The sequence below is a fragment of the Pseudomonas svalbardensis genome, from assembly GCF_030053115.1.
Classification (GTDB): Bacteria; Pseudomonadota; Gammaproteobacteria; order Pseudomonadales; family Pseudomonadaceae; genus Aquipseudomonas; species Aquipseudomonas svalbardensis.
Genome location: NZ_CP125619.1, coordinates 756,045 through 871,387, shown reverse-complemented (window position 1 = coordinate 871,387; position 115,343 = coordinate 756,045). Strand labels below are relative to the sequence as shown.

Annotated in this window: 84 protein-coding genes, 3 rRNA genes and 3 pseudogenes (1 of these 90 only partly in view); 46 read left to right on the top strand and 44 right to left on the bottom strand. The window is 58.0% G+C overall.

Features of this window, described 5'->3' with window-relative positions:
• Positions 1-202 precede the first annotated feature (202 nt).
• The 6 genes from QFX16_RS03745 (at position 203) to QFX16_RS03720 (ending at position 5,422) form a co-directional block, all read left to right on the top strand.
• The gene (locus QFX16_RS03745; RefSeq protein ID WP_283182890.1) at positions 203-484 is read left to right on the top strand and encodes a hypothetical protein; all 282 of its coding nucleotides are present in this window, start codon (positions 203-205) and stop codon (positions 482-484) included.
• Positions 481-765: a DUF3077 domain-containing protein gene (locus QFX16_RS03740; protein WP_095127669.1), complete on the top strand. Its 285-nt coding sequence runs from the start codon at positions 481-483 to the stop codon at positions 763-765. Before QFX16_RS03745 ends, QFX16_RS03740 begins: the two co-directional genes overlap by 4 nt.
• Positions 762-3,665 carry a DUF927 domain-containing protein gene (locus tag QFX16_RS03735; protein ID WP_283182889.1) on the top strand — a complete coding sequence of 968 codons (2,904 nt, stop codon included), beginning with the start codon at positions 762-764 and terminating at the stop codon, positions 3,663-3,665. The genes QFX16_RS03740 and QFX16_RS03735 overlap by 4 nt, the downstream gene beginning before the upstream one ends.
• A 93-nt stretch (positions 3,666-3,758) precedes the next feature.
• Complete coding sequence (locus tag QFX16_RS03730; RefSeq protein WP_283182888.1) at positions 3,759-4,739, top strand: chromosome segregation protein SMC; 981 nt, start codon at positions 3,759-3,761, stop codon at positions 4,737-4,739.
• A gap of 65 nt (positions 4,740-4,804) precedes the next feature.
• A complete protein-coding gene (locus QFX16_RS03725) occupies positions 4,805-4,993 on the top strand; it encodes a hypothetical protein (RefSeq protein ID WP_283182887.1) in 189 nt (62 codons plus the stop codon).
• A 66-nt stretch (positions 4,994-5,059) separates the two neighbouring features.
• Entirely contained in the window at positions 5,060-5,422 is a 363-nt protein-coding gene (locus QFX16_RS03720) for a histone-like nucleoid-structuring protein, MvaT/MvaU family (RefSeq protein ID WP_283182886.1), read from the top strand.
• A gap of 122 nt (positions 5,423-5,544) precedes the next feature.
• Here the strand turns inward: QFX16_RS03720 and QFX16_RS03715 are convergent, their stop codons facing one another.
• Positions 5,545-10,425 carry a hypothetical protein gene (locus QFX16_RS03715; RefSeq protein ID WP_283182885.1) on the bottom strand — a complete coding sequence of 1,627 codons (4,881 nt, stop codon included), beginning with the start codon at positions 10,423-10,425 and terminating at the stop codon, positions 5,545-5,547.
• 1,097 nt (positions 10,426-11,522) lie between these two features.
• On the opposite strand from QFX16_RS03715, the gene QFX16_RS03710 reads away from it, so the two are divergent.
• Entirely contained in the window at positions 11,523-11,774 is a 252-nt protein-coding gene (locus tag QFX16_RS03710; RefSeq protein WP_283182884.1) for a hypothetical protein, read from the top strand.
• 35 nt (positions 11,775-11,809) lie between these two features.
• Entirely contained in the window at positions 11,810-12,178 is a 369-nt protein-coding gene (locus tag QFX16_RS03705) for a hypothetical protein (RefSeq protein ID WP_283182883.1), read from the top strand.
• Between the two features lie 402 nt (positions 12,179-12,580).
• Here QFX16_RS03705 and QFX16_RS03700 read toward each other — a convergent pair whose 3' ends face one another.
• A complete protein-coding gene (locus tag QFX16_RS03700; protein WP_283182882.1) occupies positions 12,581-12,787 on the bottom strand; it encodes a hypothetical protein in 207 nt (68 codons plus the stop codon).
• Here QFX16_RS03700 and QFX16_RS03695 point away from each other — a divergent pair.
• The 7 genes from QFX16_RS03695 to QFX16_RS03665 all read left to right on the top strand — a co-directional run bounded on the left by QFX16_RS03695 (position 12,786) and on the right by QFX16_RS03665 (position 19,634).
• Complete coding sequence (locus tag QFX16_RS03695; protein WP_283182881.1) at positions 12,786-13,247, top strand: cysteine hydrolase family protein; 462 nt, start codon at positions 12,786-12,788, stop codon at positions 13,245-13,247. The two genes, QFX16_RS03700 and QFX16_RS03695, sit on opposite strands and share 2 nt — an antisense overlap.
• A 92-nt stretch (positions 13,248-13,339) precedes the next feature.
• Entirely contained in the window at positions 13,340-14,263 is a 924-nt protein-coding gene (locus QFX16_RS03690; protein WP_283182880.1) for a hypothetical protein, read from the top strand.
• A 127-nt stretch (positions 14,264-14,390) separates the two neighbouring features.
• A complete protein-coding gene (locus QFX16_RS03685) occupies positions 14,391-15,797 on the top strand; it encodes a DUF2252 domain-containing protein (protein WP_283182879.1) in 1,407 nt (468 codons plus the stop codon).
• Positions 15,798-16,050: 253 nt separating this feature from the next.
• Entirely contained in the window at positions 16,051-16,485 is a 435-nt protein-coding gene (locus QFX16_RS03680) for a hypothetical protein (protein ID WP_283182878.1), read from the top strand.
• Positions 16,482-17,942, top strand: a complete 1,461-nt coding sequence (locus QFX16_RS03675; protein ID WP_283182877.1) for an ATPase domain-containing protein — start codon at positions 16,482-16,484, stop codon at positions 17,940-17,942. Before QFX16_RS03680 ends, QFX16_RS03675 begins: the two co-directional genes overlap by 4 nt.
• A 9-nt stretch (positions 17,943-17,951) precedes the next feature.
• A complete protein-coding gene (locus QFX16_RS03670) occupies positions 17,952-18,974 on the top strand; it encodes a sensor histidine kinase (protein WP_283182876.1) in 1,023 nt (340 codons plus the stop codon).
• Between the two features lie 57 nt (positions 18,975-19,031).
• Complete coding sequence (locus tag QFX16_RS03665) at positions 19,032-19,634, top strand: GNAT family N-acetyltransferase (RefSeq protein ID WP_283182875.1); 603 nt, start codon at positions 19,032-19,034, stop codon at positions 19,632-19,634.
• On the opposite strand, the gene QFX16_RS03660 is transcribed toward QFX16_RS03665, so the two are convergent.
• Both QFX16_RS03660 and pmrG read right to left on the bottom strand, forming a co-directional pair.
• Entirely contained in the window at positions 19,547-20,383 is an 837-nt protein-coding gene (locus tag QFX16_RS03660; protein ID WP_283182874.1) for a phosphatase PAP2 family protein, read from the bottom strand. The two genes, QFX16_RS03665 and QFX16_RS03660, sit on opposite strands and share 88 nt — an antisense overlap.
• Before the next feature lie 26 nt (positions 20,384-20,409).
• Positions 20,410-21,081: a lipopolysaccharide core heptose(II)-phosphate phosphatase PmrG gene (gene pmrG / locus QFX16_RS03655; RefSeq protein WP_283182873.1), complete on the bottom strand. Its 672-nt coding sequence runs from the start codon at positions 21,079-21,081 to the stop codon at positions 20,410-20,412.
• 234 nt (positions 21,082-21,315) lie between these two features.
• Here pmrG and QFX16_RS29670 point away from each other — a divergent pair.
• The 6 genes and pseudogenes from QFX16_RS29670 to QFX16_RS03630 all read left to right on the top strand — a co-directional run.
• Positions 21,316-22,356: pseudogene (locus QFX16_RS29670) on the top strand (methyl-accepting chemotaxis protein); the annotation flags it as partial.
• Positions 22,357-22,398: 42 nt separating this feature from the next.
• Positions 22,399-23,262, top strand: coding sequence for a methyl-accepting chemotaxis protein (locus tag QFX16_RS29665; RefSeq protein ID WP_439900124.1), 864 nt, complete (start codon positions 22,399-22,401; stop codon positions 23,260-23,262).
• A gap of 192 nt (positions 23,263-23,454) precedes the next feature.
• Entirely contained in the window at positions 23,455-26,742 is a 3,288-nt protein-coding gene (locus tag QFX16_RS03645; RefSeq protein WP_283182871.1) for a Tc toxin subunit A, read from the top strand.
• Positions 26,743-26,768: 26 nt separating this feature from the next.
• Positions 26,769-30,638: a Tc toxin subunit A-related protein gene (locus QFX16_RS03640; RefSeq protein ID WP_283182870.1), complete on the top strand. Its 3,870-nt coding sequence runs from the start codon at positions 26,769-26,771 to the stop codon at positions 30,636-30,638.
• Positions 30,635-35,176 carry a SpvB/TcaC N-terminal domain-containing protein gene (locus QFX16_RS03635; RefSeq protein ID WP_283182869.1) on the top strand — a complete coding sequence of 1,514 codons (4,542 nt, stop codon included), beginning with the start codon at positions 30,635-30,637 and terminating at the stop codon, positions 35,174-35,176. Before QFX16_RS03640 ends, QFX16_RS03635 begins: the two co-directional genes overlap by 4 nt.
• Positions 35,173-37,956, top strand: a complete 2,784-nt coding sequence (locus tag QFX16_RS03630; protein WP_283182868.1) for an RHS repeat-associated core domain-containing protein — start codon at positions 35,173-35,175, stop codon at positions 37,954-37,956. The genes QFX16_RS03635 and QFX16_RS03630 overlap by 4 nt, the downstream gene beginning before the upstream one ends.
• 42 nt (positions 37,957-37,998) lie before the next feature.
• Here the strand turns inward: QFX16_RS03630 and QFX16_RS03625 are convergent, their stop codons facing one another.
• From QFX16_RS03625 to mdaB, 8 genes are all read right to left on the bottom strand, one after another.
• Positions 37,999-38,367: a glyoxalase superfamily protein gene (locus tag QFX16_RS03625; protein ID WP_283182867.1), complete on the bottom strand. Its 369-nt coding sequence runs from the start codon at positions 38,365-38,367 to the stop codon at positions 37,999-38,001.
• Positions 38,368-38,487: 120 nt separating this feature from the next.
• Entirely contained in the window at positions 38,488-39,945 is a 1,458-nt protein-coding gene (locus tag QFX16_RS03620) for an N-acyl-D-amino-acid deacylase family protein (protein WP_283182866.1), read from the bottom strand.
• 1 nt (position 39,946) lies between these two features.
• On the bottom strand, positions 39,947-40,807 hold the full coding sequence (locus QFX16_RS03615; RefSeq protein WP_008149080.1) for a MurR/RpiR family transcriptional regulator: 861 nt from the start codon (positions 40,805-40,807) through the stop codon (positions 39,947-39,949).
• A gap of 15 nt (positions 40,808-40,822) precedes the next feature.
• Positions 40,823-42,172: a GntP family permease gene (locus QFX16_RS03610; protein ID WP_283182865.1), complete on the bottom strand. Its 1,350-nt coding sequence runs from the start codon at positions 42,170-42,172 to the stop codon at positions 40,823-40,825.
• Positions 42,173-42,358: 186 nt separating this feature from the next.
• Complete coding sequence (locus QFX16_RS03605; protein WP_283182864.1) at positions 42,359-43,804, bottom strand: SulP family inorganic anion transporter; 1,446 nt, start codon at positions 43,802-43,804, stop codon at positions 42,359-42,361.
• Between the two features lie 208 nt (positions 43,805-44,012).
• Positions 44,013-44,906: an NAD-dependent epimerase/dehydratase family protein gene (locus QFX16_RS03600; RefSeq protein ID WP_283182863.1), complete on the bottom strand. Its 894-nt coding sequence runs from the start codon at positions 44,904-44,906 to the stop codon at positions 44,013-44,015.
• 103 nt (positions 44,907-45,009) lie between these two features.
• Positions 45,010-45,921 (bottom strand): LysR family transcriptional regulator, encoded by a 912-nt coding sequence (locus QFX16_RS03595; protein ID WP_283182862.1) that lies wholly within the window; start codon positions 45,919-45,921, stop codon positions 45,010-45,012.
• Positions 45,922-45,978: 57 nt separating this feature from the next.
• Positions 45,979-46,569 (bottom strand): NADPH:quinone oxidoreductase MdaB, encoded by a 591-nt coding sequence (mdaB, locus tag QFX16_RS03590; RefSeq protein ID WP_283182861.1) that lies wholly within the window; start codon positions 46,567-46,569, stop codon positions 45,979-45,981.
• Positions 46,570-46,729: 160 nt separating this feature from the next.
• Between mdaB and QFX16_RS03585 the strand changes: the two genes are divergently transcribed.
• Positions 46,730-47,044 (top strand): putative quinol monooxygenase, encoded by a 315-nt coding sequence (locus tag QFX16_RS03585; RefSeq protein WP_283182860.1) that lies wholly within the window; start codon positions 46,730-46,732, stop codon positions 47,042-47,044.
• Here QFX16_RS03585 and QFX16_RS03580 read toward each other — a convergent pair.
• The gene (locus tag QFX16_RS03580; RefSeq protein WP_283182859.1) at positions 47,034-47,798 is read right to left on the bottom strand and encodes a sulfite exporter TauE/SafE family protein; all 765 of its coding nucleotides are present in this window, start codon (positions 47,796-47,798) and stop codon (positions 47,034-47,036) included. The genes QFX16_RS03585 and QFX16_RS03580 overlap by 11 nt on opposite strands.
• A 94-nt stretch (positions 47,799-47,892) precedes the next feature.
• Between QFX16_RS03580 and QFX16_RS03575 the strand changes: the two genes are divergently transcribed.
• From QFX16_RS03575 to QFX16_RS03565, 3 genes are all read left to right on the top strand, one after another.
• On the top strand, positions 47,893-48,783 hold the full coding sequence (locus QFX16_RS03575; RefSeq protein ID WP_283182858.1) for a LysR substrate-binding domain-containing protein: 891 nt from the start codon (positions 47,893-47,895) through the stop codon (positions 48,781-48,783).
• A gap of 55 nt (positions 48,784-48,838) precedes the next feature.
• Positions 48,839-49,414, top strand: coding sequence for an NAD(P)H-dependent oxidoreductase (locus QFX16_RS03570; protein WP_283182857.1), 576 nt, complete (start codon positions 48,839-48,841; stop codon positions 49,412-49,414).
• A 198-nt stretch (positions 49,415-49,612) separates the two neighbouring features.
• Positions 49,613-50,023 carry a MerR family transcriptional regulator gene (locus QFX16_RS03565; protein WP_283182856.1) on the top strand — a complete coding sequence of 137 codons (411 nt, stop codon included), beginning with the start codon at positions 49,613-49,615 and terminating at the stop codon, positions 50,021-50,023.
• Positions 50,024-50,089: 66 nt separating this feature from the next.
• Here the strand turns inward: QFX16_RS03565 and QFX16_RS03560 are convergent, their stop codons facing one another.
• The 11 genes from QFX16_RS03560 to QFX16_RS03510 all read right to left on the bottom strand — a co-directional run bounded on the left by QFX16_RS03560 (position 50,090) and on the right by QFX16_RS03510 (position 64,784).
• Positions 50,090-52,705, bottom strand: coding sequence for an efflux RND transporter permease subunit (locus tag QFX16_RS03560; protein WP_283182855.1), 2,616 nt, complete (start codon positions 52,703-52,705; stop codon positions 50,090-50,092).
• Between the two features lie 33 nt (positions 52,706-52,738).
• Complete coding sequence (locus QFX16_RS03555; RefSeq protein ID WP_283182854.1) at positions 52,739-53,575, bottom strand: outer membrane lipoprotein-sorting protein; 837 nt, start codon at positions 53,573-53,575, stop codon at positions 52,739-52,741.
• A 69-nt stretch (positions 53,576-53,644) separates the two neighbouring features.
• On the bottom strand, positions 53,645-54,943 hold the full coding sequence (locus tag QFX16_RS03550) for a DUF1302 domain-containing protein (RefSeq protein WP_439900103.1): 1,299 nt from the start codon (positions 54,941-54,943) through the stop codon (positions 53,645-53,647).
• 2 nt (positions 54,944-54,945) lie between these two features.
• Positions 54,946-55,710 (bottom strand): SDR family NAD(P)-dependent oxidoreductase, encoded by a 765-nt coding sequence (locus tag QFX16_RS03545; protein ID WP_283182853.1) that lies wholly within the window; start codon positions 55,708-55,710, stop codon positions 54,946-54,948.
• Positions 55,707-56,444 (bottom strand): 3-oxoacyl-ACP reductase family protein, encoded by a 738-nt coding sequence (locus QFX16_RS03540; RefSeq protein ID WP_283182852.1) that lies wholly within the window; start codon positions 56,442-56,444, stop codon positions 55,707-55,709. Before QFX16_RS03540 ends, QFX16_RS03545 begins: the two co-directional genes overlap by 4 nt.
• Positions 56,445-56,453: 9 nt before the next feature.
• Positions 56,454-59,324: an aminotransferase class III-fold pyridoxal phosphate-dependent enzyme gene (locus QFX16_RS03535; RefSeq protein WP_283182851.1), complete on the bottom strand. Its 2,871-nt coding sequence runs from the start codon at positions 59,322-59,324 to the stop codon at positions 56,454-56,456.
• 53 nt (positions 59,325-59,377) lie between these two features.
• Positions 59,378-60,586, bottom strand: coding sequence for a beta-ketoacyl synthase N-terminal-like domain-containing protein (locus tag QFX16_RS03530; RefSeq protein ID WP_283182850.1), 1,209 nt, complete (start codon positions 60,584-60,586; stop codon positions 59,378-59,380).
• Positions 60,583-61,878, bottom strand: a complete 1,296-nt coding sequence (locus QFX16_RS03525; RefSeq protein WP_283182849.1) for a beta-ketoacyl-[acyl-carrier-protein] synthase family protein — start codon at positions 61,876-61,878, stop codon at positions 60,583-60,585. The genes QFX16_RS03530 and QFX16_RS03525 overlap by 4 nt, the downstream gene beginning before the upstream one ends.
• Positions 61,875-62,933 carry a beta-ketoacyl-[acyl-carrier-protein] synthase family protein gene (locus QFX16_RS03520; RefSeq protein ID WP_283184515.1) on the bottom strand — a complete coding sequence of 353 codons (1,059 nt, stop codon included), beginning with the start codon at positions 62,931-62,933 and terminating at the stop codon, positions 61,875-61,877. The genes QFX16_RS03525 and QFX16_RS03520 overlap by 4 nt, the downstream gene beginning before the upstream one ends.
• Before the next feature lies 1 nt (position 62,934).
• Positions 62,935-64,209: a beta-ketoacyl-[acyl-carrier-protein] synthase family protein gene (locus tag QFX16_RS03515; RefSeq protein WP_283182848.1), complete on the bottom strand. Its 1,275-nt coding sequence runs from the start codon at positions 64,207-64,209 to the stop codon at positions 62,935-62,937.
• A 5-nt stretch (positions 64,210-64,214) separates the two neighbouring features.
• A complete protein-coding gene (locus QFX16_RS03510; RefSeq protein WP_283182847.1) occupies positions 64,215-64,784 on the bottom strand; it encodes an acyl carrier protein in 570 nt (189 codons plus the stop codon).
• Positions 64,785-65,308: 524 nt separating this feature from the next.
• Between QFX16_RS03510 and QFX16_RS03505 the strand changes: the two genes are divergently transcribed.
• The gene (locus QFX16_RS03505) at positions 65,309-65,653 is read left to right on the top strand and encodes a cupin domain-containing protein (RefSeq protein WP_007946320.1); all 345 of its coding nucleotides are present in this window, start codon (positions 65,309-65,311) and stop codon (positions 65,651-65,653) included.
• A 45-nt stretch (positions 65,654-65,698) separates the two neighbouring features.
• Here QFX16_RS03505 and mmsB read toward each other — a convergent pair whose 3' ends face one another.
• Positions 65,699-66,586: a 3-hydroxyisobutyrate dehydrogenase gene (gene mmsB, locus QFX16_RS03500; RefSeq protein WP_283182846.1), complete on the bottom strand. Its 888-nt coding sequence runs from the start codon at positions 66,584-66,586 to the stop codon at positions 65,699-65,701.
• Between the two features lie 10 nt (positions 66,587-66,596).
• Positions 66,597-68,123 carry a CoA-acylating methylmalonate-semialdehyde dehydrogenase gene (locus QFX16_RS03495; protein WP_033058216.1) on the bottom strand — a complete coding sequence of 509 codons (1,527 nt, stop codon included), beginning with the start codon at positions 68,121-68,123 and terminating at the stop codon, positions 66,597-66,599.
• A 163-nt stretch (positions 68,124-68,286) separates the two neighbouring features.
• Between QFX16_RS03495 and QFX16_RS03490 the strand changes: the two genes are divergently transcribed.
• On the top strand, positions 68,287-69,234 hold the full coding sequence (locus QFX16_RS03490; RefSeq protein ID WP_283182845.1) for a LysR family transcriptional regulator: 948 nt from the start codon (positions 68,287-68,289) through the stop codon (positions 69,232-69,234).
• On the opposite strand, the pseudogene QFX16_RS29660 reads toward QFX16_RS03490, so the two are convergent.
• The 9 genes and pseudogenes from QFX16_RS29660 to aptA all read right to left on the bottom strand — a co-directional run.
• A pseudogene (locus QFX16_RS29660) lies at positions 69,231-69,326 on the bottom strand (OmpA family protein); the annotation flags it as partial. The gene QFX16_RS03490 and the pseudogene QFX16_RS29660 overlap by 4 nt on opposite strands.
• Before the next feature lie 6 nt (positions 69,327-69,332).
• Positions 69,333-71,441: an exodeoxyribonuclease V subunit alpha gene (gene recD, locus QFX16_RS03485; RefSeq protein ID WP_283182844.1), complete on the bottom strand. Its 2,109-nt coding sequence runs from the start codon at positions 71,439-71,441 to the stop codon at positions 69,333-69,335.
• Complete coding sequence (gene recB / locus QFX16_RS03480; protein ID WP_283182843.1) at positions 71,438-75,124, bottom strand: exodeoxyribonuclease V subunit beta; 3,687 nt, start codon at positions 75,122-75,124, stop codon at positions 71,438-71,440. The genes recD and recB overlap by 4 nt, the downstream gene beginning before the upstream one ends.
• Positions 75,121-78,573 (bottom strand): exodeoxyribonuclease V subunit gamma, encoded by a 3,453-nt coding sequence (gene recC / locus QFX16_RS03475; protein ID WP_283182842.1) that lies wholly within the window; start codon positions 78,571-78,573, stop codon positions 75,121-75,123. Before recC ends, recB begins: the two co-directional genes overlap by 4 nt.
• A gap of 156 nt (positions 78,574-78,729) precedes the next feature.
• Positions 78,730-78,845, bottom strand: a 5S ribosomal RNA gene (rrf, locus tag QFX16_RS03470).
• A 154-nt stretch (positions 78,846-78,999) separates the two neighbouring features.
• Positions 79,000-81,891: ribosomal RNA gene (locus QFX16_RS03465) — 23S ribosomal RNA — on the bottom strand.
• Between the two features lie 299 nt (positions 81,892-82,190).
• Positions 82,191-83,729: ribosomal RNA gene (locus QFX16_RS03460) — 16S ribosomal RNA — on the bottom strand.
• Together the 16S, 23S and 5S rRNA genes form the textbook arrangement of a ribosomal RNA operon.
• A 624-nt stretch (positions 83,730-84,353) precedes the next feature.
• Positions 84,354-85,847 carry a CoA-acylating methylmalonate-semialdehyde dehydrogenase gene (locus QFX16_RS03455; RefSeq protein ID WP_283182841.1) on the bottom strand — a complete coding sequence of 498 codons (1,494 nt, stop codon included), beginning with the start codon at positions 85,845-85,847 and terminating at the stop codon, positions 84,354-84,356.
• Between the two features lie 77 nt (positions 85,848-85,924).
• Positions 85,925-87,274, bottom strand: coding sequence for an omega-aminotransferase AptA (aptA, locus tag QFX16_RS03450; protein ID WP_129438726.1), 1,350 nt, complete (start codon positions 87,272-87,274; stop codon positions 85,925-85,927).
• A 124-nt stretch (positions 87,275-87,398) separates the two neighbouring features.
• Here aptA and QFX16_RS03445 point away from each other — a divergent pair, with 124 nt between their 5' ends.
• From QFX16_RS03445 to QFX16_RS03415, 7 genes are all read left to right on the top strand, one after another.
• Positions 87,399-88,319 (top strand): LysR family transcriptional regulator, encoded by a 921-nt coding sequence (locus tag QFX16_RS03445; protein WP_046044702.1) that lies wholly within the window; start codon positions 87,399-87,401, stop codon positions 88,317-88,319.
• Positions 88,320-88,404: 85 nt separating this feature from the next.
• Positions 88,405-89,055, top strand: coding sequence for a TetR/AcrR family transcriptional regulator (locus QFX16_RS03440; protein WP_046044703.1), 651 nt, complete (start codon positions 88,405-88,407; stop codon positions 89,053-89,055).
• A 7-nt stretch (positions 89,056-89,062) separates the two neighbouring features.
• Positions 89,063-89,644 carry an IMPACT family protein gene (locus QFX16_RS03435; protein WP_283182840.1) on the top strand — a complete coding sequence of 194 codons (582 nt, stop codon included), beginning with the start codon at positions 89,063-89,065 and terminating at the stop codon, positions 89,642-89,644.
• Positions 89,645-90,175: 531 nt separating this feature from the next.
• Complete coding sequence (locus QFX16_RS03430; protein ID WP_283182839.1) at positions 90,176-91,741, top strand: ABC transporter ATP-binding protein; 1,566 nt, start codon at positions 90,176-90,178, stop codon at positions 91,739-91,741.
• A gap of 11 nt (positions 91,742-91,752) precedes the next feature.
• Positions 91,753-92,859, top strand: a complete 1,107-nt coding sequence (locus QFX16_RS03425; RefSeq protein WP_283182838.1) for an ABC transporter permease — start codon at positions 91,753-91,755, stop codon at positions 92,857-92,859.
• Complete coding sequence (locus tag QFX16_RS03420; protein ID WP_283182837.1) at positions 92,859-93,785, top strand: ABC transporter permease; 927 nt, start codon at positions 92,859-92,861, stop codon at positions 93,783-93,785. The genes QFX16_RS03425 and QFX16_RS03420 overlap by 1 nt, the downstream gene beginning before the upstream one ends.
• A gap of 233 nt (positions 93,786-94,018) precedes the next feature.
• The gene (locus QFX16_RS03415) at positions 94,019-94,954 is read left to right on the top strand and encodes an IS110 family RNA-guided transposase (RefSeq protein WP_283180612.1); all 936 of its coding nucleotides are present in this window, start codon (positions 94,019-94,021) and stop codon (positions 94,952-94,954) included.
• Between the two features lie 88 nt (positions 94,955-95,042).
• Here the strand turns inward: QFX16_RS03415 and QFX16_RS03410 are convergent.
• Positions 95,043-95,453 (bottom strand): annotated as a pseudogene (locus tag QFX16_RS03410) (hypothetical protein); the annotation flags it as partial.
• A gap of 82 nt (positions 95,454-95,535) precedes the next feature.
• Here QFX16_RS03410 and QFX16_RS03405 point away from each other — a divergent pair.
• From QFX16_RS03405 to QFX16_RS03395, 3 genes are all read left to right on the top strand, one after another.
• Complete coding sequence (locus tag QFX16_RS03405; protein WP_150656923.1) at positions 95,536-95,886, top strand: MerR family transcriptional regulator; 351 nt, start codon at positions 95,536-95,538, stop codon at positions 95,884-95,886.
• Positions 95,887-95,911: 25 nt separating this feature from the next.
• On the top strand, positions 95,912-96,598 hold the full coding sequence (locus QFX16_RS03400) for an SDR family oxidoreductase (RefSeq protein WP_283182836.1): 687 nt from the start codon (positions 95,912-95,914) through the stop codon (positions 96,596-96,598).
• A gap of 255 nt (positions 96,599-96,853) precedes the next feature.
• Complete coding sequence (locus QFX16_RS03395) at positions 96,854-98,212, top strand: 8-oxoguanine deaminase (RefSeq protein ID WP_008156510.1); 1,359 nt, start codon at positions 96,854-96,856, stop codon at positions 98,210-98,212.
• Positions 98,213-98,352: 140 nt separating this feature from the next.
• Here the strand turns inward: QFX16_RS03395 and QFX16_RS03390 are convergent, their stop codons facing one another.
• Positions 98,353-99,441, bottom strand: a complete 1,089-nt coding sequence (locus QFX16_RS03390; protein WP_283182835.1) for a calcium:cation antiporter — start codon at positions 99,439-99,441, stop codon at positions 98,353-98,355.
• A 298-nt stretch (positions 99,442-99,739) separates the two neighbouring features.
• Between QFX16_RS03390 and QFX16_RS03385 the strand changes: the two genes are divergently transcribed.
• The 3 genes from QFX16_RS03385 to QFX16_RS03375 all read left to right on the top strand — a co-directional run bounded on the left by QFX16_RS03385 (position 99,740) and on the right by QFX16_RS03375 (position 102,997).
• Positions 99,740-100,822: a BMP family ABC transporter substrate-binding protein gene (locus QFX16_RS03385; protein ID WP_283182834.1), complete on the top strand. Its 1,083-nt coding sequence runs from the start codon at positions 99,740-99,742 to the stop codon at positions 100,820-100,822.
• Between the two features lie 173 nt (positions 100,823-100,995).
• Entirely contained in the window at positions 100,996-101,961 is a 966-nt protein-coding gene (locus tag QFX16_RS03380) for a 2-oxoglutarate and iron-dependent oxygenase domain-containing protein (RefSeq protein WP_283182833.1), read from the top strand.
• An 82-nt stretch (positions 101,962-102,043) separates the two neighbouring features.
• Positions 102,044-102,997, top strand: a complete 954-nt coding sequence (locus tag QFX16_RS03375) for an adenosine deaminase (RefSeq protein WP_283182832.1) — start codon at positions 102,044-102,046, stop codon at positions 102,995-102,997.
• 106 nt (positions 102,998-103,103) lie between these two features.
• Here the strand turns inward: QFX16_RS03375 and QFX16_RS03370 are convergent, their stop codons facing one another.
• The 3 genes from QFX16_RS03370 to vimR form a co-directional block, all read right to left on the bottom strand.
• The gene (locus QFX16_RS03370; protein ID WP_283182831.1) at positions 103,104-104,483 is read right to left on the bottom strand and encodes an MFS transporter; all 1,380 of its coding nucleotides are present in this window, start codon (positions 104,481-104,483) and stop codon (positions 103,104-103,106) included.
• A gap of 127 nt (positions 104,484-104,610) precedes the next feature.
• Entirely contained in the window at positions 104,611-105,345 is a 735-nt protein-coding gene (locus QFX16_RS03365) for an ArsR/SmtB family transcription factor (RefSeq protein WP_095127278.1), read from the bottom strand.
• 316 nt (positions 105,346-105,661) lie between these two features.
• On the bottom strand, positions 105,662-106,591 hold the full coding sequence (gene vimR, locus QFX16_RS03360; RefSeq protein ID WP_283182830.1) for a transcription regulator VimR: 930 nt from the start codon (positions 106,589-106,591) through the stop codon (positions 105,662-105,664).
• Between the two features lie 119 nt (positions 106,592-106,710).
• Between vimR and QFX16_RS03355 the strand changes: the two genes are divergently transcribed.
• The 3 genes from QFX16_RS03355 to QFX16_RS03345 all read left to right on the top strand — a co-directional run bounded on the left by QFX16_RS03355 (position 106,711) and on the right by QFX16_RS03345 (position 108,357).
• Positions 106,711-107,004 (top strand): putative quinol monooxygenase, encoded by a 294-nt coding sequence (locus QFX16_RS03355; RefSeq protein WP_134421269.1) that lies wholly within the window; start codon positions 106,711-106,713, stop codon positions 107,002-107,004.
• A 32-nt stretch (positions 107,005-107,036) separates the two neighbouring features.
• Positions 107,037-108,050, top strand: coding sequence for a zinc-binding alcohol dehydrogenase family protein (locus QFX16_RS03350; RefSeq protein ID WP_283182829.1), 1,014 nt, complete (start codon positions 107,037-107,039; stop codon positions 108,048-108,050).
• A 136-nt stretch (positions 108,051-108,186) separates the two neighbouring features.
• Positions 108,187-108,357, top strand: coding sequence for a hypothetical protein (locus QFX16_RS03345; RefSeq protein WP_176471512.1), 171 nt, complete (start codon positions 108,187-108,189; stop codon positions 108,355-108,357).
• 8 nt (positions 108,358-108,365) lie between these two features.
• Here QFX16_RS03345 and QFX16_RS03340 read toward each other — a convergent pair whose 3' ends face one another.
• Both QFX16_RS03340 and QFX16_RS03335 read right to left on the bottom strand, forming a co-directional pair.
• Entirely contained in the window at positions 108,366-109,562 is a 1,197-nt protein-coding gene (locus QFX16_RS03340) for a multidrug effflux MFS transporter (protein WP_283182828.1), read from the bottom strand.
• 131 nt (positions 109,563-109,693) lie between these two features.
• The gene (locus QFX16_RS03335; protein WP_283182827.1) at positions 109,694-109,891 is read right to left on the bottom strand and encodes a heavy-metal-associated domain-containing protein; all 198 of its coding nucleotides are present in this window, start codon (positions 109,889-109,891) and stop codon (positions 109,694-109,696) included.
• A 147-nt stretch (positions 109,892-110,038) separates the two neighbouring features.
• On the opposite strand from QFX16_RS03335, the gene QFX16_RS03330 reads away from it, so the two are divergent.
• The 3 genes from QFX16_RS03330 (at position 110,039) to cueR (ending at position 113,351) form a co-directional block, all read left to right on the top strand.
• Complete coding sequence (locus QFX16_RS03330) at positions 110,039-110,422, top strand: hypothetical protein (RefSeq protein ID WP_283182826.1); 384 nt, start codon at positions 110,039-110,041, stop codon at positions 110,420-110,422.
• A gap of 125 nt (positions 110,423-110,547) precedes the next feature.
• Positions 110,548-112,941: a heavy metal translocating P-type ATPase gene (locus QFX16_RS03325; protein WP_283182825.1), complete on the top strand. Its 2,394-nt coding sequence runs from the start codon at positions 110,548-110,550 to the stop codon at positions 112,939-112,941.
• Positions 112,938-113,351 (top strand): Cu(I)-responsive transcriptional regulator, encoded by a 414-nt coding sequence (gene cueR, locus QFX16_RS03320; RefSeq protein WP_283182824.1) that lies wholly within the window; start codon positions 112,938-112,940, stop codon positions 113,349-113,351. The genes QFX16_RS03325 and cueR overlap by 4 nt, the downstream gene beginning before the upstream one ends.
• Here the strand turns inward: cueR and QFX16_RS03315 are convergent.
• Entirely contained in the window at positions 113,305-114,525 is a 1,221-nt protein-coding gene (locus QFX16_RS03315) for an MFS transporter (RefSeq protein ID WP_283182823.1), read from the bottom strand. The genes cueR and QFX16_RS03315 overlap by 47 nt on opposite strands.
• Positions 114,526-114,668: 143 nt before the next feature.
• A protein-coding gene (locus QFX16_RS03310; protein ID WP_439900100.1) for an IS481 family transposase crosses the window boundary here: on the bottom strand, positions 114,669-115,343 show its 3' portion. 468 nt of this gene lie beyond the right edge of the window; the window shows 675 of its 1,143 coding nt (coding positions 469-1,143); the start codon falls outside the window, past its right edge — the gene reads right to left on this strand; its stop codon occupies positions 114,669-114,671.

Here is a 115,343-nt window from a genome sequence, read left to right as displayed (position 1 = left end):
GCTTGGTAACGAACGTGGCAGCTCCTCAACAATAGGAGTTTCGCCAGATGTACGCCCTCAATCCGTCCAAAAATCGCGCCGCTGCCCATCGTGCAATGGCTCTCGCCGCTTTACACGCCAACTCCAGCCTCGCTACACGTCTCACCCGATACAACGCCCATATGGCCAAAGCCCGCGCGCTCGAAGCCGCAGGCGGTGCCCAATGAACCAAGCCATGAGCTTCTCCCTACCCGAGGACCTGCTTTGCGTCCACAAAGGCGCCGAAGCCGGTGTGCCGATTGACGCCATCACCTGTGCAGTAGATCGAGCCAACTCTGTGCTCTTGCTTCTTGAAGATCAGTTCGAGTGCGACGGACCACGTCTGGCCAACCATGTCATCGCGGCGGCGCTGTGGGACGTTCGAGGGACGCTGGGACTGATCCGCACCCTCGCCATGCACGCCGACAACTCCACTCGGCCACCCATGAGTGGAGGCGCCCAATGAACCCTTCCATTGCGATCAATACGGTGGGGGGCGCCACCTTTGCCAAGTGCAACGCTCAGAATCAGCCACTGTTCCGTATCAATGCCGGCATATCGTGCGAGGAAGCGCTCGAACAAGCTTCTCTACTCATGGATTGTGTAAACAAGCTCACTTTCTTGAGCGGCATGGAGAATGACAACGACGCGATGGTCTGGGCTTCGCATTATTTGAGCGAGATGGCGAAGGCCATCATTGATGACGTTACCAGCGGGTTGCAATTGGCCCAAGGCGGTGGTGTATGAAGGCCTCTCACTCCAATAGCCGTCGTCCTACGTTCGCCCAAGTCAAAGGCGCTGCGTTGCAGAACATCGACCGGGTGCTTGCCCATTGGCTGTCCAACGGTAAACGCGTCGACGGCGGCAAGGAATACACCGCCGCCAATCCCACCCGCGCCGACAAGCGCGCCGGCTCCCTCAAGGTCAATATGAGCAAAGGCACCTGGGCGGATTTTGCCACCGGTGACAAGGGCGGCGATCTGATCGATCTGGTGCGCTATCTCGATGGCGGCACCGACGTCGAAGCCTGCAACAAGCTGGCGGATCTGCTGCACGTTACCGCTGGGGCGGCTCAATCGAAGCCAAGCCCCAGCAAAAGCAAAACACCGGAATGGCTCGCCATTCAGCCGATCCCTGCCGAGGCCATGAGCAAGTGCCCGGCCAAACACCGGCAACACGGCGCACCGTCTAAAGTCTGGATTTATCGCGACGCTCAGGGCCAGCCAGTCATGGCGCTCTACCGCTTTGATTTGGGCCCGGATGAAGACGGCAAACCGCGCAAGGTGTTTGCACCTTTGACCTGGTGCAAACGTGCCGACGGTCAAACGCAGCAATGGCGCTGGCAAGGTCTGCCTGAGCCGCGCCCACTGCTACGCCTGGATGAACTGGCGCAACGCGCAGAGGCGCCGGTGATGCTGTGCGAAGGCGAAAAAGCCGCCGACGCTGCGGCGAATTTGCTGCCCGACTACGTGGCCACGTGCTGGCCGAACGGCTCGTACTCCTGGCACAAAGCTGACCTGACGCCGCTCAAAGGTCGGTGCGTGGTGTTGTGGCCAGACAACGACGCCAGCGGCGCAAGCTGCATGGACGCCGTCGCCAAACAGCTGCAGCAGATCGGCGCCGCGTCAGTGCGTGTTCTCGCCTTGGATGCCTTCAAGCGCAAGCCTACCTTCAAGAACAATCAACCGATCTTCGTCAAAGGTGGTCAATGGGATGAGGGCGACGACGCGGCCGATGCCCACGCCAAAGGCTGGACAGCGGCCCATTTCGCCGAACTGGAAAACAGCGGTGAACTGTTTGGTTTGGCTGTGGAAAAGTCGGCAACGGAGCAGGCTGAAACCAAGGCCGAACCGAAAACGAAAACGGCGGCCAAGCGACCCGTAAAATCGAAAAATGACCTGATGCCCAGTGGCTTTCGCCTGACGCCCGAGGGCGTGTTCTATGCTGGCGACGACGGCGAGGCACGCCCGGTGTGCTCGCCTCTAGCGATCCTTGCTCGCACCCGTGACGAGAAGGGTCACAACTGGGGCTTGTTGGTCGAGTTCGACGATCCGGACGGCACCAAGAAGCGCTGGAACATCCCGGCGCGTACCATGACCGGCGACTTCGGCAAGGACGTTCTCGGCCCATTGGTGGACATGGGCATGCGCCTAGCCGGAAGCCGTTCGGGGCGCAACGCACGCAACGACCTGCAGAGTTACCTTGGTGGCTTCGACAGTGCGCAACGGGCGCGACTGGTCACCCGTTTGGGTTGGCACGACAGCGCCTTCTTGCTGCCCGAGCAGCAGGTCGGTGCGCACGCCGAACACCTGCACTTCTATGAGGCCGGTGCGCAGCTTCCGCCCATCAGCGAAGCGGGCACGCTCGAGCAGTGGCAACAGCAGATCGGCGCATTGTGCATCGGCAACCATCGCTTGGCGTTTGTCGTCGGCGTGGCGTTCGCGGGTCCCCTGCTGCATATGCTTGGCCATGAGTCGGGCGGCTTCCACCTATACGGCGACAGCTCAGGCGGCAAGACCACTCACCTGCAGGTTGCCGCTTCGATCTACGGCGGCCCACGCTTGGTGCGCTCCTGGCGTTCCACCGACAACGCGCTGGAATCCATCGCCGCGGCTCATTCCGATGGCCTCCTGGTACTGGACGAAATCGGCATGTGCGATCCGCGCATCATCGGCGAGACGGTGTACATGCTCGGTAACGGCACCGGCAAGGCACGCGCCAATGACCGGGGCCAAGCTGGCCGACAGGTTCAGGAGTGGCGCTTGCTGTTTCTCTCCACCGGCGAGAAGACCTTGGCCCAGCACATGGCCGAAGCTAATAAGGAGCTCAAAGCGGGTATGGAGGTGCGCATGCTCGCCGTACCGGCCGATGCCAGCAAAGGCCTTGGCATGTTCGACGTACTGAACGGCTTCGACGACGCCGCAGCCCTCTCCGACGCGCTTAAAGCACGCGTGGCGAACTATTACGGCACACCACTCACCGCCTTTCTGTCGGCCCTCTGTGAGCCCGGCAAGCGGCATGCTTGGTCAGCCATTCTGCGCCGCACGCTGGAAGGCTTTATTGCCAAGTCGCTTCCAGCTTCCGCCAGCGGACAAGCACACCGTGCTGCCGCTCGGTTCGGCCTTGCGGCTGCCGCGGGCGAGCTGGCCACCGCGATGGGGATTACTGGCTGGCCGGACGGGACCGCCACCACAGCCGCCCGTGTTTGCCTGAACGCGTGGCTGAACGAGCGCGGCGGCGCCGGTAACTTCGAAGGTGATGCGATCTTGGCGCGGCTGCGCCAGGTCATCGAGCGCTTCGGCGAAAGCCGCTTCACCCGCTGGGAATCGGCGGCGGCCAAGATCGACGAACACGGCCCGCGCACCATCGACCGTCTCGGCTTTCGCAAGACGCTGGAGCACGGCATGGGCGACACCATGCACACCACCAACACCTATTACGTGCTGCCCGAGGCGTGGCGCTCCGAGATCTTCCGGGGCATGAACATCAACGCCGTGAACAAGGAACTGCTGCAGCGTGGCGTGCTGGAACCTGCCAGCGACGGTAAGGCATCGAGTCTGGTCCGGTTACCCGGCCTCGGCCCGCAACGCTGCTACATCGTGAAGACGATTCCGGGAACGGATGAGAGCGAGGCTCGGGCTGCCTGAGGGCATCTCTGCTGATCGAGGTAGCGCCGGCTTATTCCCGGCCTCGCCAGCCGATCATTCAACCCAAATCCCTTTTTTGAAGGAACAAGACAGATGAACGAATTCCAAACTTCCACCGAACAACACGAACTGCTAGCCAGCGAACTGGAAAGCAGAGAGACCACGGGGCTTGTTCAGCCGACTTCGGACAGCACTCACGCCACCGGTAGTTGCGAGAGGAGGCAACGGTTGCTCGACGAGATCGACCAACTGACCGTCCGCCGCGATAAATACCTGAGCGAGGCTGAACAGCACTACGCCAAGATGGCGCCGTTGGAAGCCTTGCTGGAGGGCGACGAAGTATTAGACGCGGATCGTATGCGTGAAATCCGCAGCGAGTACAACACGCTGAAACTTCCGTACGACTCCAGTAAACACCATGCCTGGCTCTTCGATGCTCAGATCACTCGACGCGAGCAACTGCTCAATCACGAAACCTTGATGGCGGGTTACACCGAGTCGATGGCGAACTGGAAAGCCGACGAGCAAGAACTCAACGAAAAACGGGACAGCCTCAGCACGCGCTTGGAACAGATCCAGCAGCAAGCGGAAGAAGACATGGCCAAGGCCCGGCAAGCCGAAACCGATGCCGCCACCGCCTATGCGCAGGCGGTGGCCTGGGGCGATACCGAGGGCGAAAAGAACGCCAATGCAGACGCGCAGAAAGCTGCGAAAAACCTCGCGACTGCAACCGAGCACAATCGGCGCCAGCACTTGATCATCGCCGCGCTGGAACAGGAACTGGTTATCGTCGACCAGCACATTGCCGAGGCGCAAAGGGAACACCTTGCCATCCAGAGAACAGCCATGTTGCTGGCAGAGAAGGTATTGGAAGAGCGATGGAACGAAAAAGCCCAAGCACTGATGGATATGGGCGCCAAGCTGTGGGCTGTCCAACGGATGCTCGGTGGCGATCAACTCAGCCTGAGAAGGTTGGTGCTTCCTAAAGAAGGTGAAGGTTTCGACACATGGGGCAGTCGAGAGCTGTCGGAACGATCTGGCCAATACAGCGTGCAAGACATTCTCTCGCTGTAACGCGCTGACCCACCTGAAACAGCCTGCGCACGCAGGCTGCTTAGAATCCCATCAGGACTAAGATCATGATCACACAAATCCGAAGCAGCGCGAGCTGGAGCGAAACCCTGAAGGCGCGCAAAGAGCATTTGACCGCCTTGCTGAAAATCGTCGACATCAAAACCGGCAAAACTACAACGGTCCAGGCACTCACCATCAATCTGATCAAGAATGAAATGAGCTACGTTGAAAGCAAGTTGAAAGGCCGGCCGTAACGATGAACTTGTAAGCTGTAATAGTATTCAGATAGATATCTTCAAAACACACATCAGGAAACGTTCATGTCCAAACTTGCCGAATACCGACAGCTAGAAAAACACTTGGCCGAGCAGCTTCAGGCTCTGGAAGCACTGAAGAACGATGGCGCACTGAAAAAAGAAATCGAGTTCGAGACCAAGCTGCGTGGGTTGCTGGACCAATATGGTTTCAGCCTCAAGCAAGTCATCAACCTGCTAGATCCGCAGAGCCCCAAGCGAGGTCCGGCTTCGGTCGCTACGCCAGGCACTCGCAAACCGCGCGCGCTAAAGACATACAAGAACCCGCACACTGGCGAAGTGGTTGAAACCAAAGGTGGTAATCACAAGACGCTGAAAGAGTGGAAAGCCGAGTACAGCTCCGACATTGTTGAGACTTGGCTGAATTAACAACACATCATTAAAAGGCCTCTAAGAGGCCTTTTTTGCCCATGCACAATACAAATTTCGCATTTCAGCTATGCGGATGCATCATGAAGACAGCTTCCAAACGACACCCGCAACAATCAAATTTACAGCTGATACCTCTCTATCTTAACTCTCCCACCATCTATAACAACTTGATCAACTAAAAATCTATTTAGCTGAACCTCGCACTCCGAAAGATCATGAGGCGTCATAATAGATATCTCACTAACCTTATAACCAATAGAGTTAAAGGATGTGCCCAACCTCAATCCAACACCTTTGCTTATTAGCCATCTATCATGAATTAACTCCGAATTATTGAGCTTTCCCACACCATAAATATATGTCTCCGGCGGAGTCTGATCCGAAATTTTTTGCCAAGCAACTTCAAATTCATCATTTGAAGCAGATTTCTTTTCCCTTAGATAACTCGAAGACGCAATGATCTGGATTTTACACGACGGATTTGCTGCCTGTATCATTTGCACAATTTCAACATCGTCAGATGTGAAAAACGGATCGCAAAATTTTATGTATTCTAGACAGTTCTGGTTTAGCCAGTTTTGAATATATTCTAACGCGGAAGCCCTAGTATTCGGCTTAATAATCAGTCCTTTAACGGATGCATCGTAGCCCCCCACATGTGCTGACAAATGGGTTCTTGTACTTATCACTTCAATTGCTAATTCAGCCGTCTTCATTAGCGCTTCACACATAGGCAATATGTGTTGCTTTACATCACCAGCTGAAACGTATTTTCTTGCGGCGTTTTCAATATACCAGCACAGTAGAGGATAGAGCTCACCTAGCCCAATCTCTAGATCAGAAGACATATATGCGGTGAGCGCAGAGACGGGTTTGGCGGTAATGCGACCTGACAACAACGAAGAAAGATTTCTCCAGGCTGCTTCAGAGAGAAACTCCTCATCAATGTCTTTACCAGCACCTGTTCCATTACAGTTAGCTAACGCTTTTTTTGCCTTAACAACCGACAAGGTATGTTTTGCATGCAAACGTGCTTCCACACGAGCCGGATCATCATCAATCAATTCTAAAAGCTCTTCAGCAAACTTCTGATCGATTTGATCTGCCGCATCAATGAGGGATCGCTGCGCTTCTGCAACGACATCTATATCTTCAATCTCCTGGCACATAACAAATGCTTCACGAAGCATTTTTTTGGCAGAAAATGGATTCAACTCTTTACAAGTAGTCGCACACAACTCTAAGCGACCTATTTTATCAACAAGCCAGGGAATCATATTAGATCCACTCTCAGCAGCTTCTAAAAGCTCCTTCTTTTGCGTCAACAACTTCACAGGCATCGAACTTAAAATTTCGATATAGACAAACGCCTTATCAGCCGCATTGGGGATCAACTTAGCCTCTTCAATCAAAGCCTGCCAAGTAGGTAAAGCAATATCTGTGATCATGTACACTCGAGCTAATGCGCACAACGCATAACCTTTATGGGTAATATTTTTTTGGTCAGGTAGCTTAGAGTGTATCAAATCAATAAGGCGTGCACTGATATCCCTGCGCTGCTGAGATGAAAACTTAGCTTTATTTTTTTTACTCGCAACAGATCGCATCAACCTCTCTAGCGCCGGATAAATAGACGCATCGCACTCCATATATTCAATAAGAGTAACAATATCGGTTGCTTGGTTATAGTCTAATGAAAACTCTTCAGACGAGTCCATTGCCGCTGGATCCGTTGCAGTTTGCTTGCGCCGAATAAGTTCACAAGCATTATAAAGCGCAGAATCCTTGTTACTTTCAGACAAGCAACTTAACTCTTTGAGAGCTGACTCACTGTGACAGACAAACAACGCCGGAAATGCTATTTCATACATTGCAGCATATAATGTTTCATTTGAGCGGCGTATCCTTTCTAGTAGAGGATAGCAAAAATCAGAAACTATAGTTTTCAACATACTATCAGCCAGCCATGCTCGAGAGGCCAGATCTGTGAATAAAGCTATTTGTTGCCTAGGAGATGATAGCTTTCCAATTGCGGCTGCTAATCGAGCCAGCATAGCTGAATCTAAAGCACCATTCTTTATCGCCACGCCAAAAGATCTTATAGTTAACGCTAAACACTGCATAAAGCATTGCTGAACGCCTATATTTTCAAACTCAAGAGTTCCTCGAAACTCCGTCGCGCGCTCATACAACCTTTCAGCTTCATCCATCGAAACTTCGGACAATGCCTCGACCGCATTGAAGCAGACCTCATTTCTAATCGCACCAGGCGGAAACTTTTCAATCAAAACCGTTATTGCGTCAACCAGATAGGAAGACCCCATAGGAATGCTAGACTTCGCGTATTGCTTGAATAGATTAACTTTGCACCTAGCTGCAATCAAATAGTCTTTTATTTGTGCGATCGAAGCTCTCAAGCTACCAGCCCAATCAACATCAAACGCCTCTTTATTGATCATTTTTGTGCATGAAAGAAGTAGATTTGAGACAAAATCATGGTCATCAATAGAAGTAATGATATCAGTAAACAGCTTCCCCGCCTGCTCAGTATGAGGCTTACTAACAATATCCTCTGCAATCAACTGCAATGCCAAGAATCTGCTTCGCAACGTATTTAATCTTTTAGCCAAATTGAAGGCTTCGGAAACATCGCATTCTATAAGCGCAGGCAATACCGACTCAATGCATTCATATTGTGACGCCGCATTACTAAGCAAATCATTAACAGATGTTTTTAGACCTTGATCAATAACAGCTTTAAAACCTTCCTCGCTTTCAAATTGATCATCAGGATCTACATATCTCAACGCATAAAACAATCTTACAAAACATTCCGACTGGACTTCGCAGTTATTTGACTCAGAAACAACGTAGTAAGCTTCTATAAGCCTATCATAGGCTTTGCGTGGATTGTTCCTGGCTTCAGCATATGCAAGATATGTGTTTAATCTAACAAACTCACGAGCTAAAGGAGAATCCTTAATCAGCTTAATTTGCCGATCAAACAAATCCACCAGTTCTAGAGCAAGCTCTGGTTCTCCATCACTTGTCCGAAGAGCGCTAGCCAAGGAGGCTAGATCTTTCAACGTGACAGTATAGTCCGTATCCTTATCTATAACCCCTAGTACATATTTTACAATATCTAAGAGCCCTTCTCGCTTATTTTGCGTCGAAACAAACCGAATCAGCACTCTAGTTTTGTTCTTTATTTTTGAAGCATCAAAAAAACTGATGATTTCTGCTGAGCTATCGTCTTTGTGGAACTGGGTCATCGCAGCAGTAAACTCTTTTACCGCCTTATTTTTTATCCGACCTTCAAAAGAGTTCCCCTGTAGCTCCTGTTGCTCCATTGAGGCGACAATGCTAAACCTCGAAAAAGTTAGATCCTTGCGCTTGGCGTCATTAACATTGCTAAGGCACCTTTCCAATGCTTCAGAAGCAAGAGCTACATCCACGGACACCAGTTCCTCAGCAATCTGTAACGCAGCGCCACCGCCTTCACTAAAATCTACGTTCTTGATCAACTGAACAATATGATCCAGCAGAAACGAGTCCACGTTTTTTGACTTACTTTTCAAGCCGTTTGCATATGCTGTCAACAGTGAAAGCTTAGATATTTTCGTGAGAGCACGCTCAACTAACTGCATCGCATGCTGAGTCTTACCAATGGCAACCAGAGCATTCACTTCCGCTTTGGATGCGCTTGATTCAGAAAGATCTACGAACAACGACTTTTGTAGCGCGAACTGAAATATCGATAACGGACTTTCCTCAGCATGAGCACTAACAAGCCCAATCGAAGCACGCGCCTTCAGCTGAGCCAATGACTGAGTAGACTCTAGCAACAAATAATAGTGCTCATTTGAAATCAGCTCTATAATTTCTGCATTTCGACTTTGCTGCTGCAAATAGCTTGCGAGAAACAATAATGACTCACTGCTTTCCGGTTCTCTCTCAAGATATTGAATTTGCAAGCCGACAGCTTCGAGCTGAAACTTCTTTAGTTTACTTTCCGCGTACTTCCTATGAGAACTGGAAATAAAACTAATGAGCCCCAAACCTTTAGACTCTAGGAAAGTACAAGACTCAAGCATCCCTGAAATCTCAGGCTCACTGACGCCAGCAATAAGCTCGACTTCTTTTTTGCCAATCAACTGTTTTGAAAATGCCAGTACAGATACTGCCTTTTTCTGCGAGATACTTAGATCGTCAAATTTACTAAAATCGAGAGCAATGAAATCTAAATGCTTCTCTGGAGAACTTAGCAACACATCGGATAATATTGCACCGACTTTTAATTGACGCTTGATAGCACACAATTTCCCAGGATTACCTCGGCAAAGTTGCTTTAAATCATCAAGCTCTGCAGGTAGCAGTGGAAATTCTTCGAAAAGCATGTCCACTTCTAAATCTAGGAAGCGGCGCAATTGACAGGTTTTTGAAGTTACTTTATTTAAGCATTTTGCAAGCCTCAACTGAGGCCCAGAAATCAAAAACCTGAAATTATCCACACCGATTGGCAAGGCGGAGTTAAGTATCGCTGAAACGTAGGACTCATCATCCGTTGGTATATGAGCCAACCCGTCCACAACAAAATAGGCTATCTTTCCTTTGAATTTTGATCGAGCTCTGAATAACAAGGTGCTGAATTCAGCATCATCAATTGCAGCCTTGTCAAATGTCTTCCCATCCAAAAAGAACTTCAACTGCTCTGCAATTATTAATCGCACATAATCAAGACTATAAGAGTATTGACTTGATGGATTCAAGAACACAGAAAATGTGTTATCCATATTTGCAGCCACAAACTGAGCGAGAGCAGTCGTGGCCCCCATACCGCTTTCACTTTCAAGAAATACTACGTGATTATCTGGCGTAAACACGTCAAGAATAGTTTGAAGAACGTCCTTTCTCTCAATTAAAGAGTCATCTGAACTGAGAGGGCCTTGCATGTAATTCCAGTTTCTTGGTTGGAGATCGATATCTTGGGCGTTGCTCATTGTCTGTTCCTTGACTCTTAATTTTACGATTCTTATATCATGCTGCGAAAAAAAAATGGATCCCCCTCGGGAGATTCAAAAATATCAGATGAGGTAAAAAAATAGAAAATGCTTTAGTGAAGTATCTACGCCAAGGCTGTATAAAAACACAGCAAACATCAGAACCATCGCGTAATGTCGTCGTTACGAAAATAGGGAATTTCGGTGCCGGCCCCACCTTGGATTTAGTAGACACCTTCGGCCGAAGCCCCGATTAATGATTGCCCAGACTGGGCGACAGTAGGACACACCTCTATCGCTCGGCGCTTCGCTCACCAGTCCTTAACCATTGACCTCACGTCCTAAGGCGTTACACCACTCGATATGTGTAACACTCACCAAACGCAAGTGATCTAGTCGGTGTTATCTTGATTTTTTCCTTGTTATTCAATGACTTATTAATTCTTCGTACACGTGTAACACGAGTAACACGACATTCGAACGTCCGCCCCATTCCCCGTAAGCAACATGTCCATCAGCGCTGGAGCTCGGCAAACATCGATCCTTGAAACCATCATCTTTACAGGGTCGGAAATGCAGGCGGAGCAGATGAGTTCAATGGATGCGTTTCCGAACCTGCTGGGGACCCTGGGCGTTCTCAATGAACACGGGGTCGGAAACCCGCGTGATCGTGTTAGCGGAAAAGTGCACAGCTTAGTGAACAGGTGAACCGGGTGAACCATGGTTCACCAGTGCAATTGCACAAGGTATTGGGATGTTGCGGGGGACCCTGAGCATTTCTGAAGGACACGGGGCAGAAAACCCGCCGAATCGTGTTAGCGGCTGGATTTTCTACGTTGGTTGACAGGTTGACGTGGTTGACACCATCCCCAAGGTTGACGGGGCTCAACCGTTCGCTATCAACAACACGTTAACCCACCTTTACCGTTGCGGTAACGATGCCCTTTTCTCTTCAATATCCTTTCAATTTCAACGTTGAAATTTCAGTAAGCTGATGAAACTGTCGCTAACAAGATCTCGCGGGTTTCCGACCCCGTATCCTCAGGATATCGTCAGGGTCCCCAGCGCCTTTTTCTGTAACCCACCCGAGATCTCAGATGAGTAACCTCCAGAAGCTAATCGCAGATGCCCTGTCCGGCTTATCTGTTCAGGAAAAAATCTCTGATGACGGTTGGCAGGCAATCGCTAAGCAATGTGGCGCCCCTGAAATCGAAGAGATCGAACAGCGTATTGCCAGGTTACGAGCAGAGCTGGAAACGGTTGAGGAGTGGGACGGAGATACCCAAGATGACATACATCTCGCGATTTCCAGCTTTACCCGATTACTGAGGTCCGCGAAAGCACGGTAACGTTGCTGGCAGCGATAGAACCACAAGGATTCAACATGAATAAATTCCTCATAGGATTCACCTTCCACGAGCCCGAACGGTGGACCTTGTTTCAAAAAGGCATCATTGAAGACTGCGAGTCATCCACAGGTATTTACGTCGCGGCCTTCACTGTAGGTGAAGCAATTGCATGGGCAGAGCGTATTGCTGAGGAACTCCTGCGGGCATCCAACTCAGACCCTAAGCTTGACTGGAAGTCGTTGGGTTACGAGTGCTGGGTCGTGGACGATCCGAGCGACTCCGACTGGAGTCATTGCCTCGCCTTTTTTCAATCCGTCGAAATCGGCGTTTTCCCAGATTTTGTGAATATGGGTGCGAGCGCGTACGGAAAGTGGGCCGAGGATCATGGGATTTTTCCCACTTAATCCTGCAAGCCCCGGTAACGCCTTCGCTCAACAGCTGATTTCCCCAGCAGCGCATACCTTCAGTTGGAATATGTATGACCCCAGAATGGATCGGTCGCGGCAAAACCGTCGCACAGTTGATACAAGAGCTTCGTTCTTTCGAGGATCAGAGTCTGGAGGTTCGCATTTCCATTGATAGGGGCGAATCCTCACAGCCCATTTCTCTTGTTACGAAGAGAGGTGAATATGCCGTGCTAGAGAATCACCAGGACGTGCCCACAATCGTTCGTCACGATGACTAACGATCGAGCCTTTCAAAGAACGTCAAAGGAAGCAGCGCGATGCACCCTGTATCCCCACTTGTATCCCTACAAAGTTCTATCCGAATACAAGCCAGTAAACACAGGGAAAATTTCGTTGAGTTCAAACGACCCCGGCCCACCAAATACGAAGCAAAACAAAACCCGCCAAGTGCGGGTTTTGTTGCATCTGGGGGTTGGTCATTTCTATAGGCAGCATCACCATCCCCGGCAAAAGCAGGCCTGCCCGCGACAAGGCTCGCAAGACCACCACAAAAAACCCCGCGGCCAAGCCACCATCATCGTCGCGACCTGCCACGGAGATGCCCATGCGCCAAGCCCTCCTTATCATCGATGTCCAGCCCAGTTTCGCCCCACCTCAATGGCTCATCGAAGGTGTTCAGACACTCATCGGTACCCTGCCCAGCGTCGCCACGGTCGAGCGTCACGACGAATCCAAAAACCCGTTCCAGAAACAACTCGGCTGGCATCCCGCACCAGACGATGACAGCCTGATTCAGGCCGACTGCATCTTCATCAAGCACGGCTACGCGCCTTCGCCGGAAACCATCGACTATTTGAAAAGCTTGAAGGTGGATCGCGTGCTCGTCTGCGGTCTCCAAACCGAGACCTGCTGCCTGGCGGCGGGGTTTGCTTTGTTTGATGCGGGGTTGGAGCCGACGTTGATCACTGATCTGACGGTGGGCTCATCGCTGGATCGGACCGGAGAGTTGGGTGTCAGACTCTGGAGGCATCATTTCAAGCACACGCTCAAATCGAGTGAGCAGTAATCAACGTATTGGTCGGCGATTCCACGCAACCGGACCTATGCTGCGGTTTACCTGCAACCGCTTGAGCAACCAACGCACTCAGGAAGATCAACATGAACGTATGGATCGCAGCCGTCCTGGCCGCCATGGCTTCTGTGCCAATACACGCCGCCACCGAGATCGCTCCTCGTGTCGAGCAGGTCACCTTCAAAAAGGGCTCCGACACCATCAGGTTCACCCGATCCATCAAAGGCCCGCTCACCGCGCAGTACCGCCTAAACGCGAAGGCTGGCGAAATGATGACCGTGGACTTCAAGCCTTCCAACGCCTTTGCCTACTTCAACATCACCGCGAAAGGTGCGGACCATGCGTTGTTTAACGGATCGATCATGGGCAATCACTTTCTGGGACCATTGCCCGCCGATGGCGAATATACGGTTCAGGTATACCTGATGCGCAACGCCGCTCGGCGCAATGAAGTGGCCAACTACAGCCTTTCGTTAAACCTGACCTCGGGTGATGCGACGGATAGCAACCAGCCGTTCGACCAGACACTTGAATTGCAGGGCATTAGCTTTCACGTGACGAGCGTGTCGGTCGATGGAAATCGTGCTCTACGCATTGCACCCCAAGGTCTGGAAATCGAAAACTCAGAGATCGTACGCCCCCTCACCGGCACCATCGTCCGAGCAGAGGTCGCCGACCTTGATCGCAATGGCTCTCCAGAGATTTACGTCTTCATCAGGTCACCGGGGCGCGGGATGCCGGGCGAACTCATTGCTTACGCTGCCAACCGCAAGAAGTCGCTGAGCGAGATTTATCTACCACCTGTCAGCGAGAACCCGAAAACAGCGGTGGGCTACCAGGGGGAGGATGAGTTTGCCGTGGTGGAAAATGCGTTGGTGCAGCGGTTCCCGGTTTATGACAGCACGGATGCCGATGCGGGCAGGACGGGGAAAATTCGGCAGGTTCAGTACACGTTGATGCCTGGTGAGGCCGGGTGGGTTTTGAGGGCTTTGGGGGTGACGGAGTATTGAAAGATGCTCGTTGGTGAGTTGCTCCCGTTCGCCCCCACGGTCAAAGCCCAAACACTTCGGATGAAGACCCGAAGCCCTTCTACACTCACCTCTCACACGTTCGAAAACACTCACCAAACGAGCCCCCATGACCACCCTCAAAGACCGCTTGAAGCAAGGCAAGGATGCTCGCAAGAACTGCTCCCGCAGTTCGCAGGCGACCATGGGGAAAATAAATCGCGACCCGCTGCCGCTGATCAAAACGTCCAGTGAAGGCCGCATCAAGTCACTGGTCGAGTTGCGCTACGGCCGCATGCTGGTCTCGCCCTTCACCTTCTTTCGCGGCAACGCGCTGCTGCAAGCTCACGACTTGGCCGGAACATCCAGTATGGGCCTGGTTTCGCCAATCTGCGGCGACAGTCACCTGATGAACTTCGGTGGTTTCGCCACGCCGGAACGCAATCTATTGTTCAGCGTCGCCGATTTCGACGAAGCCCATCCCGGGCCTTGGGAGTGGGACTTGAAACGGCTGGTGGCGAGTTTCGTGGTGGCAGCGCGCGATCTGCGCCATGGCGACACGGTCGAAGAAACGGTCTGCCGCCAGGTGGTCGGCGCCTACCAACAGTCCATGCTCGAATGCGCCGAACAAAGCACCCTGGAAACCTGGTACGAATCCATTAGTTACAACGACCTGCGCCAGCAAGCGAGCAAAACGACCCTGGAGCATTTAGAGCGAGCTATCGAGAAAGCAGAACAGCGCACTCACGCCGAGTTGCTGCCGAAAATCAGTGAACGTGACGCACATAGCCGATTAATCATTCGCGATGATCTGCCGGAAATTTTCCATTTACACAAAAACACCACGCTGCTGGATGCCGACGACGACTGGCTGCGCCTGTCGGACTGGCGGCCGCTTTACGACGCGTTCATGCGTGACTATCCCGGCACGCTGCAAGCCGACCGCCGCGAGCTATTGTCGCGTTTTCATGCCCACGACATGGCGTTCAAGGTGGTCGGTGTGGGCAGTGTCGGGACTCGTTGCCTGGTCGCGCTGTTGACCGACGATCAGGAAAACCCGCTGTTCCTGCAATTCAAAGAGGCACGTCGCTCGGTGCTCGCCGGTTACGTGAAGACCAAATCGCGTGTGCGGCATAACGGTCAGCGCGTGGTCGATGGACAGCGGCTGATGCAAGCGGCCAGTGACCTGTTTCTCGGCTGGACCACCGGTCCCGGCGGTCGACACTTCTATGTGCGTCAGTTGCGCGACATGAAAGTCTCGGCTGAACTCGAGACGTTCGACGCGGACACCTTCGCCGCCTACGGACGCGTTTGTGGCCGCGCTCTGGCCCGCGCCCATGCCAAATCGTCCGGGCACTCCGCGCAGATCAGCGGCTACATCGGCAAGGGCGATGCGCTGGCCGACGCGCTATTCAAGTACGCGCAAAGCTACACCGCGCAGAATGAGCGCGACTTCGAACAATTCCAGCAGGCCTGCCGCAAGGGCCGTTTGCGGGCGCGCTCGGAAGCGGACTTTGCGGCTGATCATTTGACTTAGGCGTGTCTCAGGGTGTGAAGCTGCGGGCACTCATCGACATGAATTTTTCTTCACCCCACGACCTTCCATCAACGGGTACATTGCGCTTGCTCATTCAAGAAACTACGGTTTGCCCGCCCTCCCGCGGGCTTTTTTTTGCCTTCGGCTTTGTTTCATCGGTGTTCAGGCCTTCCCGCAATCCTCTGACGCAAATCACTCGCAGCGCCCCCATAGGGTGTACCATCAAGCTCTGTCCATCAGATATCAGTTAGCCATGTCAACGCTAAGCGAAGAGAGCCGCCAGATCGTAGCTTCTCTGGCGCACCGTGTTGGCCCCGACGCTGACATCGCAAGGATCGCCCAGGCGATCATTTCAACCTTGCGGGATATGGATGTAGCCCTCACGCCCATCATCGGCCACCAAGGGGTTGCAGCGCTGTATCGCCGCAGCCTCCACCTGTGCGCCTCCACTCATCCGCGTCTGGCCCGCACCTATGACAGAGTGCCGTCCGGCATGGATTTGACTGCCCTCAAGTCCGTAATCGTTGAGCAAAGCGACGCCGATGCGCTGTTTTTCGGTGAAGTGTTGCTGACTACCTTTTACGAGCTGCTGACCACGCTCATCGGGCCCTCGCTCACCGAACGTTTGCTTCGTGACATGTGGGAACCTTCTTTGAGCGACACCCCTTCGCAGGAAATTTCGCCATGAGCACCAAAGTGACTATCAACCGTCTGGCCACCGGCGTGCCAGGACTGGACGAGGTGCTGGGCGGTGGATTGCCGGAGTTTTCGTTCAACCTGATCGCCGGCCCGCCTGGCTGTGGCAAAACCACCCTAGCGCATCAGATGATGTTCGCCCTGGCGACACCTGAGCGCCCGGCGCTGTTCTTTACCGTACTGGGCGAGCCGCCGCTGAAGATGCTGCGTTATCAGCAGCAATTCGATTTTTTCGACAGCGAAGCGATCAACCAGTCGATCCGCTACATCAACCTGGCTGACGATACCCTCGCCGGGAATCTGGACGAAGTGCTGCGGCGCATCGTCAGCGAGGTGGAGGCTCACTCTCCGTCACTGGTGTTCGTCGACTCGTTCCGTTCGGTGGTGCTGGCCAGCCAGACCCAGGACAACCCCAACAACAACCTGCCGCAGTTCGTTCAGCAATTGGGCATGTTGATGACCACCTGGCAGGCGACGACCTTCCTGATTGGCGAATATTTCACCGAAACCGACACCAACCCGATTTTCACCGTGGCCGATGGCCTGATCTGGCTGCGCCAGAGTGTTGAGCGCAATTCCATGGTGCGCAAGATGGAAATCATGAAGATGCGCGGCCAGCCGACATTCCCGGGGCTGCACACCTTCCGCATCGCGACGTCGGGGATCAAGGTCTTTGCGCCTGCGGCATTCAACCCGGTTGAAGCACCGCTGGAGTTCCCCATCAAGCGCTTGAAAATGGGCGTGCCACAGCTCGACGAGATGCTTGGCGGCGGCCTGCCCCGTGGTTATTCCTTGCTGGTGGCCGGGCCGTCGGGCTCGGGCAAAAGTATTCTGGCAGCGACCTTCCTGGCCGAAGGCGCGCGCAATGGCGAAACCGGTGTGATCGCGGTGTTTGAACAACGGCCTAATCACTCCCAGAACGCCACCCTTTCGGGCCTGATCGAGAGCGGACAGATCGGTCTGGTGGACAGCCGCGCCCCGGACCTGTCCATCGATGAAATCGTGCATTTGCTGTTGAGCGAAATCACCCGATTGAAAGCGACCCGCGTGGTCATCGATTCGCTATCAGGTTTTGAACTGGCACTCGCGCCGACCTTCCGCGAAGACTATCGCGAGTCGCTGTCGCGCATGGTCACTGCGTTGACGAGCGCCGGGGTAAGCGTGTTGATGACCTCAGAGCTGGAAGACCGCTACACCGACCTGCGCTTCAGCCCATACGGCACGGCATTTCTCACCGACGCAATCATCGTTCAGCGCTACATTGAAGTGCAGAGCCGTTTGCTGCGCATCATGGCCGTGGTCAAGGTGCGGGCCAGCGTCCACTCCGATGAGTTACGGCTTTACCGCATCGACAATAACGGTTTGCAGATCGGCGAGATGTTGCCGGACCAGGAAGGCTTACTCGGCGGCCGGCCAACTCGGCAACGCCGCGGAAAAGACAATGCGTGAGTCAAGGTCATGAGCACGGCCGATAGCAAGAACGAGGAAGCGATGGCCACTGCCGCTCGCGAACTGTTCCTGCTCGGCCAGAAAACTGTTGAGGCACGGGCAGTTCTGGCGGCGCTGCAAAAAGAGCTGAGCGACGCCAACACCCGGCTGGTCGATAGCCAGCAGATCGAGCAACTGATCGAGGCCAATCAGCAATTGGTGCTGGCGATTTTGGTGGCACAGTCCGATGCAGAAAAACCAAAACGCACGCAGGAAGAACAGCGGCTGTTCCTGGAAATGCGTGAAGCCAACGCGCAATTGGTGATCGCGGCCCTCAGCGCGCAAGACCTGCAAGCCTCAGCCGAACATAGCCTGGAACAACAACGCAACATCCTCACCCTGGTGGCTCACGAACTGCGCAACCCGCTGACGCCCATCAGCATGATCGCCAGACGCCTGGTGCGCGTGCCCAGTGAAGAATTGCCGCGCATGCAGGCTCTGATCGAAAACCAGGTGCAACACATGTCGCGACTGGTAGACGATTTGCTCGACGTCTCCCGCGCCAGCACCGGCAAGTTGCGCCTCGATTGCCAAATAGTGGACATGGTGCAGATCATCCATCAGGCCATCGACGTGTGCACCGCGGTGATGACTGCTCACCATTTGCACTTCACCGCTGAATTGCCCGAGTGCGCGTTGGCGGTGGAGGGTGACCCGGTACGCCTCACGCAGATTCTCGGCAACCTGCTGGGCAACGCGGCCAAATACACGCCATCGGGCGGCAATGTCACGCTGTCGGTCACCGCTGAAGCGGACGTGCTGCAGATGAGCATCTGCGATGACGGCATCGGTATTTCCGCCAAGGCGCTGCCGTTTATCTTCGAGCCGTTTGTGCAGGACGTTCACGCGGTCGGCTTCAGTGGTGCGGGCCTTGGTATTGGTCTGACAGTGGTTCGCGAGCTGGTCGAAGCCCATGGCGGCACGGTCATCGGCATGAGCGACGGTGACGGCAAGGGCAGTACCTTTATCGTGACGTTACCGCTGGCAGTTTGAGTTTTTCCGCAGACCACGTAATGCTTGCGCGACGATCCCCGCGAACCGGAGCGCCCTATGCCGCTGTTGTCCCTGCCCTGTAAACGCTTGACGCTGGCGGTGCTCGACCCTGAACAGGCTACGCTGGAAAGCGACTTCTACCGGCGCAACCTGAGGCATCTCGCCCGGTGGTCGCCGATTCGCCCCGTCGACTATCACAGCCCTGAACGCATCCGCCCGCGCCTTGAGGTGCAAGCCAGCGCTTTCCAGGCCGGTCTGGCGGTGCATTTCGCGTTGCTGGATCCGGACAACGGCCAGATGATCGGCGCATGCAGCTTCAGCGGCATCACTCGCGGGGCGTTTCAGGCCTGCTATCTCGGTTACCACATCGACGAATCTCATCAGGGCCGGGGCTTGATGCAGGAAGCTCTGGAAGCGGGGATCGGCTACATGTTCGATGAGCAGAAGCTGCACCGGATCATGGCCAATTACATCCCTGGCAATGAACGCAGTGCGCGTCTGCTGGAGCGCCTGGGATTTGAACGTGAGGGCTATGCCAAGGCCTACCTGAGTATCGCCGGGCGCTGGCAGGATCATGTGTTAACGGCGTTGATCAATGATCGCTTTGAAGCACCGGAACAGCGCTGGTCCAGCGGTTGCTCCAGCCGCGCTCGCCCATAGAACGCCAGCGCTGTCAGCAAACACGCCAGCCATACGAAAATCCCGGCCCAGAAGGTGTGGGACATGTAGTGCCAGCCTTGCAGAACCCGCGTCGTGCCGTAGACGAAGCCGAGCAGCAGCGAGCCATACATCACCGCTTTGGAATAGCGCCAGCGGTAACGACGCGCCACGAAGTACAACGCCAGCATGGTGAAACCGCCCGAGGCATGTCCGCCCGGCCAGCAGCGACCATCACCCGCAACTTTCAGCAGGTCGAAATTCTGATACCACTCCTTATGCTCGACCGTCCCCGCGTATTGGGTCGTTTCGATCGGGCAGTACACGCTGGTGTGGCCCTTGAGGTAGTGGATTACCCCGGTGCTGATGGAGAACGCGAACACCACGTAGAGGAAATCCCGACGGTGCTTGCTGGCAAACCGAAGCACTGGCGCGGCTTTGGTCTTTTCCAGGAATGCGATGATTTTCGAATGCTTTTCGGCCTTCAGACGCGGCCAGAGAAACGACAGCAAGGCACCGACAATCGCTAATTCTCCGGTCCAGTTCGGGATGATCCGCGCCCATTTATGGGTGATCTTTTCGAACAGATGGACATGATCCAGCGGAAACGTCTGCGTGACCGGGTCATAAAAAAGATCATTGAAAGCGATGTCGATTCTGGTCAGGTCGAACAGCAGGAAAACCACGACCGCACAGGCCAGCGGAATGCCGAAGTTCACCCAATAGAAGCGGTAACGGGACGAAGTCAGCATCGTGAGTCCTGATCCGGAAAGCGAATTCATTCGGCGGTCACCGAGCGCCAATCCGAGGCTTCGATGAAACCGAGCATGCGGGGTGCCTGAGGCGTTTCGGCCGAGATAAACAAAGAAGCGCCGTAGCCCAGCGTAGAGGCAGGCAACTTGAGGTCTTTCTCCAGTTGCGACATGCATTCGCTGTGGGTCACCAGAATCAGGTTCCGCCCGGCTATCTTGTGCGCCAGAGCGTCACGCAGCATGGTGCCCTTGCAATTGATCAACCAGTCTTCACCCACCCCGACCTTGTTGAACATGTAGCCAGCGGTCTGTGCGGTGCGGATGACGGGGCTGTTGTAGATATCAGCCTTGTTCAGCCCCAGTTGTTCGAACTGAGCACCAACACCCACCGCGACGCTGCGAGAGCGATCGGTAATGCCATCGTTGCCGTTCAGGCAGGCTGCGCTGGAGTGATCGCAGCGTTCGACATGACGCACCAGCACGATTACGTTGCCTTTGGCCCAATCGGCCGCCAACGCCCGGGCGCCGGCCACATTGCCATGGGCCAGGTCCGGTACAGCGGCCGGCTGCAACAGCCACACAGTGAGCGGAATCACCAACAACGCCGAGGCAAGCACGACAGCCACATTGCGATAGCGGGCACAACGGCTCAGATCAATCGAGCGTTTTACCCCGAACAGACTCAGTCTCAATTCCACATCAAGCCGCCTCGCCGGCACGCATCACTGTCATTCGATGCCGCGAGGTTAGAGAGGCAGGCGTCGGCGGCCGGTGAAACTCATGTGAAAAAAAGCTTAAGACCTGCACGAAAGTCTTGTTACACATCTGCCCTACAAAAACCATTCAGCTCTCGCAATTGCTGCCGATATACACCTGCGACACACCTTGCTGGCGACCAAAAACAACAATCTTCCAGCCAACCGACGATCAAGATGCACAACGTTCCTGGAGGACTTTTGATGAATAGCTGGTTCGGCAATATCAGCGTGAACATGAAGCTGGGCCTGGGGTTCGGCCTGGTCCTGGCACTGACCTGCGTCCTCGCCCTGACCGGCTGGACGAGCCTGGGCGGATTGATTGACCGCAGCAACTGGATGAGCGACATCACCCAGCTCAATGCCGGCCTGACCAAGCTGCGTGTGGTTCGCCTGCAATACATGCTGACCAACGGCGACGAAACCGCCGCACAGAACGTCCAGACCACGCTCGAGGCGTTCTCCGCTCAGCAACAAGCGCTGCTGGTGAAATTCAAGAGCCCGGAAAACCTCAAGCTGCTCAAAGAGCAAGGCGCCGTCATCGACGCCTACAAGACGTCCCTGAACAAAATGCGCAGCGCGTACCGCACCGGTAACAGCGCGCGCGACACCATGGGCGCTAATGCCGAGACCGCGAACACGCTGATCAACGCCATCAACACCCGCGTGCAGCAAATGCCTCTGAGCGACCAACGCTTCGAACAGTTCCAGGCCATCACGGCGGCCAAGGAAGCCTTCTTGCTGGCCCGCTACGAAGTGCGCGGCTACACCGCGACCACCAACGCCGAGACCGAGCAAAAAGCAGTCAGCCAGCTGGACATGGCGATCGCCAGCCTGAACCCCCTCAACGTGCATTTCGCCGACACTCAGCAAGACGCCCTGCGTCAGTTGGAAACCGCACTGACCCACTACCGCAGCGCCTTGCAGGCTTATAAAGCGGCCAACAGCGATGCGGTGCAGGCGCGCAAGGAAATGACCGACCAGGGCGCCGCCATCGTGACCCTGAGCGATCAGCTGTATCAGATCCAGCTCGACCGCCGTGACGTCGAAAGCGCCCAGGCTCGCACACTACAGCTGATCAGCACCTTGCTCGCGTTGCTGGTGGGCATCATTGCTGCCGTGATCATCACCCGTCAGATTACCGGCCCACTGCGCGACACCTTGGCCGTGGTTGAACGCATCGCCAGCGGCGACCTGTCCCAGGACGTCAAAGTGACTCGCCGCGACGAACTCGGCGTGTTGCAACAAGGCATCGCTCGCATGGGCGTGACCCTGCGCGACTTGATCAGCGGCATCCGCGACGGCGTCACCCAGATCGCCAGCGCCGCCGAAGAATTGTCTGCCGTGACCGAGCAAACCAGCGCCGGGGTCAACAGCCAGAAGATCGAAACCGATCAAGTGGCCACCGCCATGCACGAGATGACCGCCACCGTGCAGGAAGTCGCGCGCAACGCCGAAGAAGCCTCCCAGGCGGCGGCCGCTGCTGACGGCGAAGCCCGCGAAGGCGACAAGGTTGTCAACGAAGCCATCGCCCAGATCGAACGTCTGGCCACCGAAGTGGCGCGCTCCACCGAAGCCATGAGCGTGCTGCAACAGGAAAGCGACAAGATCGGCAGCGTCATGGACGTGATCAAGGCCGTGGCCGAACAGACCAACCTGCTGGCGCTCAACGCCGCCATCGAAGCGGCTCGTGCCGGTGAAGCCGGTCGTGGCTTTGCCGTGGTTGCCGACGAAGTCCGTGGCCTGGCTCAGCGCACTCAGAAGTCCACCGAAGAAATCGAAGGCCTGGTGGCCGGTTTGCAGAACGGTACTCAACAAGTGTCGGCGGTGATGAACAACAGCCGCGCCCTCACCGACAGCAGCGTCGCGCTGACTCGCAAGGCTGGCGTGTCACTGGAAAACATCACCCGCACGGTGTCCAACATCCAGTCGATGAACCAGCAGATTGCTGCCGCCGCCGAGCAGCAAAGCGCCGTGGCTGAAGAGATCAGCCGCAGCATCATCAACGTGCGCGACGTGTCCGAACAGACCGCCGCCGCCAGCGACGAAACGGCTGCGTCCAGTGTTGAACTGGCGCGGCTGGGTAATCAGTTGCAGATGATGGTTAGCCACTTCAAGGTGTGAGCCTCAGCTTGCTCCCCCCACCAGCACTCGTGCCGACCGGGGGAGCAAGCGTGTCGAACTCTTACAGGTTAATAGGCGTTTCTTGCGTCCAAACGGCGACTTTTCCAGCTCTCCATGCAATGGACGGCTGACAGTTCTCAATCCTCCCGTGCAGTAATGTCGATAACTCCACTTCATAGGAGATTTATCGGCATGGACGGCTATCCATTACTCCAGGCACTTATCACGGCCAACAGTCCCGAGAAACACCGGGATCTGCAAAAACTCTTCAAAGACACACTGAAGCTCACTTCAGTGTTCGATATCACCCGACTGACCGAAGCCAGCTTCAAGAAAAAAGTCGGGGACGCGATCAACCGTGACAGTACGCTCAAAGGGCACGCCTCCAGCATCGACATCGGGACGCTCTACGACAACGCCAAGTGTCTTGCCGCCCAGGTCAGCCATTTGTACCGGGAACAACAACTCTCATCCGGACAAACGCAACACCATTGGCACCCACCAGGTATTCGTGCCGTCGAGAAACAAGGCCCCACCTATACCAATCTGTTTCAGGAAAACTGGGACGAGTCCTGCAAAGTCGATTCGATCGCGGCAATCGACTCACCAGTCGCTTACCTCAGAGCGCTGTACCTGTTTGCCAAGCAACTGGAAACCAGTGCCTCGCAATCAGCAAATGAGACCGTCGACCGAATCCTGCTGAAAAAACGACGCCCGGATCTCGAAGCTCTGTCGATCGACCAGCAAAATACCTTCACTGCACAGCCCATGCTCAAGATCGTCAATGACATCCTGAACACGAATATTCAGGAGGCACTGAAGCGTACCGTCGACAAAAACAAATCAACGTATGACGTGTTGGCGCAACGACGTTATCCCTTCGTTCTTCCTTACAACATTTTTCATCATCAGTGCCTGCTGGGCCTCAGTGGAAAAACACCTTCGCTGGGAGAATTGAACTACCTCATCAGCCCCCACCTCCCCATCACCCAGACAGTCAACATTCAGTATGGCCAGGTACGGACATCCACTGCTATCGAAGCCCAACAACTGTTGTCCGGGCTGAGTCCACAGCAGCAGGCATTACTGACAGAAGTCCCCGGAAAGGATAAGCAGTATTGGCAAAGCCTCTATGGCACCGATGCACCTGCCAGCCTGAACAACATGGCAAGCTTTATGGAGCGCACCGAACTGAATGCAGGGCAAATCGAAGCGCTGCTCTCGCAAGGCAAACATGCCCCACGCCAATCCAGCAATGACCCAACGGCCGTTTCACTTCCCGGCCCGTATGGTGCTCGTTATATAAACGGTCCTTTCCCGGTCGGCACAACCACCGCCAACAACATGACAATCATCAAAAATGAGGGGGTTAAAAAGATAGCCGAGGCGACAGACCAGCGACTCGTACGCCTGCAACGGATGATCCGCTTGCAACGCTGGCTCGATATCCCTTTCGCCGAATTGGATACCCTGATCATCGGCGCGTTTGAATCACAAGTGCCGCGTAACACGCTCATGCAACTCGACGCTTATACGGTGCGTACTTTGGGTGTTTATCGCTACTTTAACCGTCGGTACTCGATCAACGCCGAAGAGTTTGCTGCTTTGCTTTATCGAGTATCCCCCTCTGCCACCGGAGATGTCCCCGCCTTATTCGACCGGGTATTCAATCCGGCCCGACTGTTCGATACGCCGCTGGTACTCGATGATCGATCATTCTCTACTGACGACTCGGACCGGGCCTCGCACACCGTCCTCCAGCACTTGAGTGCCAGCCTTGGCCTGCCTCTGACCGATGACTCGCTATTACTGATCGTCAGGAACACGCAGCGGTATGTTGGTCCGCTCAAGTGTGATTTAGACACGCTGTCCTCAATCTACCGGCAGGCGCGGATCGCTCGAATGTTCGGTATCTCGATTGCTGACAATGCGATGCTGGCGAACTTGCTGGGAGGGGAACGCATTTCCAGATGTCTGGTAAATGTAAACGCAAGCATTCGTACAATCCACATAGTTGCCAAGAAGGATACGCAGACTGTCGAAGTGGTCGCACACTTTCGCGTCCCCAGTCAGTTCGATACAAACTCCCCCCCCAAGCTCTTGCCTGGATCAACACTGACAACCAGTACTTCATGGTATGCCAACAAAGATACTATCAATGATCTTTACATCCACTTTCCCGACAATTTCCCGACCCGGCAGAGGAAGATCAAAATCTTCGACATTCCTACCGTTGCCCATGATGAAGTGGTGTCTCTAGAGGGAGTTGGAATCGCAGTGTTCAACGGTAATTTCGATGAGATGCTAAGCGATGAGCCTGTTCTGGCATCGATGACACAACTCCCCGAGAACAACCTCGAGCGCGCTCTGGATTACAACAATGTCAAGCTCACACAGAGTGAGCCTCAGGGGCTCGATACACTCAACTTGCTTGACGTGCTGATGCAAATGGACTGGATCACTAACTGGCTCAGGGAGTCCGCCTACGACATTCCCAAGCTGCGACGCCTCCTGGAGCCCATGGGCAGCGATGATCATTCGTTTCGAGATTTGCGGCAACATCTCACCAAGCTGAACGGCGATACCCTCCAGTGTGTGGTAACCCCACGAGAAATAGCAGAGCGATCGCTTCCAAAAGACGTCGAGTGGCGTGTCCTCCTGGCTAAAACATTGCTTGATGACAAAGGCCTGGTGAAAAACTTCGCGCCTGCAATCGAAGACGATGTGCCGCAGAAACTGGCCACCGCCCTGGAGGCCGTTATCGACCCACTACCGCTGAGCAACGTGCTCAAAGACGACTGCAAGAAAAAACTCAAAGACCTGCTGCTGCTTGCCCACGATCGACAGCAGCACCTGATAGAGAAGTTCTTGCAGGAAACCTCTCAGCTCCCCATGAACTGCGCAAAGGGGGTGCTGTTATGGGCAAACTCCTCGGGCCACGAGGTCCTGACTGCGGCGCTGAGTGATGCACACTCGACCACGCTCCCCACAGCACTCCACCCGGTTCTGCGCCACGCTGATGCGGCCGTTCAGCTGCATCTGAGCAACAGCGCCCTGCGCTTGTTCCTGAGCCATCCCGAGTGGCTGGAAACACCAAACACGCAGCTGAAACTGACACTCAGCAGCTTGTACCTACTGGATAGGTTCAACCATTGCATGACCACCCATCAGCACCCGGAGGAAAGCCTTCTGAGCTATCTGGGGTTTGCCAATTCAACCACCGACACCACGACAACGAACAGTTTCCTGGCCAAATTGCTGGGCTGGACGCCGACTGAAGTCAGTGTGGTGACCACAACGCTGGCGTCCCGCAAAGCCCAAACAATGAAGGATGTGGATTGGGTAATGCGTTGCCATGCAACCTGCAAGGCCACGGGGCTGAGCGCAACCTCACTCCTCAGCGCAACCGCCCTGAACAACGCAAGCGCGTCAGACGCCTGGAAGAAGGTCGGTGAAGCCGTCATGGCCGCCAGTCATTGATCCTGTTACATGCTCAAGGAATGAACATGTCTATCACCATTGAAAAGCAACTTAATGAAAGTTTGCGTGATGCTCAGCTCGCACTCTATCTGTCAGCGATCGTGCCTGAAGACGAGATGTTGAAGTCGCTGAAGATCGCCGAACATCTCAAGACGCCTAACGACCTCTACCACTACTGGCTTCTCGATGTGCTGGTCAGCCAGGACGTACCCACCAGCCCGGTGGCTTGCGCCATTGCCAGCCTGCAGCAATACATCAACAGCATTCTGGCCAACATGGAGCCCGGGTATCACACGGCGAATATCCCGGCCGACCAGATCGAGACCTGGCGTACCGTGATGCATCACTATCCGACCTGGGCGGCCAACCAGCAGTTGCATTATTTCCCTGCGGTCTATCTGGACCCGACCCTTCGCAAGACCAGGACCGACAGTTTTCAGCAACTGGAAAACGACATCAACCAGAACCAACTCACCTCCGAGTCCGTTCAGACGGCCGTCCTGGCCTACCTGACAAGACTCGAAGAAGTTGCCAACCTGACCATACTCAATGGTTACATCGACGGAAACGATTTCGCCAACAGCACCTATTACTTCATTGCCAAATCCCGCGCCGCGAATACTTACTATTGGCGCTCGCTGGACATGGCCAAGCGTCCCCATATGGGAAACTCTGTGGCGTCCGCCAAGTACGATGCCCCCGAGCCAGAGGCCTGGTCGGACTGGAAACGCGCCAACCTGCCGATTTCCGAAAGCGCCATCGAACATACCATTCGCCCGGTCATGTTCAACAATCGTCTGTACGTGATCTGGGCCGAGTGCATCTTTCAGGATGGTACGGCGGTCACCAAGACGGCAGAAGCCAGCACAGAAAGACCTGAAACCAATCCGCTGTTTCGTTTGAACCTGTGCTACAAAAAATATGATGAGAGCTGGAGCACCCCGCAGACCTGTCTACAGGGTTACGCTTCACGTGCATTGTTTCACGGTAAGAACCTGGCCGATATCAAGCTGGACACACACACCATTGCCCTCAATGACGAGCATCACTCAACGCATTCATTGCACATTGGCCTGTATGTAAACGACCAGCTCCCCAGGTCAGATATTGCGCCGCAGTTCCAACTATCGATGGATATCGATAGAGACTCGAATATCACAACGAGTCCTACACGATCCAACACTGAAGAACTTGCCATAGCAATAATGCATAAGCTTCTTCATTCGGGTATTCCTTTCACGGCTGCCAGCGAGTGGAATAAGGCAAACAAAAGAACACTCCAGTTCAGCCGAATAAACGCGGACAGCGACAAACTTAAAGCCCCTCGATTTGACTTTCGCCTGGCCGATAATTCAGGCACGACAGAATTTATTGACTTTGCAAAGTCCGCAATAGAAAAAAGTGACGGCTCGGTAACCAAAGATCGCACTCCCATCCGAATGAACATCACCTTCGCCAGGCATCTGATCGAGCGCGCCGAAACGGGCATGGACAAACTGCTGAGCTGGGAGACTCAGCACCTGCAGGAGCCTTCTTTTGAAGCAACCGGTACGCCTGAGAAAATGGATTTCTACGGCGCCTATGGTCGCTACTTTGTAGAGTTGTTCCTTTATCTTCCATGGCTGGTGGCACACCGCTTTAACCTGGAGCGCCAATACGGTGAGGCCGAACGCTGGTTGCAATACGTGTTCAACCCTGGCCGCAAAAAAATCAATGAAGGCAACCCCGACTATTGGAATGCCGTGCCATTGATCAGCGCCACTCCAGCCCCCGGCCAACCCAGCTACGCCATCCAGGGCCCACAAGACCCGCATCAGATTGCCCTTAGTTATCCCGTGCACTTTCGCAAAGCCTTGTACATGCTCTACATTGATATCCTGGCCAATCGCGGTGACACGGCATACCGCACGTTGACCTCCGATGGGCTGGCGGAAGCCAAGCTCTGGTACATCCGCGCACTGGACCTGCTGGGCCCTCGCCCGGATCTAAGACAAACCGACCTCTGGTCTACCGTCACACTGCAAAAATTCAGTGACGAGACCAACAGCACACTGCGCGCTTTTGAGAATGAGCTTGGCATAAAGAAAAAAAATCAACCGACAACAACCTCCTCCAACGTTGCGCCCGAGGTGTGCGTGCGTCCGTATGCACCGCCCCCCTCGGTACACGCGATTGACACGCCACACTTGCGTCTACCGTTCAACCCGGTGCTGATCTCGCGCTGGGAAAAGCTGGAAAGTCGCTTGCACAACCTTAGACATAATCTCGACATTGTCGGCAAGCCACTGAGTCTCTCCCTCTTCACGGCGCCCGCTGCACCAGGCGACTTACTGCGCTCCAATCCTCAGCGTGCGGCAGAACCCGGCATTGACCGACGCCCAAGTCTGGATATCCCGCCCTACCGCTTCAGCACCCTGCATGCCCATGCCATAAGCGCGGTAGATACCGTGATTCAGTTCGGTACATCGCTGTTGTCATTCATCGAGCGTACCGAGCAAGCCATCTATCAGGAAATTCAGCAGCAACACCTCTGGGATTTGGCAAACATTACCGTCGACCTACAAACCCAGGCGTTGAAGATCGACCAAAAGAACAAGGAGGCCTTGCTTGCCAGTAAAGCCATTGTCGAGGGGCGTGTGGATTATTACAGTCAACTGGTCAATGAGGTGGTCAACCCTGGAGAAGTCGCCGCCGCCACATTGCACCTCACAGGGCGTATTGCTGAAGCCTCTGCCTACGCTGCCCAGGTGGCCGGCCACGGCCTGAAGGTCCTCCCCAACATTTTTGGCTTGGCTGACGGCGGTCATCGCGTCGAGGGGGTGCCCTTTGCGGTCATGGCCGGAGCTCAAGGCGCGGCAGCAGCTGCTCATGGCGCTGGCGAATCCCTCGAACGTGCTGAGCAATACCGTCGTCGCCATCAGGAGTGGACGCTCGCTCGCGATCAGGCAAAACTCGAAATCGCACAACTCGATGCACAACTGGCACTTGAAGCCGAACGGGAGACAGCCTCTCTGCTGCTGTTGCGACAGACTCAAACGGCACTCAACCAAGCCAGAACCACCTACGACTTCCTCAGCAAGCGCTTTACCAGCTCGCAGCTTTACCAGTGGTTCACTGGCCAGCTGTCCATCTTCTATTACCAAGCGTATGACGAAGCCTTGTCGCTGTGCCAACTCACCGAGTCGTGTTGGCGCTACGAGATGGCCGAGTATTCGACACAGCCGTTCTTCCAGCCTCAGGGCTGGAACAGTACCTATCGCGGACTCGGCCCTGGGGAGTCGATGAAGCTGGGCTTGCTGAAGATGAAGAGCGCCTACCTTTTGGGTCATGAGCGCGAGCTGGAAATTCGCAAGACCGTGTCGTTACGCCTGCTCAAAGACAAGGACAAGGCCCCTGCATCCATCAATAAGCCCTGGAACGATACGCCCGTGGAGGGTGGGAGACCTTCGGTCACAGGCCTCAAGTCAGGTCTTATAAGTAATGGCTCATGTGAATTCGAACTGACCCAGCCCCTGTTTGACAATGACTACCCAGGGCACTGCCTGCGCCGCATCAAGAGCATCAGCATCTCCCTGCCGGCGATCCTGGGCCCTTATGAGGATATCCGCGCTACCCTGACCCAGACCAGCAGCGATGTTGTCATGCCCAACGGCAGCAAGATGAGTAGCCGACGAGCCAGTCAGCAAATAGCCCTTTCGACCGGTATCGACGACAGCGGTCTGTTCACGTTGAACTTTCAGGACGAACGCTATCTACCCTTCGAGTACACCGGCGCAATTTCAAAATGGAAGCTGTCGTTCCCTAATCACACCGCTCAGAAAGCCATGCTCGAATCGCTCACCGATATCATCGTGCAGGTGCAGTACACCGCCAAGGCTGATGGGGGTGCCCGATGAGCGAACAAACCTCCATACCTGTCGATCTTCCGGCCCTGCCCAAGGGCGGCGGGGCGATTCAAAGCATTGGTAATGGCTTAGGCCCGGTAGGCTCCAGCGGTGCGGCTTCCAGTGAGATCCCGCTGCCTGTTTCACCGGGTCGCGGATATGCCCCTGCTCTGGCCCTGAACTACAGCAGTGCTCAAGGCAACGGTATTTTCGGCCTCGGCTGGAAATTGTCCCTGCCTACCGTTACACGACACACCCGTCTGGGCGTCCCGGCCTACACCCACGATGATTTGTTCGTCGGCCCCGGTGGTGAGGTCTGGATGCCTGAGCGGGACAGAACAACAGGCGCAATCAAATCCAGCCACAAGATGTGCAGCGACGGCAAACAGCTGGTGCAACATGCTGTCGTGCGTTATCGACCTCGGATCGAAGTCGCCTTCGATTTGATCGAGCATTGGTCCTGCGCCACAAACAAACCGGGCTTCTGGCTGATACACGGCGCCGACGGCAGCCAACACCTGTACGGAAAAACACCGTCGGCACATCGCGCAGATCCCGACGCATCAGTACGGGTAGGCGAGTGGTTGCTCGAAGAAAGCATGAATGCTCATGGCGAGCATATTCTTTATGAGTACACCGCTGATGAGGCCGCTACTCAGAGCTCCGCCGATTACCGCGCCCAGCGCTACCTGAGCCGCGTGCGCTATGGCAACTTCCACGCTGACTCACAGTTGTACCTGTGCAAAGTCGATGGCCTCAACGATAAAAAATGGCATTTCGAGCTGTGTTTCGACTATGGCGAACGCAGCGTTAGCCTGGAAGACACGCCTGGGTACGAAGGGACGCTGCCGTGCTCTGTACGCAGTGATCCGTTCTCGGAGTTCGCCTACGGTTTTGGATTGGGCACTCAACGCTTGTGCCAACAGATTCTGATGTTTCATTACTTCCCGGATGAAACATCGATGGGCCGCGAACCAATACTGGTGCGCCGCCTCCTGCTCCAGTATCAAACCGGCGCTCTATCCTATAACTGCCTGAGCGCAGCGTTGAACCAAGCCTTTGGCGACAATACCAATGAATACCAACCTCCACTTGAGTTCACCTACACCGGTTTCACGCTCAAGCCTCAGGCTCGCCACTTCAAACCCTTCGAGGCGCTGGCCAGGCTCAATCACCAGGAGCGGTTTCAGTTCGTCGATCTACTGGGAGAAGGACTGCCGGGCATTCTTCATCGAACAGACAAAAGCTGGCGCTACAGCCAGCCTTTGCGGGACGACAACGCAGGAGATCACGTCATGTACGCACCATGGCGCGAGCTGCCACGAATCCCGCTGGCCGACAGCCGAAAATCTCCTCGACAATTTCTCGGTGACCTCAGCGGTGACGGCCGTCCGGACTGGGTCGTGGCACACCCCGAGTTCAGCGGTTTCTTCACGCTGAGTTCGGAAGGAGATTGGTCGAATTTCACCTCATTCACCGCTGTTCCGACCGAGATTTTCCATCCTCAAGGACAATTGGCCAGTCTGATGGGGGCCGGGCGCAGCGATCTGATCATGATCGGACCGCGCAGTGTGCGCCTGTACGCCAACCAGAACAAAACTGGCTTCGCCCCCGCAACCGAGGTGTCACGCCACACCGATGAAGATGATCTGCCGCAGCCCGGCAACTCACCCGGTGAACTGGTGGCCTTCAGCGATCTTCTGGGCAGTGGCCAACAGCACCTGATCCGTATTCGTCACAACGAGGTGAAATGCTGGCCCAACCTGGGCCATGGACGCTTCGGGAAGGGGCGGGTGATCGCCACCCTGGATTTCTCATACGAGCAATTCGATGCATCACGCGTCCTGCTGGCCGACCTGGACGGCTCGGGGGCCGCTGACCTTATTTATCTGCAACCTGATTGCGCGCGCATTTTCATGAACCACGGCGGCAACAAACTGGGGCCTGCGGTCGACTTACCCTGGCCCGAAGGCCTGCGCCATGACCGGCTTTGCAAGGTCAGCGCCGCAGACCTGCAGGGGGTTGGCTGCTCCAGTCTGGTTTTCAGCGTACCCGGAGAGGAAAACCGGCATTGGCGCTATGACTTCATTGACACCAAACCCTACTTGCTCAAGTCGACCAACAACAACATGGGCGCTAGCGGCAGCGTCAGCTATCGCAGTTCTGCACAAGAGTGGCTGGACGAAAAAAAGCAGTTACTCAAGAACAAAAAACCAGCGATCTCACGTTTGCCATTTCCTCTGTTCCTGGTCAAACAACAGACCCAGCACGACGAAATCACCGGCAATCGGCTGACCCAGCGGTTCAAATATCGACGTGGCTTCTACGACAGCACCGAACGAGAGTTCCGGGGTTTCGGCCTGCTCCAGCAAACCGATAGCCCAACCAGCCGTGGCAGCACAGAGAACAGTCCTCACACCTCAGCGACACTGACCAAGACCTGGTTCCACACCGGTGAAGAGGTAGACCCGTCCAACCTTGGTTACAACCGTAGCGATACGACAGCCGTAGACCTGAAGGCAACAGCTCTCGTGATGGGAGAAAGCTGGGGGTCAGCCGAACACACGTCGGTCGTTGACGCCGTCCGTCACAGGCAGGCCCGAATGCGTGAGTTCGCTCGAGCGTTGAGCGGCCACACTTTGCGGGTAGAAACGTACGGTCAGGACCAGGACCCGAAAGCAAAGCACCCTTACTCGGTGCAACAACATCGGTACCTGATACGTGAGTTCAGAGGCCTGGGGAAACACAGTCCCTATTCAATCGTGCATCCCGCGGTCGTGGAATCCATTAACTATCAGTACGAGCGCATTCCTGATGATCCTCGCTGCACCCACACGCTAAATCTGGAATGGGACTCATACGGTCACCTCACCCACAGCCTGGAGATCAGTTACGCACGGCGTAAAACGGCTACCGATTCCCCCCCTTTCACGGATACCTGGCAAAACAAATGGTGGGGCGATGCCCATGACGAGGACCAGCAGTATTACTACCTGAACGAAACAAAAGCTCAATTCATCAACGTCAACAAGCAGGGCAGGCACCTGGGCCTGCGTTACCTGCAACGCACCAACGCGTTGAGGTTGCCCAAGGCACCCTCGACCGGAGGCCTGGACCCCAAAGCCATCAACTATGAAAACATACTTGAACTGAGCAATTCAGCGACCTGGAAAACCAGGCGGGTCATGACCGGCCTGTCTTTACAGCGTTACAGAAAACCAGACGCAAGCGACACCTTCGCTGATGGCCAGGCCAGCGTCGAAGCCTTGGTTGATCACCTGGAAGCAGCCGAACTCAATGAGCTGGCGTTGAAGGCCTACGACGTGCTCAAACTTCAATCGGGCAACGCGTCTTTTGATATGACGAAAAAACTTCAGGACAGTGGCTACAAAAAAATGCCCATCGCTTTAGCCGCCGACAAGGAGTGGGATAAACAGGGCAACCTCTGGTCAGTACGACGCGGTTTCACCACATATGCAAAAGTGGACGGTTTTTTCAGGGCGCTGACATTCAAGGAAAGCCAACAGCATGGCCCAACGGCTATCACCTACGACTCTTATTACTGCCTGACCACCACTGTCAAACTACCGGACAACTGCACCACCACAGCATCAAATATTGACTACCGAACACTCCAGCCAAAACAGATCACCGACCCCAACGGTAATGTCCAGGAAGCGTTGTACGATGTAGCCGGACAAGTTCAAGCCGTCAGTTACCACAAAAGCATCTCTGGTGAGGATATCGGCTTCCATCCCATTGCCACCTATACCCGCCATTACGATGAGCGGCCCGACATCGCCATCGAAAATCCCGGCAGGGCAATCCAGAATGTCGCCAGCGCCTACTTTTACTCTCCGCTCAGTTGGATGGGACATATTGCGGCCACCACCACGCAAGAGCAGGAGTGGCGCAAGCAAGCCGTTGCACAAGGCGATCTGTTGCCCAGCGGGCATGTCCGCGCCAGCGCCCGTACTCGCCTGGCCGACCTCAGTACCAAAACACCTTACGAGCAAACACTCCAGACGCTGATAGAACGCGTGGAGCGCGAACCGGTGCACTGCGCCACGATGCAGGCAGACCGATTCCACAGCGACTCTGAAAGACAAACCCGCATCGCCGTCGTTTGCTGGGATGGTTTTGGCCGGCAGTTACAAAGCAAACAAAAAGTCGAGTCGGGAATGGCCTGGATCGTCAATGAAGGCGGCACACTGACGCGGTTGAATGACAAACCGCTAGAACGCAAAGTCGATCTTCGCTGGCGTGTCAGCGAGCGTATCGAATACGACAATAAAGGCCTGGTCATTCGTACCTATCGACCCTACTTCAGTGACCGGCATCGGTACATCAACGATGAGTCCCTACGTCAGTCAGGGCTTTGCGATCAGCATTTCCATGACCCACTGGGCCGACTCATTCGCGTCATCAATGCCAAGGGCGACGAGCGTCGGTACACCTACCACTCCTGGTATTCCATCACCGAGGACGAGAACGACACCCGGCCCGACACATCGCTCAATGATTCAACTACGCATGGAGGCGAAGTATGAGTACCAACATTCATCATCACACCCCGACACTGAACGTCGTCGACGGCCGTGGCTTTCGGGTCCGCGAAGTCACCTACCTGTGCAATGAATCCATCGCACAACCTCAGGCCCGTATTGCTCGTTACGTACATGAAATCAATGGTCAGGTCGTTGAACAACGCAGCAGCGCCAGCGTAACAACAGCTGACTCAAAGCAGTTCAGCAGTCTGTCGGGAGCTTTGTTACTGACCCAAAGCATAGATGCAGGCTGGCGCCTGACCTTCTTCGGCGAAGCGGGACAGGCGGCGCAAAAGTGGGACTCTCGCGGTAACCATTGGCAGACGCACCATGACAATCAGTTGCGCCCAACGGTGATTTACGAAGAACCCGCCGGAAAAACCCTCCGGGCCATCGAGCGTTTTACTTATGCAGACAACTCAACCGACTATGCGAAAACGAACCAGTGCGGTCGGTTGATTCGCCATGATGATCCGGCAGGCAAACTGCTTTTATCCGAGTATGACCTGACGGGAAAGTTGCTCAGCGAAACGCGACAGTTCCTGAAAGATCAACAAACAGCGGACTGGCCGGAAGAACTCGGCAAACGTGATGTTCTGCTAAAAAACGACACCGAGTACACCACCCACTGGCAGTACGCACCCACTGGCGAGATCCTCGAACAAGAAGATGCCAAAGGGCACACGCAATGCTTCTGGTTCGATATCGCCGGACAGCTCAAACAAGTCACCCTGCAACTCAATGGTGCCATCGAACGCAGGCTTATTCTCGATCAGGTCAGCTACAACGCCCGGGGTCAGATCGAATCGCAGACCCTGGGTGGAAAGATCACCAGTGCAGCGCTTTACACGCCTGAAAATGGCCGCATGAACCAACTGAAAACATCGCGAGAAGGAAGGGTTCTCCAAGAGCTGCACTACGCCTATGACGCTGTCGGCAATGTGTTGAACGTCGAGGATCACACCAAACCCGAACAGCACAACGCCAACCAACGCATACAACCGGTCAGCACTTATGTCTACGACAGCCTCTATCAGTTGACCCAGGCTTCGGGTCGTGAAGAGCAGGGAGCCCGCATTCACGCATCGCTCCCCGATTGGTTGTCGAGACCGGGTGACCAGAGCCGTCTACTCAACTTCACTCAGCGCTACACCTATGATGAGCGCGCAAATCTGATCAAGCTGCAACATCAGCGCGCGGGAAATAATTACACCCGTGAGATGAGCATCGCCCCTGACAGCAATCGCGGGCTGTTATGGACAACGGGCGATCCGACACCCGACTTTGAAAAGGGATTCGACACCAACGGCAATCTACAACTGCTGCACGCCGGGCAACCTATGGAGTGGAACGCACGCAACCAATTACAACGCGTGACACTGGTCGAACGCACAGAGCAAGCAGCGGATACGGAAAGCTACCTCTACGACGGCAACGGTCAACGCGTTCGCAAACGACAAACCCAAAAGGCACACGCGCTCCTCCACAGCAATGACGTCACCTATTTGCCGGGCCTGGAAATCCGTGAAAGCACTGCGCAGACACTCGATGTCATCACTGTGCAAGCAGGGCGCTGCAGTGTGCGTTGTCTGCATTGGAGCCTGGGAACTCCCTTGGCTATCACCAATGACGCTTTGCGTTACAGCTTCGATGACCACCTGGGCTCCAATACAATGGAGCTGGACGCCGAAGGCAACCTGATCAGCGAGGAAGGTTATTACCCCTATGGCGGCACGGCCTGGAGGGCTGCCCGTACAGTACTGGAAGCGAAGTACAGAACCATTCGCTACTCAGGCAAGGAGCGCGATGCCAGTGGGTTGTATTACTACGGCCAACGGTATTACGCGCCATGGTTACAGCGCTGGGTCAGTCCCGATCCGGCAGGTCCGGTAGACGGGTTGAATCTGTATTGCATGGTCGGGAATAACCCGGTGAGATTCGTCGATCACCAAGGCCTGGGGAAAGACGATATCGTCAAGAGTTATGAGGCTCTGGGCAGAGCCAGATCACAACAGATCATGTCATCAGCCTTTCACGAGTATCCCGGCGCAACACCGGCGAAGCGGGAGAGTTTCCGCAAGAAACATATCGGAACGAACCCGGACTACAAATTCACCAAAGGCGTGCTGAAGGATCATCTTGTTGCTCATTCCTATGCGGTAAACCCAGTGCATGAGCAAACATTTATGGACTTTTTCAACATCGCAGCGCCCAAAAAAGGCCCGACTGACTATAAAGGTGTAGACGCGGGCTATGAGGGCAGCGCTACGAGCACCGAGTTCTACCTGAACTTCGGAAGTTACAAAATCAATGATGCTGCCGAGTACTTGACGGATTTATCCACGCGATACAGCGCAGCGAAAGACGACCCGCTACATAAAAAAAGCTTCACCGAAGCTGAACTGATAGCTGAGCCAACCCTGAGCAGGACTATCAGTCAAAGCCATGAACTACAACCGGATACGCGAGACCTTATCGCAACGCATATCGAGCACAGCGACGGAATCATTCCGATAAGAGCTGGCGGTCCAGGGGCTCACTCAGAAGTCAGGCTCTTGAACTCGGTAGTAGCACTCTATCCAAACCGTGCTGAAAGGTTGCTTACTGACTTACACCTGTTCACGGATACCTTAATGAGAGGTAGCGCCCCCGAGGCATTTCCTGCCTGTCACAATTGCAGCGGCATCATTCCTCAAGGCATCAATATCCCGACCGGGCGCAGTATTAGAGACTATCAATCGTTCAATGCTCATGTCCTGCACATCAGGGGTACTGAGCATTGACTGTCTTTGGCACAGAAGTCGCTAACGCAAAACAGTCCTCGCTCAAACACTGATCGCACTGGTAAACACCAACCGATTGCCGAACGGATCGCTGATGGCCATGTCCTGGCTCCCCCAGGGCATGGCCTGAATCTGTGGGTGGGCGAAGCGGTATTCCTTGGCCAGCAATTGCTGCTGAAATGCCTCAAGCTCATCGGTCTCGATCCGCAACGCCGAGCCCGGTGTGCTGTCGCCGTGATGTTCGGACAGATGCAGCACGCACTCACCACGGGAAACTTGCAGGTACAACGGAAAGTTGGGCTCGAAGCGATGCTGCCAGTCGATCTTGAATCCCAGGAAGTCGACGTAGAACTCCACGGCCTTGATTTCATCGAAAATTCGCAGGATCGGGGTGGTTTTGCCGAAGCTCATGGAGTTGCTCCCAGACTGATAAGGCCCAGAGTGTAGCTGGGCGAGATGTCAGCGCTTCGGCTTGGCGATGGCTTTCTTTAGTCTCAATGTGCCATCACTGTGACGCAACACTCGGAATGTCTACTGGAATCCGTCACGCAAGTCCCCTTGCCGCGCCAGAAACCGCCCTTCTCTTCTTCCATTTGCCTGGCCTTCGCTGTAACTCAAGACACCGTTGACCCAAACCCCATCGATACCTTCCGCCGCCCGTTGCGGATCATTGAAATCCGCCACATCGCGAATCGTCACAGGATTGAACAACACCAGATCCGCCCAATGTCCTTCACGGATTTCGCCCCGCTCCTTCAAGCCAAATCGCGCCGCCGACAACCCGGTCATCTTGTGTACGGCGGTGTGCAGCGGAAACAGCCCTACATCGCGACTGAAATGTCCGAGCACGCGTGGGAATGCGCCCCACAAGCGCGGATGGGGAAACGGGTCTTCCGGCAATCCGTCAGAGCCGACCATCGACAGCGGATGCGCGAGGATTCTTCGTACGTCCGCCTCGTCCATTCCGTAATACACCGCGCCGGCCGGTTGCAGGCGTCGAGCGGCGTCAAGCAGCGGCACGCCCCACTCGGCGGCGATGTCCATCAGGTCACGGCCACCCACTTCAGGGTGCGGCGTTGACCAGGTGATGGTGATGCGATGAGCGTCGGTGACTTGCTTGAGGTCCAGCGTCGATGAACTCGCCGCGTAGGGATAACAGTCGCAGCCCACCGGGTGGGTTTTCGCCGCGTGTTCGAGGGACGCTAGCAGTTGCGGACTGCGTCCCCAGTTACCGGCGCCGGCGCATTTGAGGTGGGAAATGATCACGGGCGATTTTGCATGACGGCCGATCTGGAACGCCTCGTCCATGGCCTCCAGCACCGGCTCGAATTCGCTGCGCAAATGGGTGGTGTAGACCGCGCCGAAGGCGGTCAGCTCTTCAGTCAGTTGCATGACTTCGTCGGTGGAAGCCGAGAAGGCGTTGGCATAGGCAAGCCCCGTGGACAGGCCCAACGCACCGGCCTCAAGACTGTCGCGCAGTTGCTCGCGCATCGCGCTGATTTCATCGGGTGTGGCGGTGCGAAACAGGTCGTCGAGGTGGTTGCTGCGAAGCGCCGTGTGGCCGACCAGTGCGGCCACGTTCAGCGTGGTGTTCGCCGCTTCGACGGCTGCGCGGTAGTCGCTGAACCTCGGATAAACGAACGCTGCTGCGGTGCCGAGCAGGTTCATCGGGTCGGGAGGATCGCCGCGCAAACTCACCGGCGAAGCGCTGATCCCGCAGTTGCCGACAATCACGGTGGTCACGCCCTGGCTGAGCTTGGGCAGCATCTGCGGCTGGCGGATCACCACGGTATCGTCGTGGGTGTGCACGTCGATGAAACCTGGTGCCAACACGCGGCCGGCGGCGTCGATTTCTTCGGTGGCGCTGGCATCGTGCAAGTCGCCGATACGCTCGATGCGGCCGTTCAGAATCGCTACGTCGGCGGGATAACCGGGCGCGTTGCTGCCGTCAATAATCAGGGCGTTGCGAATCAGCGTGTCGTACATCATGTCAGTCTCCCAGCGGCAAATGATCGTCGCCGCCGCGGTAATCGTCGAGGGCGAGTTTGATCCGCCGCAGACGCTCTTGATTGTCTTCAGGATTGGCCAGCGCCAGCTCGGTAGCGAGTACGTCGATGGCCAGCAACATGCCGTAGCGCGCAGCCGTGGGTTTGTAGATAAAGGAGGTTTCGACGCCTTGCAGCGGCAGCAGCACATCAGCCAATTGCGCCAGTGGCGAGTCGGCCCGGGTGATGGCGAGTATTCGTGCGCCGTAACTGCGCGCCAGCTCGACGGCCTCGAGCAGTTCGGGGGTGATGCCTGTCAGCGAACAGGCAATGACTGCGCGTTCCGCATCAAGGCTGGCGGCGGTAACGCGCATCATCACCGGGTCGTGGCACACCGCAATCGGGTAGCCGAATCGCACCAGCCGCACTTGCAGTTCATCGCTGCACAAGGTCGAGCAACCGCCCATGCCGAAGGCGTGAATCATCCGCGCCTTGCCCAGCAGTTTCACCGCATCGGCAAAACGTGATTCGTCGAAGGCCGACAGATGCTGGCGCAAGGTCGATTCAATATCGCCAACGATCTGCCCGTAAAACGCCGACTGCTCGGGCGTGCCCGCCGGGTCCAAAAAACGGCTGCCGACGCCGCTGGCCTGGGCCAGTTGCAGGCGCAGATCGCGCAAATCGCGGCAGCCGACGGTGCGAGCAAAACGCGAGAGCGTGGCGGTGCTGACTTCCGCTCTCAGCGCCAGTTCATCGAGGCTGGCGGCGGAGGCAAATCCTACGTCGTCGAGCATCAGCCGAGCGATGCGTCCTTCGCCCGCGCTGAAGGAATCCTGACGGGCGCGGATCTGGTAGAGGATGTCCATGGCGGGCGGCTCCGGCTAAAGCAGGTAAGAAAGGCCAACGGTCAGACCGAAGGCGACGACCGAGATAATGGTCTCGAGCACCGTCCAGGTCTTGAAGGTCTGGGCGACGGTCATGTTGAAGTATTCCTTGATCAACCAGAAGCCGCCGTCATTGACGTGGGAAAAGATAACCGACCCCGCGCCCGTCGCCAGCACCAACAGCTCCGGATGGGGATAACCCAGACCAATGGCCACCGGCGCGACGATGCCCGACGCGGTGGTCATGGCCACCGTGGCAGAACCGGTGGCGATGCGCATCAACGCAGCAAACAGCCAGCCCATCAACAGCGGCGACAGGTGGAACACCTGGGCCAGGCTGACGATCTGATCGGTGACGCCAGCGTCCACCAGAATCCGGTTCAAGCCACCGCCCGCGCCCACCAGCAAGGTGATGCTGGCGGTCGGTGCCAGGCACTCGTTGGTGAATTTCAGAATAGATTCGCGGTTGAAGCCTTGGGCCAGGCCAAGCGTCCAGAAGCTCAGCAAGGTCGCCAGCAGCAAGGCAATTACCGAATTGCCGATGAACAACAGAAACTGATTGAAACCGCTGCCCGGCGTGGAAATCAGATTGGCCCAGCCACCGACCAGCATCAGCACCACCGGCAGCAGAATAGTCGCCATGGTGATGCCGAAACCCGGCAGGCGGTCGCGCGGTTCACGCTCAAGGAACTGACGCTCCAGTGGGTTATCTTCCGGCAGTTGAATGCGCGGCACGATGAACTTGGCGTACAGCGGACCGGCGATAATCGCGGTCGGAATCCCGATCAGAATCGCGTAGAGCAAGGTCTGCCCCACCGAGGCCTGATAGGCCTGCACTGCCAGCATCGCCGCCGGGTGTGGCGGCACCAGGGCGTGAACCACCGAGAGCCCGGCGACCATTGGCAAACCGACCATCAGAATAGAAACGCCCACGCGCCGCGCCACGGTGAAAGCGATCGGCACCAGCAGTACAAAACCGACCTCGAAGAACAGCGGCAGTCCAACAAGAAAAGCGATGCAGACCATCGCCCAGTGGGCATTTTTCTCACCGAAGCTGTCGATCAACGTTCGCGCCATTTGCTCGGCACCGCCGGACTCGGCCATCATCTTACCGAGCATCGTGCCCAGTGCGACCACCAGCGCGATATGGCCCAGCGTCTTGCCGACACCCGCCTCGTACGCCCCTACCACTCCCGACGGCGGCATCCCCGCCAACAGCGCCAGGCCGATGGATACCAAGGTGATAACAATGAACGGATTGAGCCGGAAACGGGCGATCAGAACGATCAGCGCGATGATGGCGATGGCGGCGTAAACCAGCAGCCAATAGCCGAAGGACGGTGTCATGCGGTACTCCTCGAAAGGGTCACGTCGAATGGGTTGTGAAACTCATAAAACATTTCGATGTGTGATTTTCAAACGAGGTGAAAGTAATTTTCGTGGAGGGATAAGGGTTGTCGCACAGAGGTATGGGAGGTGGTAGGTAATGAAAATCAGGCAGGTGGATTTTCATCACACCTGCCGGGATTGGCGTTAGTCGTGATTCACGCGGGCGCGCTTGAGCAGCTTCTTACAGCGTTCGGACAAGTGCAGCACACGCAGGTGCTTGCCGGCCTTGGCGTAGCGTTCACGCAGCATTTTTAGCGCGGCTATCGCCGAGTAGTCGACGAAGCTCAGATGGCGACAATCGATCGTCACTACGGGTGGGTCGTTGGCGGGGTCGAACTGGTTGAGAAAAGGCGTAGTCGAGGCGAAGAACAGCGTGCCATGCAGGTGGTAGAGCTTGCTGCCGTCGACTTCAAGATGACTGTCGGCATAGAGCTCGCGGGCCTGCTGCCAGGCAAAGTTGAGCGCCGCAATGATGATCCCGCAGAGCACGGCGGTGGCCAGATCGGTGAACACCGTAATGACCGTTACCGCGATGATCACCAACACGTCGTTCAGCGGCACCTTGTTCACTACCCGCAACGAGGCCCAGGCGAAGGTCTGCTGCGACACCACAAACATCACCCCAACCAATGCGGCCAGCGGGATACGCTCGATCCACGGTGACAAAAACAATATGAAAAGCAAAATCATCACCCCGGCCACTACACCAGACAGCCGACCGCGACCGCCGGAACTGAGGTTGATCACCGTCTGGCCGATCATGGCGCAGCCGCCCATGCCACCCAATACGCCGGAGACCATATTGGCCGCACCCAGCGCCACGCACTCACGATCCGGGAAGCCACGGCTCTCGGTGATCTCGTCGGTCAGGTTCAAGGTCAGCAGGGTTTCCAGCAAGCCGACCAACGCCATCAATATCGCGTAGGGCGCGATGATGCACAGGGTTTCCAGGCTCCAGGGGATGTCTGGCAGCGCAAACGTCGGCAAGCCGCCGGCGATGTGCGCCATGTCGCCCAAGGTGCGGGTCGGCAGACCGAGCAGATAAACCGCCAGACCAACACTCAGAATCGCCACCAGCGCCGGCGGCACGGCGCGCGTCAGGCGCGGCAGCAAGTAAACGATGGCCATCGTCACGGCAACCAGCCCCGCCATCAGGTACAGCGGCGTGCCGCTGAGCCAGACGTCACCGCTCTTGAAGTGTTCCAGCTGCGCCAGGGCAATGATGATCGCCAGGCCGTTGACAAAGCCGAGCATCACCGGGTGCGGCACCATGCGCACCAGCTTGCCAAGTTTCAGCAACCCGAACGCCAGCATGATCAACCCACCCAGCAGCACGGTGGCCAGCAAGTACTGCACACCGTGCTGCACCACCAACGCAACGATCACCACCGCCATCGACCCGGCGGCGCCGGACACCATGCCCGGCCGTCCACCGAACAGCGCGGTCAGGGTGCAAATGATGAAAGCGCCGTAAAGCCCCATCAATGGATTGAGGTGAGCAACCAGCGCGAAGGCGATGCATTCGGGTAGAAGAGCGAAAGACGTGGTGAGCCCGGCCAGGACATCGGCGCGCAGACGTATGGGTTTCATGGCTGACCTAAAATACAGGCGGGAAAAGAGGGGGCGGATGTTACGGAATTGAGGGCGGCCCGGCCAGTTGTTGGGCTGCTGAAAACGCAATCGCGAGCAGGCTCGCTCCCACAGTGGATCTTCGTCGGACACAAAATCTGTGTCCTGTGCAGATCAAAATGTGGGAGCGAGCTTGCTCGCGAAGGCAGCGACGCGGTCTAACGCGAACTCACACCATCTCGTCACGAATCCATTCAATCACCGATGTCCGCTTCGGTGCCCAGCCCAGCAATTCACGCGCATGTTTTCCGCGAACCCGGCTGTTGGAGCCCAGGCCATAGTTGGCCATTTCATAACCCCACTCGGCTTCGGCCTCTTTCAGCGGCCAGTCTTGTGGCTCACCCAGATTCAACGCCTGGGCAATCGCAGTGGTCATGTCGATGAACGACGCTTCAGCGCTTTCGACGAAGTAGAAGGTGCCCGGTACGTTGTTGGTCAGCGCCAGCAGGTACAGGGAAACCACGTCTTCGATGTGCACGTTGGACCAGATGTTCTGGCCGGTACCGACATGCCGGACCACTCCATTTTTACGCGCCTGTTTCAGCAAGCGCGGTAGCTGCACGCTGTCGCGATTGACGCCCAGGCTATGGCCGTAGATCAGGGTGTTGCAGATGACTGCCGAGTTCACCTCGTCCTTTGCTGCGCCGAGGATCAGGTTGTCGATGGCCACGCGCGCAGCCTTGTCGACGGTAGGTGCCGGCAGGTTGTCTTCGTAATAGATAACGTCACTGGATTTGCCGCCCGACGCATCGCCAACAATGCTTGAACCGCTGGTGTGCAGGAACACTTTGTTGGAACCGCGAAGTGCATCGAGCAACGCTTCTACCGCGCCGCGATGGTCGCTGCTGGCGGCGTTGATCACGGCGTCGGCAGCGCGGGCTTGTTCGACCAGTAGTGCGCTGTCGTCAAGCGTACCGATTACCGGGGTGATGCCCAGTTCGCGCAATTCATTAGCTTGTTCGGTGCTGCGCACCAGACCGGTGACCTTGTGGCCGGCGCGGACCAGACCCGTGGCGATGGAGCCGCCGATAAAACCGGCTGCGCCGGTAACGAATACGTTCATGGAGAAACTCCCTGCATTAATAAGTGATGCATCCAGTATCGAGGACCGATGCTTGTGGAAACAGACAGCGTTGCCCAATTCACTCTTGCGCAGGGGTCACGAATCAGCCCTTGAAATCCGCGTTCGCATAAGCCGCCAATTTGCCCTGGATGAAGTCCAGGAAGCATTGAATCCGTAGGGCGAGTTGCGAGTTGCGGTAGTACACAGCATTGATCGGCTGACGATAGCCGCTGTTGAAATCCGCCAGCAGCACCTGCAAACGTCCGGCGCGGATGTCATCAATCGTCATGAAGTGCGACAGGCAGGCAATGCCCTGTCCCTCCAGCGCCAGGTGCCTGATTGTCTCGCCGCTGGAGGCGTTGATTGACGCCTGAATCGGCCAGCGATCACCGTGAACGTAACGCAGCGGCCATTGGTTGAGGCCTTCGTTCTGGGTAAAGCCCAGCAGCGTGTGCCCGGACAAATCCGCCACTTCAGCCGGTACACCGTGTTTTTCAAGATAGACCGGGCTGGCGACGATGTGCAGAGGACTGCAACCCAGAGATCGAGCGTGCAAAGTCGAGTCGGCCAGCGTACCGATGCGGATGGCGATGTCGGTGCTCTGCTCCAGCAAATCGATAATCAAGTCGTTGCTGTTGAGTTCCAGCTGGATGTCCGGATAGAGCCGGCGGAACTCGTCGATGTACGGCACGATGGCGTGCAGCATGAACGGCGATGCGGCGTTGATCCGCAGACGCCCGGACGGCGTTTGCTGGCGTGAGGTCAGGCGTTCTTCGAGCTCGTCCATCTGATCGAGAATCAGCTTGGCGTGCTCGAAGAAGTACTTGCCCTCTTCGGTCAGGTCCATGCGCCGCGTGGTGCGGTTGATCAGCGTGGTATCGAGTTTCGCCTCCAGCCGCGAGAGCGTACGGCTGACCGCTGAAGGCGTTTGCCCGACCTGTTCGGCCGCAGCGGAAATCGACCCGCATTCAATCACGCAGACGAAAATCTGCAACTCATCGGATCTGGCTTTCACGGATGCCCCTCATTCAAAACTGGCTTGATAGTAGCTGGACGCGGGGCAAAAGGAACCTTACGCCGGCAGGCCGAACACCTCGGTCAAATGCTGCTCATAACGTGCGACATCGGCTTCGACATTCGGGCGCTTCATCACATCGACGGCCAGGAACGTCGGCAAACCGGTCATGCCGAGGAACTCGTTGGCCTTGTGGAACGGGAAGTACACCGCGTCAACGCCCTTGGCTTCGAAGAAATCGGTCGGGTCGTCGAAGGCTTGCTGCGGCGCGTTCCAGGTCAGGGACAACATGTATTGCTTGCCCTGCAACAGACCACCGCTGCCGTACTTTTGCGACGAGTCGGAGCGCGTTCGACCGTCACTGGCGTACAGGCTGCCATGGCCTTCGGTGAAGACTTCGTCGATGTACTTCTTGACGGTCCAGGGCGCGCCCATCCACCAGCCAGGCATCTGATAAATGATCACGTCGGCCCAGAGGAATTTGGCGACTTCTTCGGCGACGTCGTAACCCTCATCGATGAAGGTGGCTTTCACGTCGACACCGCCGCGATCCAGCACGCTCAGCGCAGCTTCATGCAGGGTGGCGTTGTAGCGGCCATCGGAGTGGGCAAATTTTTTGCCGCCATTGAGCAACAGGACTTTTTTCATGGGAAGTCTCGGAAGGTTGGAATTCGATGGCGGCAGCGTAGCGATCTGCCTCGCGCGGAATAAGCGCTGAATTCACAAAATTCATTTGACCAATACGCACGAATCGACAGGCGATTGTTGCCATACACTTGCGCCGATTCTGAACTTGAGGAAGTTTCTGATGAGTGAAATGCAAGGTTTCATCCTGCACGCCAAGACTCGCCCGGAAAAATCCGACGCCTTTGAAGCGTTTTTCAGCGCTTATGTTGAAGCGAGCCGCGCCGAGCCGGGTTGCATCGAGTACCACATGCTGCGCGACAAACAGGACCCGACGCTGTTTATCTTCTACGAGATCTGGCAGTCCCAGGCTCACCTCGACGTGCACTCGAATCTGCCGCACATGAAGCAGTTCCTCGAGCAGCGCGATGAGTACCTGGAACGGGATTTCGATATCCGCGCCATCGACATGCTCAGCCCGTCGTCCGCTACCCGCTGATCAGCAAGTGGCCGCCGAGCACGCCGAGGCCGATGAAGAACACACGCTTGAACAGCTCGGCGCTGATCCGCTGGCGCAGCCATTGCCCCAGCAACATGCCGAGCACCGCCGGGATCAGCGCCAGCAACGACGCAATTAACTCACCACCGCCCAGTGCGTCGCGCCATAACAGGCCGGCGGCCAAGGCCAGGGTCGATACGGTGAACGACAGACCCAACGCCTGCACCAGTTCATCCTTGCTCAAGCCCAAGGCTTGCAGATAAGGCACGGCGGGAATCACGAAGACGCCGGTGGCCGAGGTGATGACGCCCGTCAACAGGCCGCCAAGCGGACCGAGCCAACGCTCGGTGTGACGGCCGACACGCAAGGTCGGCAGAAACAACCCGCTCAACGCATAGAGCAACAGCGCCGCGCCCAATCCCCGCACGACCCAATGACCACCGGCCATGCCGATCCACAACGTGCCGGCCCCGGTGCCGATGAAGATCGCCAGCAGCATCGGCCACAACCGTTTGATCAACCCTCGCAGATGCCCACCGAATGCCAGTTGCCAGACATTGGTGAGCGTCGCGGGGATGATCAGCAGCGCGGCAGCCTGCGACGGAGCCATAGCCAGACCGAGCAAGCCCATCGCGATGGTCGGCAGTCCGAGGCCGATCACCCCCTTGATCATGCCGGCCAGCAGAAAGGTCGCGATGACCATCAATGAAAGGGCAAGACCGAGGTTTTGATAGAACGCGGCGAGAGTATTCATGGCGCTATCGTGAGCCCGGATTGGCTGCTTGAAAATCTGCCATATACTGAGGCAGCCTCTTGTTTTGATAGAGGCTCGACCTTCGGGACACACCATGCACTTCGACCTGACCGACCTGCGCCTCTACCTGAACATCCTCGACAGCGGCAACATCACCGCAGGCGCGGCTCGTAGTCATCTGTCCCTGGCGGCGGCGAGTGCGCGCATCCGCGCCATGGAGGCTTCATTAGGGATCGAGTTTCTGCAGCGAGGTCGCCGCGGCGTCAGCCCGACCCCGGCCGGCAAGGCCCTGGCGCGACACGCCCGCGTCCTGCTGCAACAGGCTGAACGCATGCAGCAGGATCTGGCGGAGTACGCCAACGGCGTCAAAGGCCAGGTGCGGCTGCTGTGTAACACCACAGCGATGACCGAGTACTTACCAGAGTTACTCGCGGACTTTCTTCGCAGCCACCCCAACCTCGACATCGATCTACAAGAACTGCCCAGTGCACGCATCACTCATGCCTTGCGCCAAAGTGCGGCAGACCTGGGCATCGTCTCTGACGCCGTGGACACCGATGGCCTGCAGACCCGTCCGTTTCGCGACGATCCGCTGGTACTGATCCTGCCGCCGGACCATCCCCTGGCCGAACAGCCGTCACTGACCTTCGCCGACACGTTGATTCATGACTACGTGGCCCTGGGCGCCAGCAGTGCATTGGCCATCCACCTGGAAGAACAGGCCCTGCACATCGGCCAGCGCATGCCGATCCGCATTCGCGCCGACGGCTTCGACGGGGTCATTCGCATGGTCGCTCGCGGTGCCGGGCTGGCCATCGTGCCGCGGGTGGCCATCGAGCGCTGGCCGCCGGCGCAAGCGGTCATGACCCGACCTCTTCGCGAAGACTGGGCCAATCGCACACTGAAACTCTGTGCCCGTGACTTCGACAGCCTGCCCGGTTACGCCCGGGCCTTGCTGGAGGCACTGACGCCGGGAACGCCTTGACTCTACCGTTAGGGGCAGACTCTATGCTGCGAGCTCCATTTCAGGAGTACACACGATGAGCAAACGAATGCTCGTGATTCTGGGTCACCCCTCCACCGACAGCTTTTGCGGGGCGCTGAGCGAAACGTACGTCCAGGCCGCCAAGGATGCCGGTCATGACGTGCGCCTGCTGCGTCTGGATGCGCTGGACTTCGATCCGGTCTTGCACGAGGGCTATCACACGATCCAGCCGCTGGAGCCAGACTTGTTGCAAGCCCAGGCCGATATCACCTGGGCCGAACACCTGACGTTCGTTTATCCGATCTGGTGGGGCGGGATACCGGCCTTGATGAAGGGCTTTCTCGACCGCATTTTCCTGCCTGGCTTTGCCTTCAAGTATCGTGAGGGCAAGGCCTTCCCCGACAAACTGCTCAAGGGCCGGACCGCGCATCTGCTGGTGACCATGGACACGCCGCCCTGGTATTACAAATGGGTCTATCGCATGCCCGGCCTGCACCAGATGCGCAAGACGACCCTGGAGTTCTGCGGCATCAAGCCATTGAAGACCCTGACCTTCGGGCCGATCCTGGGCTCCAAGTCGACCCAGCGCGCCGCCTGGCTGGAACAGGCCCGAGTCACCGCCGGCAGCTGACGCCCCCCTCGCTGCTTGCTGACGGCGCGCCCTCGTCGTCAGCCCCTCCCCACGTCCCCTTCAAGCGGTCGTTCGTCGCTTGTGCGTGTCATTTACACGCGGCTGCAACCTTTGAATGTTATTCACTATATTATTCGCTCCGATCAGGCATGAGGTCTGGTCGCGCTACGCCCTGTTTGTTCATCGAGACGGATCTTTATGTATATCGGCAAAGCCGCCCAGCTGTCGGGCACCACAGTCAAAAGCATTCGCCATTACGAAGAAATCGGCCTGTTGCCCGAGCCCAAACGTGAAGGCAAATACCGCATCTACAGCCAGCAAAGTGTCGAGGTGTTGACGTTCATCAAGTGCGCCCAGCAACTGGGCTTCAAGCTCAAAGAGCTGCAGGTGATGTTGAACAACTACCACGGGGACGAATTCCCGTGGGACATGGCACAAAAAGCGATCGCCGAAAAAAAGGCCGAGCTGGTCTCCCAGATCGGCGCTCTACAGCAATTGCACATCGGCCTCGAAACGTTTGAAAACAGCCTCAACGATGCTCGAGAAGAATGTCAGTTCGAGCGTATCGCCCGCTATGGCGAAAAAAACCTGAGCAATACACTGAACTGAATACTTTGCTGCGCTGGATGACCCGGCTCGCAGGTCACTTGCGCGCCCGCGTTGCCGGTCATCAGATCAGCTCAACGCTGGCTCCCCCGCTGCTCGATCTTGTCCAGGCACCGGCGCGACCGGAACAATCGCCGCGAAGAACCACGGCGACACCAGCGTCACCAGCAGAATGGTCATGACACCGCTGGAAAACAGCGCCATCGCTACGAGTGCGCCCAGATCGACAATCGGCTTGAAGTCGGAAAACAGCAGCGCCATGAAGCCCACGGAGAAAATCACCACGTTGACCACGGTCGAACGGCCGACGCTGTGCATCGCCTGCAAAATGGCCGCATCAACATGAATCCCTTGCTCCACCAGCAGTTTGATCCGTGACAACAGGTGCACTGCGTAATCGACCACGCCGACCACCAGGAACGTCACCAGTGTCGTGCCGATGTTCAGCTCGATGCCGAACAGGAACATGAATCCGTAGACTGTTACCGAGGTGGTCAACAGGGTCAGCATACCCAGAACCCCAAGTCGTACCGATTTGAGCCAATACATCATCATCAGCGTGACGACCAGCAACGCCAGGGAAAAACTCAGCACCTGGCCCTGGGTGATTTCCTGCAACACGCCGGTCCAGATCAACGGGGTGCCGGCGTGCGTCACTTCGAGGTTGGCCGGTTTGTTCACCAGCAACCAGGCATCGAGCCGATCCAGCATGCCTTGATAGTCGCTGGCCACCGACGATGTCATGGTGTACAGCGTCAGCGCCTTGGAATAGTCAGCGTTGAGCACGTTGTTGAGATCCGAGCCGCCGCCGTTCTCGAACAGCATCACGTGTTGCTCGATCAGCGAGTTGCCCGGCACCTCGAACCGCTCGACTTGTCCCTCGTCATTGACCGACGTGACCTGCTCCAGTGCCTGGGGCACGCGCAAGTAGTCTGGGTTCATGTCGTTGAGCACCAGGTTCATGCGCTTGACGTAAGTGGCCAGGGAGTAGCCGTAACTGACATGCGGTTGCTGCTTGATGAAGTGGTCGAGCTTGTCGATGAACTGCACCACTTCCGTGGTCAGCACGCCGCGCGGTTCCTTGCTGTCGATGGCGATCCAGCCCGGCGCCGTGCCCGCAACCTTGGCGTGATTGATGAACTCGTCCGAAACGCGGACATGGCTCTCGGGCTTGAAATAGGCGATGCCCGAGTCTTCGATATCGACGCGCAAGGTAAACACCGACATCAGGGCCAGCAATGGCAGCGTCACCATTAGGATCGGTTTGCGCCACTGAATCAATCGCGCGCAAAACGCCACCAGATAACGCGAAATGATCGACTCCTTGTGCACCGCAGCGAGGGTTTTCGGGGTCTGGTCCTTGCCCCAGATCGAGATCCAGGCTGGAATCAGCAACAGCGAAATGATCAGCGCCGCCGTCAGGCCGATGGACATGAACACGCCGAAATTGCGGATGCTGACAATGTTGTTGGTGGTGGAAATCATGAAGGTGGCAATGGTGGTCACCGTCGTCAACACCACCGGAACCACCATCAGCCGTTGCGTCTCGCGATTGGCTTCGCGGTTGCTTTTACCGGCATTTTTCTGCTCGTAATACTCGGCCATCACATGGATCGCATCCGAGCAGCAAATGGTGAACAAAAACACCGGCAGTACGCTGGTCAGCAAGTCGAACGGCACCCGCAACAGGGCCATCAGGCCCAATGTCCAGATGGTGCAGAACAGAATGTTGAACAGCGGCAACAGCACACCCAGCGGTTTGCGGAAGAAGAAAATCAACAGCAGGGTGATCAGCAAAAAGACGATCGGAAACAGCACCGCCAAGTCATGGTCGATGATTTCTTGCTGGGCCGCGATGAAGATCGGCATACCGGCGATGAAGATCTCGTCCTTGAACTCGGGGTGCGCGGCCTGATAGTCCGCGACGATGCCGCGCACAATCTGGTAGGCGCGCAGTTGCGCCTGGGCATCGTCTTGCTTGGTGCCCAGTTCGGCCACCAGCATCGCAACTTTCTTGTCCTTGGACACCACCCCGTCGACCATCAGCTCGTTGCCCATGATCTGCGACTCGACCAACGCCGGGTCCATGTCGTAGGCGTTGAGGGTCTTGTGGATCAGCAACTCGCCATCGTGGGTCAGCACGATGTTTTCCAGGTCGCCCATGGAAGCCATTTCGCGGATCGGGTTGATCCGCTCGGCGAGAAAGGTCAGGAACAGCTGATCATGGGTATCCCAGTTCTGACTCTGGGCGTAATCACGCAGGGCCTTGGCCTGGGCGTAATCGTTCTGGGAAAAACCGTTTTCCAGAATGTCCCGCGTCAACAACTGCGCACGGCTGTCGTGCGGATACTTCGCCACAATTTGCGCCAACTGCTCCTTGTCGGCGTCGTTGGCCAGGATCATCTTGCGCACTGACTGCGACATCGAAAACAGTGCGTTGAGGGTCGGCTTGTTGAACACCGTCTGCGGGTTGTTCAGCGCCACCATCACCGAGTCGAACGTGCCGGTGAATTCGCTTTGCAGATCGATGATGGTCTTGCGCGCCGGATGGGTTTCCTTGAGCAAGTAAGGGTTGGTGTCGGAGATCAGCGCGCCCAGCGTATAGGTGAAATACGCAGTGACCGCCACCAGCAGGAAAACGATCGCCCGCGCATAGCGCTCGACGAAGTTCAGGTATCTTTCCATGATCATGCGTTCCAGGGTCGTCAGGGTCGGCGCTTAGCGCGCAGACACGGCAAAGTCCGGCACGTCGCCGGTTTTCAGCCCGCGCTTGATGGCGGTCTGGGTGAACAAACGGTCTTCCAGCTGCACGTTGTATTGCAGGTGGTTGAAGCGCATCTCTGAGCGCGTGCCGTCGATGAAGTGTTCGGTTTCGCTCAACACGATGCTGTCGATCGAGTCGATGGTGTCGACTTTCTGCGTGCGCATCTGCTTGACCAGCACGCCTTTGACGTCGAAGAAGTCCTGACGCATGACCAGGAAATTCTGCTTGTCGATCCACACCTTCAGTTTGTTGTAGCCGGTCTTGGCCAGCACCTCGGGCGACGCCGGTTCACGCTCGATCACGTAGCAGTCGCGGCCCTTGACCTGCTCTTCGCCAACCAGCGTCTGGGTGTAATCCTTGACCCGGATCTTGTCCAGATCGGCGTAGGAGTACTCGCTGCCCATGAACGAGCCGCGTTTGTCGGTGGTGGAGATCCGCCGCGTCTGGCGGCTGACCGGCAAGTACATCCACTGGCTGTCTTCCTGGCCCAGGGTTTCGTGGGGGTTTTCAATGTGGAAAGCCACGTCGCGCACATCAGTGGGGGCGGAGAAATACATGCTGAATTTGTCGCTGTCGGGGTAATCCTTTTGCAGATAGGTGAACTCGCGAACGCGGGTATTGCCCTTCTTGTCGTGAAGGATCAACGACACCTGGGACATGAAGCTTGTACCGTCATTGCGATCACGCACCTGGCGGATGATTTCATCGGCATTCTTGCCATTGGCAGCGGTGGCGCAAGCACCGCTCAGGATCAGTGCGGCAGTGGTCAGACTTTTGAATAGCGGCAACATGGGAACTTCCCTTTTCGTCAGATGAATATGGTCGAGCCAATGCGCCAGGGGCACGCAGGCGTCATGGGGTTAAAACAGGTAACCGGCGGACAGACGCACTTGATCGCGCTTGTCGTACTCGCCGAAAGGTTTGTCGGGCTTGCCGAAGAACACATCCACTTCCAGCCCGAGCTTGATCCAGTCCACCGGTTTGTAGGTGAAGATGCCTTGCAACAGCGCATCGTCCTTGAACGGTGGCGAGGCAGCGACCACCAGCCGGCTCTTGAGTCGGTCCTGCCAATGGGTGCCCTCGGCCGACAGGGTGAACAAGTGGTCGCGCTTGTCTTGCAACATGCCGTCCTGCCAATCGAGCAGTTGCTGCTCCTGCCATTGCAGGGAAATCAGCCAGTCGCGCAGCAGGTAATCGACACCCAGCAACGACTTGACCATCGAGGTACTGTCGGCGCCGTAGGCACGGGTCGGATTGGTCACCCGCCAGTTGTCGAACCAGGCAATTTCGCTGCGCACCACGATGCTGTGACCGGCGTCGATCGCCAGCCCCGCGCCACCCATGGTGTAACGGGGAAACTGGCGCTCCAGTCGCGTGCGGCCGTCATCGGCCAGGCCTTCGACGGCGTACACCGGGTCCTGTTGACGGGCGTTCAGTGCGACGAAACTGGTGTCCACCGAACCGATCCGGCCGTTGGCGCTCAAGCCATAGGAAAAGCCCTTGTCACCGTCGTAGCCGGGCTTGGAATCCAGCAGGAAATACTGTGGATCCGGCACGGCAAACAACGGCGCGTCGAACTCGCTGCCCGCCACCGGAGGCTGGTTTTTGACAAAATCGGTGACCCACAGCGCCTCCAGTTCCCACTCGCCCACGGGTTGCGCAAATCGCACCATGGGCACCGCGATCCGGCTGTCTTCCAGCAGCGGAGTCAGGCCATCGCGATAGTCCAGCGGGTTGATCTGATCGAGCACCCGCAACTCATCGGCACGGCCCCAGACCACTTGCTGCCAGCCGAGAGTCACCTCGCCGTCGCCCACCGACTGGCCCCAGTACAAATGCCGCCAGTCGGCGTCGAAGCGGTATTTGTCTCGCGCCCGTTCGCTGTACGGATTGTTGCCGTCGTAGCGGGCGTCGTAACGCACCCGGCCCTTGGCCTTGTAGTAACCGCCGTCCCAGTTGTCTTCCAGGTTGGCCTTGAAATACATCGCCTTCTGGGTTACCTGATCGTCGCCGTGCAAGCGCAACGCGGTGGCCACGCCGACTTCGGCGTCGGCGTAATCCGGTTTGAAGTCCTCGACCGTCAATTCAGCCAACGCCGGCTGCGCGGCCATGCAGGCCAATACCGCCCACGTGGTGCGGCTGATGTGTGATCCCTGCATGGCTACATTCCCAACCCGACACCGCCGTCGATCACCAGGCTCTGGGCTGTCACCCCACCCGCTTCAGGGCTGGCCAGGTAACGCACCATCGCCGCGACTTCTTCGCTTTGAATGAAGCGTCGCATCGGCAGTTTCTTCTTGGCGTTGCGCAGGATCTGCTCCTGGGTCAGCCCGGCAATGGCCGCTTGCGCCGCCAGTTCACCTTGCAGCATTGGCGTATCGATCCACGCGGGCAGAATCGCGTTGACGGTGATCAGCCGTGGCGCGAGGTCCATCGCCAGGGCTTTGGTCATGCCAACGATGCCGTGCTTGGAAGCGCAGTACGCGGTGTTGCGGACCTTGCCGGCGCGGCCGAGGATCGACGACATGTTGATGATCCGTCCGCGATCCGGCATCAACGGCAGGCACAACGAGGTGACGTAGAACGTACCGTTGAGGTTGACCGAAATCACCTTGTGCCAGTTGTGCAAATCTTCCGGTTCATTCTCGTTGCAGATGCCGGCGCTGTTGACCAGCACATCAACGTAATCCACCTGTTTGGCGAGCATTTTGAAGAACGCCTCCATGCCCGCCAGGTCGGCAATGTTCGCGGCATGGGTTTCGACCCGGGCCTTGATCTGCCCGTGTTGCTCGTCGACCCAGCGTTGCAGTTCCGGCAAATCCAGGTCCAACAGGATCAAGCGGTGCTCGGCGTCGGCGGCAAAATTCTCTGCCACCGCGCGGCCGATGCCTTTGGCGGCACCGGTAATCAGAATGGTCCGACTCATAGCATTTTCAACCCGCCGTTGACCGGCAGGACCTCACCCGTCAGGTACAAACCGCGATCGGCGATGTACAGCACCGCCTCGGCAATTTCCTGGGGTTCGGCGTAACGCTTAATCAGCAAGCGCGACTGGATTTCCTGTTCCTGACTGCCAATCAGTGCCGTGCTCATTTCGGTGTTGACGATGCCCGGAGCCACCGCATTCACCCGAATGTTGCGCGGCGCCAACTCTACCGCCAGGGCTCGGGTCAGCGCTTCGACGCCGCCCTTGGCCGCGGCATAGTTGCTTTGGCCCTTGCCGGGTTTCTGCGCGGCCACCGAACTGATGTTGACGATGCAACCGCTGCGCTGGCGCATCATGGACGGCACCACTTGCTGACAGCAGAGCAAGGTGCCGATCAGGTTGGTCTGGATCACCTCGATGATGTCGCGGCTCGGCATCGTCGCCAGCAACCCGTCACGGGTGATGCCGGCGTTGTTGACCAGCAGATCGACGCGCTGGAAATGCTGGTCGACTCGTTCGAAAAAGCCCTTGATGCTGTCGCCGCTGCTGACATCGCATTGCAGCGCCAGACACTCGAGGCCCAACGCCTGGACCTCGTCACGCAAGGACGCGGCAGCCACTTCGTCGCGCACATAACTGAACGCAATCTGATAACCCGCTCCGGCCAGAGCCAGGACGATCGCCCGACCGATGCCACGACTGCCACCGGTCACCACTGCTACTTTATTCGGCATGACCATTCCTTAGAGTGAGTTGTCTGTCTTGAACTGCGCGAGGCTGAAGCCGTGGGTCGCGGCCAGGGCACGAATCTGCTGCACCTGTTCGCGGCTGATATCGCCGTAGGAGTAGTGCTGTTTCATCCCGGACAAGCCCATCAACACCGATTCCGCCATGCAGGCATACAGCTGACCTTCCTTGAGGTAGGCGCGCACGTTGCGGATCAGGCCATCGCCCAGCGGTGTCTGGACAATCCCGCCGTGCATGTACAGCACGTCGGGCCGTTGGCTGGAAAGGTTCTGATCGACGTTCAGCGGTACCGCGATATCGCAGATCACGCTGTTTTCGGCGAAATTTTCAGCACCGAGAAACGGTTGTGGCGCGTTCGCCGCACAGAGCACGATGCGTGCCTGTTTCAGCACATCAAGGTCATTGCTGACGGTGATGAACGCATTCGCGCCCAGGCGTTCTTCGACCAGGCGCTGCACTCGCAAACCGAGGTCGGCGCCGGCACCGTGGGCCTGCAATAAAGCGTCGATGCCGTCGAGTTTCTGCAAGCGGCTGGCGAGCCGGTCGTGCTCGGCGACGCCCTTGAGAATCGCGCGGGCGGCCTCGGCGTAAATCAGCTGGGCGGTCTTCTCCAGACGCCGCAGGGAACCGTCGCGACCGCTACCGATAAGAATCAGGTGTTCGACACTGGTGGACAGCAACGAGGCGTAAGTCGAGGCAATGTTGCCGGCCGCGCCGACCACCGCAGCTGTTTGTTGACTCAGTTCCAGGCCTTGCTGCCTGCAGCCCTGCTCGATCGCTTCCAGGCCCATGCCGATGGTCAGCGCGTTGCCGGAGGTCAGTGCCATGTCGGGGATCTTCAGCGCCTGACAGTTGTTGGTGACGATCGAGGTGTACATACCCAAACCGGCCACGCTGTAGCCATCAGCCCGGGCATCACGGATGCGATTGCCGACTTCGTCGCGGATGGTGTCCAGGTCACCACTGGCGATGTACGCGGCCATGGCATCGGAGTCCATGCACAACGGGTACAGGGTGAACTCCACAGCGGTGCCGAGTTTTGAGCGAATCAGCACCGGGCCGATTGGCGCGGCACGCCGCTCCGGTGCCATGCGCTTGATAAACTCGCGCTTCTGTTCGGCGCTGAGGGTGGACAGCGACGGGTCGACATCACTGAGCATGTCCGAATCGATCAGGTGATTGATGAACGCCACGCGCGCTACCACGCGAACGCTCTCATCAGGCTTTGGCAGATTTTCAGGCTCGTTGAAGCTCACCTCGCGCGCCGGTACTTCGTGGATGGTGTCGGCGCACACCCCGGCTGCCAGCGGGAAGGCATCGCGGCGACGCAGCATGTCGCAGACCTTTTGCAGCGAGCCGATCAGGCCGTCGATTTCCTCAAAGGTGATGCACACCGGTGGCTCCAGGCGAATCACGTTGGCGTTGCTGCCCGACGGCGCGACCCGCAGCGATTCGAATTGCAGCAGGTAGCCGGCGATGATGTAACCCAGTGCATCGTTGTACTGCGCGGACGCCTGGACCAGCGAACTGGTGCCGGTCAGGTCGTGCAGTTCGAACCCCAGCAGCAACCCGCGACCACGCACATCGGCGATCACGTCCGGGTACGCGGCTTTGAGTTCGAGCAACGACGATTTGAGGTATTCGCCTTTCTTGTTCACGTCCTTGAGCATCGCGTTGTCGTTTTCGAACAAGCGGCGCAATGCCGACAGGGCGATATGGCACGATGCATCGTCTTCGGCGAAGGTCGAACTGTGGATGTAGCTGAAATCGTTTTCGTAGTGGCTGGCGCGGATGACTGTCGCGGCAATTTTCATCAGGCCACCGCCCAACGCTTTGGACAGGCAGTAGTAATCACCCTGCAAGTTGAAATGGCTGGCGCCGAGCAAAGTGCCGGTGCGGCCGAAACCCGATTGCACTTCGTCGATGATCAGCGGGCATTGCTGCTCGTTGCACAGGCGACGCAGGCCCAGGTAGAACTCGCTGGCGAACTCGTTGATGCCGCCCTCACCCTGGATCGGCTCCAGCAACACCGCCGTGATCGCACTAAAGGCTTCACGGCGCACCTGCAAGGTTTCGCCGCTCCACGCAAGGCTCAGCCAATGCCGCGTGTGACGCGCCGGCAAGTCCTGGAGTTGCTGGGGTTGCAGCGGATCGATGAACTCGACGTTGAGACCAAAACGGGCGAACGGCTGGCGGTACTGTTTGCCGTAAGTCAGCTGCACGGTGTTCACCAGTTTGCCGTGGAAGCTGCCGCGCAGGGCGACGAACACCGGCTCGACATGCAGCTGCGCGAGGTTGTGTTGACGCACCGCTTCCACCACTTGGCGCACGGTCACGTAAGACAGGTTGTCCGGCAGCAACCCGGCGGGCAGGTCGAGGTCGTCGACGTCCAGTTCAACATAGGCCTTGTCGCTGGCGGTCAGGTTGGCCAGGGCAAAATCCCGTTCGTCGAACTGCTTCTGCAAGGTTTTCTGCCGACGGTACTCGGCGTGCTTGACGGCGATTTCCACCGACTCGGCGCCACTGTTGGAGAAGGTCGAAATGTAGCGCTCGTTGTTGTTCAACTCCCGATTGAATGCCTCGCTGAGTTCGCGCCCCAACTGACCGGCCGCGCCACGCACGGACATCTGCGCATTGAACGGCACATCGGCGCGCAGCAGGCCGCAGAGTTGATCGACGAACTGCGGGTCATTGTGGCCAAACAACGCCGCGCCGTAACCGCCGAGAAAGTCGGTGACGGTCACATCGCAGCCATGCTTGTCGCGGTAAAACAGCTTGCTGCCCAATGCCCGGTGGAACTGGCACTCCAGGCCCAGGGCCTGCATCAGCTCAACGAATTTCGGCCGTACGTAATCGCGGTAATCCATGACAGTCATATCCCATGATTAAAAAATAGAAGCGATTGAATGCACTCAAACGGCTAGTTGGCCGCCTGATAATCGAGCTGGTAACAGGCGCTGAAACCGTTGTCGTCGCGGTTGATGATCAGGCAGTCGCGCAGCGCCGCGTCCCGTCGCTCACCGAGTACAAACGGCAGGTGCGGATCGACTGACTGCTGCAATCCGATGATCGGCGGCACGCTCTGGGTATGCAGTGCATGACGGGCCAGGATCAGGTCGACCAGGCTCGGCGCGGCGCTGAGAATGCCGGTCACCGGCACGCCACTGGTGATGTGCGCGGCACCGGCGCGGGCCAGCGTGCGGGCCAGGTCGGCGTCCTTGTGCGGATCGCCGCTGGCGCTGCTGATCAACAGATCGACCTGCTTGTCCGGCAGGTTCAACGATCCAAGGCGCGGATGGGCGGAGAGTCCCGACAGGCAGGTCTGCGGCCCATCCGGCAGGTCGTCGGCCCGGCGCAAAATCAATGCCGCCGCCCCTTCACCGGCAATCCCGCCCGTGCCTTGGCGATCGAATGCACGCAAGGTTTGCGAACCGTCAGTGCTGATCACGCCGGCCTCAGCGAGCGCGGCCAGGGCCAACGGATCGAGTTCACCGCCGGCACCGACCACAATCGCTGCATCAATACGACCGCTTTGCAGCGCTGCGCACGCCTCGCGCAACGCCGCCAGGTTGCCGGCCACGCCTTGCATGTAAGCGTTGCACTCGCACTCCAGCTTCAGCGCCAGGCTGACAATCCCGAGCAAGCCATTGCTCAGGCTTTTGAGTACCAGAAACGGGTCTAGCGCGCGCTCCTGCAGCACCCGTTGAGCGAGGCGCCGCATGTCGGCGCCGGACTCGTCGCGGCACTCGTGAAGCAACTCGCCGTAGGCCGCCAACGACGGATGGGTGTGGCCGCCCTGGCAGCAATAGAGGCCGTAGCGCAGACCGTCATTGCCCGGTTCAAGCCCGGCCTCGGCCAGGGCCTGACGCACCGCGCTGACACCCCAGATCACTGCCGGCGGGCAATAGCGCTGGAGGTTCTGGGCCACGTCCTGGCGACTGCGTTGATGGTCTTGATCACTGACATGCCCGAAGGCCGTCACGCGCTCACTGTGAAACAATTTCGACTGCAGCAAAGTAATGCCGCTGCGGGCTTCACTGGCCGCCGACCAGAAGCGTTGCACGCCCCAGCCGCTGGCTAATACGCAACCGCTGCCGGCGATCGCAACACGCACAATAGTGCCAGTCATTGTCCGTGCTCCCGATATTTACCAAGGGCCAGCGAAGTGTTGAGGCCACCAAAACCGAAGGAGTTACTCAAGGCAAAATCCACTCGGCGGCTGACTGCTTGCCCGGCGCAATAGTCCAGGTCGCACTGTTCATCGACGTCATGCAGGTTCACCGTCGGCGTGACCAGATCGTTCAGGCACGCCAGAGCCGTGACCATGCATTCGGGCGCCCCGGCGGCGGCAATCAAGTGCCCGAACTGCGACTTGTTGGCGCTGACGGCCAGGGACCGGTAGTGCTTGTGCTCGGCGAACACACTTTTGATCGCCAAGGTTTCCGCGACGTCATTGAGTGGCGTCGAAGTGCCGTGGGCGTTAATCAGATCGATCTGTTGCGCACGCAGGCCCGCGTCGTCCAGCGCGGCTTGCATCGCCAGCGCCGCGCCCCGGCCTTCGGGTTGCGGGGCAGTAACTTTGTAGGCGTCCAGGCTGCTGCCAAAGCCAAGTACTTCGGCATAGGGCGTCGCACCTCGCGCCAGCGCATGTTCAAGGCTTTCCAGCACCACGAAACCACCGCCCTCGCCGGCAATCAGGCCACTGCGATCACGGTCGAAAGGCCGGCACAGATCGACGCCCCAGCGCTGTTCGCTCGATGCCGCGCCGAGCAGGTACAACGCGGCCATGGTGTCGAGGTTCAGCACCGAATCGGCGCCACCGGCAATCGCCACGCTCACTTCACCGCGACGAATCATCTGGAAGGCATTGCCGATGGCCTGGGAGGCTCCGGCGCACGCGCTGCTGATATTGATCACGGGGCCTTCGCAGCCCAATCCGTCGGCAATCACTCGCGCCAGTCGATCATTGCTCTGACGCAGCGAACCCTCGGCATTGACCTGCCCGGCACGGGACATCAGGTGTTGCCAGTCCGGGGCGCGGCCATCCGGTGCCTGGGTCAACAGCATGTCGGCCAGCATGTGTTGCGGCGCACCCGAGGCACAGAGCACGGCGGCTTCACGTAGCTGCTCAGGTGCGAGTCCGCTGTCGGTCACCGCTTGGGTGGCAGCCACCCAGCCAAAGCGGCTGCGTTTTTCCAGTGCAACGGTCCAGGCCGGATGGTCCTGCAAGGCCTTGGGCAACAGGCTCATGTCCACGGCCGCGGCGTAGCGCACCGGGAACGTGCCGTTTTCCACCCCGTCGGGCTGCCATGGACGTACACAATGTTCGGCACCGAGCATTTTTTCCCAGAGGGTCTGCCATTCGAAACCGAATCCGGTAACGGCGCCCATGCCGGTGATCACAATCCGTGTTGCGCTCATGCGTGCTTCTCCATGGTTTCACTGGCCAGCAGCAAGGCGCCCCAATGACCGGCGCGGCTATGGCTGACAAACAGCGTGTAGCCCGGTGTCGCCGAAGCGTTGTGGTTGTGGTGCAAGGCCAGCGCAATCTCGGTCAGCAACGCGCTGGCGCCAAGATCGCCGGTCATGGCACGGACGCTGCGAACGTCCCGAGGATGTTCGGCGAACAGGCTCATCAGTTGCGGATCCTCTGGATTGGCGACGATCTGCTCGACGTCACCGAGGCACAGTTTTTCAAGGCTCAGCGCCTGGTCGATGACTCGCCGGGCAACCGCCGCGCCGCGTTGCGGATCAGCGCTGTAACCCCGAGCGAACCCGGCGATGCGCAGCGCGTGCGGAGTGTTGCGTGAAGGTGCCGAGCTGAGTAGCAGCGCGGCGGCACCCTCGCCATAAATCGCCTCGCCTGCCAGATGGGGTTCACGCAGATACAGGGCCGGCGTCAGGTTCGGACTGCTGCTGACTACCAGCGCGGCGTCAGCGCGCTGCTCGACAATCTGCTGGCTCGCTTCGATCAGGGCATCGAGCCCGGCATTGTCCTGGGAACAGAAACCACCCATCGGGCCATGGCATTGCAACGCTTCGGCCACGTAGGCCATCACGCTGCTGTTGAGCAGCGTCAGGGCATGCAGCGGTGGTGTGTTGGCCAACAGTTGCGCCAGCGGCTTTTCCGGTTGCTCGCCGATCGCTTGCACCGCGTCCCAGCAAGGGCTTGGCGCGTCGACCTCAGGAATGGCCGCCGTCAGGGCAATCCGTGCCGGCGGCAGTTGCAGGGCCGCCAGCGCGGGCGCCAGACGTGCCACGCAATGCAACAGACGCAAGCCTTGTGGTTCGACGCTGCGCTGGATCTTGCGGTCGAACAGATCGCTGGCCAGGCGCGGTGCTGCCAGCGGATAAGCCCGACGCGTCGCGTCGAATGCCAGCGGTTGCGGCGAGGGTGGCGTCCCGAGCAGATCGGTACATTCGCTGCCGGCGGCGTTCAATACGGCCGCCGAATGGATGTAAACGGCTATGCTAATGTCATGCCCTCCCCAGAACCAGCGAGCTGTTGACGCCGCCGAAACCGAACGAGTTGGACATCACCACGTTGATCGACTGGCGCATCGGCTCGCTGAGAAATTTCAGCGAGGGGTATTCGGCGCGGTCGTGATCGTAGTTCAAGGTCGGCAACAGCATGCCATCCCGCAGACTGATCAGCGACAGCACCGCTTCAATCGCGCCGCTGCCCGCCAGGGAATGACCAATGGCCGATTTGTTGGCAGTGAACGTCACGTGTTCCTGGCACTCGCCGAACACCCGTTGCAAAGCCAAGGCCTCGCAGCTGTCGTTGGCCTGGGTGGACGTACCGTGGGTATTGACGTGTTGCACGGCGCTGCTGAGCAGCCCGGCGTCCTCGATTGCAGCTTCCATGCATTCCTCGTATTTGCTGCCATCCCGGCTGCTGGAGGTCATTTTTTGTGCCTCGCACACATTCGCGTAACCCAACACACGCCCCAATGGCGTGGCTTTGCGACGCTGGGCATGTTCGGCGGATTCGAGAATGACCATGGCCGCGCCCTCGCTGATCACGAAGCCGCTGCGGTCCGGCATGAACGGCCGGCTCTGCTCGCTTGCCGGCAGGTTAGCCTGGCACAGCGCGCCGAGGCTGTTGAACATGTAATACGGCAACTCGTTGGCCATCAGTTCGACGGCACCGCAAATGGCCAGGTCGATCTCACCGCGCTCGATCGCCCGGTAGGCGCTGCCGATCGCCATCGTACCGGCGGCGCAGGCATCGGAATGGGTCGAAATGTGATCGCGGATACCGAGCGTCTCGGCCAGGTGCAGGGTCTGCTGATCGACCCGGCGCCCGAAGACCGCGCTCGACGCCGCCGGGTTATCCAGCAGTTGATCCAGATCGACACGCCCTGCCTCATCCATGCAGCGACTGGCCCGATGCAGATCGTGACTGTCCGCGCAGTACTTGTTGGCCCCAAGGAACAATCCGCTGCGGCTGTGAGCAAAGGCAACCGGGGTCAGGCCGGCGTGCTGCAAGGCTTGTCGGGCGACAAATTCGGCCAGCACACTTTGCCGCGGATGCAGCGCGGCATTGCCGCCGAAACCGGCGGCGATCTGCTGCCACTGGCCGTCGTCGATAAACCCGGCAGCGCTGTTGTTGAACCCCAACGCCTTGAACCGTGGATGTTCGCGAACACAGGACTGCTTCTGGCAGATCCGCTCGAACAACGTGGCGGCGTCCAGCGCCATAGGCGCCACCAGACCGAATCCGGTTACATAGACTTCTCGTGTCCGCATGAGAACTACACCGCCTCTTGGGCGTGAGCGGCCAAAAATTGCTCCACCAGTCGGCGTGAAACCTCATCGCCATCGGCCGGCACCAGCCGCGCACTGCACGCGCCACAGACCACTTGCTGACGCTCGTTCAGCACGGCTTGATGAGCGCCGCAATCGGGGCAGCTTTGCGGCAGATAGTTGAAGAGATTGCGGCACTGTTGCGCCCAGTTGCGCACGGTGGTGGCGGCAAATACCTGCGCCGGTTGCATACCGGCCTTGAGTTGATCCGGGGAGTAGGCGCTCAGGCTCTGTTCAAGCAAGGCCTTGCCGTTCTTGGTGATGCGACCGCTGGCCAGGAACTCGCTGGCGTCGCCGCAGACAGCGATGGCGTGATCCAGCACGCTGGTTTTGGGCAAAGTGCAGCCATACTGACGACCCAGCTGAAAGCTCAGGTCGACGATGTCCAGCGAATCGGCGCTGAGGTCCTCGACGATACTGCTGTTCTCATCGATATCATCGGCGCTCATCACCAACAATTGCGCGAGGATCTCGCGGGTGCTGGCAATGACGTTTTCCAACTCCAATGGATTGTTCATCTCGATCTCCCTATATATGGTGATTGCTTCATAAATTCCGCATGTGAGAAGTAACTATTCCCACAGCAACTTCTCACGCGGCGGAAATCTAAACTCTGCCCTTAAGGGGAGAGTCAACGAACTATTTAAAGTTTTTTAGCAACTTGAGAAGGTCATTCGAACGAGCTTGCGCATTGCACTCGGATGGTGCGAAGTCTCGTATCCAGTCGACATATTTACTTAACAAAGGCTGCGTATGGTGGGGGGCACGCACTGTATAGCGGGCTAAATAGGGAGGGAGCCGAAAGTGCTAACTTCCGATTTACGGCACACACGTACAAAGAATAAAAACGGGTCAAGTAAAATAGTTATAACTTCATAACTATTGTTCTATTTCAGCGCAGCCGTTAAATGGTTTGCACGCCGATCCGGGCAAACCGGCACAGCGCTTCTGGGTAACTGAGTGTCGAGCACAGACAACTGACCGAGGGCGGGGCGCTATAGGGTGCGACTTCAGTTCTCTAGTCCACTGCCCCGGAGTCCACATGACCGCACCTATTACCGTTCTTCGCGATACCCATCCACTGCCCGTGCTCGACGCCTGCAAATGGGAAAAACTCGAAGGCGACCCGCACACCGTCAACCTCAACGCCTACACCAGCGAAGACGGCAGCAAAATCATGGGCACCTGGATCTGCACGCCGGGCAAGTGGTATGTGGAATACGTGAAGTGGGAATACTGCGATTTCCGCGAGGGGTACTGCATCATCACCCCAGAAGGCAAGGAGCCGATCCATCTGCGCGCCGGTGATATTTTCGTCATTGAGCCGGGCATGAAAGGCACGTGGGAAGTGGTTGAAACCGTGCGCAAGTATTTCGTGTTTGCCTGATGCAAAAACCGGGAACCCGCCCGACGCGGGTTCCCGGAAAACCCCTTATTGGGGTTTGCGATAGCTGTTGATGATCGCCGAGAAGTCCTTGCCACCTTCCCCACGCTGGCTCATCGCCTGATACAACTGCTGGGCTACCGCGCCGAGCACCACCGGTTGGTGCGCCTGACGTGCCGCTTCCGTGGCCAGCCCCAGATCCTTGAGCATCAGTTCGGCACCGAAACCGCCGATGTAGCCGCGCGAGGCCGGCGCCGTTTCGACGATGCCTGGCCACGGGTTGTACATCTCTGAACTCCAGCAACGACCGGTGGAACTGTTGATGATCCCGGCCAACACCGTCGTGTCGATGCCGAGAGCATCGCCCAGCGCCATGGCTTCGCTGACACCGACCATGGAGATCGCCAGCAGCAGGTTGTTGCAGATTTTGGCGATTTGCCCGGTGCCGACTTCGCCGCAATGGACGATGTTGCGGCCCATCTGCGCCAGCACTGGTTGCAGGGTGGCGAACAGCTCAGGGGTAGCGCCGACCATGAACGTCAGGGTCCCGGCTGCCGCACCACCCGTACCACCCGACACAGGCGCATCTGCCATGGCCACGCCTTGCTTGGCCGCCGCCGCGGCAACATCACGCGCCGTCTGCGGATCGATGGTGCTGCAATCGACTGCCGGCACGCCCTTGCCGATACCCGCCAGCACGCCGTCTTCACCCAGCCACACGCTGCGCACATGCACCGCGGCTGGCAGCATGGTGATCACCAGTTCTGCGCCTTGAGCGGCTTCACGCGCCGAAGCGCTGATGCTGCCGCCCAGTTGCTCCAGCTCTGCCAGAACGGTTTTGTTCAGATCGACCAGCCGCAGTGCATGGCCAGCCTTGATCAGGTTGCGCGCCATTGGCGCGCCCATGTTGCCGAGACCGATAAAAGCGATTTTCATGTCCGGCTCCTTAACGCAAGTTGATGGTGGTGTTCACACCGTCGTTGACGCTGTTGTCATCGAACCAGCGACTGGTGACAGTCTTGGTCTGAGTGTAGAACTGCACCACTTGCTTGCCATACGGACCGAGGTCGCCGAGTTTGGACCCGCGCGAACCGGTGAAGCTGAAGAACGGGACCGGCACCGGAATCGGGATGTTGATGCCAACCTGGCCAACGTCAATTTCAGTCTGGAATTTACGCGCCGCCGCACCGCTTTGGGTGAACAGGCCCGTGCCGTTACCGAACGGGTTGGCGTTGACCAGGGCGATAGCCTCATCGAGGGTATCGACTTCCAGCACCACCAGCACTGGACCGAAGATTTCCTGGGTGTAGATCTGCATCTCGGGGGTTACGCCGGAGAACAGGGTCGGGCCGACAAAGTTGCCCTTCTCGAAGCCTGGAACCGTGATATCGCGACCGTCCAGTTCCAGCTTGGCGCCTTCCTTGATGCCGCTCTCGATCAGATCCAGAATCCGCGCCTTGGCCTTTTTGGAAATCACCGGACCGACGTCAGTGCCCGGCTCACTGCCGGCATTCACTTTGAGTTTCTGCGCCAGCGCCTTCAGGTCAGGCAGCCATTGCTTGGCCGCGCCCACCAGCACCACGACGGATGTGGCCATGCAGCGTTGCCCGGCCGCACCGAAACCGGCACCGACCAACGCGTTGAGCGCTTGTTCGCGGTTGGCATCCGGCAGCACAACGGCGTGGTTCTTCGCGCCCATCATCGATTGCACGCGCTTGCCGTGTTTACCGGCCAGGTCGTAGACATGAGTGCCGACGGCGGTCGAACCGACGAAGGAAACAGCCTTGATGTCCTTGTGGGTGCAGAGCGCATCCACCACGTCTTTACCGCCATGAACGACGTTGAGCACGCCCGCCGGAACACCGGCCTCGATCGCCAGTTCCACCAGCAGCATGGTCGACATCGGGTCCTGTTCGGACGGCTTGAGCACGAAGGTGTTGCCGCAGGCGATGGCCATCGGGAACATCCACAGCGGAATCATGGCCGGGAAGTTGAACGGCGTGATGCCGGCGCAAACGCCGATTGGCTGACGCAGGGTGTAGGTATCGACGCCGCCAGCAACGTTCTCGGCGAACTCGCCCATTTGCAGGCTGCCGATGGAACAGGCGTGTTCGACCACTTCCAGGCCGCGGAAGATATCGCCTTCAGCGTCGGCGATGGTTTTGCCTTGCTCGTTGCTGAGTACCACGGCGATGCGCTTGGAGTGTTCGCGAATCAACGCCTGGAGCTTGAGCATGATGCGCATCCGCGCGCCAATCGGCGTCAGCTTCCAGGTCTGGAAGGCGCGATGGGCGGCGCTAATCGCGGCGTCCACTTCCTGCGCGGTCGCGAACGGAACCTTGGCCAGCACTTGCTGGGTCGCCGGGTTGACGATGTCGTGCCACTCGGTGGTCTGGGACTCGACCCACTCGCCGTCGATCAACAGCTTTACCGTCTGGACAGTGGTTTCGTTTGGCGTGAGCGATGCGTTCATGTTGGGTCTCCGGGACGTTGTTCTTATTTAGAGAGCTATCTGGGGAGCCAAGGCGAGAAAGTCGCCTTGAGATGAGACGTATGTCGCGAATTGGTTGTCGGACTGTTTTTGGAGTATAGATGTGCAAACTTCTAATAAGAACGCACATAAAAGCCGGTCCATCATGCAAAAAAACATCACGTCTCTAGGCTCGTTGAACTGGGATGACCTCAAGTTTTTCCTTGAAGTCGCCCGCACCCGCAAGGCCAGCACCGCGGCGAAGCGCCTGGCGGTCGACTACACCACCGTGTCGCGGCGCATCAGCTCGCTGGAAGCGGCGTTGGGCACTTTGCTGTTCGAGAAATCCCGGACCAGCGGTTTTGTCCTGACCGCCGAAGGCCAGCGGTTGCTGGGTTACGCCGAGTCGATTGAAAGCACACTGCACATGGCCTGCGAGCAGGTGTCAGGCTCTGGCGTGGCGTTGTCCGGGCATGTGCGCATGGGCTGCACCGAAGGCTTCGGCAGCTTTTTCATCACCCCGCAGCTGAGCCATTTCGTCGATGCCTACCCGGCGATCTCGGTGGACATCCTGCCGCTGCCGCACTTTATCAGCCTGTCCAAGCGCGAGGCGGACATCGTCATCGCGCTGGAGCGTCCGGAGCATGGTCCGTACGTCTGCTGCAAACTCTGCGACTACCGATTGCAGCTGTACGCGACGCAGGATTATCTGGACAAGCACCCACCGATCCGCCGCCCGACTGACTTGGGTAAACATTCATTCATTAGTTATGTCGACGATCTGGCGTTCAGTTCGGAGCTGTTGTACCTGGCCAATGTGTTGCCCGGCGCCAGCGCCAACCTGCGCAGTACCAGCGTGATCGCGCAATTCGTGGCCGCGCAGCAAGGGCGGTCGCTGGCAATTCTGCCGTGCTTCCTGGCAGCCCAGGATCCGCGATTGCTACCGGTGTTGCCAGAGGAAATCAACATCACTCGACAGTTTTGGATGTACTGCCGCGAGGACCTGCGCAAGCTCAAGCGAGTTACCCTGTTGTGGGATTACATCCGCGCGGTCACTGAACAGAATCAGGGTCTGTTGATGGGTGAAAGTCGGGAGACTCTGTTCGCCGATTAGTCGGCGCTCACCACGATCGACACCCGGCGGTTCTCGGTACGGCCGGCCGGCGTGTCGTTGGAGGTAACCGGCTCACTGCTGCCGAGGCGCCGCCCCTTTCAACCCCTTGATTCAACACCCTCATCTAATTCCAGCATCAACCCACTCAAACGCTTGACCTTGCGCCGCACCGCCTCTTCAAATACGCCGGGACGAGGCTCGATCAGGGTGAACCAGTTTTTCGCCCGGGTAATCCCGGTATAGATCAGTTCCTTGGTGAGTACTGGATTCAGGGCATCCGGCAGAATCAACGCCGTATGGGCAAATTCCGAGCCCTGGGATTTATGCACCGTCATGGCGTACACGGTTTCGACATCATTTAGCCGGCTTGGCAGAACAAACCGTACTCCGCCCTGACCATCATTTCTCGGGAACGCCACACGCAGTACCTGCTTCCCAACTTCTGGCCCCTCACGTTCCGGTAGCTTGAGGGCAATGCCGATGTCGCCGTTCATCAAACCCAGACCATAGTCATTGCGGGTCATCAGCACTGGCCTACCTTCGTACCACTGCTGGTCGCTGTCGATCAGCCGAGCCTTGAGCAGCGCGGCGGTCACGCGTTGATTCAAACCTTCAACGCCCCACGGCCCTTTGCGTACGGCGCACAACAACTGGAAGGCATCGAAGGCTTGCAACACCTGCCGGGCCCAATCGGTCCAGCAGGGATCATCAAGCGTGCTGTCGAGCGGTGGCCGCAGGCTGCGCAAGAGACTCAGGTAATGGCGATAACCCTGCGGTCCATCGCCGTGGCCCTCAAGCAGCAAGCGCTCCAGCGCCCGATCCTGCTCCCCCTTGAGGGACAGGGAAAACACGTCGTCATGGCTTCGAGCCGCCAACAACTTGCGAGCTTCCTCGGGTTGCTGCTGGTTGACCCAACGAGCCAGTTGGCCGATGCCGCTGCCCTCGCCGAACCGGCGTGAATGACGCAGCATCACAACTTGCTGGGCCAGGGGATGAGTCCCTTGGGTGTCTTCCTGCAAACCGCTGCCATCCAGGCTTTCACCACTGACAGCTTCCAGCCACCGGCGAGTCTGTGGGCTGTACCAACCGGCCTCCGCGTCGCGGCACAGGTCGCCCAGCACGGCGCCGGCCTCCACCGATGCCAGTTGATCCTTGTCACCGAGCAGCACCAGACGGGCATGGGCCGGCAACGCGTCGAGCAGGTTGGCCATCATTTCCAGATCGATCATCGAGGCTTCATCCACCACCAATACATCCAGCGGCAAGCGATTACCGGCGTGGTGACGGAAGTGTCGAGTACCGGGGCGACTGCCGAGCAGACGGTGCACGGTGGTGACGTCTGAGGGGATCTTTACTCGTACGGCTTCATCGACTTCCAGGGTCCTGACCTGCTGACTGATGGACTCCGTCAGCCGGGCTGCAGCCTTGCCGGTGGGTGCCGCGAGACGAATACGCAACGGCTTGCCCGCCTCCACCGCCGGTGCCTGGAGCAACGCCAGCAAACGCACGACCGTCGTCGTCTTGCCGGTCCCCGGGCCACCCGTAACAATGCTGAAAGCGCTGCGGGTTGCGAGGGCACAGGCGAGTTTCTGCCAGTCAATCACTTCGCCGGGCTTGGCTGGGCCGAACAAGCTGGTGAGGCGTTGGGACAAATCATCCGGCGTGGTTTCGTGTTCCACCAGGCGTTGGCGCAGCGAGGTGTCGATACGCCGTTCGTAAGCCCAGTAGCGACGCAAGTACAGGCGTTTGCCCGATAACACCAATGGCCGATGCTGCGCCGCCTCGCGGCCGTCGACCGCCAAAGCGACCAGACTGCTGGAGGCCAGGACCTTGCACCAATGGGTACCGTCCAGCGCCTCAAGCAATTGCGACGGCAACAACATCGCGCCACTTTGCAGATCACCTTCCGGTGGCAGCGACAGGGCGAAGTCCGGTTCCTTGAGCGTCTCAAACACATCCAGGCACACATGACCGTGACCCAGTTGATGACTGGCCAACGCAGCGGCTAGCAGCACCAGTGGATCATCGCCGGGAGCGAGCTCATGAAGAAAAGCAACGAAGGCTTTGTCCAGCGCTCGCAGCCAGCCGCGCTCAACCCAGCGCGTCAGCAACAACAGCAAGTCATCGGCGCGACTCAACGGCGCCAGATCCGCCAGGCTTTCGGCTGTCAACGAAGTGGGCAGCAAATCAGCGAAGGTGCGACTCATAGCAAAACTCCCTGTTCCCAGGCGGGTTCGGCCTTGGGTTCTGGCTTGCCCTGGAACAGCCGGTCCAGACGCTCGATCAGCTCTCTTGGAGGACGGGCAAAATACACACCCTGGCTGGAAGCGCGTGTACCGCGCAGGAACAGGTACAGCGCACCACCGACATGCCGGTCGTAATCGTAATCGGCAAGTCGCGCCTTGAGCTGGCGATGCAGGGCCAACAGGTAAAGCACGTATTGCAGGTCGTAACGGTTGTCGAGAATCGACTGCTCCATGGCCTGCTCGGTATAGGCCGCGTCATCGACGCCCAGCCAGTTGGATTTGTAGTCGGCGACGTAATAGCGGCCGTCGTGCTCGAACGTCAGGTCGATGAAGCCTTTGAACATGCCATTGAGCAACACCGGCTCGGCAGCCACCCGGGCCACGCCGTTGTGGGTGTATTGACGCACCAGTTCATCGAGCTTGAGCACATCGACCTTATGACTGGCGAACCAGAACTCCATCTCGACGCGGTATTGGGTGAGCCGCTCGAATACCACGGGGGCCTGCCCGCCGCCGATATGCAGCGGGGACGTAAGCAGATGCTGCAGCCAGTCGCTCAGGGCGGCTATCCAGCCCTCCCAACCACGGCGGTTGCAGCGACGGGCAATGGCGTCTTCCACCGCTTGCGGCGTGGCGGCAAAACCTTCGTCACCGGCCCATTCGAGCAAACCATGGAGAAAGGTGCCGGGGTTCGGCCCACGAGGGAATCGATGGATATCAGCGCCGCCGGCCACCACTTCTCGTGGTGCCTGGGGATCGAGGCGTTCGTCGTCGAAGAGCTTTTGCGCCTGCGGGCTCTCCGGCGCTTCATCAGTGCCCACGCTCATGCTGTCGCCAATGCGCAGGGCACTGTAGGAAGCAATCCACCAGTTTTCGCTGGCCTTGCGTTTGGGTATCAGCGGAGCAAGCAACGTCGCATCGTTGTGCGGCGGATGATAGTGCTCGACGGTCGCTTCAGGCATTTCACCGTAGTTCAGCGCTGCACAATCCTGCTGCAGGTCTTCCAGCCAACGCTTCAAACCTGCCGACTCGGCCAACGGTGCTCCGCCGCCCAGCAGATAACCCAATGCTGACAGGTGCAGCACCGAGCTGTTGTTATTGCCGCGTTTGAGATCAGTCACTCCGAGCCAGCAGGCGTGTTGCGCCCGGGTCAGGGCCACGTAAAGCAAGCGCAGATCCTCGGCAAGACGCTCATCATCCGCCTGAACAATCAACTCGGCCGTCGGCCTCAAGGTCACTTGGGCCTTGCCCGTGGCGTCGTGGTAATGCAGCGGCAGACGGCTGCCATCCACCGGTTTCGCCGAGCAAATGAACGGCAGGAACACCAAGGGATACTCAAGTCCCTTGGACTTGTGAATGGTCACGACTTTGACCAGTTGTTCGTCACTCTCCAGACGCAGGATTTGCTCTTCGCCGGCCTGACCGGACAACGCCAGATGCTCGGACAAATGGCGGATCAGCGCTTGCTCACCATCGAGTTCGACGGCCGCCTGTTGCAGCAACTCGGACAGGTGCAGCAAATTGGTCAGCACCCGCTCGCCGTCACCGCGCGTGATCAATGTCTGTGGCAGCTGGAAGTCATGCAGCAATCGCCGCAACATGGGCAACACGCCCTGCTTGCGCCAGAGCTCGCGATAATGGCGAAACTGCATGACCCGCGCTTCCCAAGCCAGTTCGTCCTGATTGAGCCGTTCCAGTTCAGCCAGTGGCAGGTTCAGCGTGATGCAGGCTAATGCGGCCCGCAGTGGACGCTCGACATCCGGCTCGGCACAAGCCTTGAGCCAGGTCAGCAGATCGTGGGCCTCTTGGGCGGCGAACACCGAGTCCTTGTCCGACAGATAGACGCTGCGCACGCCACGGGCGGAGAGTTCGCCACGCACAGCCTGGGCTTCTTTACCGTCGCGGACCAGGATCGCGATATCCGCGGGCAGCAGCCCTCTGAAATCCTTGCCGTCCTGTATGAAACCCGCGCGACCTTGTTGCCCGTCGTTGAGCAAAGCGGTGATTTCACTGGCGCAGGCGGCGGCGAGTTGTTGTCGGTACACCGCGCCAGACTGCGGCTGATCGGCGGACAGGTGCCAGATGTTCAGAGCGGGCACGACCTGGCCATCAATGTGCAGAACTTCTTTGCGCCCTTGAGATTCGACGGACAGGAACGGTACCGGGTTCTCACCGTTCTTTTCACGAAACAGGAACGCGCCTCGCCCGGTCTCGCGAGACTCGGCACGCTCGAACACATGGTTGACCGCACGGACCATGCCATGGCTGGAACGGAAATTCGTACCCAGGGTATGCAGTCGGCCAGCGGTGGCCTGGCGAGCGCGCAGGTAGGTGTAGATGTCGGCACCGCGGAACGCGTAGATCGCTTGCTTGGGGTCGCCGATCAGGAACAGACCGCATTCGGGATTGTTGTCTTCGATGCGATAGATGCTCTCGAAGATCCGGTACTGCACTGGGTCGGTGTCCTGGAACTCGTCGATCAACGCCACCGGAAACTGCTCGCGAATCAGGGTCGCCAGCCGCTCACCGCCATCGGATTGCAACGCGGCATCGAGGCGCAACAGCATGTCATCGAAGCCCATCTCCGCACGGCGACGCTTTTCTTCCTCGAACCGTGTACCGACCCACTGGGCGGCGTGTTGCAGCACGGCGGCATCAGGTGTCGGCAATCCATCGAGACTGGCCTTGAGGCCGGGCATGGCATCCAGTCCTGGATGACTGGGTACTTCGCCTTTCCAGGCTTCAGCCATACCCTCGGGAGTCAGGCGCGTGAATCCGGTGCCGATATCAAGTTGCTCAAGGGATTCGTCTTCAGACCAGGTCCTGATCTTTTCGAACCAGGGTTCGAAATAGCGTGCCTGCATTTTTCGACCATCGACACTTTTGCTCGCAACCCCCTGGTGACAGATGGCAAGCAATTCGTCCGCCCACTGGCGCCAGGGCATCTTGAGTTCGAGCAACGCAGCCCGTCGCTCTTGCAGACACTCCGAGATCAGCTCGGCAGGCTCTTTACCTTCAACACTGTCTCGCTCACTGGCGAACAAACCACGTACTCGTGGCAGCAATGCTGCTGGGCCGCCCCAATTACCGCGCACCCAGTTCAGCGCATCACCTTGCATCGGGTAACAAAACAGGCGCCAGTAATCGCGCAGAACTTCGCCCAGCAAATCGCTGTGATCGGTTTCCAGGGTCTGTGTAAACAGACTGCCACTGTCGAACGCGTGCTCGCGCAACATGCGCTGGCACCAACTGTGGATAGTCGAAACTGCCGCCTCGTCCATCCACTGCGCGGCGATGTCCAGGCGGTTCGCGCACCCGGACCATTGCTCGGGTAGATATTCGTTACGAAGTTCCGCGATGAGGCTATCGGGCGCCGGTGTTTCATCACGGAAAAACCGTGCAGCTTCAGCAAGACGCGTGCGGATACGTTCGCGCAATTCTTTGGTCGCGGCATCGGTGAACGTCACAACGAGGATTTGCGGCGGCAACAGTTCACGTCCGAAGCCGCTCGACTCTGCGCCGTGGCCAAGGACCAGGCGCAGATACAGCGCGGAAATGGTGAAGGTCTTGCCGGTCCCGGCGCTCGCTTCGATCAGTTGGCTACCGCGCAGGGGGAATGCCAAGGCCAGAGGTTTTGTGGTCATGCGCGCGCCTCCTCGCTGCTCAATGAACGCCAAGGCGCTTCAAGCAGCGGCCGGTACAACGCGTTGCACCAATCCGGGAACGTTTCGTCTGCGGTAAGCGAGTCGAAGTCGGCGAATTGCCGGGCGAGTGCCGGGCTTTCGCGACGCTCGCCGTCGGTGGTCAACCCATCACCTTCATAGGCCTTGCGGGCTGCGGCCTGGGCTTTGACCGGATCAGTTTGACCAAGCCAAGCGAAGCCGGTCTTCACTGCAATTGGCAGCGGTTGACACATGCCGGTTTGCCAAGCCATTAACAAGTCACCCAGTATCCGCAACGCTGCATCCTCCGCCATCGGACCGAGCAGCAGACTGTCGTCGCTGGCCACCAACGCGGTGGTCATCGCCATACCACTGGCGCAGGCAACCAGATGATTGACCCATGGCCGTGTCAGCCGATGCCATTTGCGCGACTTGATTGAACCGATACTGTTGGGGATTGTAGTGACCGATAGCAAACCACCGTCCGCACGTTGATGCAAGCCGCTGAGCCAACCTTCCAGGCGCAGCCCCTGCAACTCCAGATTCACTGGCAGAGCGTTGGTGAGCGGCGTTGGCCATAACGCCAAAAGCTGTTGGTAACGCTGCAACAGATCCGGCAACGGTTCGATCAACTCTCGCTGAAGGCATTCGCCGAATCCGGCCATAGGCAGAAGCCCACTGTTTTGCAGACGTTTTGCCTGCGCTTCCAGTATCTGATCGGTGCTATCCAGATGTCCCAGTGCCGCTTCGAGCAAGCTGTCGCTGAGGCTGTAACGTTGCAACGCATCGAGTACAAATGGCTCTTCATCAGCCAAGGGCACTTCAGCCGCCTCGAAATACACCTTCAGTCGCTGACTGAAGAAATGCCGCACAGGATTACGGAGAAAGTCCTGCAGTTGACCGAGACTCAGCGGCTCCTCCTGAACGTAGGGATCAAGGACCTCGATATCAGTCGACGGCTCACTGGTTTGATGCAGCACCTGCCATTCATTCGCGTAGCTGAACAAATCATCGCCTTCATGGAAGTAGCGGGCGCTGAACGGTTGCAGTGGATGTTCCTGAGTGATGGCCTCAAGCAGATCTTCGTCGACATCATGCAGTTGCCAGCCGCTGGCCAGATGATCTCGCAATTGGCCAATCAGTACCGACGCAGGGCGTTCACTGTTATCGCGAATGCTGCGACCGACCCAGCTGATATAGAGTTGGACACGTGCCGACAACAGGGCTTCCAACAGCAGATAACGGTCATCTTCACGTCGGGAGCGATCGCCAGGACGGTAATCACTGCCCATGAGGTCGAAGTCCAGTGGCGGCTGTGCACGCGGGTAGTCCCCGTCATTCATGCCCAGCAGGCAGACCAGTTTGAACGGGATCGCTCGCATGGGCATCAAGGTGCAGAAGTTAACCGCACCGGCCAGAAAACGCTGGGACAGACGGCCTTGGTCGAGACCGGCGAGCCAGGCTTCACGGACCACGGTCAACGGCAGTTCATCTTGCAAGCCAACTGACTCGCACGTCTCAAGCCAGGTTTCACGCAGCTCTTCGAGTTGGGCCAACACGTAGTCGTCATGCTCGTTACTGGCCAGGAAAAACAACTGAACCAGCGCGTGCAATCGAAAGCCCCATTGTTTGGGAGCTGCGGGCTGAGTGAGTTCCTGGTGGGCAATCTCCAATGCATCCAGCAGTGCGACCAAAGGCCCAATGAGCGCGGCATCCAGACCACCGATCTCGTCGTAGGGTTCGATACCCTCGCAAGCACTGGCACTGCCCACGGCATAACCGAGCAGCATCCGTCGCAGGCCGAAACGCCAACTGTTTTGTTCCAGCTCCTCCGGTAGACCGAGACCCGCGCGCTGCTTGGCATTCATGCCCCAGCGGATGCCTGCGCCTTCGATCCAACGGTGCAGGGTCGGCAGATCACGTTCCTCTACACCGAAGCGAGCGCGTAGTGCAGGAACATCCAGTAGATCGAGGATCTCGCTCACGGGGAAACGGCTGTCGGGCAGTTTGAGCAGATGTTCGATAGCAATCAGTAACGGGTCACGACCACGCTGGCCTTGATCTGCGAGCGTGAAGGGAATGAAACGCGGATCGTGGCGTTCAAGCTGAGCAAATACCGCACGAATATGCGGTGCGTAGCTGTCGATGTCCGGGACCATCACGATCACATCGCGAGGCCTTAATTCCGGATCAGCACTGAAACGTGCAAGCAACTGGTCGTGGAGAATCTCCACTTCGCGCTGGGCGCTATGGGCAATGTGAAAACGGATCGACTCATCCTTTGCCGGATCGACAGCTGGCCAGCGTTCGCGAGTCTCGTTCAAGGGACGCAATTCAAGAATGTCGTCCTGCAATTGATTGAGCATGTTCTGTGGCTGGCTATCGCTGAACAGGTCGATACGGCCGTCGCGGAATGCCGAGCGATAGCTGTTGGGATCGTCGTAGCTGTCGAGCAGATTGATATAGTCCCGCCCCTGCTTGCCCCACGCAGCCAGTAGTGGATGGGCATGCTGGTGAAGGGTTTGTGGGTCGAGCACAACCGGCATTCCGCTCTTGCGAGCCTGACGCTTGTATTGATGCCGCAACAGGTCTTTATCGGCGACGATGTCTGCCCAATGGTGACGACACGGGTTATGTACGCAAAGCAGAACCTGGCTGAACCGGGCCAGCCCCGCCAGTGCTTCCAGGGCTTGAGCGGGCAGTGAAGAAATCCCGAAAACGATTACCCGTGAAGGCAACCCGCTGGGGGCGACGTCGAGGCTGTTGATGCGTTCGATAAACCGTTGATGGACGCCGGCTCGGCTTTGCGCCATGCCCTGTTCACCCACATCCAGCAACAGCGCACGCCACAACTCTGCCTGCCAGCAGTTAGCCGGGGTCAGAGGTTTGGTTTCACCTCTACCATTTCGTAATTGATGGCGACCTTCTGCCCAGTCTTCAAGCCAGTCGGCCCTATACACCTGGTATTGGTCGAACAGATCCGCCAGTCGCTCCGCCAATTGATAGCGTTTACGTAAGTCTGTGTCATTCGTCAGGAAGCGCTGCAGGGGTTCGAAGTGCGGTTGGTTGATCAACTGCGGAAGCAGACGCATCAGACGCCAGGTCAAGGGAGCTTTATCGAGCAGGGATTTGACCGGGATTTCGTCACGTCCAAGCACCATGCGATAGAGCTGCCACATGAAGCTACCCGGTAACTGCACATCGATGGCTGCTGCGATTCCGCAGCCGCCCATGTCATCGTCTTCAGGGTCTTCTGCCAGTGCCAGCTTCAGCCATTGGGCGATGCCGTTGCTCTGAACCAGGGCAATTTCATTTTCCAAGGGAGCCAACGGGTAACGCCGCATCCAGCTGACCACCAGGCTGCGCAACTCGTCCAGGCGATTGCCGTGAACCACCATAAAACCAGCACTGAGGGACGTCGCGTCCGGCATAAAGGCTTCCTTGGGAAAATACAAAAGCTAGGGCCGAACCTTAGCATTGTCGGGAGACTGTGACAGCCGGGAGCCGTCCGGTAATGCTGTGCGAACTTTCCTGCGGCCAAAACAAAACCCCTACCTGCATACGCAGATAGGGGTTTCGGAATTTAATCTTGACGATGACCTACTCTCACATGGGGAAACCCCACACTACCATCGGCGATGCATCGTTTCACTGCTGAGTTCGGGATGGGATCAGGTGGTTCCAATGCTCTATGGTCGTCAAGAAATTCGGTAGCCAGGTCGTTCTCCTTGCGGATCACGCTCCAGCGAATGGGCAGGTGATAGATTTGTGTGTTGCGTTGCGAATTTTCGACTTGTGTCGTCTTCACACACCGCAATCTGGTGCCTCTTCAGGTCAGCAAATTGCTTGGGTGTTATATGGTCAAGCCTCACGGGCAATTAGTATTGGTTAGCTCAACGCCTCACAGCGCTTACACACCCAACCTATCAACGTCGTAGTCTTCGACGGCCCTTCAGGGGACTCAAGGTCCCAGTGAGATCTCATCTTGAGGCTAGTTTCCCGCTTAGATGCTTTCAGCGGTTATCTATTCCGAACATAGCTACCCGGCAATGCCACTGGCGTGACAACCGGAACACCAGAGGTTCGTCCACTCCGGTCCTCTCGTACTAGGAGCAGCCCCTCTCAAATCTCAAACGTCCACGGCAGATAGGGACCGAACTGTCTCACGACGTTCTAAACCCAGCTCGCGTACCACTTTAAATGGCGAACAGCCATACCCTTGGGACCGGCTTCAGCCCCAGGATGTGATGAGCCGACATCGAGGTGCCAAACACCGCCGTCGATATGAACTCTTGGGCGGTATCAGCCTGTTATCCCCGGAGTACCTTTTATCCGTTGAGCGATGGCCCTTCCATACAGAACCACCGGATCACTAAGACCTACTTTCGTACCTGCTCGACGTGTCTGTCTCGCAGTCAAGCGCGCTTTTGCCTTTATACTCTACGACCGATTTCCGACCGGTCTGAGCGCACCTTCGTACTCCTCCGTTACTCTTTAGGAGGAGACCGCCCCAGTCAAACTACCCACCATACACTGTCCTCGATCCGGATAACGGACCTGAGTTAGAACCTCAAAGTTGCCAGGGTGGTATTTCAAGGTTGGCTCCACGCGAACTGGCGTCCACGCTTCAAAGCCTCCCACCTATCCTACACAAGCAAATTCAAAGTCCAGTGCAAAGCTATAGTAAAGGTTCACGGGGTCTTTCCGTCTAGCCGCGGATACACTGCATCTTCACAGCGATTTCAATTTCACTGAGTCTCGGGTGGAGACAGCGCCGCCATCGTTACGCCATTCGTGCAGGTCGGAACTTACCCGACAAGGAATTTCGCTACCTTAGGACCGTTATAGTTACGGCCGCCGTTTACCGGGGCTTCGATCAAGAGCTTCGCGTTAGCTAACCCCATCAATTAACCTTCCGGCACCGGGCAGGCGTCACACCCTATACGTCCACTTTCGTGTTTGCAGAGTGCTGTGTTTTTAATAAACAGTCGCAGCGGCCTGGTATCTTCGACCGGCATGGGCTTACGCAGTAAATGCTTCACCCTCACCGGCGCACCTTCTCCCGAAGTTACGGTGCCATTTTGCCTAGTTCCTTCACCCGAGTTCTCTCAAGCGCCTTGGTATTCTCTACCCAACCACCTGTGTCGGTTTGGGGTACGGTTCCTGGTTACCTGAAGCTTAGAAGCTTTTCTTGGAAGCATGGCATCAACCACTTCGTCACCCAAAGGGTAACTCGTCATCAGCTCTCGGCCTTAGAATCCCGGATTTACCTAAGATTCCAGCCTACCACCTTAAACTTGGACAACCAACGCCAAGCTGGCCTAGCCTTCTCCGTCCCTCCATCGCAATAACCAGAAGTACAGGAATATTAACCTGTTTTCCATCGACTACGCTTTTCAGCCTCGCCTTAGGGACCGACTAACCCTGCGTCGATTAACGTTGCGCAGGAAACCTTGGTCTTTCGGCGTGGGTGTTTTTCACACCCATTGTCGTTACTCATGTCAGCATTCGCACTTCTGATACCTCCAGCAAGCTTCTCAACTCACCTTCACAGGCTTACAGAACGCTCCTCTACCGCATCACCTAAGTGATACCCGTAGCTTCGGTGTATGGTTTGAGCCCCGTTACATCTTCCGCGCAGGCCGACTCGACTAGTGAGCTATTACGCTTTCTTTAAAGGGTGGCTGCTTCTAAGCCAACCTCCTAGCTGTCTAAGCCTTCCCACATCGTTTCCCACTTAACCATAACTTTGGGACCTTAGCTGACGGTCTGGGTTGTTTCCCTTTTCACGACGGACGTTAGCACCCGCCGTGTGTCTCCCATGCTCGGCACTTGTAGGTATTCGGAGTTTGCATCGGTTTGGTAAGTCGGGATGACCCCCTAGCCGAAACAGTGCTCTACCCCCTACAGTGATACATGAGGCGCTACCTAAATAGCTTTCGAGGAGAACCAGCTATCTCCGAGCTTGATTAGCCTTTCACTCCGATCCACAGGTCATCCGCTAACTTTTCAACGGTAGTCGGTTCGGTCCTCCAGTTAGTGTTACCCAACCTTCAACCTGCCCATGGATAGATCGCCCGGTTTCGGGTCTATTCCCAGCGACTAGACGCCCTATTAAGACTCGCTTTCGCTACGCCTCCCCTATTCGGTTAAGCTCGCCACTGAAAATAAGTCGCTGACCCATTATACAAAAGGTACGCAGTCACCCAACAAAGTGGGCTCCCACTGCTTGTACGCATACGGTTTCAGGATCTATTTCACTCCCCTCTCCGGGGTTCTTTTCGCCTTTCCCTCACGGTACTAGTTCACTATCGGTCAGTCAGTAGTATTTAGCCTTGGAGGATGGTCCCCCCATATTCAGACAAAGTTTCTCGTGCTCCGTCCTACTCGATTTCATGACCAAGAGATTTTCGCGTACAGGGCTATCACCCACTATGGCCGCACTTTCCAGAGCGTTCCGCTAATCTCAAAGCCACTTAAGGGCTAGTCCCCGTTCGCTCGCCACTACTAAGGGAATCTCGGTTGATTTCTTTTCCTCAGGGTACTTAGATGTTTCAGTTCCCCTGGTTCGCCTCTTAAGCCTATGTATTCAGCTTAAGATAACCATCTTATGATGGCTGGGTTCCCCCATTCAGACATCTCCGGATCAAAGTCTGTTTGCCGACTCCCCGAAGCTTTTCGCAGGCTACCACGTCTTTCATCGCCTCTGACTGCCAAGGCATCCACCGTATGCGCTTCTTCACTTGACCATATAACCCCAAGCAATCTGGTTATACTGTGAAGACGACATTCGCCGAAAATTCGCAATTTAACTCACAAATTTTACCTTAGCCTGAGCCGTTACCAGTGAAAGTAACGTCCAGTCTATCTTTCTATCACATACCCAAATTTTTAAAGAACGATCTAATCAAAGATTAGAAATCAATATTCACAATGGAATATTCATTTCTAAACTCTAACGAAAAAGACAACCTTATGGATGTCTATCGCCTCTACAGTGAATCAAGCAATTCGTGTGGGAACTTATGGAGCAGCTGATGTCGTCGATTAAGGAGGTGATCCAGCCGCAGGTTCCCCTACGGCTACCTTGTTACGACTTCACCCCAGTCATGAATCACACCGTGGTAACCGTCCTCCCGAAGGTTAGACTAGCTACTTCTGGTGCAACCCACTCCCATGGTGTGACGGGCGGTGTGTACAAGGCCCGGGAACGTATTCACCGCGACATTCTGATTCGCGATTACTAGCGATTCCGACTTCACGCAGTCGAGTTGCAGACTGCGATCCGGACTACGATCGGTTTTCTGGGATTAGCTCCACCTCGCGGCTTGGCAACCCTCTGTACCGACCATTGTAGCACGTGTGTAGCCCAGGCCGTAAGGGCCATGATGACTTGACGTCATCCCCACCTTCCTCCGGTTTGTCACCGGCAGTCTCCTTAGAGTGCCCACCATTACGTGCTGGTAACTAAGGACAAGGGTTGCGCTCGTTACGGGACTTAACCCAACATCTCACGACACGAGCTGACGACAGCCATGCAGCACCTGTCTCAATGTTCCCGAAGGCACCAACCCATCTCTGGGAAGTTCATTGGATGTCAAGGCCTGGTAAGGTTCTTCGCGTTGCTTCGAATTAAACCACATGCTCCACCGCTTGTGCGGGCCCCCGTCAATTCATTTGAGTTTTAACCTTGCGGCCGTACTCCCCAGGCGGTCAACTTAATGCGTTAGCTGCGCCACTAAGAGCTCAAGGCTCCCAACGGCTAGTTGACATCGTTTACGGCGTGGACTACCAGGGTATCTAATCCTGTTTGCTCCCCACGCTTTCGCACCTCAGTGTCAGTATCAGTCCAGGTGGTCGCCTTCGCCACTGGTGTTCCTTCCTATATCTACGCATTTCACCGCTACACAGGAAATTCCACCACCCTCTACCATACTCTAGCTTGTCAGTTTTGAATGCAGTTCCCAGGTTGAGCCCGGGGATTTCACATCCAACTTAACAAACCACCTACGCGCGCTTTACGCCCAGTAATTCCGATTAACGCTTGCACCCTCTGTATTACCGCGGCTGCTGGCACAGAGTTAGCCGGTGCTTATTCTGTCGGTAACGTCAAAACACTTACGTATTAGGTAAATGCCCTTCCTCCCAACTTAAAGTGCTTTACAATCCGAAGACCTTCTTCACACACGCGGCATGGCTGGATCAGGCTTTCGCCCATTGTCCAATATTCCCCACTGCTGCCTCCCGTAGGAGTCTGGACCGTGTCTCAGTTCCAGTGTGACTGATCATCCTCTCAGACCAGTTACGGATCGTCGCCTTGGTGAGCCATTACCTCACCAACTAGCTAATCCGACCTAGGCTCATCTGATAGCGCAAGGCCCGAAGGTCCCCTGCTTTCTCCCGTAGGACGTATGCGGTATTAGCGTCCGTTTCCGAGCGTTATCCCCCACTACCAGGCAGATTCCTAGGCATTACTCACCCGTCCGCCGCTCGCCACCAGGTACAAGTACCCGTGCTGCCGCTCGACTTGCATGTGTTAGGCCTGCCGCCAGCGTTCAATCTGAGCCATGATCAAACTCTTCAGTTCAAACATCTTTGGGTTTTTAAGAAACCCTAAACTTGGCTCAGCAATCGTTGGTTACATCTTTGATTTCTCGCGGAGTAACTTGTGATGCTGATAATCTTGTTGACTATCAGTCTGACTCCACAAGCACCCACACGAATTGCTTGATTCAGTTGTTAAAGAGCGGTTGGTTAAGATCTTTCGTCTCAACCGAGGCGCGCATTCTACAGCAGCCTCTGTTGCTGTCAAGCGGTTATTTTCCGAAGTTTTCAAAGTTTCCTTTGCAACTTCAACCACTTGCGCTTGCGATCTCTCGTTAGCGGGAGGCGAATTCTACAGCGTTACTCGCTGCTGTCAACACCTCTTTTGTTCCGCTTTCGACCGAGAAGATCGAACCGTTAAAAGAGCCAAACAACACCACTCTTTCAACTCCTTCTGGGCTTCGATGACCTGAAGCAACTCGCTGTCGAAAACTGCGTAACTCATTGTTTACCAAGGAGTTTTCCGTTTCGACTGCGCCGGAAGTGGGGCGAATTATAGACTTCCAGAATCTGCCGTCAACACCTATTTCCACAATTCTGTCATATAGGCTACCCCCCCCTGTAACGCAAAGGCCGGCCCCAAGGGGCCGGCCTTCTTCCCTTCTACTTACAAGCTAGGGAATGCGAACTGCGAAGCTTCATGGCTCGCCCGTTGTGGCCAGCGCTGGGTAATGGCCTTACGACGGGTGTAGAAACGCACGCCATCCGGACCATACGCATGCAAGTCGCCGAACAGCGAGCGCTTCCAGCCGCCAAAGCTGTGATAAGCCACCGGTACCGGCAGCGGTACGTTGACGCCGACCATACCGACTTCGATTTCGTCGCAGAACAACCGCGCTGCTTCCCCATCACGGGTAAAGATGCAGGTGCCGTTGCCATACTCGTGATCGTTGATCAGCTGCATCGCCTCTTCCAGGCTATTAACCCGGACAACACACAGCACCGGCCCGAAGATCTCTTCTTTATAGATGCGCATCTCTGGCGTGACGTTATCGAACAAGCAGCCACCGAGGAAGAAGCCTTCCTCATGACCGGCCACGCTCAGACCACGACCATCCACCACCAAGGTCGCACCAGAAGAAACACCGTCTTCTATATAGCCACTGACTTTGTCGCGAGCCTGACCGGAAACCAGCGGCCCCATGTCCAGACCGCATGAAGTACCGGCACCGATTTTCAGCGCCTTGATTTGCGGTACCAACTTGGCCACCAGCGCATCCGCCACCTGGTCACCGACGCACACAGCCACCGAGATCGCCATGCAACGTTCACCGCAAGAACCATAAGCCGCGCCCATCAATGCGCTGACCGCGTTATCCAGATCCGCATCCGGCATCAGCACCGCATGGTTCTTCGCGCCACCCAGTGCCTGAACGCGTTTGCCGCGCTTGGTGCCTTCGGCGTAGATGTATTCGGCAATCGGCGTCGAACCAACGAAGCTCAACGCTTTGACTTCCGGCGCTTCGATCAACGCGTCCACCGCAGCCTTGTCGCCGTGCACTACGCTCATCACGCCTTTAGGCAAACCGGCTTCCAGCAACAATTGAGCGATCAACAGCGTGGAGCTTGGATCACGCTCAGAGGGTTTGAGGATAAAGCAGTTGCCGCAGACGATCGCCAGCGGATACATCCACAGCGGCACCATGGCCGGGAAGTTGAACGGCGTAATACCGGCCACCACGCCCAAAGGCTGGAAGTCCGACCAGGCATCGATATTTGGGCCGACGTTACGGCTGTATTCACCCTTGAGGATTTCCGGTGCTGCACAAGCGAACTCGACGTTCTCGATACCGCGCTTCAATTCACCGGCAGCATCTTCCAGCGTCTTGCCGTGTTCTTCGCTAATCAGTTGAGCGATACGCGCTTCGTTCTGTTCCAGCAATTGCTTGAAGCGGAACATCACCTGCGCACGCTTGGCCGGCGGAGTGTTGCGCCAGGCCGGGAACGCAGCCTTGGCCGAGTCGATGGCTTTTTGAATGGTTTCGCGGCTGGCCAATGGCAGCTTGTGGATAGCCTGGCCGGTGGACGGGTTGAACACGTCAGCGGTGCGACCGTCTTCGGTCACCAGTTCGCCATTGATCAAATGCGGGATAAGGCTCATGCGGGGCTCCTGAAAAGTTGTCCACAGGCGCCCTTCAAGGGGCGCCCGTCTTTATATAGAGAGAATAGAGGGAGAAATCAGTCGATTTTGTTCAGCACTTCGCCGACCGCGTCGAACAGACGATCAAGGTCTTGCGGCTTGCTGTTGAAGGTTGGGCCGAACTGCAGGGTGTCGCCGCCGAAGCGCACGTAGAACCCGGCTTTCCACAACGCCATGCCCGCTTCGAACGGACGCACGATGGCGTCGCCGTCACGCGGCGCGATCTGGATCGCACCGGCCAAACCGTAGTTACGAATATCGATGATGTTTTTCGAGCCCTTCAGACCGTGCAGCGCATTTTCGAAATGCGGTGCGACTTCGGCCACGCTCTGCACCAGGTTTTCCTTTTGCAGCAGGTCGAGTGCTGCCAGGCCAGCAGCGCAAGCCACCGGGTGCGCGGAATAGGTGTAGCCGTGCGGGAATTCCACCGCGTACTCCGGCGTCGCCTGGTTCATGAAGGTCTGGTAGATCTCGGAGCTGGCAATCACCGCGCCCATCGGGATCGCGCCGTTAGTGACTTGCTTGGCGATGCACATCAGGTCCGGGGTCACGCCGAAGCTGTCGGCGCCGAACATCGAACCGGTACGGCCGAAACCGGTGATCACTTCGTCGAACACCAGCAGGATGTTGTGCTGATCGCAGATCTCGCGCAGACGCTTCAGGTAACCCTGTGGTGGAACCAGTACGCCAGCGGAACCGGCCATTGGCTCGACGAACACTGCAGCGATGTTCGAAGCGTCATGCAGCTCGATCAACTTGAGCAGTTCATCCGCCAGGGCGATACCGCCCTCTGTCGGCATGCCACGGGAATAAGCATTGCTCGCCAACAAGGTGTGAGGCAGGTGATCGACGTCCATCATCGCCTGACCGAACATTTTGCGGTTTCCGTTCACGCCACCGAGGCTCGTGCCGGCGATGTTCACGCCGTGATAACCACGGGCACGGCCGATCATCTTGGTCTTGGTGGCCTGGCCTTTCAGGCGCCAGTAAGCACGCACCATCTTCACTGCCGTGTCAGCGCACTCGGATCCCGAGTCAGTGAAGAACACGTGATTGAGATTGCCCGGGGTCAGGTCGGTGATTTTCTCAGCCAGCTGGAACGAAAGCGGATGGCCGTACTGGAAGCCCGGCGAGTAATCGAGGGTGCCCAATTGCTTGGCGACCGCTTCCTGAATTTCCTTGCGGGTATGCCCGGCGCCACAGGTCCACAAACCAGAGAGCGAGTCGTAAACCTTGCGCCCCTTGTCATCGATCAGCCAACTGCCTTCAGCCGCCACGATCAGTCGCGGATCGCGCTGGAAATTACGGTTGGCGGTGTAGGGCATCCAGTGAGCATCGAGCTTGAGCTGGCTGGCCAGGGAAGTCGGGTTGTTTTCAGGCAAGTTCATGGGCAAAACCTCGCAGGGCAATAAGCGGCATAGAGATCAAAAGCGTTCTTGCAGCTAAATTGCCACGGGGATAAAGTCGGTGAAATCCAACTCTTCTAACGTTCAGTCAGGTAACCACTAAACTATGAGCAGCCGCCGCCCCGATCCGCTGGCGCAAGTCAGTGACTTTGATATCCGCTTATTGAGGATCTTCCGCAGCGTCGTGGAATGCGGTGGCTTCTCCGCGGCGGAATCGGTGCTGGGAATCGGTCGCTCGGCCATCAGCCAGCAAATGAGCGATCTGGAACAGCGCCTCGGTCTGCGTTTATGCCAACGGGGTCGCGCCGGGTTTTCCCTGACCGAAGAAGGTCGCGAGGTTTACCAATCGGCGTTGCAGCTATTAAGTGCGCTGGAAAGCTTCCGCACCGAGGTCAACGGCCTGCACCAACATCTGCGCGGCGAATTGACCATCGGCCTGACCGACAACCTGGTCACCCTGCCCCACATGCGCATCACCCACGCCTTGGCGCAATTGAAGGAACGCGGGCCGGACGTGCAGATTCAGATCCGCATGATCGCGCCCAATGAAGTCGAACAAGGCGTGCTCGACGGTCGATTGCATGTCGGAGTGGTGCCGCAAGCCAGCGCGCTGTCGGGGTTGGAATACCAGCCGCTTTATAGCGAACGCTCGCTGCTGTATTGCGCGGTCGGTCATCCGTTGTTTTATGTCGACGATAAACAACTGGATGACGAGCGCCTCAATAGCCAGGACGCCATCGCGCCGACTTTCCGTTTGCCCGCGGAAATCCAGGCCCATTACCAGGCGCTCAATTGCACCGCCAGTGCCTCGGACCGTGAAGGCATGGCGTTCCTGATCCTCACCGGACGCTACATCGGCTACCTGCCGGACCACTACGCCAGCCTCTGGGTGCAGCAAGGCCGGTTGCGTGCGCTGAAACCAAAGGTGCGTTTTTATGACCTGAGCCTTGCATCGGTCACGCGCAAGGGCCGTCGCCCGCATTTGGTGCTGGAAAGCTTTTTGGAGAGCCTGGCTGCGACACGCTAGGTTATATTGCGTCAGGACTTGTCTGATGCCGGTGGGTGCGCTATCAACGCACTGGTTGCACCCACCCACCTGTTCGGAAGTGCCTATGACCTTTGAAGTCCCCGCTCACGGCGGCAAACCTGCCAGCCGCATTCGTCAAAAGAACGAAGAGACCATCATCAAAGCCGCCGAAGACGAGTTCGCCCGTCACGGGTTCAAAGGCACCAGCATGAACACCATCGCCCTGAATGCCGGGTTGCCCAAGGCGAATCTGCATTATTACTTCACCAACAAACTCGGTTTGTACGTGGCGGTGTTGAGCAACATCCTCCAGTTGTGGGACAGCACCTTCAACACCCTGACCGCTGAAGATGATCCGGCCGAAGCGCTGACGCGTTACATCCGCGCCAAGATGGAATTCTCCCGCCGTCAGCCGCAAGCCTCGCGGATCTTCGCGATGGAAGTGATCAGCGGCGGCGAATGCCTGACCGAGTACTTCAACCAGGATTATCGCGCCTGGTTCCAGGGCCGGGCGGGCGTGTTCCAAGCCTGGATCGACGCCGGAAAAATGGACCCGGTCGACCCGGTGAACCTGATCTTCCTGTTGTGGGGCAGCACTCAGCATTACGCGGATTTCGCCACGCAGATCTGCCGTGTCAGCGGGCGCACCAAGCTCACCAAGCAGGACATGGAAGACGCCGGCAACAACCTGATCCGCATCATTCTCAAGGGCTGCGGCCTGACGCCAACGATCTAAGACACTTATGCCTTTTACCCTCAGCGGTTTTTGCGAATACCGCGAAGAGATTCGCAAAAGCCGCTTCATCACTTTCGCCACGCCGATCAGCAGCCCTGTTGAAGCCCTGGCGTTCATCGAACAGCACAGCGATTTGAATGCCTCGCACAATTGCTGGGCCTGGAAACTTGGCGACCAATACCGCAGCACTGACGACGGCGAGCCCGGCGGCACCGCTGGCCGGCCGATTCTGGCGGCGATCGACGCGCAGGATTGCGATCAGGTCGCGGTGCTGGTGATTCGTTGGTATGGCGGCGTTCAACTCGGCACCGGTGGCCTCGCCCGGGCGTATGGCGGCGGCGCCAACAAGTGCCTGCAAGCAGCGGCGAAGGTTGAGTTGATCAGTCGGGTGCCGGTGAGTTGCGCTTGTGCTTTTGCAGAGTTGCCGCTGGTGAAGCTTCGGGTGGCGGAACTGGGTGGATTGGTTGTGGAAGAAACGTTCACGGCCAACGGCGTAGAGCTGCAATTGGCGATCGGCGAAAGCCAGATCGATACTCTGCAAACGCAGCTGGCGGATCTGAGTCGCGGGCGCATTTTGTTGCAGCACTAATCGCACCAATAACGTTCGCAGCCCTTTCGTCGAACCTCTGCATTTGCCCACATCTACTGTGCACCCGGCTGTGGATAACCTGAGCACACCCGGCTGTAACCCTTCTGTCATGCGGCTTTGCGGGCGTTGCTCACTTTTCGACCAATCCGCCATCAAAAAAGCTAAATCCACGTAAAAACAATCAGTTAGAGCGGTTTATCACCTTTAGAAGAAAGCCACACAGTGCTTATGCCCGAGCTTCGGGCTTGCGCACAAATACTGTGGAGCAATCTGTGGATAACCCGTTCATGGCTGTCGCCGCCCCGTGTCCGGCGTGGCTTGTCGTCAGTTGCTCGTTTTTTGATCAAACACCCTGAGCAAAATCGGAGCCTGATCAACGGCGTTGCCCTCAAGTGGTGCCTGATTCGGGATCGACATAGGGCAAGGCGTCGTCTTCTAAGCCTTTGCCTGTAACGCTTTTGAGTTTTCCTGACTCAATGGCCAGGAAATTGCTTTGTCCACAGGCATCACTTCAATCGACCCGAGCCTGTCATGCCCAACCCCGTGCCGATCCCCGATCCAACACCTCGTCTGCAACTGCGCAGAATCAGCAAGCGCTACCCCGGTTGCCTGGCCAACGATGCTATCGACTTGAGCATAGCCCCTGGCGAAATCCACGCCCTGCTCGGCGAAAACGGCGCAGGCAAAAGTACGCTGATGAAGATCATCTACGGCGTCACCCACGCGGACTCGGGAGAGATGATCTGGCAAGGGCAACGCGTGACCCTGCGCAACCCGGCTCAGGCTCGGGGGCTGGGAATCGGCATGGTTTTCCAGCATTTCTCGCTGTTCGAGACGCTGAGCGTGGCGCAGAACATTGCCTTGGCGATGGGCGCGGCGGCTGGTACACCGAAACAGCTTGAGCCAAAGATTCGTGAAGTCTCCCGGCGTTACGGCATGGCGCTGGAGCCGGAACGACTTGTCCACAGCCTGTCGATCGGCGAACGCCAGCGGGTAGAAATCATTCGTTGCCTGATGCAGGACATCCGTCTGCTGATTCTCGATGAGCCGACCTCGGTACTGACTCCACAGGAGGCCGACGAATTGTTCGTCACCTTGCGCCGACTGGCGGCCGAGGGTTGCAGCATTCTGTTTATCAGCCACAAACTCGGTGAAGTTCGCGCGTTGTGTCATAGCGCTACGGTGTTGCGCAGCGGTCGGGTGGCCGGGCATTGCGTGCCGGCCGAGTGTTCGGATCGGCAACTGGCGCAGTTGATGGTCGGCGAAGCCGCTGCGCTGATTACGGATTATCCGAAAGTCACTGGCGCTAATGCATTCCTGAACGTGACGGGATTGTCCTGGCACAACCCGGACCCGTTCGGCTGCTCGCTGAATGACATTGACCTGCAAGTGCGCAGCGGTGAAATCGTCGGCATCGCCGGTGTCGCGGGCAATGGTCAGGATGAGTTGCTGGCCCTGCTCAGTGGCGAAGAACCGCTCAGCCGCAACGACGGCGCAACGATCAGTTTCGCCGGGCAACCGGTGGCGCATTTGCGGCCGGATGCACGGCGAAAACTGGGCCTGTCCTTCGTTCCCGCCGAACGCCTCGGCCATGGCGCGGTGCCGGAGTTGAACCTGGCTGACAACGCCTTGCTCACCGCTTTTCAACAAGGATTGGTCAGCAATGGGCTGATCCAACGCAATAAGGTCGAAGCCTTGGCCGAAGAGATCATCCGACGATTCGGGGTGAAGACGCCCGATACCCAGACACCGGCCCGCAGCCTGTCCGGCGGCAACTTGCAGAAATTCATCCTCGGCCGGGAAATCCTGCAGCAACCGAAACTGCTGGTGGCCGCGCACCCGACCTGGGGCGTGGACGTCGGCGCTGCCGCGACCATTCACCGGGCGCTGATTGCCTTGCGCGACGCCGGCGCGGCGATCCTGGTGATCTCCGAAGACCTCGACGAACTGTTCCAGATCAGCGACCGCCTCGGCGCCTTGTGCGGTGGTCGATTGTCACCGCTCAAGCCCACGGTCGACACGCGTCTGATCGATGTCGGCGGCTGGATGGCCGGCCAGTTCGACGCGCCTCAATCACCCGCACTCGCAACGCTTTAACGGAGCTTCACATGCTGCTTTCTCTCGAACCCCGTGGCCAGCAATCGCGCCTGATGCTGTGGTGCTCACCGTTGCTGGCGGCTGTCCTGACGTTGGGCTGTGGCTCGCTGCTGTTTATTGCGCTGGGGCATGACCCATTGCTGACTTTGCACACCTTGCTGATCGCCCCGGTCAGCGACCTGTATGGCGTCTCCGAACTGCTGGTCAAAGCGCTGCCGATTCTGCTCTGCGCGTTGGGGCTGGCGGTGGCGTATCAAGCGCGGATCTGGAACATCGGCGCCGAAGGTCAGTTGCTGCTTGGTGCGCTGGCCGGCAGTGCGCTCGCTGTGAACATTATCGGCATGCAGAGTCGCTGGGCACTGGTGTTGATCCTGCTCGTCGGCTCCCTGGCCGGCGCGGCATGGGCCGGGCTGACGGCGTGGTTGCGCACGCGTTTCAATGCCAATGAAATCCTCACCAGCATCATGCTCAATTACATCGCCCTGAACCTGTTGTTGTTCTGCGTGCATGGGCCGCTGAAGGATCCGGCCGGGTTCAACTTTCCCGAGTCGGCGATGTTCGGTGATGCCAGCCGTTTGCCGTTGTTGATCGAGGACGGTCGGGTTCACGCCGGGGTGTATTTCGCCTTGCTCGCGTTGGTGGCGGTGTGGGTGTTGCTGCAGAAAAGCTTTATCGGGTTCCAGATCAAAGTCCTCGGGCTGGATAAGCGCGCAGCGGGGTTCGTCGGCTTTCGCGAGAAGCGGCTGATCTGGCTGGCGCTATTGATCAGCGGAGGATTGGCGGGGCTGGCCGGCGTGTGTGAAGTCACCGGGCCGATCGGCCAACTGGTGCCGCAAGTCTCGCCCGGTTATGGCTATGCCGCGATCACCGTGGCGTTTCTCGGGCGACTCAATCCCATCGGCATTCTGTTTTCCAGTCTGCTGATGGCGCTGCTGTACATCGGCGGCGAGAGCGCGCAGATGAGCATGAATCTGCCCCAGGCAATCACCCAATTGTTCCAGGGAATGATGTTGTTTTTCCTGCTGGCCAGTGACGTGCTGATTCTCTACCGACCACGCTTGAACCTGCGCTGGTCCCGTCGTGCACAAGCCACCGTCGTACAAGCAGGAGCGCTGTGATGGATATCGATCTGCTGAGCAATATTTTCTACGCCATGGTCCGCTGCGGCACACCGTTGCTGTTGGTGGCTTTGGGTGAATTGATCTGCGAGAAGAGCGGCGTCCTCAACCTGGGTCAGGAAGGCATGATGCTGTTTGGTGCCGTGATCGGTTTTATCGTCGCGTTGAGCAGCGGCAACCTGTGGCTCGGCGTGTTGCTGGCGATGCTTGCCGGGATGCTGTTGTCGTCCCTGTTTGCGCTGGTGGCGCTGGTGTTCAACGCCAATCAGGTGGCCACCGGGTTGGCGCTGACGATCTTCGGCGTGGGCCTGTCGACCTTTGTCGGCGCGGCGTGGGTCGGTAAACCGCTGGCGGGTTTCGAGCCGGTGGCGATTCCTTATTTGAGTGAAATCCCGCTGATCGGGCGGATGCTGTTTACGCAGGATCTGTTGGTGTACCTGTCGTTCGCGCTGTTCGCGCTGGTGGCGTGGGTGATTGTGAAAAGTCGCGTGGGGCTGATTATTCAGGCGGTCGGGGAAAGTCCGGATGCGGCCAGTGCCATGGGCTTGCCGGTGTTGGGCGTGCGCACGTTGGCGGTGCTGTTTGGTGGGGCGATGGCTGGATTGGCCGGGGCTTATTTGTCGCTGGCTTACACGCCGATGTGGGCGGAGAACATGAGCGCCGGGCGTGGCTGGATTGCCTTGGCGCTGGTGGTGTTTGCCAGTTGGAGGGTGTGGCGATTGCTGCTGGGGGCGTATCTGTTCGGGCTCGCCAGCATCCTGCATTTAGTGGCGCAGGGGTTGGGGCTGGCGATTCCGTCGAGTCTGTTGGCAATGCTGCCGTATGTCGCGACCATTGTGGTGTTGGTGCTGCTGTCGCGGGATGCGCTGCGTACGCGGTTGTATGCGCCGGTGTCGTTGGGGAAACCGTGGCAGGCCGGGCATTAGAGGCTGGCCGGGCGGGCCCCATCGCGAGCAAGCTCGCTTGTATGTTTAGACTTGAAGGGGTGGGCGGGACTAAAAGCTCGATTCTGACCAGTACAGACCGTGGGAGACTTCTCATCCCGCCCCTTCTACCCAAAGCGCCGATAAGGAATTCATCGGTAAAACCGACGATAGAGGCAAGCCAGCGCAACGGTAGACCCCGACAAGCTCTTAAACCCTAGCTCCGAGGATTCGTCATGACAATCCTTACTTCGCAGACGGTGGTTGGCGTCGATATCGCCAAGACCGAAATAGTTGTCTATCGCTCCGACCGGCTAACCACTGACACCATCAAGAACGATCGAACAGCCCTCAAACGCTGGCTTAAAACATTGCCCGCCCAAAGCGCTATCGCCGTTGAAGCCACCAACATCTACCACCTGGACACCGTCGAGCTGGCCCATGCGATGGGGCACCAGGTCTATGTCGTGGATGCTTATCGGGTGAGCAACTATCGCCGCGGCATCGGCCAACGAGCCAAGAACGATCCCTGCGATGCCCGTCTGCTGGCGCGTTATTTGACGAACGAACAAGACGGACTGCGGATCTGGAGCCCACCACCCAAGGCCTACACCTCGCTGAAAAGCCTGCTCCACAGACGTGCAACGCTGATCCAGAACCATGCCGGTCTGATGCTGAGCTGGGCCAATGAACCCTTGTTGAAGAAAGTACAGAGCGCCCAGCAAAAGGCCTTCAAGCAAGCGGATCAGGCCATTCAGAAACTGCTGCGCAAGGTCAGCAAAGAGGCGGGTATTGAAGAGAATATCGACCGCTGCAAAGCCATCGAAGGGGTTGGCGAACTGACTGCAACCGGGTTGGCGACGACCTTTATGCGCGGTGATTTTGCCAATAGTGATGCGTTCATCGCGTTTCTAGGGATGGACCTTACGGTCGATGACTCCGGGAAGAAGAACGGCCCCCGGCACCTGACAAAAAAAGGGGATCCGGAAGTCCGCCGGTTGGCTTACAACGCCGCAATGGCAGCCTGTCGCTCAGCTAAATGGAAACCGTTTTACGAGTCGTATTTGGCAAGAGGCTTCTCGAAAACCCAGGCCTTGGTGGCCCTTGCCCGGAAACTCTGCCGGGTGGCATTTGCCCTGATGAAAAATCAGAGCGAATACCACCCGGCCTGAGGTTGCGGGGTTGCCCTGCAACATAGAATCTCCCACAGGGGACTGTGGTTGAACCGGGATGTTGTGAACAACACATTCCTAATGTGTGCGAGCTTGCTCGCGATGACGCCCGCACTGGCAACACCTGAGCTACGCCCCACGCCAATTCAAAGAACAGGAAAATCACCAATAGCGAACTCCCGCCATGGAGCAAGGCATAGAGCTGCCAAGCCGAAAACAGAAATCTACCGACCGCGTCATACCGCCCAAACACCTGCTGCGGATCACGGATCCGCAGCACCGCCCACACGCAGACAATCGACCCCAACAGATTGGCCATCAGCATGTGCATCGGCTCAAACGGCGGCAACTCGCCAGGCAAGTTGAACGCCTGACTCACACTCAACAAAACTCCATGCAACGCCGCAAAACTCCACGGCGTGACAAACGCCACCATGACGATCAAGTCATACCAGGCGCTACCCTTCACCAACTGGCGATATTGCGTTGAAGTCCACATCCGTCTTGCTCCATAAATTCAGGGAGCAACAAGGCTAAAGCCTGGAGTATGCTCCAGGGTCAAGCCCTCTCGAGACGTCAGGATGCGCATCGGTGAATTAGCCCAGGCCAGCGCCGTCAGCCGCGACACGCTGCGCTTCTACGAGCAGCGCGGGTTGATTGCGGCACAACGCAGCGCCAACGGTTATCGCGACTATCCGGCGGACATGGTGCAACTGGTGCAGTACATCAAGACCGCTCAGCGATTGGGCTTTACCCTCGGCGAGATCGGCAACAGCGTCGCCGCGATATGGCAGTCGCCCGATCCGGACAGCGCCGTCACGCAATTGCTGCAAGACAAACTCAAACTGATCGAAACCCGAATGGAAGAACTCGGCGCGTTGCGTCAGGAGTTGCAGCAACGGCTCGGTCAACGCTGTCCATTAAATCCGTGATCCTCATTTTTCAAGGAAGCCACTTATGTCTACGGCAAAAACCGCACTCATCATCGGCGCCTCCCGAGGCTTGGGCCTCGGTCTGGTGAAAACCCTGCTGGCCGACGGTTGGCAGGTTACCGCCACCGTGCGCAACCCGCAGAACGCCGAAGCCTTACAGGCCTTGGGCAAGGTGCGGATCGAAAAACTCGACATGGACGATCAGCAGGCGGTCATCGCCCTGAGCCAACAACTCAAGGGCGAAGTGTTTGACCTGCTGTTCGTGAATGCCGGGGTCAAAGGTCCGGAAGTTCAAACGCCGGGCGGCGCGACCCTGGCCGAAGTCGGGCAACTGTTTTTCACCAACGCCGTGGCACCGATCAACCTGGCTCAACGCTTTGTCGGGCAGATTCGTCCGGACAGCGGCGTGCTGGCGTTCATGAGTTCGGTGCTGGGCAGCGTGACCATGCCGGATGCCCCCGAGCTGGCGTTGTACAAGGCGAGTAAAGCGGCGCTGAACTCGATGACCAGCAGCTTCGTCACTCAGTTGGGCGAGCAGAAACTCACCGTGCTGTCGCTGCATCCGGGTTGGGTGAAGACCGACATGGGCGGTGAAGGCGCTGACATTGATGTGGGCACCAGTACGCGTGGGTTGGTCGATCAGGTGAATGCGTATACCGGCAAGGGCGGGCATCATTTTGTGAATTACCGGGGTGAAACCATTCCCTGGTAACCCCCCCCTTCCCCTGTGGGAGCGAGCTTGCTCGCGATGGCGGACTGACATTCAACATCAATGTTGACTGACATGGCCTCATCGCGAGCAAGCTCGCTCCCACAGGGATTTGTGTTGTCCTGTCGGGCGAGGCTTGCCCGCGATGCTTTTTTGTTTGAAACTCCGCACCTCGTCCCCGCGGCGACCCTGGATCAGCAGACAGGGTAATCACTGAGCTGGCTAACCTGAACCCAATTTTCAGAGGAGCCGGCCAACATGCCTGCGACCCGTACCTGGTTAAAAAATCCCCTCGCGATCTTCACTGCCAATGGCCTCGATGCCCGTGGCGGCCTGGTGCTGCAAGACGGTTTGATCGTCGAAGTGCTCGCCGCCGGCCAGCAACCTTCCGCGCCCTGTGGACAAGTGTTCGATGCCCGCGAGCATGTGATCCTGCCGGGACTGATCAACACCCATCACCACTTCTATCAAACCCTGACCCGCGCCTGGGCGCCGGTGGTCAATCAGCCGTTGTTCCCGTGGCTGAAAACCCTCTACCCGGTCTGGGCCCGCCTCACCCCTGAAAAACTTGCCCTCGCCAGCAAAGTCGCGTTGGCCGAGTTGCTGCTGTCTGGCTGCACCACCGCGGCCGATCACCATTACCTGTTTCCGCAAGGCCTGGAAAATGCGATCGACGTACAAGTCGAGAGCGTCCGCGAACTGGGCATGCGCGCCATGTTGACGCGCGGTTCCATGAGCCTCGGCGAAAAGGACGGCGGCCTGCCGCCGCAGCAGACCGTGCAGGAAGGCGAAGTCATCCTCGCCGACAGCCAACGCTTGATCGCCGAGTACCACGAGCGTGGCGACGGTGCGCAAATCCAGATCGCCCTGGCGCCCTGCTCACCGTTCTCGGTGACCCCGGAAATCATGTCCGCCAGCGCCGAACTGGCGAACAAACTCGACGTGCGCCTGCACACCCATCTGGCCGAAACCCTCGACGAAGAAGACTTCTGCCTGCAACGCTTCGGCCTGCGCACTGTGGATTACCTCGACAGCGTCGGCTGGCTCGGCCCACGCACCTGGCTGGCTCACGGCATCCACTTCAACCCGGACGAAATCGCTCGCCTCGGCGCCGCCGGTACCGGCATTTGCCATTGCCCGAGTTCGAATATGCGTCTGGCTTCCGGCATTTGCCCGACACTGGACCTGACCGCAGCGGGCGCGTTACTGGGCTTGGGCGTGGACGGTTCGGCGTCCAACGATGCATCGAACATGATGCTGGAAACCCGTCAGGCGCTGTACATTCAGCGGCTGCGTTATGGCGCCGAGAAGATCACCCCGGAGTTGGTGCTGGGGTGGGCGACCAAGGGTTCGGCGCAGTTGCTGGGCCGTACCGATATCGGCGAACTGGCGGTGGGCAAGCAGGCGGATCTGGCGCTGTTCAAGCTCGATGAGCTGCGGTTCTCTGGCAGTCATGATCCGGTGTCGGCGTTGCTGCTGTGTGGCGCTGATCGGGCGGATCGGGTGATGGTTGGCGGCAAGTGGCGGGTGATTGATGGGCAGGTTGAAGGGCTGGATTTGAAGGGGTTGATTGCCGATCACAGCCAGGCGGCTCGGCAGCTAATCGCCGGCACCTGACACAACACAATCTAAACCTGTGGGAGCGAGCCGGCTCCGGGCGGCGTTCCGACGAAAGCGGACTGACATTCAACATCTATGTTGACTGATCCGCCCCCTTCGCGAGCAGGCTCGCTCCCACAATGGGTTTTGTGGTGTGTTCAGAGACCGAGCAGCGACAACATGATGAATGTCGCAAACAGCACAAAGTGGGTCATGCCTTCGATGGCATTGGTTTCGCCATCGTTGAGGTTGATTGCGCTGACGATCAGGGTGAGGAAGACCATCACGGTCTGCACCGGGGTCATTGCCATCTGGAACGGCTGGCCGGTGTAGAGCGCCATCGCTTCCATCACCGGCACCGTCAGAATGACCGTCGACAGCGACGCGCCCATGGCGATGTTGACCACCGACTGCATGCGGTTGGCCAGAGCCGCCCGCAACGCGGTCAGAATCTCCGGCGCCGCCGAGATTGCCGCCACCAGGATCGCCGTGATCACCGGCGGTGCGCCCGTCCCCTCCAGGCCCAGGTCGAGGGTCTTGGACATCACTTCGGCCAAGGCGCCGATGACCACCACGCCGAATACCAACGTGCCGATACTCAACACCAGATTGATGGGCTCAGGTTCTTCCTCCGGGACTTTCTTGCGGCGTTTTTCCGGGTAGCTGTAGCTGAAGAAATAACTGTGCGGCCCGACCTGCATGCGCAGGAACAAGGTGTAGAGCACGACCATCGCACCAATGGTGAACGCCGAATAGAGTTTCCAGTTGGCTTCGGGAATGAACTCCGGCACCACCATGGAAACGCCCATGGCGGTGAGAATCATCACGCTGTAGCTGCGCGCCGAGTCGTCGTTGTAGGACTGTTCGCCGTACTTGATCCCACCCATCAACGCGGCCAGGCCGAGGATGCCGTTGATGTCGAGCATCACCGCCGAATAAATCGTGTCGCGTACCAGGGTCGGCGAGGCTTCGTTGCTCATCATGATCGCCAGGATCACCACTTCCACCAGCACGGCGGCCAGGGTCAGGATCATCGTGCCGTAAGGGTCACCGACTTTTTCGGCCAGCAGTTCGGCGTGATGGGCGACGCGCATGGAGGCAACGACGATGAATGCGATCAGCACCAGGCCGGCGGTCAACGCGATGGGCTGGCCGCTGTGCAGCATCCAGTGTTCCAGCGGATAAGCGACGACGGCGGCGAGCAGGGCCAGCAACAGAAACTTTTCTTGCTTGATGAGTGTGAGCATTGCGGGCCTTTTTTTGCCGTGTGAAGCGAAACCAGGGTGATGAGCTACTGACTGTGGGGCGGCACTAACGTTTCGTTACACCTTAGCGCACCAGTGGATGGCAGTTATGCCAAGGCATGCACTTTTATCGGCCTCAAGGGCCACTTCGCGAGCAGGCTCGCTCCCACATTGGAATGCGTTCTCCTGTGGGAGCGAGCCTGCTCGCGAAGGCCGTTACGCAGTTTGGGTATTTGTTGTCTTGTTGGTCAGCAACTTGCATTGGCGTTGCCAACCTCACAACCACATGGAGTTGGAATTCATGCACAAACGTCCGTTGAAGAAGCTGCTTTGCGCCGTCGTCGCGGCCATCGGTCTGAGCGCCAGCCTGACCGCCAGTGCCGCTGACCCGCTGAAAGTCGGCTTCGTCTACATCGGTCCGATTGGTGACCACGGCTGGACGTATCAGCATGAACAGGGGCGCAAAGCGCTGGCGGAAAAATTCGGTGACCAGATCACCACCAACTATGTGGAAAACGTCGCTGAAGGCGCCGACGCAGAGCGGGTGATCCGCAACATGGCCAAGGACAAGTACGACCTGATCTTCACCACCTCTTTCGGTTACATGAACCCGACCCTGAAAGTCGCCAAACAATTTCCCAAGGTGACCTTCGAACACGCCACCGGCTACAAACAGGACAAGAACCTCGGCACTTACCTGGCGCGCACGTATGAAGGGCGCTACGTCGGCGGTTTCCTCGCGGCGAAGATGACCAGGACCAAGAAGATCGGTTACGTCGCGTCCTTCCCGATCCCGGAAGTGATCCGCGACATCAACGCCATTCAACTGGCCCTGAACAAGTACAACCCCGGCACCGAGATCAAGGTGGTGTGGGTCAACTCCTGGTTCGATCCGGGCAAAGAGGCCGATGCCGCCAACGCGTTGATCGATCAGGGTGTGGATGTGGTGTTCCAGCACACCGACAGCCCGGCGCCGATCCAGGCAGCTGAACGTCGCGGCGTGTATGCCGTGGGCTACGCTTCGGACATGGCGCACTTCGGGCCGAAAGCGGTGCTGACGTCCATCGTCAACGACTGGGCGCCGCACTACATTCAGGCGACCCAAAGCGTGCTCGACCACACGTGGAAGTCGCAGGATTACTGGGGTGGATTGAAGGAAGGTACGGTTGAACTGCCGATCAGCGATCTGGTGCCGGCTGCAGTGAAGGTCGAGGCAGAGCAGATCATTGCCGACATCAAAAGCGGTGCTTTCCACCCTTTCACCGGACCGATCAAGGATCAGGCAGGCGTCGAGAAGATTGCGGCGGGCGCGACGGCGAGCAATGCGGAGCTGGCATCGATGAACTACTACGTTGAAGGCATGAAAGCCGACATGCCGAAGTAATTCCCGAGCCATACACAAAACCCTGTGGGAGCGGCGGTGCGGCGATCCGACTTGCTCGCGAAGGCGGTGTGTCAGCCAACATCAATGTTGAATGCTCTGCCGTCTTCGCGAGCAAGTCGGATCGCCGCACCGCCGCTCCCACATTGGACTTTCAGCGTTCTTAAGGACTGCGCATGAACCAGCTCCCGATCATCAATATCGCCCCGCTCTACAGCGATGACGCACACGCTTGGCAATCCATCGCCACGCAAATCGACCGCGCCTGCCGCGAGTGGGGCTTTTTCTATATCGAGGGCCACCCGATCAGCCCGTCGCGCATCGACGCCGTACTCGACAGCGCTCAACGTTTCTTCGCCCTGCCCGTCGCCGAAAAACTCAAGATCGATATCACCCAGACTCGTCACCATCGCGGTTACGGCGCCATCGCCACCGAACAACTCGACCCGAGCAAACCCAGCGACCTGAAAGAAACCTTCGACATGGGCCTGCACCTGCCGGCCGATCACCCTGAAGTGTTGGCAGAAAAACCGCTGCGCGGCCCCAACCGCCATCCGTCGATGCCCGGCTGGGAATCGCTGATGGAGCAGCACTACGTCGACATGCAGGCCCTGGCACAAACCCTGTTACGGGCCATGACCGTGGCGCTGGGCATCGAGCGCGACTTTTTCGACACCCGTTTCGTTGAGCCGGTCAGCGTGCTGCGGATGATTCATTACCCACCGCGCCACACCGCCAGTTCCGAAGAGCAGCAAGGCGCCGGCGCCCACACCGATTACGGCTGCATCACCCTGCTGTATCAGGATGGCGCCGGCGGCCTGCAAGTGCGAAACGTTAAAGGCGAGTGGATCGATGCACCGCCAATCGACGGCACGTTCGTGGTCAACCTCGGCGACATGATGGCGCGCTGGAGCAACGACCGTTACCTGTCGACGCCGCACCGGGTGATCAGCCCGCTGGGCGTGGACCGTTACTCGATGCCGTTCTTCGCCGAGCCGCACCCCGACACGGTCATCGAATGCCTGCCCGGCTGTCAGGATGAACGGCACCCGGCAAAGTATCCGGCCACCACCTGCGCCGAATTCCTGCTCTCGCGCTTCGCCGATACCTACGCCTATCGACGGGAACAGGAAGCGCTGTGATGAACCGGCTGGTCAGGTTTTGCTAATTGTTTCCACGGGCATCTGTAGAATGCTCGCCATCTGCACCTGATGAGAAAAGACTATGTACGACTGGCTGAACGCCCTGCCCAAGGCAGAACTGCACCTGCACCTTGAGGGTTCGCTGGAGCCTGAGTTGCTGTTCGCCCTGGCCGAACGCAACAAGATCGCCCTGCCGTGGAGCGATGTCGAAACCCTGCGCAAGGCCTACGCCTTCAATAACCTGCAAGAATTTCTCGACCTGTATTACCAGGGCGCCGACGTGTTGCGCACTTCTCAGGATTTCTACGACCTGACCTGGGCTTACCTGTTGCGTTGCAAGGCGCAGAACGTGATTCACACCGAACCGTTCTTCGACCCGCAAACCCACACCGACCGTGGCGTGCCGTTCGAAGTGGTGCTCAACGGCATCGCCGCCGCGTTGAAGGATGGCGAGCAGCAACTGGGGATCACCAGCGGTTTGATCCTGAGCTTCCTGCGTCACCTGAGCGAAGAAGAAGCCGAGAAAACCCTCGATCAGGCGCTGCCGTTCCGTGATGCGTTTGTGGCTGTCGGTCTGGACAGTTCGGAAATGGGTCACCCACCGAGCAAGTTCCAGCGCGTGTTTGACCGTGCCCGTCACGAAGGCTTCCTGACCGTCGCCCACGCCGGTGAAGAAGGCCCGCCCGAGTACATCTGGGAAGCCATCGATCTGCTGAAAATCCAGCGCATCGACCATGGCGTGCGCGCCATCGAAGACGAGCGTTTGATGCAGCGGATCATCGACGAGCAAATCCCGTTGACCGTGTGCCCGTTGTCGAACACCAAGCTCTGCGTGTTCGATCACATGTCTCAGCACAACATTCTCGACATGCTCGAGCGTGGCGTGAAAGTGACCGTGAACTCGGATGACCCGGCGTACTTCGGCGGTTATGTCACCGAGAACTTCCACGCGTTGTACACCCATTTGGGCATGACCCAGGATCAGGCCAAGCAATTGGCGCAGAACAGTCTGGATGCACGGTTGGTAAAACCGTAGGACTCACCACATAACCACTGTGGGAGCGAGCCTGCTCGCGAAAGGGAGTGTCAGTCGATGTTGATGCAGCTGACACACCGCTTCGCGAGCAGGCTCGCTCCCACATTTAGATTGGTGTTGCCTCGCTCAACTCTTCCAGCGTCTTGCCCCGGGTCTCCATCCCGAACACCCACACCACCCCCGCCGCAATCGCAAAACACATCGCCCCCAGCGCAAACACCCCGCCCTGCCCGGTCATCGGGAACACCAGCCCGGTTACCATTGGCCCGAGCAACGAACCCACGCGGCCAATCGCCGACGCGAACCCCGAACCCGTGGCCCGCGCCGATGTCGGGTACAACTCCGGCGTGTAGGTGTAAAGCACCGCCCACATGCCGAACAGGAAAAACTGCATCAGCAGCCCCGAGGCAATCAACAGGCTGACATTGCCGCCAAACACTGCGCTCTGACCATACAGAAACGCCATCACCCCGCCGCCGAGCAACGTCACCACGCACACCGGTTTACGCCCCCAACGCTCCACCAGCCAGGCGGCCATCAGGAAACCGGGAATTCCGCCGAGGGAAATCAGCACCGTGTAATACACCGACTGAGTCACGGCAAAACCCGACTGCTGCAGCAAGGCACTGAGCCAGGACGTCAGGCCATAGAAGCCCAGCAAGGCAAAGAACCAGACGCTCCAAATCATCATCGTGCGCTGGCGGTACAGCGGCGACCAGATCTGCCGCAACGCGGAAAAGAAATGGCCCGGCGTACTCGCCACTCTCGGCAGGCGGATCGGCTCAGGCAGATCCGAACGTCCCAGAGATGTCCGGACCCGATCTTCGATGCGCAGCAAGACCTTGTCTGCCACGTCATGGTGCCCGGCCTGTTCCAGCCAGCGCGGTGATTCTGGAATGAAAAAGCGAATCGCCAGGACAAACACTGCCGGCACCGCCAACACCAGGAAGATGTCCCGCCAGCCAATTACCGGCAGCAGGAAGTACGACAGTACGCCGGCGGCGACGAAACCCAGCGGCCAGAAACCGTCCATCAGCGCAATGTAACGCCCGCGCCGTTTGGCAGGAATCAGCTCCGAGAGCATCGACTGAGCAATGGGAAACTCCATGCCCATGCCGATCCCCAACAGGATTCGAAACAACGTCAGCGTTTCGACGTTCTGCGCCGTGGAGCACAGATAACTGGCGATCCCCCACAACACGATGCTCCACTGGAACACCGGTTTGCGGCCGAAGCGGTCGGCCAGCATGCCGGACAGTGACGCCCCCACGACCATGCCAAAAAAACTCGAACTGGCCAGCAATCCGGCCTGCGCCGTGGTCAGGCCAAACTCGGTTTTGATCGAGCCGAGCAGGAAGGTCATCATCGCCAGGTCCATGGAGTCGAAGAAAAACGCCAGGGCAATGATGATGAAAATGATCCGGTGATAACCGCTGATGGGCAGCCGTTCCAGTCGTTCTGCCGCGCTGAAGCCTCGTGTTTCCATGCCACATTCCCCCAATCCGAAAGTCCCCGGAAGAGTGTGCGCGATAGCTGCTGGGGGTTACTGCTGGATGCGACCTGTTCGCAGCTCTGAACGACGCCCGAAGCTTCGGACGTCGATCTCGATGCGTCTACAACGCCATTTCCAGCTCGGTTTCCTTGGCGAATCGATGGATTTCACGCTGCCCCGCGGCGGTGATCTGCAAGGCTCGCGAATCGTTGGGCAGGCTCAGCCAACCTGACTGCATGAACAATTGAAGCAACGCCGCACCCAGTGATCCGCCCATGTGCGGGCGTCTTTCGCTCCAGTCCGGACAAGCGCAGGCGACTCGGCTGTTGCGATGGGCCAGCGCCTGGATGAACACACCCCTCGTCGCCAATTGCGTGGCGCCCTTGTGAGTGATCATGACCCGCTGATCGAACTGTTCGATCCAACCCGCATCCAGCAGGCGCTGGTAAAGATCGGCGGCAAGGGTGCCGCCCAGATGGTCGTCGCAAAGCCTGGCGCGCAAGAGTGACGAAGGCGCCGTCTGAGGTTTGGCGAGGGGGGGCGTGCGCTTGAAAACGTCCGGGACTTCCCGAGGCGTGCTGGCCAGGGTGGCGCTGGCCAGTGCCTCTATCGCGGCACCCACTTCAGGGGCGGCAAGACGGAAGAACCGTTTGCGGCCGCGGAATTCGACTTTCAACAGACCTCCGGCGGACAATCGCCCCAGATGCGCACTGGCCGAAGACGGTGACAGGCCGGCCAACAAGGCCAGCTCTTCGGTTTGCCGCGCCGAGCCGTCCATCAAGGCCCACATCATTGCGCTGCGCTTTGGGTCAGCCAGCAACGTGGCGATCTGGCTGATGCAAGGTGCATGTTCCATGTATTCACTCCCTGTTGAATCGTTTCGTCTACTGCTCAGAGACATCTTGACCAGTAATGTGTCGTCGGCCAAGGCGTGGAAACCGCCATAAACCGGGCAAAGCCGGCCAATCGCACAGGCCATTGCTCGCAGGTTTCGCAAAGCGGCGGCGATTGACCATGGGGCCTGGCTGAATCGGATGTGGACTCGCCATTGCGAGATCGACGGTGCGTACATGAGGCGAGCGCTAGTATAGGCGGGTTAACCGCCGGTTCCTGCCCTTGGGAAACCATTGGTGGTGATAGTTCCTGAGTGAAATTTCGCTATTTGCCTGCGACTAATGATCGGGGCCCGATAACGTCGGAAATTGGCTACTCAACCGGGCGCATCGGCTGGCGAGCATTTCCCGCAAAAGGTTCACCGGCTTACTCAATTGTGCGCGATGGGCGCACAGCAAATTCAGCGGTGCGCGCTCACAGAGCAGTTCCGGCATGAGCACTTGCAATCGACCGGCCAGCACATCGGCCGCGACATCGAGCCAGGATTTGTAGGCGACCCCGGCACCTGCCACGGCCCACAGACGCACGACATCGGCATCATCGCTGAAACGATCGCCGCTGACGGTCAGGCTGACCTCGCGTTTGCCGTCGTGAAAACTCCAATGGTCGTGGACCCGGCTGCCGAGCATGAACAGCAGGCAGTTGTGCTGAGCCAGTTGCTCCAGCTGCCGGGGCTCGCCATGCCGCGCCAGGTAACTCGGGGCGGCGCAGAGAACGCGGCGGTTCTGCGGAGCAATGGGCAGCGCCACCAGGCTTGAGTCTTCCGGCTCGCCGTACCGCAGGGCGATGTCCACCGGTTGGCGGAACAGGTCGGCGATGCGGTCGCCCAACAGCAAACGCACCGTAAGCTTCGGATGCTCTCGCTGAAACTCGTCCAGCCAGGGCAGCAGCAGATTGCGGCCAAAGTCCGAAGGTGCCGACAGCTGCAAAATCCCGCTGACCTGGTCCTGACCGCTGGCCAATAAACGGCGGCCCTCGTCGAGGTTGCTCAAGGCGGCCCGAGCGTATTCGAGAAATCCCTCGCCTTCAGCGGTCAGCCGCAAGCTCCGGGTAGAACGGGCGAGCAACCGGGCGCCGAGCTGCTGTTCGATGCGCTTCAGCGCCGCACTGGCTACCGCGGCCGACATGTCCATCCCGCGCGCCGCCGCTGACAGACTGCCCAGATCCGCCGCCCGGACAAACAACTGCAAGTCATCGAAACGCAGCATTGTTCAGCCTCGATTATCAAAAAAATATTGAAAGAGACTGCTCTTTTAGCGGGTTTTATCTTGCAGAGAAATAGCCAATTATCCGTCCCATCGAATTCACCCTGTTCCCGGAGCCGAACATGTCCCAGCCTTTTACCGCTATCGCCACCCTCATCGCCAAAGCCGGCCAGCAGGATGCCCTCGAACAGCACCTGCGTGCGCTGCTGGAACCGACCCGCGCCGAGGCTGGTTGCGGTCAATACGACTTGCACCAGGACCTCGCCAATCCTCACGCCTTCTACATGATCGAAAAATGGAGCAGTGACGAAGCCCTGCAGGCCCATGACGCCAGCGCGCATATCCAGAACTTCCGCGCCAAGGCTGGCGACTTTCTCGAACACTTCGACCTCAAGCGCCTGCGCTCCATCGTCTGATCTGCCTTCTTTATTACTTCTCAGGAGCCCGTATGAAAGCCATTGCCTACTACGCCTCGTTGCCAATCAGCGACGAAAATTCTCTGCAAGACATCGAACTGCCAGAACCGGTTGCCGGCCCGCGTGACCTGTTGGTGGAAGTCAAAGCCATCTCGGTCAACCCGGTGGACACCAAGGTCCGCCAGAACGTCCAGCCTGAAGCGGGCACGCCGAAAGTGCTGGGCTGGGACGTGGCGGGGGTGGTCAAGGCCGTCGGCAGTGAAGTCACGCTGTTCAAGGCCGGCGACAACGTGTTCTACGCCGGTTCCATCGCCCGTGCGGGCGGCAACAGCGAACTGCACGTGGTCGATGAGCGGATCGTCGGCCATATGCCGAAAACCCTCGGTTTCGCCGAAGCCGCCGCGCTGCCGCTGACCGCTATCACTGCGTGGGAATTGCTCTTCGAACGCCTGCAAGTGCGTGAAGGCAAAACCGATGAAGGCCAGAGCCTTTTGATCGTCGGTGCCGCTGGCGGTGTGGGGTCGATACTCACGCAACTGGCCAGCCAGCTCACCGGGCTGAAAGTCATCGGCACCGCTTCCCGCCCGCAAACCCAGAGCTGGGTTCGTGAACTGGGTGCCGACCTGGTGATCGATCACAGCCAGCCGTTGAGCGAAGAACTCAAACGCGCGGGTGTCGATCAAGTGACTCACGTCGCCAGCCTGACCCAGACCGATCACCACCTGGATCAGTTGGTCGAGGCTTTGGCGCCGCAAGGCAAACTGGCCCTGATCGATGATCCGAAGGCGCTGGACGTGACCAAGCTCAAGCGCAAGAGCCTGTCGCTGCACTGGGAGTTCATGTACACCCGCTCGCTGTTCGAAACCGCAGACATGATCGAGCAGCACAAATTGCTTAACCGCGTGGCCGGGCTGATCGACGCCGGGACGCTGAAAACTACGGTGGGTGAACACTTCGGCACCATCAACGCGGCCAACCTGCGTCGCGCCCACGAACTTCTGGAGAGCGGCAAATCCAGGGGCAAGATTGTGCTTGAAGGATTCTGAAACACATTGACAGACGTGTCGTCCGGTAAAGGACGACACCGTCAGTCAGAGAGTTGACCGTTGTCATAATTGCGATCGTATTCGGGTCTACAATCGAAACCTCTGCGATGCAATCTTTTACATAAGGAGGTCAGCAATGAAGATCCTGATAAAAGAAGTGGCTAAATCCCAGTGGCAGGTCCGCCTGGACCAACATGCTGTGACGTTCCGTAGCGAAGCCGAAGCCCGCGCCTTCACCCGAACCCTTGAAGCGCGCCTGCACGCCCCTCATCAATTTCCCGACCAGCAGCAACGCGCGGCTGGCTGAGTCCGTCCTCAGACCTGGGCTTGCACCAGTGCCCGGGCATTTTGCAAACGCCGGGTGAGCATCGCCACGCTCACCACCAGAATTCCGCACAGGCTGATGACCATGGCCATCGGCATGGCGCTGCCGTCGTGTAAAACGCCTACCAGTGCTGCTGCCCCGGCGGCAACGCTGAATTGCAGGCAACCGAGCATCGCCGACGCACTGCCGGCGCGAGCGCCCTGCCCGTTCATGGCGCAGGCCGAGGCGTTGGGCAGGATGCAACCGAGGCTGGCGATGCAGACAAACAGCGGAATCAGTAATGGCCATAGCTGCGCGGTATGCAGCGAACTGACGGCCAGCAGCGCCAGACCGGCGCCAACGTAGATCCACACGGTGCGCGCCAGCAGAAGCGCCGGGCCACGCTTGGCCAGCAGTCGCGCGTTGAGCTGCGCGACCAGAATGAAGCCCGCCGCGTTGGTGCCGAACAGCCAGCCGAAATGCTCGGGCGGCACGCCATACAGCTTGATGAAAACGAACGGTGAACCGGCGATGTAGGCAAACATCCCGGCGATGGCGATGCCACCGGTCAAGGCGTGGCCGAGGAACACCCGGTCCGACAACAGTCGACCGTACTGACGCAAAGCCCCCGACAACGGTTGACGCGGCACATGGGCCGGCAGACTTTCCGGCAACCCCAGTGCCACGGCCAACCCTGCCAGCGCACTGAAACCGGTCAACACGAGAAAGATCGACTGCCAGCCCGTGGTGTTGACCAACAGCCCACCCAGCATCGGCGCAAGAATCGGCGCCAGGCCCATCACCAGCATCAGCTGCGAAAAGACCTTCGCCGAACCCACCGCATCGCATTTATCGCTGACAATTGCCCTCGCGATCACCATCCCCGCGCACCCGCCCAACGCCTGAACGAAGCGTGCGCCGATCAACCATTCGAGGTTCGGCGCATAGGCGCAGGCCAGGGAGGCCGCGGTGAACAGCCCTACACCGGTCAGCAAGGGAATGCGGCGCCCGAAGCGATCCGCCACCGGGCCGTAAGCCAGCTGACCGATGGACAAGCCCAGGAAATACGCCGCCAGGGTCAGCTGAACGTGTTTTTCATCGGTGCCGAAGGCGAGCGCCATCGCCGGGAAGGCCGGCAGATAGAAATCGATCGCCAGCGGACCGAAGGCGCTCAAGGCGCCAAGAATCAAAATGGAACGGAAATTCATCAGGCATCCAGTTGGACAGGGTCGGCAGCCCAACAGTCTAGCCGCGCATGGCCGCCTTGAACATTCCGTTAGGTCGCTAACTATTAAAAAACACTGGATGAATGCAATTCCATGTGGGATTGCGCTTTGTCTCAGGCAACTTTCACCTCGTAGCCTTCTCCGGTGATCACCGCGATCACCTGCTCCGCCGATAAAGCACTCTCGACACCGACTTCTTTCGCGGCCAGATCGATACGCACGCTGGCCGCAGGATCCTTGGCTTGCAACGCTTGGGTGATGGCTTTGACGCAGTGACCACAGGACATGCCTTGAACGCTGAACACTTGCATGGGATGACTCCTTTCGTGAAGTTGTGTGCAGTCTCGAGCTTGCCATCATGGCAAGGTCAAGTTCTGAAGTGAGCTGCCGGGCTGGCAATCGCCGTCGCGCTCGGCCAAGCTGCGTCCATCAATGACTCGACATCAGGAGATTCAGCCATGCGCTGGTCAGCTCTCAGCCTGTTAGGCTTTCTCAGCCTATTTGCCGCGACACCTTCAGTTCAGGCCGCCGGGGAGGACTATGGCGTACTGATCATTTCCCGCGAGCGCCTGGAAGTCGCGACCTCCTGCGAGATCGGCGTGTACATTCACGATCAGCTGTCGGCGCGGTTGTTCCAGGAACAAAGCACCTCGTTCAACCTGCCGCCGGGCAATGTGTCCTTGCGCCTGAAGCTGCTGCCGGGCCAGGCGCCGGGTTGCAATCCGGGCATGCTCGCACCGGGTTCGCAGAACATCACGCTCAAGGCCGGTGACGTGCTGAAGTTCCGGATTGCGATGACGCAGGAAGGGATGTACCTCAAGCCTGCGGCCCTGGACTACTGATCGCCACATCGATCGTTCCTACGCTCTGCGTGGGAACGATCAATCGTTGATCTGAGACATGGCGCTTGACCTTGCCCGCATGGCAAGGTTGATCCTGTAGTCATCTTCTACAGGGAGCGTGACCGATGTCCGAATCCACCACTTTCGATCTGCCGATTGCCGGCATGACCTGCGCCAGTTGCGCCGGGCGTGTCGAGCGTGCCTTGAGCAAAGTCATCGGCGCCTCTGCCGTCAGCGTCAACCTGGCCACCGAACAGGCCCGGGTTCAAGCGCCCAGCGACAGCCTGCCGGCCTTGATGGACGCCGTGCAGCAGGCGGGTTACAGCGTGCCGCAACAGAGTCTGGAATTGAGCATCGACGGCATGACCTGCGCCTCTTGCGTCGGCCGGGTCGAACGAGCGCTGGCCAAGGTGCCGGGGGTCAAGAGCGTCAGCGTCAACCTGGCCAATGAACGCGCCCACCTTGAGCTGCTCGGCCAGATCGATCCGCAAACCCTGATCGGCGCAGTGACCAAGGCGGGCTATAACGCCAGCGTCTGGGAAGTCGAACACCCGCAAACCGATAATCAACAACAACGCCTGCACCGCGAGCGTTGGGCCTTGATCATGGCGATCGTCCTCGCCTCGCCGCTGGTGCTGCCAATGCTGCTGCAACCGTTCGGTGTGCACTGGATGCTCCCGGCCTGGGTACAATTCGCGTTGGCCACGCCGGTGCAATTCATCTTCGGTGCGCGCTTTTACGTCGCGGCCTGGAAAGCCGTGCGCGCCGGTGCGGGCAACATGGACTTGCTGGTCGCGTTGGGCACCAGCGCCGGTTATGGCTTGAGTCTCTATGAATGGGCCACCGCCGCCGGGCGCATGCCGCACCTGTATTTCGAAGCCTCGGCGGTGGTGATTGCCTTGGTGCTGCTGGGCAAATACCTGGAAAGCCGCGCCAAACGCCAGACCGCCAGTGCCATTCGCGCGCTCGAAGCCTTGCGCCCGGAGCGGGCGATTCAGGTGATCGACGGCCGCGAGCAGGATGTCGCCATCAGCGCCTTGCGCCTCAATGATCTGGTGATGGTCAAACCCGGCGAACGCTTCCCGGTGGACGGTGAAGTGGTCGAAGGCCAGAGCCACGCCGACGAAGCGCTGATCAGCGGCGAAAGCCTGCCGGTGCCCAAACAACCCGGCGACAAGGTCACCGGCGGCGCGATCAATGGCGAAGGCCGGTTGCTCGTTCGCACCCTGGCCTTGGGCGCGGAAACCGTGCTCGCCCGCATCATCCGCCTGGTCGAAGACGCTCAAGCGGCGAAGGCGCCGATCCAGAAACTGGTGGATAAAGTCAGTCAGGTGTTTGTCCCTGCGGTCCTGCTGATTGCGTTGGCAACCTTGATCGGTTGGTGGTTGTACGGCGCGCCCATGGAAACGGCGCTGATCAATGCCGTGGCGGTATTGGTAATCGCTTGCCCATGCGCCCTGGGGTTGGCCACGCCAACGGCAATCATGGCCGGCACCGGGGTGGCGGCGCGCTACGGGATTCTGATCAAGGACGCCGAAGCGTTGGAGCGTGCCCATGAAGTCAGTGCGGTGGTCTTCGACAAGACTGGCACGCTGACTTCGGGTACTCCGCGCATCGCTCATTTGAGCGCAATCAACAATGACGAAGCGGCATTGCTGCAAATGGCCGGCGCCCTGCAACGCGGCAGTGAACATCCACTGGCCAAGGCGGTTCTGGACGCTTGCGCCGAACGCGGTTTGACGGTGGCCGATGTCAGCGACAGCCAGTCCCTGACCGGCCGTGGCATCGCGGGCACTCTCGACGGTCGTCGATTGGCGTTGGGCAATCGTCGTCTCCTGGAAGAGAGCGGCTTGAGCGCAGGTGAATGGGCTGAGTCTGCTGCCGCGTGGGAAACCGAAGGCCGGACCCTGTCCTGGCTGATCGAGCAAAGCTCCGAGCCACGAGTATTGGGCCTCTTCGCTTTCGGCGACACCCTCAAACCCGGCGCGCTGCAAGCCGTGCAACAACTCAGCGCACGCAACATCAGCAGCCACCTGCTGACCGGCGATAATCGCGGCAGTGCCAAAGTGGTTGCCGAGGCGCTGGGCATCAAGGATGTCCACGCCGAAGTACTGCCGGCGGACAAAGCCGCCACCGTCGCCACACTCAAGAAAACCGGCGTCGTGGCCATGGTCGGCGACGGCATCAACGACGCACCCGCCCTGGCCGCCGCCGACATCGGCATCGCCATGGGCGGTGGCACCGACGTTGCGATGCACGCGGCCGGGATCACCCTGATGCGCGGCGACCCACGGCTGGTACCGGCGGCGCTGGAGATCAGCCGCAAGACTTACGCGAAGATTCGTCAGAACCTGTTCTGGGCCTTCGTCTACAACCTGATCGGCATTCCGCTGGCAGCCTTCGGTTTCCTCAACCCGGTGCTGGCCGGTGCGGCCATGGCGTTGTCGAGCGTCAGCGTGGTAAGCAATGCGTTACTGTTGAAAACCTGGAAACCCAAGGATCTGGAGGACAACCGATGAACATCGGCCAAGCGGCCCGCCAAAGCGGCCTGAGCGCGAAGATGATCCGTTATTACGAATCCATCGGCTTGCTCAAGGCCGCCCATCGTACCGACAGCGGCTATCGGGTGTACGGCGACGACGACCTGCACACCCTGGCGTTCATCAAGCGCTCCCGGGACCTGGGGTTCTCACTGGAAGAGGTCGGCAAACTGCTGGCCCTTTGGCAGGACCGCCAAAGAGCCAGCGCCGATGTGAAGGCCTTGGCCCGTCAGCACATCGACGAGCTGAACCAGAAAATCCGCGAACTCGGCCAACTGCGCGACACCCTGCAGGACCTGGTCGAACACTGCCACGGTGATCACCGTCCCGACTGCCCGATCCTCAAGAACCTGGAGTCGGGCTGTTGCGCACAACCCGCTCGCCCCTGATTGCCAGCCCCTTCACCACCAACAAGGTGGTGAGGGGTATCCCGTGGAACAACAGCACCACGGCACCCGGCGCCCACCACGAATAGAACGGCGCGGCGATCAGCATGCCGACGCCGAACCCGGTCATCTGCAACAGCGTCAGGAAGCTGAAAATCGGCAGGCGCAGGCTGTCCGGTTCACGCTGCAGGCGCGACATCAGGCCGACTTCCGAGAACCCGTCGCCCAATCCCGCCGGCAGCGAAAACAACAGCAGCCCGTAAAGGGTCTGCTGCTGAAACATCAGAATGAAGCCGCAGGACATCAGCAACACACCAAAGAAAAATCGCCGCTCCAGGTTCACGTTATCCGAGCCTTTCAGCCGGCTGGCGATGCGCGCGCCAATGAGTTTTCCGCTGGCCCAGACCGCCAGCATCAGACCCAGCGTGGTGCTGGCGGACTCGGGCGTCAGCAGTTTGGAAATAATCGGAAAACCCACGTTGTGCGCGGCACTGCCAAGGGTGTCGGCCATGGCCACCGCGAGCATCGCCGCCACCACCGGTGTGCTGCGCAGTCCCTGGAGCAGGGCTGCCCATTCACCACGTTCGTAATTAGGTTCGGCGCTGGGCGCAGGTTTTGAGAAGCGCAGCGGCAAGATGAACAACGCGGCCAGCAGATAAGTGACCACGTTCAATGCAAACACCGTTTCAAAGCCGAATGCCGCCACTAAAAGCCCCGACACCAGACTTCCACCGACCATAGCGGCCGACGACGCCGAGGTGATCCAGGCGTTGGTCTTGAGCAAATGCTCTGCCTCGATTAAATGTGGCAATTGGCTGTTGAGGCCGATGGCGAACATCGAGTTGCCGAATCCCAGACCGAAAGCGATCACCGGTAACAGCAGCATCTGCTGGGTAACCGGCAGCACCAGCAGCAGGCCCAGCAGCCCGGCGCGTAACAGGTCGTAGGCAATCAGCGGCAGGCGCCCGGCCCAGCGGCGATAAAACGTCGTACCGATTAGGCTGGCGAATACTCCACCCGCCACGCGGCTGGCGAGAAAGATCCCGACACTCATGGCGCTGTTGCTGAGCAAGTAGACGTAGGTGGCCAGGGCGACCATGTTGAGGAAGGCACCGAAGTCCGAGACCAGACGGGCGGTGATGATCAGTTGGGCGTTGCGGGTGGATGCGGTGTTCACATTCAATCCTTGAGTGTGGTTTTGGGCCGGTGGCAGTAGACGCGATTTTGTGTGGATCTGGAAACCACCCCTCACCCTAACCCTCTCCCCATGTTTGTACCGGACACATGGTGGACACATGTTCGGGGACATGGTGGACGTCTTCAAAGCCGCTTTCCTGATACAACGGTCTGCAAGCTCAAGTCAATTTTGGCAATGCGATGTCTGCTCCAATAGATGTCGTAGATGCCATCCTCGGTCGTTTCTCTGATGGCTATGTGCTCGCCGATGAAGGCCTTTCCAATCGCATACTTGCGGCTTTTCCAGTACATCTCGCCATTGGCCTGAACCTTTCTGATCAAATCCCCTTCGGCGTACTCCAGTGCTTGCCGATGCTCCTGGTATTCACGAGGACTACAGCTGTAGCGAGTCGCTGGAACCTCCATTTCCAATGCTTGATGGGGGCGTTTCTGGTTGTAGATATCGCGCCAGATATCGAAGGCGTTCTGTGCCCCAAGCAGGTCGATGAAGCACTGACCTTGCAAAACTTCAGCCTTGAGGCTGCGGTGAAAACGCTCAAGCTTGCCCTGAGTCTGCGGGTGATAAGGCCTGGAGTGGCCCACTCGGATGCCCTGGCTCATCAGCCAGACCTCTAACGCGGTATAAACCCCGCTCTGATCGCCCCACGGTGCACCGTTATCCATGGTCATGCGCATCGGCAAGCCGTAGCGCCGAAACACGTGGATAAGCTGCTCCTGCACGGTCTGACGCTGCTCGTTGCCACAGGCCGCGATGCACAGCGAGAACCGCGAATGGTCGTCCAATACCGTCAAGGGATG

Coding starts and splice junctions, on each gene's coding strand:
- QFX16_RS03355 (WP_134421269.1), top strand. CDS start 106,711: ATGTCCCAGCCTTTTACCGCTATCGCCACCCTCATCGCCAAAGCCGGC.
- QFX16_RS03400 (WP_283182836.1), top strand. CDS start 95,912: ATGTCTACGGCAAAAACCGCACTCATCATCGGCGCCTCCCGAGGCTTG.
- QFX16_RS03740 (WP_095127669.1), top strand. CDS start 481: ATGAACCCTTCCATTGCGATCAATACGGTGGGGGGCGCCACCTTTGCC.
- QFX16_RS03695 (WP_283182881.1), top strand. CDS start 12,786: ATGCGCCAAGCCCTCCTTATCATCGATGTCCAGCCCAGTTTCGCCCCA.
- QFX16_RS03350 (WP_283182829.1), top strand. CDS start 107,037: ATGAAAGCCATTGCCTACTACGCCTCGTTGCCAATCAGCGACGAAAAT.
- QFX16_RS03725 (WP_283182887.1), top strand. CDS start 4,805: ATGATCACACAAATCCGAAGCAGCGCGAGCTGGAGCGAAACCCTGAAG.
- mmsB (WP_283182846.1), bottom strand. CDS start 66,586: ATGAAAATCGCTTTTATCGGTCTCGGCAACATGGGCGCGCCAATGGCG.
- QFX16_RS03575 (WP_283182858.1), top strand. CDS start 47,893: ATGCACTTCGACCTGACCGACCTGCGCCTCTACCTGAACATCCTCGAC.
- recB (WP_283182843.1), bottom strand. CDS start 75,124: ATGACCACAAAACCTCTGGCCTTGGCATTCCCCCTGCGCGGTAGCCAA.
- QFX16_RS03540 (WP_283182852.1), bottom strand. CDS start 56,444: ATGCCGAATAAAGTAGCAGTGGTGACCGGTGGCAGTCGTGGCATCGGT.
- QFX16_RS03325 (WP_283182825.1), top strand. CDS start 110,548: ATGTCCGAATCCACCACTTTCGATCTGCCGATTGCCGGCATGACCTGC.
- QFX16_RS03635 (WP_283182869.1), top strand. CDS start 30,635: ATGAGCGAACAAACCTCCATACCTGTCGATCTTCCGGCCCTGCCCAAG.
- QFX16_RS03665 (WP_283182875.1), top strand. CDS start 19,032: ATGCCGCTGTTGTCCCTGCCCTGTAAACGCTTGACGCTGGCGGTGCTC.
- vimR (WP_283182830.1), bottom strand. CDS start 106,591: ATGCTGCGTTTCGATGACTTGCAGTTGTTTGTCCGGGCGGCGGATCTG.
- QFX16_RS03745 (WP_283182890.1), top strand. CDS start 203: ATGAACCAAGCCATGAGCTTCTCCCTACCCGAGGACCTGCTTTGCGTC.
- QFX16_RS03430 (WP_283182839.1), top strand. CDS start 90,176: ATGCCCAACCCCGTGCCGATCCCCGATCCAACACCTCGTCTGCAACTG.
- mdaB (WP_283182861.1), bottom strand. CDS start 46,569: ATGAAAAAAGTCCTGTTGCTCAATGGCGGCAAAAAATTTGCCCACTCC.
- QFX16_RS03510 (WP_283182847.1), bottom strand. CDS start 64,784: ATGAACAATCCATTGGAGTTGGAAAACGTCATTGCCAGCACCCGCGAG.
- QFX16_RS03605 (WP_283182864.1), bottom strand. CDS start 43,804: ATGAAACCCATACGTCTGCGCGCCGATGTCCTGGCCGGGCTCACCACG.
- QFX16_RS03345 (WP_176471512.1), top strand. CDS start 108,187: ATGAAGATCCTGATAAAAGAAGTGGCTAAATCCCAGTGGCAGGTCCGC.
- QFX16_RS03335 (WP_283182827.1), bottom strand. CDS start 109,891: ATGCAAGTGTTCAGCGTTCAAGGCATGTCCTGTGGTCACTGCGTCAAA.
- QFX16_RS03425 (WP_283182838.1), top strand. CDS start 91,753: ATGCTGCTTTCTCTCGAACCCCGTGGCCAGCAATCGCGCCTGATGCTG.
- QFX16_RS03735 (WP_283182889.1), top strand. CDS start 762: ATGAAGGCCTCTCACTCCAATAGCCGTCGTCCTACGTTCGCCCAAGTC.
- QFX16_RS03715 (WP_283182885.1), bottom strand. CDS start 10,425: ATGAGCAACGCCCAAGATATCGATCTCCAACCAAGAAACTGGAATTAC.
- aptA (WP_129438726.1), bottom strand. CDS start 87,274: ATGAACTTGCCTGAAAACAACCCGACTTCCCTGGCCAGCCAGCTCAAG.
- QFX16_RS03710 (WP_283182884.1), top strand. CDS start 11,523: ATGAGTAACCTCCAGAAGCTAATCGCAGATGCCCTGTCCGGCTTATCT.
- QFX16_RS03405 (WP_150656923.1), top strand. CDS start 95,536: ATGCGCATCGGTGAATTAGCCCAGGCCAGCGCCGTCAGCCGCGACACG.
- QFX16_RS03440 (WP_046044703.1), top strand. CDS start 88,405: ATGACCTTTGAAGTCCCCGCTCACGGCGGCAAACCTGCCAGCCGCATT.
- cueR (WP_283182824.1), top strand. CDS start 112,938: ATGAACATCGGCCAAGCGGCCCGCCAAAGCGGCCTGAGCGCGAAGATG.
- QFX16_RS03625 (WP_283182867.1), bottom strand. CDS start 38,367: ATGAGCTTCGGCAAAACCACCCCGATCCTGCGAATTTTCGATGAAATC.
- QFX16_RS03700 (WP_283182882.1), bottom strand. CDS start 12,787: ATGGGCATCTCCGTGGCAGGTCGCGACGATGATGGTGGCTTGGCCGCG.
- QFX16_RS03675 (WP_283182877.1), top strand. CDS start 16,482: ATGAGCACCAAAGTGACTATCAACCGTCTGGCCACCGGCGTGCCAGGA.
- QFX16_RS03505 (WP_007946320.1), top strand. CDS start 65,309: ATGACCGCACCTATTACCGTTCTTCGCGATACCCATCCACTGCCCGTG.
- QFX16_RS03660 (WP_283182874.1), bottom strand. CDS start 20,383: ATGCTGACTTCGTCCCGTTACCGCTTCTATTGGGTGAACTTCGGCATT.
- QFX16_RS03525 (WP_283182849.1), bottom strand. CDS start 61,878: ATGAGCGCAACACGGATTGTGATCACCGGCATGGGCGCCGTTACCGGA.
- QFX16_RS03615 (WP_008149080.1), bottom strand. CDS start 40,807: ATGGACATCCTCTACCAGATCCGCGCCCGTCAGGATTCCTTCAGCGCG.
- QFX16_RS03435 (WP_283182840.1), top strand. CDS start 89,063: ATGCCTTTTACCCTCAGCGGTTTTTGCGAATACCGCGAAGAGATTCGC.
- QFX16_RS03585 (WP_283182860.1), top strand. CDS start 46,730: ATGAGTGAAATGCAAGGTTTCATCCTGCACGCCAAGACTCGCCCGGAA.
- QFX16_RS03370 (WP_283182831.1), bottom strand. CDS start 104,483: ATGGAAACACGAGGCTTCAGCGCGGCAGAACGACTGGAACGGCTGCCC.
- QFX16_RS03720 (WP_283182886.1), top strand. CDS start 5,060: ATGTCCAAACTTGCCGAATACCGACAGCTAGAAAAACACTTGGCCGAG.
- QFX16_RS03415 (WP_283180612.1), top strand. CDS start 94,019: ATGACAATCCTTACTTCGCAGACGGTGGTTGGCGTCGATATCGCCAAG.
- QFX16_RS03445 (WP_046044702.1), top strand. CDS start 87,399: ATGAGCAGCCGCCGCCCCGATCCGCTGGCGCAAGTCAGTGACTTTGAT.
- QFX16_RS03455 (WP_283182841.1), bottom strand. CDS start 85,847: ATGAGCCTTATCCCGCATTTGATCAATGGCGAACTGGTGACCGAAGAC.
- recD (WP_283182844.1), bottom strand. CDS start 71,441: ATGAGTCGCACCTTCGCTGATTTGCTGCCCACTTCGTTGACAGCCGAA.
- QFX16_RS03395 (WP_008156510.1), top strand. CDS start 96,854: ATGCCTGCGACCCGTACCTGGTTAAAAAATCCCCTCGCGATCTTCACT.
- QFX16_RS03545 (WP_283182853.1), bottom strand. CDS start 55,710: ATGAGTCGGACCATTCTGATTACCGGTGCCGCCAAAGGCATCGGCCGC.
- QFX16_RS03390 (WP_283182835.1), bottom strand. CDS start 99,441: ATGCTCACACTCATCAAGCAAGAAAAGTTTCTGTTGCTGGCCCTGCTC.
- QFX16_RS03670 (WP_283182876.1), top strand. CDS start 17,952: ATGAGCACGGCCGATAGCAAGAACGAGGAAGCGATGGCCACTGCCGCT.
- QFX16_RS03565 (WP_283182856.1), top strand. CDS start 49,613: ATGTATATCGGCAAAGCCGCCCAGCTGTCGGGCACCACAGTCAAAAGC.
- QFX16_RS03680 (WP_283182878.1), top strand. CDS start 16,051: ATGTCAACGCTAAGCGAAGAGAGCCGCCAGATCGTAGCTTCTCTGGCG.
- QFX16_RS03620 (WP_283182866.1), bottom strand. CDS start 39,945: ATGATGTACGACACGCTGATTCGCAACGCCCTGATTATTGACGGCAGC.
- QFX16_RS03610 (WP_283182865.1), bottom strand. CDS start 42,172: ATGACACCGTCCTTCGGCTATTGGCTGCTGGTTTACGCCGCCATCGCC.
- QFX16_RS03375 (WP_283182832.1), top strand. CDS start 102,044: ATGTACGACTGGCTGAACGCCCTGCCCAAGGCAGAACTGCACCTGCAC.
- QFX16_RS03580 (WP_283182859.1), bottom strand. CDS start 47,798: ATGAATACTCTCGCCGCGTTCTATCAAAACCTCGGTCTTGCCCTTTCA.
- QFX16_RS03340 (WP_283182828.1), bottom strand. CDS start 109,562: ATGAATTTCCGTTCCATTTTGATTCTTGGCGCCTTGAGCGCCTTCGGT.
- QFX16_RS03365 (WP_095127278.1), bottom strand. CDS start 105,345: ATGGAACATGCACCTTGCATCAGCCAGATCGCCACGTTGCTGGCTGAC.
- QFX16_RS03645 (WP_283182871.1), top strand. CDS start 23,455: ATGGACGGCTATCCATTACTCCAGGCACTTATCACGGCCAACAGTCCC.
- QFX16_RS03560 (WP_283182855.1), bottom strand. CDS start 52,705: ATGGAAAGATACCTGAACTTCGTCGAGCGCTATGCGCGGGCGATCGTT.
- QFX16_RS29665 (WP_439900124.1), top strand. CDS start 22,399: ATGGGCGTGACCCTGCGCGACTTGATCAGCGGCATCCGCGACGGCGTC.
- QFX16_RS03385 (WP_283182834.1), top strand. CDS start 99,740: ATGCACAAACGTCCGTTGAAGAAGCTGCTTTGCGCCGTCGTCGCGGCC.
- QFX16_RS03330 (WP_283182826.1), top strand. CDS start 110,039: ATGCGCTGGTCAGCTCTCAGCCTGTTAGGCTTTCTCAGCCTATTTGCC.
- QFX16_RS03730 (WP_283182888.1), top strand. CDS start 3,759: ATGAACGAATTCCAAACTTCCACCGAACAACACGAACTGCTAGCCAGC.
- QFX16_RS03530 (WP_283182850.1), bottom strand. CDS start 60,586: ATGACTGGCACTATTGTGCGTGTTGCGATCGCCGGCAGCGGTTGCGTA.
- QFX16_RS03570 (WP_283182857.1), top strand. CDS start 48,839: ATGAGCAAACGAATGCTCGTGATTCTGGGTCACCCCTCCACCGACAGC.
- QFX16_RS03535 (WP_283182851.1), bottom strand. CDS start 59,324: ATGGATTACCGCGATTACGTACGGCCGAAATTCGTTGAGCTGATGCAG.
- recC (WP_283182842.1), bottom strand. CDS start 78,573: ATGCCGGACGCGACGTCCCTCAGTGCTGGTTTTATGGTGGTTCACGGC.
- QFX16_RS03420 (WP_283182837.1), top strand. CDS start 92,859: ATGGATATCGATCTGCTGAGCAATATTTTCTACGCCATGGTCCGCTGC.
- QFX16_RS03630 (WP_283182868.1), top strand. CDS start 35,173: ATGAGTACCAACATTCATCATCACACCCCGACACTGAACGTCGTCGAC.
- QFX16_RS03705 (WP_283182883.1), top strand. CDS start 11,810: ATGAATAAATTCCTCATAGGATTCACCTTCCACGAGCCCGAACGGTGG.
- QFX16_RS03640 (WP_283182870.1), top strand. CDS start 26,769: ATGTCTATCACCATTGAAAAGCAACTTAATGAAAGTTTGCGTGATGCT.
- QFX16_RS03550 (WP_439900103.1), bottom strand. CDS start 54,943: ATGCAGGGATCACACATCAGCCGCACCACGTGGGCGGTATTGGCCTGC.
- QFX16_RS03600 (WP_283182863.1), bottom strand. CDS start 44,906: ATGAACGTATTCGTTACCGGCGCAGCCGGTTTTATCGGCGGCTCCATC.
- QFX16_RS03515 (WP_283182848.1), bottom strand. CDS start 64,209: ATGCGGACACGAGAAGTCTATGTAACCGGATTCGGTCTGGTGGCGCCT.
- QFX16_RS03690 (WP_283182880.1), top strand. CDS start 13,340: ATGAACGTATGGATCGCAGCCGTCCTGGCCGCCATGGCTTCTGTGCCA.
- QFX16_RS03490 (WP_283182845.1), top strand. CDS start 68,287: ATGCAAAAAAACATCACGTCTCTAGGCTCGTTGAACTGGGATGACCTC.
- QFX16_RS03495 (WP_033058216.1), bottom strand. CDS start 68,123: ATGAACGCATCGCTCACGCCAAACGAAACCACTGTCCAGACGGTAAAG.
- QFX16_RS03555 (WP_283182854.1), bottom strand. CDS start 53,575: ATGTTGCCGCTATTCAAAAGTCTGACCACTGCCGCACTGATCCTGAGC.
- QFX16_RS03380 (WP_283182833.1), top strand. CDS start 100,996: ATGAACCAGCTCCCGATCATCAATATCGCCCCGCTCTACAGCGATGAC.
- QFX16_RS03685 (WP_283182879.1), top strand. CDS start 14,391: ATGACCACCCTCAAAGACCGCTTGAAGCAAGGCAAGGATGCTCGCAAG.